This window comes from Buttiauxella gaviniae ATCC 51604, assembly GCF_001654835.1.
In the GTDB taxonomy this organism is placed as follows: Bacteria; Pseudomonadota; Gammaproteobacteria; order Enterobacterales; family Enterobacteriaceae; genus Buttiauxella; species Buttiauxella gaviniae.
In genome coordinates this window covers 1-115,343 of record NZ_LXEP01000026.1, presented here as the reverse complement: position 1 = coordinate 115,343, position 115,343 = coordinate 1, and the positions used below count along the sequence as shown (strand labels likewise).

Below are 115,343 nucleotides of genomic sequence, written 5' to 3'. Positions count from 1 at the left end.
AATTAAACTCAAGTTGCTGGCTGATGATGGCAACCTTAACGCGCAACGCGTACTGAAAATGCAGGAAAGTCCTGGCATGTTCTTTACCGTGGTGCAGATTGGCCTGAACGCGGTGGCGATTCTCGGCGGTATCGTCGGTGATGCGGCGTTTTCCCCAGCCTTTAAAGTACTTCTGGAGCGTTTCTTCTCGCCAGAAATGGCTGACCAACTGAGCTTTATCACCTCCTTTACCCTGGTCACCAGCTTGTTCATTCTGTTTGCAGACCTCACTCCGAAACGCATCGGTATGATTTCGCCTGAATCTGTTGCATTGCGAATCATCAACCCGATGCGCTTCTGTCTGTTTATCTTCCGCCCGCTGGTGTGGTTCTTTAACGGCCTGGCAAACGTCATTTTCCGCATTTTCAAACTGCCGATGGTGCGTAATGACGACATCACCTCTGATGATGTTTACGCCGTGTTCGAAGCCGGAGCGTTGGCTGGCGTGTTGCGCAAGCAAGAACATGAGCTGATTGAGAACGTATTTGAGCTCGAATCGCGCACCGTGCCTTCTTCCATGACGTCGCGTGAAAACGTCATCTGGTTTGATTTGCATGAAGATGAGCAAAGCCTGAAAAACAAAATCGCCGAACACCCACACTCCAAATTCCTGGTGTGTAATGGCGATATCGACCATATCGTCGGCTACGTTGATTCCAAAGAGTTGCTGAACCGTGTGCTGGGCAACCAGAGCATGGCGCTCAACAGCGGTGTGCATCTGCGTAATACGCTGATTGTGCCGGATACGCTGACGCTATCCGAAGCGCTGGAAAGCTTTAAAACTGCCGGAGAAGACTTTGCGGTGATCATGAACGAGTACGCGCTGGTGGTAGGTATCATCACGCTGAACGACGTCATGACCACGCTGATGGGTGACCTGGTCGGCCAGGGTATGGAAGAGCAAATCGTAGCGCGTGACGAGAACTCATGGCTGGTTGAAGGCGGTACGCCGATTGACGATGTCATGCGCGTGCTGGATATCGACGAGTTCCCACAGTCCGGAAACTACGAAACCATCGGTGGCTTTATGATGTTTATGCTGCGAAAAATCCCGAAACGCACCGATTCGGTGAAGTTCTCCGGGTATAAGTTCGAGGTAGTGGATATCGATAACTATCGCATCGACCAGTTGCTGGTGACGCGTATCGACAATAAGCCGACACCGTTGACGCCAAAACTGCCTGATGCAGACGATCAGAACGCAGCATAATTCTCAAAACTCAGAAACACTAACGGCACCCTCGGGTGCCGTTTTTGGTACTTCTATTTAATATCCTAAATAATTCGAGTTGCAGAAAGGTGGCGAAGCCCACGAATATCCAGGAGCATAATCCTTTATGTGACTGGAGTAAGGGGGCAAGCCAACGCATCTGCGGCTTGAAGTATGATGGATATTTATGCCATGTCAGCCTGCATTCGCAGTACCTGGCGGTTTACTTCAGACATAACAGATAGATGCTGCTTATCTTTCACTTTTGGGATAAGAATCTTGCCCTTATCAAATTCAAAAGCGCCAACGTCCTTGATGTACAACCGTCCACGGAACAGGATTTTCACGTACTTCGCCACCTGAAGCGGGTTGTACCGTTGGAAAATTTTCATTCTTTTTTTCTCCTGCAGTGTTAACACCCCTGCGGTTCCACATTTGGTCCGACAAAACGAGGCGAAAAATTTGGTGCCTGGAAACTATAGTCCATATACAAACCGACACCTAGTTTGCACAATCTTATTTACGGTTTGATTACAATTTCTCAGAATATTCTTTGCAAATGTAAACAAAACTTAGTCTAAGCCTTCAAATTCCAGGGATATGTGCGGTCGCCCGCAAACTGGCATCGTTGTTGCGGGACAGATAGCTATTCAGCACATATGATTAAAACGTCATAATAAGTGGTCCGATCACCTGCATATAATAAGGAGTCATCATGTCCCTACGTACTACCCTTGCGCTGACCTTGCTGTTGTTACCCCTTGCGGCATCGGCCCATACTTTTGAGAAAAATCAGCGTGTCTCACCTATCGGTATTACGGATAAAGGTGAGTTGATGCTCGACAATGATAAGTTTAGCTACAAAAACTGGAATAGTGCGCAATTGGTGGGAAAAGTGCGAGTGCTCCAGCATATTGCCGGCCGTACCAGCGCCAAAGAGAAAAATGCCGGGCTGATTGAGGCAATCAAAGCGGCAAAATTCCCACATGACCGCTACCAGACGACCACTATCGTAAATACCGATGACGCGATTGTGGGCACCGGAATGTTTGTGCGCAGCAGCCTTGAGAGCAATAAAACCCAATACCCATGGTCGCAATTTATCGTCGATAGTAATGGCGTGGCGCAGAAATCCTGGCAGCTGGAGACGGGCAGTTCGGCAATTGTGGTGCTGGATAAACAAGGTCGCGTGCAGTTTGCCAAAGATGGGCCGTTGACGCAGGAAGAGGTGCAGCAGGTGATCAGCCTGCTGCGAGAACTGTTGAGTAAATAGTTGCTTAGTAAATAGAAACGCGGAAGCCTGGGTTTAAGAATGACTCGCGCGGGGTGTAGTCGAGAGACTTGCCCTGCCAGTCATGAACGTGTGCTCCTGCCGCGGCCGCCACGGCATGGCCTGCTGCGGTGTCCCAAATGTTAGTTGGTCCAAAACGCGGATAAAGCTGCGCCTGCCCTTCTGCCACCAGGCAAAACTTAAGCGATGAGCCAATGGATGTGGTCTGGTGTTCGCCCAGTTGGTGCAGGTACTCTTTCAGCTCATCATCGCCATGCGAGCGGCTTATTACCACCAGCGGCGGACGGGCATCACGTACGTGGATCTGGTTACGTACGCCATTTTCTTCTTTCCAGGCTTTGCCTTCTGCCGCGCTGTACATCACGTTCAGCACTGGCGCATACACTACGCCCAGCACCGCTTTGCCTTTTTCGATAAGCGCGATGTTGACCGTGAATTCCCCGTTACGTTTGAGGAACTCTTTGGTGCCATCCAGCGGGTCCACCAGCCAGTAACGATCCCAGCTCTGACGGGTTTCCCAGGTCTGCGGATCTTCTTCTGAGAGTACCGGAATTTCCGGCGTCAATGTTTGTAGCCCTTGCAGTATGATGGTGTGAGCCGCGATGTCTGCTGCTGTTACGGGTGAGTCATCGGATTTGTGGGTCGCCTCCAGCGGCTTTTGCCCATCATAAACCTGCATGATGGCAACTCCAGCCTCCCGAGCCAGTTGGCAAATTTTATCTAACATTCTCCACCTCATGTTGTGTCGTGCGATTAACCTGTTGTTTTACTTATATCTCATCACGCCTGGTTGCGCTATCTGTGAACCCATTCCGGTTTACTTCGCCCTTTTTCTGGCACACTTCACACAATTGTAAGCAACAACGTTTATATACATAGCCTTTTGCGGCCTATCTCTAAAAAGGACCTTTAATCATGATCAAGTTTAGCGCAACGATGCTCGCCATGCTGGTTGCTACCAGTGCTCATGCGGCAACCGTTGACCTCCGTATCCTGGAAACCAGCGATCTCCACAGCAATATGATGGATTTCGATTACTACAAAGATACTCCAACGGAAAAATTTGGACTGGTACGTACGGCAAGTTTAATCAACGCCGCACGTGGCGAAACGGTAAACAGCGTGCTGGTCGACAACGGAGACCTGATTCAGGGCAGCCCGCTGGGCGACTACATGGCGGCGAAGGGTCTGAAAAAAGGCGACATCCACCCGGTTTATAAGGCGCTGAATACGCTGGATTATGCGGTGGGTAACCTCGGCAACCACGAATTTAACTATGGCCTTGATTACCTACATATGGCGCTATCGGGGGCGAAATTCCCCTATGTGAATGCCAACATTATTGATGCCAAAACTAATAAGCCGCTGTTCACGCCTTACGTCATCAAAGAAACGGTAGTGAAAGATAAAGACGGTAAAGAGCAGACGTTACGCATCGGCTATATCGGTTTTGTGCCGCCACAAATTATGACGTGGGATAAAACCAATCTGGAAGGCAAAGTAACGGTGAAAGATATCACCGAAACCGCTCGCCAGTACGTGCCTGAGATGCGCAAGCTTGGGGCAGATTTAGTGGTCGTTATCGCCCACTCCGGCCTGTCCAGTGACCCTTATCATGCGATGGCGGAAAACTCGGTTTACTACCTCAGCGAAGTTCCAGGCGTGGATGCCATTTTGTTTGGCCACGCTCACGCGGTCTTCCCGGGCAAAGACTTCGCCAATATCAAAGGTGTCGATCTCGAGAAAGGCACGCTGAACGGGATTCCGGCGGTGATGCCTGGCATGTGGGGCGACCATTTGGGTGTGGTCGATTTAGTGCTCAACAACGATAGCGGCGCATGGAAAGTCACCAGTAGCAAAGCTGAAGCACGTCCGATTTACGACAGCGTAGCGAAGAAAGCGCTGGTGCCTGAAGATGCCAAACTGGTGGAAGTGATGAAGCATGATCACGATGCCACTCGCGAGTTCGTCAGCAAGCCAATCGGTAAATCTTCCGACAATATGTACAGCTACCTGGCGTTGGTTCAGGACGATCCAACCGTGCAGGTGGTGAATAACGCGCAGCTCGCCTATGTTGAAAAATACATTCAGGGCGACCCGGACCTCGCGAATCTGCCGGTACTTTCCGCAGCAGCACCTTTTAAAGTTGGCGGGCGTAAGAATGATCCGGCCAGTTTTGTCGAAGTGGAAAAAGGCCAGCTTACCTTCCGTAATGCCGCAGATTTGTATCTCTACCCGAACACACTGGTGGTGGTGAAAGCTACGGGCAAAGAGGTCAAGGAATGGCTGGAATGTTCCGCCGGGCAGTTTAACCAGATTGATGTGAACAGCACGAAACCCCAGTCGCTGATCAACTGGGACGGTTTCCGCACCTATAACTTTGATGTTATCGACGGCGTGGATTACCAGATTGATGTGTCACAACCGGCACGTTACGACGGCGAATGCCAGATGGTTAACCCGAAAGCCGAGCGTATCAAAGGGCTGACGTTCAAGGGCAAGCCAGTCGACCCGAACGCGACGTTCCTGGTCGCAACCAATAACTACCGTGCCTACGGCGGCAAGTTTGCCGGAACTGGCGACAGCCATATTGCGTTTGCGTCACCAGATGAAAACCGCTCGGTGCTGGCGAACTGGATTACCGCAAGCAAAGAGATCCACCCGGCCGCTGATAACAACTGGCGCCTGGCGCCGATTCACAGCAGTCAGAAATTAGATATTCGCTTTGAAACGTCACCGGGCGACAAAGCGGCGGCCTTTATCAAAGAGAAAGGCCAGTATCCGATGAAGAATGTGGGTAATGACGAGATTGGGTTTGCGATTTATCAGCTGGATTTAAGTAAGTAAACGTAGGGTGGATAAGCGTAAGCGACATCCACCCGCTTAGTGTTAGCGTTCCGAACGGGACGCTAACACTCTTGGCAAATTCCCTTCGATCCAATCGGCAAGTTCAGCCACTTTCACGGCCACTTCACAACCCAGTGGCGTCAGGCTGTATTCCACATGCGGCGGCACAACCGGATACGATTTACGATTTACAAAACCGTCGGCCTCAAGCCATTGCAGCGTTTGCGCGAGCATCTTTTCACTCACACCACTCATCTTGCGGCGCAGGTCGCTGAAACGATGAGTCCCATCCTGCAAGGCCACCAGAATCAACACGCCCCAGCGGCTGGTGACGTGCTTTAACACATCTCGTGACGGGCACTGCTCGGCAAATAAATTGCCATCGCGCATTTGCTCGGTTAATGACTGCGGGCGGGTTTCAATCTCACTCATTTCATACTTACCTTTTTGTGCGTACTTACTTTAAGTTAGTGCTGGTGATAGTGTGGCACAACTTAACCAGAACACCCACAGGAGATTTACCATGATCGCGATTACCGGAGTTTCCGGCCAACTTGGCCAACTCGTTGTTGAAGAATTACTGAATACCGTTGCGGCTGACCAACTGGTTGCCATCGTGCGTAACCCGGCAAAAATTAAATCATTTGCTGACCGTGGCGTTCAGGTTCGTGCTGCCAGCTATGAAGATAAAGCGGCTTTGGTGCAAGCACTGAATGGCGTGGAAAAACTGCTGCTTATCTCTTCAAGCGAAGTGGGCCAGCGCGCGGTTCAGCATCGCAATGTGATTGATGCGGCTAAAGAAGCGGGCGTGAAGCTGATTGCCTACACCAGCCTGTTGCATGCTGATTCCTCGCCACTGGGCCTGGCAGATGAACATATCGCCACCGAAGAAATGCTAAAACAATCCGGCATTCCATTTGTGCTGCTGCGCAACGGCTGGTACACCGAAAACTATCTGGCTAGCGTACCGCCCGCTCTGCAACACGGCGTGTTTATTGGCAGCACCGGCGAAGGAAAAATCGCGGCGGCTGCACGTGCTGATTACGCCGCTGCCGCTGCGAAAGTCATGACACTGGATAACCAGGCGGGCAAAGTTTACGAATTAGCGGGCGACCACGGCTGGACCCTGGCTGAATTGACCGCAGAGCTAACGAAGCAAAGTGGTAAAACCGTGGTGTATCAGAACCTGCCAGAAGCTGATTTTAAAGCAGCGCTGCTGGGAGCTGGCCTGCCAGAAGGGTTAGCTGCAATGCTGGCAAACTCTGACGTTGGCGCATCCAAAGGTGGTTTGTTTGATGACAGCCACCAGCTAAGCGCCCTGATTGGCCGCCCAACCACTCCGCTTGCAGAGAGCATGCGCGCCGCGCTGTAAATGTTAACTTTCCGTTAAAGCTGAAGATCCTATATCCTTAATAATTCGAGTTGCAGGAAGGCGGCAAGAGAGTGAGTCCCGATGAGCTTACTGTAGCGAGCAAACGTAGCCAACGCATCTGCAACTTGAAGTATGAAGGAGATTGACGTGCAAGGCGTACCTGAACAATTCACTGATGAAAAAGACAACGCTCAATTCCGGCATTTACCGCAACTGCCCGGCGTTGAGCTTTATCACGCCCATATTTCGCGTTACGCCTTTGAACCGCACACTCATGAAGCCTTTGGCATCGGCACGGTCACCTGGGGCGCTGAGCGCTTCCGTTATCGTGGTGTTCAGCATGTCGCCGCCACAGATTCGTTAGTGTTGATGAACCCTGATGAACTGCATACTGGCGAAGCAGCAACAGAAGACGGCTGGCAGTACCGCATGATTTACCTCGAACCGGAAATTCTTGAGTCGGTTACAGGCTCGCGCAACTGGTCGTTTAATGATGTGGTCAAACACGACCCGCTGCGTGCAGGGCACATTTCACAACTGATCAATGGGCTATGGCGCGAAGATGACTCACTGGCGCAGCAAGGGCTGTTGCTCAATCTCATCGAAAATTTCCAGCCATACGCTCGTCACTTACCATCCGGGCCGAAAGAATCGGCGCACCGCTTCGAGCAAATTCGCGATTATCTGCACGATAATTATATGCACCCGGTGACGCTCGACGATCTCGCTGCCGTGGTTTCGCTTAGCCCCTATCATTTTCAGCGCATGTTCAAAGCGCACTATCACGTTACACCTCACCAAATGCTGATGGCGATTCGCCTTTGGCACGCCAAACGGCTTCTGACCAGCGGGATGCCTGCCGCTCAGGTTGCCCCAGCCAGCGGGTTAACCGACCAGGCGCACCTGACTCGCGCCTTTTCGCAGCGTTATGGCATCACACCTGTACGCTACCAGAAACAGGTCACCCGTTAGAGATACCGCAAGCTGGTACAATATTTTCGCCAGTCCACCACCTACACTCTACGCAAAGCGTTAAGTGGAAGAAGAAGATGTTAACTGGTGTGTTGTACGCCCTGCTGGCAGGGTTGATGTGGGGGCTGATTTTCGTCGGCCCGTTGATTGTTCCTGATTATCCTGCGGCCATGCAGTCGACCGGGCGCTACCTTGCGCTGGGGCTGATTGCGCTCCCTCTGGCCTGGCTTGGCCGTCAACGGTTGCGCCAATTGTGCCGTGAGGACTGGTTCACCGCGCTAAAACTTTCCACCGTCGGCAATCTCATTTATTACGTTTGCCTCGCCAGTGCGATTCAACGCACCGGTGCGCCGATTTCTACCATGATTATCGGCACGCTTCCCGTTGTGATCCCGGTATTCGCCAATCTGCTTTATAGCAAACGCGACGGCAAACTCCCGTGGCATCGCCTCGCCCCTGCTCTGGTGATTATCGCGGTAGGTCTGGTGATGGTGAATACTGCTGAATTACGCACCGGGCAGCTCGATTTTAGCTGGTGGCGTTACATCAGCGGTATCGGGCTGGCGTTTATTTCGGTTGCCTGCTGGGCGTGGTATGCACTGCGAAATGCCCGCTGGCTACGTGAAAACCCGGACAAAAATCCGCTGATGTGGGCGACAGCGCAAGGGCTCGCGATCCTGCCTTTTTCACTGTTCGGCTATATTGCCGTTTGCCTGTGGATGTCACACACCGAGAGCAACTTTGCCCTGCCCTTTGGGCCTCGCCCGGAAGTATTTTTGACACTGATGCTCGCCATTGCGCTGTTTTGTTCATGGCTCGGCGCGTTGTGCTGGAACATTGCCAGCCAACGTTTACCCACGGTTATCGTCGGCCCGCTGATTGTCTTTGAAACGCTGGCAGGCCTGGCTTACACCTTTATGCTGCGCCACAGTTGGCCACCGCTTCTCACGTTGTTGGGGATAGTTTGCCTGGTCATCGGCGTAGTGATGGCTGTATTGACCAAACCCCAGAAAAACACGCTCGCTGAAGTGGTAGTTACCACTGATAAGTAACGTCTTACCTCGAAATAGTTATAGCGCCAACTTAAAGATGTATTTAATATGCATCTTATATTATCGACAACGAGATATTTGCTCATGACCTTCCGCGACCAACCTTTAGGTGAACTGGCTTTAACCATTCCGCGTGCTTCTGCGCTGTTCCGTAAATTGGATCTCGATTTCTGCTGCGGTGGCAAGCAGACGCTTGAGCGTGCTGCAACGCGTAAAGAGTTGGATCTCGATGCGATTGAATCAGAGCTTGCAACGCTTGCTGAAGAACCCGTTGAGAAAGAGTGGCGCACGGCACCGCTCGCCGAAATCATCGACCATATTCTTGTGCGCTACCATGACCGCCACCGCGAACAGTTGCCTGAGCTGATTCTTCAGGCCACCAAAGTTGAGCGCGTGCATGCCGATAAACCTGATGTGCCGAAGGGGTTGGCGAAATATCTCACCATGCTGCATCAGGAACTGAGCAGCCATATGATGAAAGAAGAACAGATCCTGTTCCCGATGATCAAACAAGGCATGGGCGCACAGGCGAACGGTCCGATTAGCGTGATGGAAAGCGAGCATGATGACGCGGGTGAATTGCTGGAGGTTATCAAGCACACCACCAATAACGTGACGCCGCCGCCGGAAGCCTGCACGACCTGGAAGGCGATGTATAACGGGATTAATGAGTTGATTGACGATTTGATGAATCACATTAGTCTTGAGAATAACGTGCTATTCCCGCGGGCTTTGGCTGGGGAATAAAGGTTAATCCCCCTCACCAGTGGCGAGGGGGATTATGATTACTTACGTATTTCCGCGATGCGTTTCTTGCCGATAAACATCCAGCACACACCCAACAACACAAACCACAATGGCGTCACGATCAGCGCCTGGCGGGTATCGGTTTCCAGCGTCAGCAACACAATCACAAACACGAAGAACGCCATACACATCCAGCACATGAACTTGCCGAGCGGCATTTTGTAGATGGATTTTTCATGCAGATGCGGACGCTGTTTGCGATACACCAGGTACGAACACAGAATAATAGTCCAGACGAACATAAACAGAATCGCCGACACAGTAGTGATCATGGTGAACGCTGCAATCACGTTGGGGTTCACGTAAAGCATCACCACGCCGCCCAGCAGGCAGATACAGGAGAAGGTCAAACCCTTCGCCGGTACAGCGCGCTTAGAGAGTTTGGCGAACGCCTTCGGTGCCATTCCATCTTGTGCCAGGCCAAACAGCATCCGGCTGGTTGAGAACACTCCGCTGTTGGCGGAAGAGGCCGCAGAAGTCAGCACCACAAAGTTGATGATACTCGCAGCCGCAGGCAAGCCCACCAGCACGAACAATTCAACGAACGGGCTTTTATCCGCCACCACAGAGCGCCATGGCGTGACGGACATAATGACGATCAACGCGAACACGTAGAACATAATGATGCGGATCGGAATCGAGTTGATGGCGCGTGGCAGCGATTTTTCCGGGTCTTTGGTTTCAGCAGCCGTCGTTCCCACCAGCTCAATACCCACAAAGGCAAATACCGCTATCTGGAAGCCGGCGAAAAAACCGCTGATGCCTTTCGGGAACCAACCGCCGTCATTCCACAAGTTGTTGATGGAAGCCTCTACACCAGACGGGGAATGGAAGTGGGTCAAAATCATCACCAGGCCGATAACGATCAGCGCAACGATGGCGACAATTTTAATCATCGCAAACCAAAACTCCATTTCGCCGAACATTTTCACCGTGGCGAGGTTCAGGCTCAGCAGCAATACAATCACGGCGAGCGACGCTACCCAGTCCGATAAACCAGGGAACCAGAACTGCGCGTAGGCGGTTATCGCGACGACGTCCGCCATGCCGGTGACCACCCAGCAAAACCAATAAGTCCAGCCGGTAAAATACCCTGCCCACGGGCCAAGTAAGTCCGCTGCGAAATCGCTAAATGACTTGTATTCGAGGTTTGAAAGCAGCAGTTCACCCATCGCTCGCATCACGAAGAACAGCATAAAGCCGATAATCATATATACGAAGATGATGGATGGGCCCGCGAGGCTAATCGTTTTACCGGAGCCCATAAACAGGCCGGTTCCGATAGCGCCACCGATGGCAATAAGCTGAATATGGCGGTTGGTTAAATTACGCCGCAGAGACTGTTCTGACGGCTCTTCAGCAACGTCAGAAACCTTTATCTGATCTACCATGTTGTATTTTTCCTGTACCTGTCTGTTGTGTTCAGGCTCTACCGGCCTTTATAAAAATTAAAATAGTGAGGATGTGATGTTGTTGTTCCGGGGAACTCAAAGATAGTAGGGAAGAATTGGCAGGATGAATACTAAGAAAGAAATTATTTGTTAATTTAATGTTTGTTTTGAGTGCAAAATCACGCCTATAAAGTGAGCGACATCACAAAAACACTCAGGATGGTAGCGTTTACCAGATAAAATCACGCTAATTTTGTTAACCACCAAATAAAAACCCCGCCGAAGCGGGGTCGTTTGAACGCTTACAGAATTTCCAGCAGTTCAACTTCAAAAACCAGAGTGCTGTACGGAGGTATTGACGCACCAGCGCCACGCTCACCGTAAGCCAGGTTATGAGGAATAGTCAGTTCCCACTTTGAGCCAACTGGCATCAGAGTCAGAGCTTCAATCCAGCCTGCGATAACGCCGCTGACTGGGAATTCAGCTGGTTCGCCACGTTGCACGGAGCTGTCGAACACGGTGCCATCAACCAGTTTGCCGGTGTAATGCACGCGAACGTGATCTTTACGCGCTGGGATTGGGCCAGTACCTTGAGTCAGAACGCGGAATTGCAGACCCGTTTCGGTGCTGTTCACGCCGTCTTTCTTAAGGTTTTCTTCGAGGAATTTTACGCCTTCAACAGCCAGTTCTTTCTGGCGTTCCTGGCGAACGGCGTCGGCACGCTCGTGAACTTCACGCAGTGCGCGATGAACTACATCAACCGGAACTGCCGGGGCATTCCCTTCCAGCGCATCACGCAGACCAGCTACCAGTGCTTCTGGCAGCAGGCCTTGCAGACCAGATTCACTCAGTTGTTGACCTACCTGTAAACCAATACCGTAACTTGCTTGCGCTTCGACGCTGTCAAAAGAAGGGGTCGTCATGGGATTTCCTTTAATGGTATTTAAAAGCAAGCCCGCAGCATAGCAGCGTCAACCTGACGGGTAAAATGCAAAAGCGGCAAAGGTGACAAATGCAGACGAAACAGGAACAATGGTTTAAGTGAGCGTGAAATTGCGGTTGAGAATCACGTTACGCGGGATTATTCAGCGCATCAAACAGTTAGCGTTCTATAATGGAGTGGGTAAATGTACAGAGCACGTTGTGTGGAAATGAGGAGTGTTGCCGATGCGATTCGCTGTTAAACCCTGGCTTGCGCGGATTTGGCATGCACCCGATAATTTCCGGTTGATGGATCCTCTGCCGGTGATGCACCGCCGTGGCATTATTATTGCGGCGATCGTGGTTGTACTCGGTTTTCTGTGGCCTACACCTGATTCCCCTACTCAGCCAGTTACGCGCGATGCGCAGCTTTCCATTGAGTCGCAATCCCCAATTCGAGCCCACTTAGTCAACCCGCCCGAGAACTCTGCTCCCGTCGAACCGTCACGTGTTGAAGAACAACCACAGGCAGAAACGCAAGCTCCTGTGCCGCATGAGAATAACGATATTGACCAGCAATGGCGCTCTTACCGCGTTGAGTCCGGGCAAACTATGGCGCAGCTGTTCCGCGATCATAATTTACCGCCCGCTGATGTTTATTCGATGGCGCAGGTAGAAGGCAGCAACAAACCGCTGAGTACTTTGCAAACCGGGCAGATGGTGCAGATTCGCCAGAATGCGAATGGTGTGGTGACGGGGCTGACGATTGATATTGGTAACGATCAGCAGGTGCTATTTACACGCCAGCCGAATGGCAGCTTTGTGCGTGCTCGCTGATTTTTTGCGACTTCAGAAATGCAAAACGCCGGCACGAGGCCGGCGTCTTAACGTATAAACTTCAGCGTAAATTACGCTTCAGCAACAACGTTTACAATCAGTTTAGCGAATACTTCGCTGTGAACCTGGAAGTCCACTTCGTGCTCACCAGCGGTACGCAGAACGCCGTTCGGTAAACGAACTTCACTCTTAGCCACTTCAACGCCAGCTGCAGTTACAGCGTCAGCGATGTCACGGGTACCGATGGAACCGAACAGTTTACCTTCGTCGCCAGCTTTAGACGCGATAGTAACAGTTTCGAGTGCGTTGATCTTCGCAGCGCGAGCTTCAGCAGCAGCCAGAACGTCAGCTAATTTAGCTTCCAGTTCTGCACGGCGTGCTTCGAAGAATTCAACGTTTTTCTTGGTAGCAGGAACAGCTTTGCCCTGTGGTACCAGGAAGTTACGAGCATAACCCGCTTTAACGTTAACCTGATCACCCAGGCTACCCAGGTTTGCTACTTTATCAAGCAGAATAACTTGCATTACCTTATCCTCTCAAAGTCATTAATGGACAGTGGCCGATTACTGATGACGATCAGTATATGGCAACAAAGAAAGGTAACGAGCGCGCTTGATGCAGCGAGCCAACTGACGCTGGTATTTTGCACGAGTACCGGTAATACGGCTCGGGACAATTTTACCACTTTCAGTGATGTAGTTTTTCAGTGTAGCGATATCTTTATAATCAATCTCTACAACGCCTTCCGCGGTGAAACGGCAGAACTTGCGACGACGGAAATAACGTGCCATTAGGCTAGTCTCCAGAATCTATCAAATCAATCTGCTCGGCATGCAATACCACTTTGTTCAGACCATTTTTTGCCTGATGGCAACTAATGAAACCTTGAACTGTGAGTACCGTGCCGACCGTTATACTTTGAGTAATGGCTGAGTGTGCGTGCCCGCTAATAATAACTGGCATACGGCACCACGCCTGCCGATCTAAACCGGCTTCCTTTTGCACAGAACGGTGCTCAAGCACGAACTGGCAATGAGGAATTCCTGACGGGCTGACCTTGCGAAGAGGCGTCTTGCACACTGTGCCAGACAACACCAGGCGGTTGGCCGTCATTGGAAATTACTCTTCAGAATCCCCAGCATCCGCATCATCAGCAGTTTCGCTAGCGAAGTCATCGCGACGATCACGACGTTCGTCTTTAGCTTTAACCATTGGTGAAGCTTCGGTTACAGCGTGCTTAGTACGCATAACCATGCTACGGATAACGGCGTCGTTGAAGCGGAAGTTAGTTTCCAGCTCATCGATCACTTCCTGCGGAGCTTCAACGTTCAGCAGAACGTAGTGTGCTTTGTGCAGTTTGTTGATCGGGTAAGCCAGTTGACGGCGGCCCCAGTCTTCCAGACGGTGGATCGTACCTTCTGCTGCAGTGATTGCAGTAGTGTAACGTTCGATCATACCCGGAACCTGTTCGCTCTGGTCAGGATGGACCATAAAAACGATTTCGTAATGACGCATCGAATTGCTCCTTACGGATTATTCAGCCTCCTGTCAGGGTCAGCCGCGGCCCATGGAAGCAAGGAACGTGGTTATAAAGGCGGCTGAAAAATTGACGCGTAATCATACAAGCGGAGCCCAACAAACTCAAGGTTATATCGAAATTAATTCTTTTGCATGAAGGCTAAATTTCTAATAAGCGCTAACTCCGTGAATTTTATAACTTTGACCTGGATCACTTAAAATTTTTGACCAACACCATCAGAAATGGTCGCTTTTTATCCAACCCTAAGGGTTTACACTTATTGTCATAGGCCGCCACTATTTATTAACAGGAGCGACGACCGCAGCTGACACATTAAGTTGTAGTGGAGCGGATTATGAAAATTACAGTTTTAGCCTTTCTGGCGGCGCTTTTGCTTAGTTCAAATGCAGCTGCCGCGATCAAGATTGATGGTCGCCAGGCACAAAATATGGATGATGTGATGAGCCTTGGGGTTATTTATATCAACCACAACTTCGCGACAGAACAGGAAGCTGAAGTTGCTATCCATGAGGATGCAGATCAGCACAATGCAAAGTACTACCACACTATTTTGATGAGAGAGCCCGGTAGTAACGGCAATATGCGCGTAAGCGCTGACATCTACCGGTAGCAGAATGCAATGAGGTAATGAAGTAAGGCGTTAACACCAGGAATACCACAACGACATAGAAAGCCAACGTTTGACTTGCCCCCGCTTGCGGGGGCTTTTTTATCTATCCAATTACAGATGTTCGCTAAAAAATCGGCTTGTCGCTTCAAGCGCCGTAGGAGTAATACGGTGTTTTACGCCCGCTTCCCGTAAACAGATCATCTGTTTATCCAACCCTTTATCGATGAGGACTTGCTGCAAACGCCATGTCTCAGCCGCCGGGACAACATCATCTTCCTCGCCGTGCCACAGTAAAAGTGGCCGATTACCGATGCTTTCCAGCTGATGGCTGATGTCATATTCGGCGAGTGCGTTGAGTGATTCAGCCTCTTCCGCTCGTGGCGCGAATAGCGTTTGCCCAAGCGACATAAAATATCCCGATCCCATCAGGCATGCCACGCAGCGAACTTGCGGGTTACGCGCCATAATTCCAAGAGCCGTCATGCCTCCCATTGAAGCACCACCCACAGCAACTCGTCGCTCATCTACGGGATAGCGTTCGGATAAAGCCTGATAAAGCGGCGAAAACTCATCAATGTTGTGTTTAAGAATCGACCAGAATTGATACAACCGCGCGCTGTCATCACCATTAAATCGCGCACCGTGTTGATCGGCATCGGGCATAATCACACGCATTCCAGCCTGAGCAAGAGCGACCGCAAAGTAACTGTAAACCAGTTTAGATGAAGTAAACCCATGATAGAAAAATACCACCGGGAGTTTGCACTCTTTTTTCCCAGAGGGCACAGCGTGGAGAACTTCAATACCCGCAAGCTGTTCGGTATATATTTCAATCATGATATTAGCCCTGTATCGGAGTGATATATCCTTTGTATGTCAGCGCCCTGTGCATGGCAAGTCATTGATGGATTGTGATTATTGTTCACTATGAGATCTGCTTAGCGATTTTCATTCGAAAGTGATTAAAAAGCGCGGGGAAGCTAACAAAATGGGAACATTCCCTCTTCTCAGAAAAAAACCGGGGCTACACTATGGCTATTAAGAGACGAGAAACGATCATGCGATTGCTATCAGCTGTGTTACTTGCGACCACGCTCAGTGCTTGTAGCGTGTTACAAGGGACACCACAACCAGCGCCGCCTGCAACCGGAACCCCTCAAGAAATCCAGCGTTACCAAACGCAGGGTTTGACCAAAATAGGGACGGTGACAGCACTTGAGCACGGCTCTCCGATGGACGCAGAACGAGCGCTAGAAGAGAAAGCTGTTGCAGCCAAAGCGGATTATTACGTCATCGTGCTAAACGATGAGACGGTAGTACCTGGCCAGTGGTATGCCCAGGCGATTTTGTACCGTAAGTAATTTAGCGCCGTGTTTAATTTATGCATATTTACATAGCTTTGCGTCAATTGATCGTTTGTTATGCACAATGAACCTCAGCCAACGGACAGGTCTGAAGTTCACCCACGCGAAGGAATGCCCTGCTGATTTAGGGTAAGTATTAAAGGAGTTAATTATGAAACGATCGCTTGCCTTAACCTCATTACTGCTGTCCGTGGGGCTAATCACAACGTCGGCACAGTCGGCAGAAGATGTTGCCGCAGATTGTGTGACGGGTTTGAATGAAATCGGCATGATTTCAGTAAATGGTATTGCCGGTAGCGTGCAAGATGTGGAGAAAGTCATTGCCCTGAAGGCTGACGAACATGGAGCATCATATTATCGAATCGTTAAAATGCAGGAAAACCAGCTTGCTGAAGGTTGGCGTGTACAAGCCATTATTTATGCATAAATAAGCCAGCGGCCATTTATATCCACCCTTATGGCGCTGGCTTTTTTGTTCTATCCTGTGCGACCTGTCGCTCTGAGCAGTACATCAATAAGCACTTGATTCGGTAAAACACTTTCCCCCCGCGAGTCCAGCATCATACGGCACCAAGCTTCACCTAACGGTGGAGAGAGATGCTGTAAAACCTGGGTACCTGTCGCCAGAAGAGCCAGCATTCGAGTAACTTCTCTGCCCCATTCCTCTTGTGGCTTATGAAGTCGCTGTTGCAACTGCCGCCAGCTACGATCGAAATGCCGGTTTTGCCCTTTCACTTCGTCAAACTCAGCATGCAACATCTCCATCGCACCAGGTTGTTTTGCCAGAACTCGTAGTACATCGAGGCTCATAATATTGCCCGCCCCTTCCCAGATACTATTCACCGGCATTTCACGGTAAATACGCGGCAACTCGCTGTCTTCGCAATAACCGATGCCCCCAAGCACTTCCATCGCTTCAGCCACAAACGGTATTCCTGATTTGCAGACACTAAACTTGGCGGCTGGGGTAAACAGGCGACTATAAGCCAGTTCATGCGGATTACCGGGTGATTCCCAGGCGCGCGCCAGACGAAACAGAAACGTCGTTTGCCCTTCAAGTTGCAAAGCCATACGCCCAAGTACCTGGCGCATAATCGGCAGGTCGATAAGGGTTTTGCCGAATGCCTGCCGTTGATGGGCGTGATACAACGCGACGGAAAGCGCACGGCGCATCAAACCATGGCTGCCAAGCACGCAGTCAAAGCGCGTGTAGCCGCCCATTTTAAGAATCGAGCGAATCCCCTCACCTTCTTCACCGATAAGCCAGGCTGTCGCATCACAGAACTCCACTTCACTGCTGGCATTAGAACGGTTGCCGAGTTTCTCTTTAAGGCGCTCAAACCGAACATGATTACGTTGCCCGTCGGGTAAAAATCGCGGCAGGAAGAAACATGAAAGCCCACCTTTCGCTTGCGCCAGTATCAAATGTGCATCGCTTTGTGGCACCGAGAAAAACCACTTGTGACCGACGATACGATACATTTCGCTGGAGCCGCGTTTGTCGATAGGTTCAGCGCGTGTGGTGTTGCTAAGCACATCCGAACCGCCTTGTTTCTCGGTCATCCCCATACCAATCAGCAGGCCACGTTTTTGCGCCCCAGGCGCAAGATGTGCATCGTAGCGATCGCTGAGCATGGGTTTCAGCCATGAATGAAACTCTTTGGGCAGATGTTTTTGCAGTAAAGGAATCGCACCAAACGTCATGGTTATCGGGCAGAGCGTGCCTGCTTCAACTTGTGCATGCTGAACGAAGCGAGCAGCACGGGCGACAAACGAGCCCTGGCGCGCATCTTCCTGCCACGGCAAGTTATGAACCCGATTGGCACACAGCCCTTGCATCAGTAAATGCCAGGCCGGATAAAAGCGCACATCATCGAGCCGCTCACCGCTGGAGTCATAACGCAGTAATTCTGGAGGATTGGCATTCGCCAGGCGGCCGAGTTCGAGTGATTCAGCCGAACCCAGTTGCTGGCCAATACTTGCCAGAAGTTCTGCATCCCAACCCGCACCTTCACGAGCTACAGCCTCGGTTAACGAGATATCAGAAAGAAAAAGGTTACTGTTGTTGAGGGGTATTGGTTGGTTAAAAACGGTATGAGTTTGCCAGCGCATCGTGTTCCCTCCCATTAATGGCAATGCCATTAGTATGGACGGTGACAGCACTTATGCATGGAGAGGGATCACAAAGCGGGGTGCGACTGCACCCCGTTGAAGATTAACTGCGTTGACGAACCGCTTCGAACAGGCAAATACCGGTCGCGACGGAAACGTTCAATGAAGAAACGGTCCCGGCCATTGGGATGCTAATCAGCTCATCGCAATGCTCACGCGTCAGACGACGCATACCTTCACCTTCAGCGCCCATCACCAGCGCCATTGGGCCGGTCATTTTGCTCTGGAACAAGGTGTGGTCTGCTTCACCCGCAGTACCAACAATCCACACGTTCGCTTCCTGCAACACACGCATGGTGCGTGCGAGGTTGGTCACACTGATAAGCGGAACGTGCTCAGCAGCACCACAGGCCACTTTCTTAGCAGTCGCGTTCAGTTGCGCAGAGCGGTCTTTCGGTACGATAACCGCATGCACGCCAGCAGCATCTGCGCTACGCAGGCAGGCACCGAGGTTGTGCGGATCGGTAACGCCATCGAGAATCAGCAAGAACGGCTGGTCGATGCTCGCAAGCAGATCCGGAAGATCATTTTCCTGATACTGACGGCCTGGCTTCACACGAGCAATAATGCCCTGGTGCACAGCGCCTTCAGATTTTTCATCCAGCCATTGGCGGTTTGCCATTTGAACCGGCACCCCCTGGGCTTCCAGCGCATGAATTAAAGGCATCAGACGTTTGTCTTCACGGCCTTTAAGAATAAAGACTTCCCGAAAACGCTGGGGGGCGTTATCAAGTAGCGCCTGGACGGCGTGAATGCCGTAAATCATTTCACTCATTACTGTTACTCATTTCAGGTGCTGATGCACCAGTGTTAATTTGCTCGTAGATGTCGGATGTCGCTTACGCTAATCCGACCTACGAAAAGCAGTGTCAGGGTGGATAAACGAAGAACCATCCACCCTTTCAAGGCTAGCTCGGCTGCTTTTTCGCTGCCCGCTTAGCTTTCGTGGCTGCCGCTATCTTACGAGTTTTATCCGATGGCGTTTTTGGTTTCTTCACCTTCGGTTCGGCGGTTTTCTCGATTTTTTTGTCAGCTTTCGCTTTCTTCGGCTTCGCAGGACCTTTCTCTTTACGGAAAGCACTGTCTGACTCGAAGTTTACGCGTTTGCCAGCTTGACGACGTTTCGGTCCGTTGCCGTTAGCGCCTCTTTTCGCTTTGTCTTTCTCAGTTTTACCCGCACCGCGAGGTACGCGAGTACTAGAGAGCAAAGCAAAATCAATCTTGCGCTCATCCATGTGGACGGCTTCAACACGCACTTCTACACGGTCACCCAGGCGATAAGTCTGACCACCGGATTCACCAATCAGGCGTTGCCCAACCTGGTCAAAGCGATAGTAGTCGTTATCAAGAGTAGAAACGTGCACCAGGCCGTCGATAAACAGATCGGTCAGGCGTACAAAGAAGCCAAAACCGGTGACGCTTGCGATGATGCCAGTAAAGGTATTACCGACCTGATCCTGCATAAAGTCGCATTTCAGCCAGTCGGCAACGTCACGTGTAGCTTCATCGGCACGGCGTTCAGCCATAGAACAATGCTGGCCAAGTTGCAGCATCTCTTCCATGTCATAGTGCCAGCCGCCAGACTCGGTGCTGTTGCCCTTATGGCCCTGCTCTTTCGCCAGCAGATACTTGATTGCACGGTGTAACAACAAGTCCGGATAGCGTCGAATCGGCGAAGTAAAGTGCGCATAAGATTGCAGCGCAAGGCCAAAGTGACCACGGTTTTCTGGATCGTAAACCGCCTGTTTCATCGAACGCAGCAGCATAGTTTGCAGCATTTCATGATCCGGACGATCGGCAATCGAGTTCAGCAATTCTGCGTAATCACGCGGTTCAGGTTTCTGCCCGCCAGGCAATTCCAGGCCCAGTTCAGCCAACACCGAGCGGAATGAAGTGATCGCTTCGTTGGTTGGACGATCGTGATCGCGGAACAGTGACGGTTCGTTATGTTTTTCAACAAAGCGAGCGGCTGCAATGTTCGCGAGGATCATGCACTCTTCGATTAGCTTGTGTGCATCGTTACGCACAGTTTGCTCAACGCGCTCGATGCGGCGTTCAGCGTTGAAGATAAACTTCGCTTCTTCACTTTCGAACGAGATGCCACCACGCTCAGCGCGGGAAACATCCAGCACTTTATACAGGTTGTGCAGCTCTTCGATGTGCTTAACCAGCGGCGCATACTGCTCACGCAGTTCCTGATCGCCCTGCAACATGTGCCACACCTTGGTGTAGGTCAGACGCGCATGGGAGCTCATTACCGCTTCGTAGAATTTAGAACCTGTCAGACGACCCGTTGCAGAGATAGTCATTTCGCAGACCATACACAGACGGTCAACCTGTGGATTGAGCGAGCACAGGCCGTTAGACAGCACTTCCGGCAGCATCGGGATAACCTGCGACGGGAAGTAAACTGAGGTACCACGGTTACGCGCTTCTTTATCCAGCGCGGTTGGCGGGCGAACGTAATAACTTACGTCAGCAATCGCAACCCACAAACGCCAGCCGCCGCCACGTTTTTTCTCACAGAATACGGCGTCGTCGAAGTCACGCGCATCCTCACCATCAATGGTCATGAGTGGCAGGTCACGCAAATCTACGCGGCCCACTTTGGCCTCTTCTGGCACTTGCTCCTTCAGGGAAGCAACCTGGGCTTCAACTTCTGGTGGCCAGATATAAGGGATTTCATGGGTGCGCAGCGCCATATCAACGGCCATGCCGGTGCCCATGTTGTCACCAAGAAGCTCAACAATTTTACCTACCGCTTTGGTGCGGCGAGTTGGACGCTGGGTGAGTTCAACCACCACCACAAAACCCATACGCGCGCCCATCACGCCTTCTGGCGGGATAAGGATATCGAAGCTCAGACGGCTGTCGTCTGGCACCACGAAACTGATACCTGCATCGGTAAAGTAGCGGCCAACAATTTGCCCGGTTCTTGGCTCCAGCACACGCACAATACGCGCTTCGCGACGGCCTTTACGGTCTGCACCCAGCGGCTGTGCCAACACGATGTCGCCATGCATACACATTTTCATCTGTTCAGATGAAAGGTAGAGATCGTCTTTACGGCCTTCTACACGTAGGAAACCGAAGCCATCGCGGTGACCAATGACTTTGCCTTTTAGCAAATCAAGACGTTCTGGAAGGGCATAGCACTGGCGACGGGTAAAGACCAACTGTCCATCGCGTTCCATGGCTCGCAGACGGCGACGCAGCGCTTCAAGTTGTTCTTCACCGTTAATATTCAGTTCTTCAGCCAGTTCGTCACGATTGGCTGGTTTTTCACGTTTGGACAGATGAGCGAGAATAAACTCCCGGCTTGGGATCGGGTTTTCGTATTTTTCGGCTTCTCGTTCCTGAAAAGGATCTTTTGACATTGCGGTTCCTCCGTTGTCATTTGCTGAGGAAATCGTGATTTATTCCACCAGCAATAATTTGTAGAGCGGTTGGTTTTGGTCCACCAAATCGGCCAGCGTGTGCTTATCCAGCTCTGTTAGAAAGCTTTGCACCGCCTGAGCCAGTGCCTGCTTGAGGCGACATGCGGGGGTAATATGACAAAACTCACTGCTACAGTTCACCAAAGATAGCGGTTCCAGCTCGCGCACCACATCACCCACACGAATTGTTTGCGCAGGTTTGCCGAGGCGAATACCACCGTTTTTGCCGCGCACTGCCGTCACATAGCCCGCGCGACTGAGTTGATTGATGATTTTCACCATGTGGTTACGTGATACTCCGTACACTTCTGTTACCTCAGAAATGCTCGTCATTTTGCCTTCCGGCAAAGACGCCATATAAATCAAAGCACGTAAACCGTAATCAGTAAAACTCGTTAACTGCACATCAACCTCTAGGGTGGGAGGGGAAACGCTTAATAGCTGTAAATACTATACCCTAAATAATTCGGGTTGCAGCCAGGCGGCCAGCTCAAGAATCCCCGGGAGCTTACTTAAGTAAGTGGCTGGGGTGAGTGAGTGCAGCCAACGCCGCTGCAACGTGAAGTATGACGGGTATAGATTGATGATAAACCAGCCATAAGGTTGCCAGCTAATTTATTTAATAGGGGAAGGTAGATAAAACGGCAGGATAAAACAGTTGGGGTGCGCTAAGCACACCCCATCACATCATTATGCGTCGAACGGATCGCGCAGAATCATGGTTTCAGAACGGTCTGGACCGGTAGAAATAATGTCTACTGGTACTTCAGTCAGTTCTTCAATGCGCTTGATGTAGTCCAGCGCTGCTTGCGGCAAACCACTACGCTCTTTCACACCGAAGGTCGTTTCGGACCAGCCTGGCATGGTTTCGTAGATTGGCTCGATACCTTCCCAATCGTCAGCAGCCATTGGAGTGGTAGTCACTTCACGGCCATCTGGCAGACGGTAGCCTACGCACAGTTTAACTTCTTTCAAGCCGTCCAGAACGTCCAGCTTGGTCAGGCAGAAACCTGACAGGGAGTTAATCTGCACTGCACGACGCACAGCAACGATATCCAACCAACCTGTACGACGACGACGACCAGTGGTCGCACCGAACTCGTTACCTTGTTTGCACAGGAACTCGCCGATATCATCAAACAGTTCAGTTGGGAACGGACCTGCGCCAACGCGAGTAGAGTACGCTTTGATAATACCCAGAACGTAATCAACATAACGTGGACCAATACCGGAACCTGTTGCCACGCCACCCGCGGTGGTGTTGGAAGAGGTCACGTACGGATAGGTACCGTGATCGATGTCCAGCAGTGTGCCTTGAGCACCTTCGAACATGATGAAGTCGCCGCGCTTACGTGCCTGATCCAGCAGATCGGACACGTCAACTACCATGCTGGTCAGAATGTCAGCAACTGCCATGACATCATCCAGAACTTTCTGGTAATCAACCGCTTCAACTTTATAGAAGTTAACCAGCTGGAAGTTATGGTATTCCAGAACTTCTTTCAGTTTGTCTGCAAAGGTGGCTTTGTCGAACAAGTCGCCAACGCGCAGGCCACGACGGGCCACTTTGTCTTCATATGCAGGACCGATACCACGACCGGTAGTACCGATAGCTTTCGCACCACGAGCTTTCTCACGAGCCACATCCAGCGCAACGTGATAATCAAGGATCAGTGGACATGCTTCAGATAACAGCAGGCGCTCACGTACCGGAATCCCACGGTCTTCCAGTTCTTTCATCTCTTTCATCAGTGCAGCAGGAGACAGCACAACGCCATTACCGATGATGCTGGTAACGTTATCACGCAGAATACCTGATGGAATAAGATGAAGAACGGTTTTTTCACCGTTGATTACGAGAGTATGGCCTGCGTTGTGACCGCCCTGGTAGCGCACAACATATTTAGCCCGTTCAGTCAGAAGATCTACGATCTTTCCTTTACCTTCGTCACCCCATTGGGTGCCCAGTACGACGACGTTGTTACCCATTTTTCAAAATCACCGTTTGCTTAAAAAAGGATTCTACCATCGGTTTCCCCGATGATCAGCCCTTTTAGTATACAAAATGGTAATCAGCCACCTCAACGTGACTTAACCGCCGCTTCGACTCAACATGTAGTAGACAACGACACCTGCAACCACTAGTCCGCCGCCAAAACGACGCAGCGTGTTATCGGGTAATTGGATTAAAGCGGCTATCATACGACGCCACATACGCGGATAAAGCATCGGTCCGAGTCCTTCGAGCACTAAAACCAGTGCTAATGCCATCCAGATTGTCGAATTCATAATTTCCTCTAGCACCCATAAAAAAAGAGCCGGTCAGACCGGCTCTTGATAAAACGCTTGCGAATATTAACGTGAACTGTTCGCTGGTGTTTTCATATAGCGGAAGAAATCGCTATCTGGGCTTAACACCATAACGTCCTGACCAGAATTGAAGCTCGCCTCGTAAGCACGCAGGCTACGAATGAAGGCATAGAAATCTGGATCCTGGCTGAATGCGTCAGCAAACAGTTTGGCAGCTTCTGCATCACCTTCACCACGGCTGATTCGGCCCATACGCTCGGCTTCGGCCAGAGTACGAGTCACTTCGTAGTCGGCGGTAGCACGCAGCTTCTCAGCTTCTTCCTGACCTTGTGAACGGTGGCGACGAGCAACCGCTTCACGCTCTGCGCGCATACGGTTGTAGATAGCCTCAGACACTTCAGCTGGCAGGTTGATCTGCTTGATACGCACATCGACCACTTCAATACCCAGCGCTGCCATACTGTTCGGGTTAACCACTGGCACTTTACCTTTGGTTTCCGCCGTTACACGCGCCGCTGCTGATGCAATCGCATCATCCGCAGCAGGTGTTGACACTTCATCGTCAGTACCTGCAGAACCTGAGTTCAGCGCATCACGAACGTCCAGAGTCAGACGACCGCGAGAATCGGTCACGATGTCTTTCACATCAAGACGACCAATTTCAGAACGCAGACGGTCACTGAACTTACGTTTTAACAGCACTTCAGCTTGAGAAACGTCACCACCACCGGTTGCCAGGTAGTAGCGGCTGAAATCACTGATACGCCATTTGATATAGGAATCAACGATCAGGTCTTTCTTCTCTTTGGTTACAAAGCGGTCGGCTTGGTTATCCATAGTCTGAATACGTGCATCAAGGGTTTTAACCGACTCGATAAACGGTACTTTGAAATGCAGACCTGGCTCGTAGACCACCGGCTTGTTTTCGTCATCACGCAACACTTTACCGAAGCGTAACGTAATTCCGCGCTCACCTTCCTGTACCACGAAGACCGAGGTAAATAGCACTACCAGCACGATGATAATTAAAGCAATGACTGACTTACGCATCGTTATTCACTCCCTACGCGCTGGTTATCAGTGCGCTGTGCGTCGGCACGGCGCTGATCCATGATATCGCCCCGGCTTGACGAGGACGGTGTGCTGGCGCTGCCGCTGCTTGAGCTGGATGCAGGTGGCAGACGCAACAAGCTGTTCGCACCACTAGTATCGCTCTTCGCCGCAGGCTGTGAACCACCTTTAAGCATCTGATCCAGTGGAAGAACCATCAGGTTGCCGCCTTTGTCGTTAACCAGAACTTTACGGGTATGGCTAAGCACTTTTTCCATGGTTTCGATATACAGACGCTCACGGGTAATTTCCGGTGCAGCTTTGTATTCCGGCAGCATCTTCGCAAAGCGAGCCACTTCACCCTGCGCTTCTAACACAGTCTGTGTTTTATAAGCGCGAGCTTCTTCAAGAATACGCTGCGCCTGACCGTTAGCACGCGGCTGAACTTCGTTGGTATACGCTTCTGCTTCACGGATGTATTGCTGTTCGTTTTCACGCGCAGAAATCGCATCATCAAATGCAGCCTTCACCTCTTCCGGCGGACGAGCAGCCTGGAAGTTGACGTCCAGCAGGGTAATACCCATGTTGTACGGGCGAATGGTTTCTTCCAGCTCGCGCTGAGTATCGTTACGAATAATGGTACGACCCTCGGTGAGGATCTTATCCATGGTGTATTTACCAATAACACCACGCAATGCGCTGTCGGTTGCCTGACGCAGGCTATCGTCGGCGCTGGTTACGCTAAACAGATAACGACGCGGATCGGTAACACGGTACTGGACGTTCATTTCGACGCGAACGACGTTCTCATCGGAAGTCAGCATCACACCGGAAGCCGCCAATTCGCGAACCGCTTCAACGTTTACCGCTCTGACACTATCAATGAATGTCGGTTTCCAGTTCAAACCCGGCTCAACCAAATGGCTGAATTGACCAAAACGAGTCACAACACCACGTTCAGCTTCTTTAATGGTATAGAACCCAGTCGCTGCCCAAATAACAACAGCCACGGCAGCAACGATGCCAACCATGCGGCCACCAATATGAGGACGTGGAAGCTGCGAAGAACCACCACCAGAACCGGAGCCGCCGCCTTTACCGCCGCCCAGACCACCAAGTTTCTTACTTAATTTTCGGAAGATATCATCCAGATCAGGTGGCCCCTGATCCCGCCCTCCTTTGTTACCCCCAGAGTCGCCGCCAGGTTTGCTGCTTCCCCACGGGTCGCGGTCCTGTCCGTTATTACCGGGCTGATTCCACGCCATGTTTATGCTCCATATTTGTTGTGCGGTGATATCCCCCGAAGGGGAAAAAGTCTTCAGGACATTCCCTTGACTTGCTAGACGATGTAGTCAGCGAGTGCCGGTTCTTGTTTACAGAGGCGACGCCAGTCAACAATAGGCATACGAATTTGTAAGCCAACACTGCCGTCTTCCTCCATCCACTCTTTTTCTATTGCCTGAAGCTGATAAAACCGGCTCCGCAGTCGGCCTGCCTGGGGGGGTAAGCACAACGTATGCTGTGCAATTTCACCAGATAAACGCTCTGTCAAAGCCTGGAAAAGCAGTGGAACACCGTCTCCGGTCTGGGCAGAAAGCCAGACCCGAATCGGCATATTTTCCTCATCTCTGTCGATACGTGGAACGAAATCATCCAACATATCTATTTTATTCATCACCAGGAGCGTTGGAATTTCATCAGCCTCAATCTCTTCGAGAACGGTATCTACCGCGGCAATGTTTTCCTCAATCCTGAGGTCGCTTGCATCAATGACATGTAATAACAGTGTCGCCTGGCGAGTTTCCTGCAAGGTTGCCTTAAACGCCGCCACTAAATCGTGTGGCAGGTGACGAATAAAACCTACTGTATCTGCCAGTATGGTTTCACCAACATCCGTAACGTTAATGCGACGTAATGTTGGATCAAGTGTGGCAAACAACTTATCTGCAGCATAAACGCCAGCTGCAGTTATCTGATTAAACAGGGTAGATTTGCCGGCGTTGGTATAGCCCACCAAAGAAACAGTTGGGATATCAGCCTTGGCACGCGATCTTCGACCTTGTTCACGCTGTTTTTCGACTCGTTCTAAGCGACCAAGAATCTGCATAATCCGGTTGCGCAGTAAACGGCGGTCGGTTTCGAGCTGAGTTTCCCCAGGGCCTCTTGAACCAATCCCCCCTCCCTGACGCTCAAGGTGGGTCCAGCCGCGCACAAGACGAGTTGCCATGTGACGTAACTGAGCCAGTTCAACCTGCAACTTACCTTCATGGGTACGTGCACGTTGAGCAAAAATATCTAAAATCAGGCCGGTTCTGTCGACGACGCGACATTCACACAGCGCTTCGAGGTTACGCTCCTGAGCAGGAGACAACGCATGATCAAATAAAATGACCGATGCCCCAGTGGCTTTCACTGCATCGGCAATCTCAATTGCCTTACCTTCACCAACAAAATACTTCGGGTGAGGAGCTTTGCGGCTACCAGTAACCACCTGTAACGCTTCGACACCAGCTGAAGAGACCAGAGATTCAAACTCCTCCAGATCTTCTTTGTTTTTGTCTTGCGTAAAATAGATGTGTACTAGTACCGCATGCTCACCGGCATCATAACGGTCAAACAAGCGTATAACCTCTCAAAAAGACCAGCGGGGAACCCATCATCCCTGGTTCCCCGGCTTGGAAAAACAACGTTATGCCTTATTCAGCGTCTTCGTTGTCTTGTTGTGGCGCAGAACCTTGCGCGCTGCCGCCATGGTGATAGCTGCCAGAACCGCTAGTACCGGTGTTATTACTGTGATGAGATACCGGACGTGACGGAACAACAGTTGAAATCGCGTGCTTATAGACCATCTGGCTGACCGTGTTTTTCAACAGGATCACAAACTGATCAAAAGACTCAATCTGCCCTTGCAGCTTAATACCATTCACCAAATAAATAGAAACTGGAACACGTTCGCGACGCAGTGCGTTCAAGAACGGATCTTGTAATGATTGCCCCTTAGCCATTCTATCTTTTCCTTATATGCTTGTTGTTTGTAACTCAAGAACCCTGAGGCTCTGAAAAACTGCGTAAGATACTGCGCACCATAACGATTCAATTGTACACATTCATTGGTGCTTCGCACTAACAACCTGTACTACATCGTTATAAGATTGAGACGGATTCTCACTGTCTAACCAGTGAACACCTTCCCAACCTCTTAACCAGGTCATCTGGCGCTTAGCCAATTGTCTCGTCGCGCAAATACCACGATAAACCATTTCATCATGTGGAATTTCACCGGCCAGATAAGACCACATCTGCCGGTAACCCACACAACGAATGGAAGGCATATCCGTATGCAAATCACCACGGGCAAAAAGAGCCCGTACTTCAGCTTCAAATCCAGAAGCTAACATCTGATGAAAACGCTGCTCAATTCGTTGATGGAGCAGTTCACGGCTCGCCGGGGCGATGGCGAACTGATGCACCTGGTAAGGCAGAGCTTCTCCTGACGTTTTCGTCAGTTCCGTTAAAGTTTTACCCGAAATGAAAAAAACTTCCAGTGCGCGGGAAAGCCTTTGTGGATCATTTGGATGAATACGTGCAGCGGCGACAGGATCAACCTGTGCTAACTCACGATGCAACGCCTCCCATCCTTGCTCTGCAGCCTGTTTTTCTATCCTATCCCGAACTTCTGGATCGGCAGATGGCAACGGTGACAAACCTTCTAACAATGCCTTGAAGTAGAGCATCGTTCCCCCAACTAACAAGGGGATACGCCCGGCTGCGGTAATATCTGCCATTTCAGCTAACGCATCGCGCCGGAAATCTGCGGCGGAATAAGCCTGTGCAGGGTCGAGAATATCAAGTAACCGGTGCGGGGCTTGGGCAAGTTCTTCCACCGTGGGCTTTGCTGTACCGATGTCCATCCCTTGATAGATAAGGGCCGAATCGACGCTTATCAACTCTACCGGCAACGTTTTACGCAAATTAATCGCGAGCGCCGTCTTACCAGAGGCCGTTGGCCCCATTAAAAAAATTGCCTGTGGCAGGTTTTGCTTAACTTCAGTCATGTTTCAGGGCGTTCATCGCCAATTGTAAATCAACAGGTTGTAACAAACCGCCAGGTGGTGATTTCACCAGCTGCGGACAAAGGCGCTCTACATCAGCCAGCAAGGCAATTGCCTGTGCCAGATTCCATTGTTCATGAAAGCCGTCCATTTGACGAGCAAACCATTGAGCAATCTGTGGTGCGTTAACCTCTGTCTGTTGCGCCAGGTATCCTGGCAGTTCGTGAATCAAGATTTGTAAATTTTGTTTACGTAAAGGTAAAGGTACGGTGCGAATTGTTATCTGACGCGACTCTGCGACAAATTCGATACCCATTTCCAATAAAAGCGACTGATATTTAACCAGAACGTCCTGTTCTTCTTTCGTCACTTTCAGGCGTACAGGGATCAGCAATGGTTGCGCCCGCGCACCTTCACTACCTGGTACTAACTGCGCCATTTTCAACCAGCGTTCAGCCACGGTTAATGAAAGCAGCATAATTTTGCCGTCGCGTTCCAGCAATGCCATGTCTGGTGCAAGCACCGTCAGTACACGGCCAAAACTTTGTGCATGGGCGTCTAATACTTCGTTGGTTTCAGGTTCAGCTGCACGATTTTTTGGCGTTGGGGAAGCTTGCGTATTCAGAAGCTCGCGATACAGCGCCCCTTCTTTCTTCTGGAAACCTGGTGCTGCATGAGGCCATAAAGGTATGTTTTTGCTGGCACCTCCGCCGCTATATTCACCGCCATTTGGCGAAGAACTGCGAGGCGGTGATTCACGAACAACAGAAGAAGTGGGGGCAGGTGTTGAAAACTGGTTACGTCCAGATGCAACGCGATTTTCCGGCTGCCAACTCTGTTGCGGTTCTTCGGTTGTTTCTTCCAGTGGCAAACGGTTTTCTGTCTGCTGTTGCAGCACGCTCAACACGCCCTGATAGATAAAGTCATGCACCAGACGCGATTGATGGAACCGCACTTCATGTTTGGCCGGATGTACATTCACATCCACCTGATGCGGATCGATTTCAAGATAGAGCACAAATGCCGGTTGCTGATCGGCTCCGAGTTTATCTTCACAGGCCTGGCGAATGGCGTGATTTATCAAGCGGTCACGCATCATGCGGCCATTGACGTAACAATATTGAATCTCTGCCAGTGCAGAAGTCGTCGCACTTGGTTCAGCCACCCACCCACGTAAAGCAAGATCGCCGTGCTGCCATTCAATGGACAGAGCTTGTTCGAGGAACTGCGTGCCACAAATCGCACCCAGACGACGTTCACGAGGCGCGCCTTCTGCGACCGCACGATATTGACGAATGACTTTGCCGTTATGCGTCAAATTAATCGATACATCAAAGCGTGCCAGCGCAATACGCCTGACAATCTCATCAATATGGTTGAATTCGGTTTTTTCAGTGCGCATGAATTTGCGCCGGGCAGGTGTGTTGTAAAACAGATCCAACACTTCAAGCGTGGTTCCGACTGGATGCGCTGCGGGCTTCACCGTCACATCTTGTTCACGGCCTTCGGCATAGGCCTGCCACGCCTCGCTTTGATCGACGGTACGTGACGTTAACGTCAAACGGGCAACCGAGCTAATACTGGCTAGCGCTTCGCCACGAAAACCAAGGCTGATAATCGCCTCAAGGTCATCAAGTGAAGCAATTTTACTGGTGGCATGGCGAGCCAACGCAAGCGCCAGCTCGTCTTTTTTGATACCACAACCGTTGTCGCGGATACGAATGAGCTTGGCACCACCGCGTTCGATATCAATATCAATACGAGTAGCGCCAGCATCCAGACTGTTCTCAACCAGCTCCTTCACCACCGATGCGGGGCGCTCTACCACTTCGCCAGCAGCAATCTGGTTGGCAAGTTGCGGCGGCAGAACCTGAATCGGCATGAAATTTCCTTATTGAGTAATCGCGACCTGATCGAGACCCGCACCTTGCGAACGTGCGGTTTGCCCCGGGGCAGGTGCTGATTGTAACGGATGCGTCTGGAAATAGTCCCTCAAACCTTGATAAATGGCTTGGGCAATTTTTTGCTGATAATCATCGCTATCAAGCAGGCGCTCTTCCGAGTTGTTACTGATAAACCCGGTTTCCACTAGCACTGAAGGGATATCTGGTGAGCGTAATACTCCAAGGCTTGCATGCTCAGGGCGACGCTTGTGTAACGCGCCGACACGTTGCATTTGAGCCAGCACTTTTGTCGCCACATCATACCCGACACGCTGGGAATGGCCGAATTGCAAATCCAGTACTGCCTGGCTCAGATACGGGTCAGCCTGGCTATTGGCCAGTACATCACCTGCACCACCCAGCAACTCGGATTGTTTCTCGTGCTGTTCGAGCCAGCCCGCCATTTCGCTATTTGCACGGCGGTTTGACAGCACCCAGACAGATGCTCCCGTCGCGTCGCGGTTTGGTGCAGCATCGGCATGAATAGAAACCAGAATATTGGCGTTCTGTTTACGCGCCACATCCGAGCGCCCCATCACCGAAATGAAATAGTCGCCATCACGGGTCAGCACGCCTTTAAACATCGGGTCGTCATTGAGCAAGGAACGTAGTTTACGGGCAATAGAAATAGTGACGTTTTTCTCTTTCGTCCCACCCGGACCAATCGCACCCGGGTCTTGTCCACCATGTCCAGCATCAATCGCCACAACCACGGTATCAGACTGAGTAGTGGTGCGTTGAGTTCGCGCAGGATGCATCACCGTATTCGAACTGACTGCGCCAGTAACGGTTTGCGGGTTAAACGGATTTTTTGCCGGTTCTGTCGGGCGGGTAACTGGCGGGGCTTCCACGTGTTTGGCAACAACCGGTGGAGGTGGAGGCGGCGGTGGCATATCGGCGTTAATGGTAAACACGACCGTGTAATTAGAACCATTTTGCTGTTTCACCGCGCGAGTTTTGCCAGGCTCAGTGAGATCAACCACCAGGCGTAAGGAATCGCTATCTTTCGGTTGCCCTGAACGAATGCTTTTCACCAGGTTATTTCCACTGAACAAAAGAGGTAAACCTCGAATCACACCCGTTTGTTTAATATCCAGGGCTACGCTTTTTTTATCATCCTGAGAGAATGCATATTCAGGGTCACCAATAAAACTAAAGGTGATTCGCGCCTGAGAATCACCATTTGATACCTGAATATCCGCTAAACTCGCGGCACCCGACTGTGCCGTAAGCAACAGTAAGCACGCCGCCATCAACCAACTTTTCACGCGAAAGATCATCCCGTCGTCCTTGTTATTTGGCAAACCGCGCCAGTAACGACTCACCAGATGAGGAAACTGCTTTCAGGCACGCCTCGCGCCCTTCGGCCTGGTAACTTAGGTGTATTTCGACATCCGGTTCCGGCAGCACACCCTGGCCTTTTTGCGGCCATTCCACCAGACTAATTGCGTCATTGGTAAAATAGTCACGAATTCCCATAAATTCGAGTTCTTCTGGATCAGCAAGGCGATAGAGATCAAAGTGATACACCATCAAATTGCCAAGTTCATACGGTTCAACCAACGTGTAAGTTGGGCTCTTAACATTGCCTTTGTGGCCCAACGCTTGCACAAAACCACGGCTGAATGTCGTCTTGCCCGCACCCAGGTCACCATACAGATGAATCACGGTGGCACCGATACAGGCTTTTGCCAGACGCGCACCCAATTCTAAGGTCGCAGTTTCATCAGGTAATGCGATAACTCGATTAATCATTTTCTTTGCTATTCAAATCCGGGTTAACAAAAGGGTACATCGTCGAGAATAAGTCGCTTGCTAACATACCGCGTGTACCGAAGCGCTGAGCCAAGACATCAGCAGCAGCGCCATGTACAACACATCCAGCACATGCCGCATCATACGGGGTTAACTTCTGTGCCAGCAATGCTCCGATGATCCCGGATAGCACATCCCCCATACCGCCACTTCCCATCCCGGCATTTCCCACATCAATGAGTGAGCATTCGCCGTTTTGACTGGCAACAACCGTACCGGCACCTTTTAAGACCACAATTCCGCCATAACGTTTTACAAGACGGTCTGCGGAAAGTAAGCGGTCACTCTCAATTTGTGATACTGCGCAATTTAACAGCCGGGCGGCTTCGCCAGGATGCGGCGTAATGACGCGATTCTGACGTTTATCGGGATTGATTGCCAGAAGGTTCAACGCATCTGCATCCCACAGCATCGGTTTACGGCAGTTCTCTACTTTTTCCAGGGCTTTTTTGCCCCATTCATGCATCCCAAGCCCAGGACCAATAACCACCACATCTGCCCATTCGAGACATTCATCAAGTGAATTTGATGTGAGTTCCTGAACCATCAGTTCCGGTCGGGCGGTAATAAGCGGGGCAATGTTTTCTGAACGAGTTAAAACCTTGATCAACCCCGCTCCAGCGCGTAGCGCAGCCTCGCCGGTCATGCGAATCGCTCCGGCAGTACCGTGGTCGCCACCAATGATCACCAGCCGCCCATTAGTCCCTTTATGCGACGTAGGTTTACGCGGAGGCAACCATCCCGCTAGTTGCGCGCTATCTACGCGAGATATCGGTGCAACTTGCCCCTTTAACCAGTCTTCAAGACCCAACGCATTGAAATGCAATTCGCCCACGACATCGCGAGCTTTTCCGGTCAGAAGCCCGGGCTTAAGGGCAATAAAAGTGATGGTGTGAGAAGCGTTGATCACCGCTCCAGGCGTTGCACCGGTTTCTGCAAGCAAGCCGGAAGGGATATCCAGCGCGACGACAGGTGCCGCATGCTGATTGCACTTTTCTATCAGCTGCGCTGCAACATCTCGGGGAGCACTGTTAAGTCCGGTGCCAAGTACGCCGTCAATCACAAGATCGATATCGTCTGCCCAGACATGTTCCGGGGCATGAATCACACCTGCTGCATCCAGCCACGCATCACGCGCGCTGGCCGCTTCTTCAGGCAAAGGCTTGTCACTTTCGAGTGCCAATAACGTGACACGAATACCCGCCGCTTGGGCAAGGCGCGCCACCACATAGCCGTCACCGCCGTTATTGCCATGGCCGCACGCAACCAGCCAGTGTTGGGTTTGCGGATAGAGTTCGCGGGCAAGATTAAATGCCGCAGCCCCTGCCCGCTGCATCAATTCGTATAGCGTTAACCCTAGGTAATCTGCCGCGTGTTTCTCAGCGGTGCGCAGCCAGTCTGCGGACCAGACTGAATGTGGTATACTTTTGGCGGTTATTTTTAGGCTCAGGTCCGTCATGTCACAGCCCCTCGATCTCAATCAATTAGCGCAAAATATCAAGCAGTGGGGTATCGAACTCGGCTTCCAGCAAGTGGGAATTACCGATACCGATCTCACCGCCAGTGAACCTGCGCTCCAGATATGGCTGGATAAACAATACCACGGCGAGATGGACTGGATGGCTCGTCATGGCATGATGCGTGCCCGACCACACGAATTGCTCCCCGGCACCTTGCGCGTGATTAGCGTGCGGATGAACTATCTCCCCGCTAACGCAGCCTTTGCTTCAACGCTTAAAAATCCCAAAATTGGTTATATCAGCCGTTACGCCCTTGGGCGCGACTACCACAAACTGCTGCGTAATCGACTCAAGAAACTGGGCGAAATGATCCAGTCTCATTGTTCCACGCTGAATTTTAGACCTTTTGTGGATTCAGCGCCGATTCTTGAGCGTCCACTTGCTGATAAAGCCGGGCTCGGCTGGACAGGTAAGCACTCACTAATCCTCAACCAGGAAGCAGGATCGTTCTTTTTCCTCGGCGAACTGTTGGTCGATATTCCGCTGCCAATTGATAAACCTGTCGAGGAAAAGTGTGGGCGCTGCGTGGCCTGTATGACTATCTGCCCGACAGGCGCGATTGTTGAGCCCTACACAGTTGACGCACGCCGCTGCATTTCTTATCTCACTATCGAGCTTGAAGGTGCAATACCGGAAGAGTTCAGGCCGCTTATTGGCAACCGTATTTACGGCTGCGATGACTGCCAGCTGATTTGCCCGTGGAACCGTTTCTCCCAGTTGACCACCGAAGAAGACTTTAGCCCGCGCAGCAAATTGCATGCACCGGAACTGGCTGAGTTGTTCACCTGGGGTGAAGACTATTTCCTGCGCGTGACAGAAGGTTCGGCTATTCGTCGAATTGGCCATTTACGTTGGCTGCGAAATATTGCAGTGGCATTGGGAAATGCACCGTGGGATGAGGCGATTCTGGAAACGTTGCAACAACGAAAAGGTGAGCACCCACTTCTTGATGAGCACATTGATTGGGCGATTGCGCAACAATTAATCAAGCGAAGCGAGGGCGCTACAGAAGTCCAACGCCCACAGAAACAGCGTCTGGTTCGTGTGATTGAAAAGGGGTTAAAACGTGATGCATGACATGTCCACAGGATGTGAATAAAAATTTGAACACCTTGTCCTGCAAACGAAAAAAAAACTGCAAGCGATCCGCTCAACATTCTCAAATATTAAAAAAATGATATTAATCAAATGATTAAAATATTCTTATAAAATTTAAGAAATAATTAGCGATCTAAGTGAATAGACGAAGGCTGTGGATAAGTCTGTTTACAAGATTTTATCGCGAACGTAAAAACCACCACCGACGCTGGTTAGCGTTGTGGATAATTTGTACTGGATATTAGAATTTGGAGCGGGAAACGAGACTCGAACTCGCGACCCCGACCTTGGCAAGGTCGTGCTCTACCAACTGAGCTATTCCCGCTTGGGTGGTGCGTGGCTTATAAAAGCCAATCAAATTTTGGAGCGGGAAACGAGACTCGAACTCGCGACCCCGACCTTGGCAAGGTCGTGCTCTACCAACTGAGCTATTCCCGCATATTCTTCGTCTTTCAAGCTGATGCTTAAAAGCCATCGAATTTGGTGGTACTGCTGTAATCAAATTTGGAGCGGGAAACGAGACTCGAACTCGCGACCCCGACCTTGGCAAGGTCGTGCTCTACCAACTGAGCTATTCCCGCTCTGTGTAACGCTGCAAATTCTGCATCGGTACGGGAGGCGCATTATACGAGAAATCGTTTTAGTCGCAAGCCCTCAAACGATTTTTTTCGCTATTTTTGTTTGAATGCTGATTAATTCGACAAAATGATTATTTTCCCAGCGAATATCAGGAAAATCTCTCGATCCTGCCTTTTTTCGGGTTAGTGAAAAAAACAGGACCGAGGCTAACAACTTCTTATAGCTTGATAAAGTTCTCGCGGTAGAACGCAAGTTCCGCCACTGACTCACGGATATCATCCATCGCCTGATGGGTACCCTGCTTTTTGAAATCAGCCAAAATTTCAGGTTTCCAACGGCGCGCCAGCTCTTTCAGAGTGCTGACATCCAGATAACGATAGTGGAAGTACTCTTCAAGTTCTGGCATGTACTTAAACAGGAAACGACGATCCTGGCCTATGCTGTTACCACAGATTGGAGAACTATTAGCGGGAACCCACTCTTTCAGGAACTCAAGTGTTGCCAGTTCAGCCGCACGGTCGTCCATGGTGCTTGCTTTCACGCGTTCTACCAGCCCGCTGCCAGTATGGGTACGCACATTCCAGTCATCCATCAACGCCAGCTGTTCGTCAGACTGATGAACCGCAATCGTTGGCCCTTCGGCAAGGATATTCAAATTGGCATCGGTAACCAGAGTGGCAATTTCAATTATGCGATCCCGCTCGGGGTCCAGGCCGGTCATTTCTAAATCAATCCAAATCAGATTGTTTTCATTTCCACTCATGCTATTTTCCACCCTTCTTGTGCGTAGCCCACCGTTGTCGATGGGTTAATTCGTATAAAATAGTGTGTATCATAGAGGTTTTGCCCACCACGGGCGACCAGGAGCCAGTAAGATTGAGCAAAAATAAACTCTCCAAAGGACAGCAGCGCCGGGTTTCAGCAAACCACCAGCGTCGGCTTAAACAGACTGTGGAGAAAGCCGATCCTGACGACTCTCAGTTTGGCGAACCGCGCGATGGTCGCGTCATTAGCCGTTTCGGCCAACATGCCGATGTTGAATCACCAGGTGGTGACATTCACCGCTGCAATATTCGCCGCACCATCCGTTCGCTGGTAACCGGCGACAATGTGGTCTGGCGCCCAGCCAAAGAAGCTGCGGCTGGCGTAACCATAAAAGGCATTGTTGATGCGGTGCACGAGCGCACAACCGTCCTGACACGCCCTGATTTCTACGACGGCGTGAAGCCCATTGCCGCCAACATCGACCAAATTATTGTGGTTTCCGCCATTCTGCCCGAGCTGTCATTAAACATTATTGACCGTTATCTGGTGGCGTGCGAAACCCTGGACGTTGAACCACTGTTGGTACTGAATAAAACCGATCTGCTCGACGAAGAAGGCCTGAAATTCGTCAATGAACAGATGGATATCTACCGTAAGATTGGTTACCGCGTGTTGATGGTTTCCAGCCATAAAGTAGAAGGCCTGAAAGAGCTTGAAGAAGCCCTGATCGGCCGCGTCAGTATTTTTGCCGGGCAATCAGGTGTGGGTAAATCGAGCCTGCTCAATAACCTGCTCGGGTTCAAAGAAGTCCAGATTCTGGTGAATGACGTTTCTGACAACTCAGGTTTAGGCCAGCACACCACCACTGCATCTCGTCTGTACCACTTCCCGGGCGGCGGTGATGTTATCGACTCCCCTGGTGTGCGTGAGTTTGGTTTGTGGCACTTAGAGCCGGATCAAGTCACTCATGGGTTTACTGAATTCCACGAATATTTAGGTCGTTGCAAATACCGTGACTGCAGCCACACCAACGATCCAGGCTGCGCGCTGCGTGAAGCCGTTGAGCGTGGGGAAATCGCCGAGACGCGTTTCGAAAATTACCATCGCATACTGGAAAGTATGTCCGAGGTAAAATCGCGTAAAACCTTTTCCGATACTGACCGCTGACAATTAAGCTGGGCATCGCTAAAATCGCGCTCCTTTTTGTGTATGCCCGCTAATATGGGTACTTAGCCAGGAGGCTATCTTGTTAGACAACTTTAAACTTTCGCTCCAGTACATTCTGCCTAAACTATGGCTGACTCGCCTGGCAGGTTGGGGTGCAAGCAAACGAGCTGGCTGGTTGACCAAACTGGTTATCGACCTGTTCGTTAAATACTACAAAGTCGACATGAAGGAAGCTCAGAAGCCGGATACCGCCAGCTATCGCACCTTCAATGAATTCTTCGTGCGCCCACTGCGTGACGATGTCCGTCCAATCAATACCGACCCAAATGTGTTGGTAATGCCAGCAGACGGCGTAGTTAGCCAGTTGGGCCCGATTGAAGAAGACAAAATCTTGCAGGCAAAAGGCCATAACTACAGCCTCGAAGCCTTGCTCGCCGGTAACTACTTAATGGCCGATTTGTTCCGTAACGGCAGTTTCGTTACCACTTATCTGTCACCACGTGATTACCACCGTGTACACATGCCGTGTAACGGTATCTTGCGTGAAATGATTTACGTGCCGGGCGACCTGTTCTCCGTAAACCATTTAACCGCGCAAAACGTGCCGAACCTGTTTGCCCGTAACGAACGTGTTATCTGTCTGTTCGATACTGAGTTTGGCCCGATGGCACAAATCCTGGTGGGTGCCACCATTGTTGGCAGCATCGAAACCGTCTGGGCTGGCACTATCACGCCACCGCGTGAAGGCGTAATTAAACGCTGGACGTGGCCTGCGGGTGAAAGCGAAGGCTCCGTTGCGCTGCTGAAAGGCCAGGAGATGGGCCGCTTCAAACTTGGCTCTACGGTCATCAACTTGTTCGCGCAAGGTAAAGTGAACCTTGCTGAACAACTGCAAAGCTTGTCTGTCACCAAAATTGGTGAACCGCTGGCGGTTTCTACCGAGCCTGTGATTGAGCCAGAAATCCCGGTAAGTGAGATTCTGGAAGTCGAAGTTGCGGCTGAACAACAAACCAGCCCGTCTGTGGAAAACAAAACCGAAAGTTAACCTGCTCTCCCCAGCCCTCGTGACACCGCTACGAGGGCTGGTTCACTTAAAGGTACTGACGTGCGCCTGATAATCACACTTCTGATGGCCTGGTGCCTAAGTCTTCCGGCGTATGCCGCCACCGCCCCCGACGCCAAACAAATCTCCCAGGAACTCGAACAAGCTAAGTCTGCAAAAGACAAACCTGGCAGCCCTGAAACCGTGGAAGCACTTCAGACCGCGCTCAACGCGCTTGATGAGCGCAAAGTCTCGCTGGAACGAGCCACGCAATACCAACAAGTTATCGATAACTTCCCCAAACTCTCTGACACCTTGCGTCGGCAGATAAATAACCTGCGCGATGAACCGCCAAAAGTGCCAGAGACCATGAGCACTGATGCGTTAAATCAGGAAATCCTGCAAGTTAGCAGCCAGTTGCTCGATAAGAGCCGCCTTGCGCAGCAAGAGCAGGAACGCACCAGAGAAATCACCGATTCGCTCAGCCAACTGCCTCAACAGCAAACCGATGCGCGCCGCCAGTTAAACGAGGTGGAACGTCGGATGGGTACCCCGCCTGCTAGCAGCACACCGCTAGCGCAGGCACAAAATCTCTCTTTACAGGCTGAATCATCACGTCTGAAAGCCCTGGTCGATGAACTGGAACTGGCACAGTTGTCAGCCAGTAACCGCCAGGAACTCGCGCGTCTACGGGCAGAACTGGCACAAAAGCAGAGCACGCAGCTGGATGCTTATCTCCAGGCATTACGTAATCAGTTGAATAATCAGCGCCAGCGCGAAGCTGAAAAGGCCCTGGAAAGCACAGAGTTGCTAGCTGAAAGCAGCGCCAACCTGCCATCAGGTATCGTTGACCAGTTTAAAAATAACCGTGAATTATCCCAGGCGTTGAATCAACAGGCTCAGCGTATGGATTTAGTGGCCTCTCAGCAACGCCAGGCCTCAAGCCAGACATTGCAAGTGCGTCAGGCACTCAACACGCTGCGCGAACAGTCACAATGGCTTGGCGTGTCGAATGTGTTGGGTGAAGCCTTACGCGCTCAGGTGGCTCGTTTACCTGAAATGCCAAAGCCACAGCAACTGGATACCGAACTTGGCCAGTTGCGTGTACAGCGTCTGCATTATGAAGACCTGATGAACAAGCAGCAGCAATTACGCCAGATTCGTCAGAACGATGGTCAGGAGCTTACCAGTGAGCAAAATCGTATTCTGGAAGCGCAATTGCGCACCCAGCGCGAACTGCTCAATTCCTTGCTGCAAGGTGGCGATAACCTGATTCTCGAGCTAACCAAACTGAAAGTGGCGAATAGCCAACTGGAAGATGCGTTAAAAGAGGTCAACGAAGCAACACACCGCTACCTGTTCTGGACCTCAGATGTCAGCCCGATGGGCATCACCTGGCCGGTGGAGATTGTGCAGGATTTGCGTCGTCTGGTATCGATGGACACGTTCAGCCAGCTTGGCAGTGCCACCATCATGATGCTCACCAGCAAGGAAACACTGCTGCCGCTGTTCGGCGCATTGATACTAGTGGGCTTTAGTGTCAGCTCCCGCCGCCATTTTTCTGCCTTCCTTGAACGATCGAGCGCCAGGGTCGGTAAGGTCACGCAGGATCATTTCAGCTTAACCTTGCGCACCGTGTTCTGGTCGATTCTGGTGGCGTTGCCTCTACCGGTATTATGGGCAACGCTCGGCTACGGGCTACAAGCTGCCTGGCCGTACCCGCTCGCAGTCGCTATCGGTGATGGCGTGACCGCCACGGTGCCATTGCTGTGGGCCGTGATGATTTGCGCCACGTTTGCTCGCCCGAATGGTTTGTTCATCGTGCATTTTGGCTGGCCGCAGCCACGCGTCGCCCGTGCCATGCGCTATTACCTGATGAGCATCGGCATGATTGTGCCGCTGATTATGGCATTGATTATTTTCGATAATCTTAATGACCGTGAGTTCTCAGGCTCACTCGGCAGACTGTGTTTCATGTTGATTTGTGGCGCGATGGCCCTGGTGACCTTGAGTCTGAAACGTGCAGGCATTCCGCTGTATCTGGATAAACAAGGTAATAGCGAAAACATCGCTAACACCATTTTGTGGAACCTGCTGCTCGCGGCTCCGTTGCTCGCTATTCTGGCAGCGGCAGTGGGTTACCTGGCAACAGCACAGGCCTTGCTGGCGAGGCTTGAAACGTCGGTGGCTATCTGGTTCTTGTTACTGGTGGTTTACCATATCTTCCGTCGCTGGATGCTGATTCAGCGCCGCCGCCTGGCCTTTGACCGCGCCAAACATCGCCGTGCTGAAATCCTGGCCCAGCGGGCACGTGGTGAAGAAGAAGCCGCTCACAGCCACAGCAACGAAGGCTCGTCGGAAACCATCGAAGAACCTGAAATCGATCTGGATACCATTAGCGTGCAATCACTGCGCCTGGTGCGTTCGATTCTGATGCTGATTGCGCTGTTGTCGGTCATTGTGTTGTGGTCAGAAATCCATTCTGCATTTGGTTTCCTTGAGAACATCACCCTGTGGGATGTGACCTCAACGGTACAAGGCGTGGAAAGCATTGAGCCGATAACCCTGGGTTCAGTGTTAATTGCCATATTGGTGCTAATTATCACCATGCAACTGGTACGTAACCTCCCTGCACTACTCGAACTTGCGCTCTTACAGCATCTGGATTTGGCACCAGGCACCGGTTACGCCATTACCACCGTCACCAAATATCTGCTGTTACTGGTCGGCACGTTAGTTGGCTTCTCGATGATTGGCATTGAGTGGTCGAAATTGCAGTGGCTGGTTGCAGCCCTCGGTGTTGGTCTGGGTTTTGGTTTGCAGGAGATCTTCGCCAACTTTATTTCCGGCCTGATTATTCTGTTCGAAAAACCGATTCGTATTGGCGACACGGTGACAATTCGCGATCTCACTGGCAGTGTCACCAAGATCAACACCCGTGCTACCACTATCAGCGACTGGGACCGCAAAGAGATAATCGTGCCAAATAAAGCGTTTATCACCGAGCAGTTCATCAACTGGTCGTTGTCGGATTCAGTAACGCGTGTGGTGCTAACTGTTCCAGCCCCGTCTGATGCAAACAGCGAGGAAGTCACGAAGGTGTTGTTGCAGGCAGCCGAGCGCTGTTCGTTGGTCATTGATAACCCACCGCCAGAAGCGTTCCTTGTGGACCTGCAGGCGGGCATTCAAATATTTGAGCTGCGTATCTACGCCGCAGAGATGAACCACCGTATGCCGCTGCGCCACGAAATTCATCAGCTCATTTTGCAAGGTTTCCGTGAACACGGTATCGAGCTGCCATTCCCACCGTTCCAGATGCGTCTGGATAGTCTGGGTGGGCAACGGAGTAGTAAGACGCTGACATCGTCGGGGAAAGCGGGAAGAACGCCGGGGAGTTTGTAATAAAAAGCGGGTGAAGCTAAACGCTTACCCGCTCTATTTTTACATCGCGTAGGGTGGATAAGCGCAAGCGTCATCCACCGTTTTTTTAAGCCCGGTCTACCGGGAACGCCAGCACGTCGGCCAGGCTTTCAGCCTTCAGCGCCAACATAATCAAACGATCCACACCTAGCGCAACACCTGAACAATCAGGCAATCCCGCCTTCAGCGCTTCCAGCAAATTCACATCAATTGGCTGCTGTGGCAAACCGCGAGCGGCACGTTTGCGATTATCCTGCTCGAAACGCTGCTGCTGCTCACGCGCATCGGTTAATTCGTGGAAACCATTCGCCAGCTCAATACCTCGGAAGTAAACCTCGAAACGCTCCGCGACGCGGTGATCCTCGGTGCTGATTTGCGCAAGGGCGGCCTGGCTTGCCGGGAAGTGATAAACAAACGTCGGTTTGTCTTTACCAATATGTGGCTCAACACCCATGCTGAACAGCAATTGCAGCAAGGTATCGCGGTCTTCTTCCTGATCGGCAATGTTGCTTAGATCGAGTTTTTTCGCCACTTCGCGCAACTGCGTTTTGTCCGCAGAAAGTGGGTCAATCTCCAGGTGGCGCTGGAAAGCCTGCTGATATGAGAGAGACTCTGCCGCATCTGTTTCCAGAACCTGTTGCAGTAAATCATCAACTTCATTCATCAGACGATACATATCGTAGCAAGGACGGTACCACTCCAGCATAGTGAACTCTGGATTATGGTGGCGGCCCATCTCTTCATTACGGAAGCTACGGCACAGCTGAAATACCGGGCCGATGCCTGCCGCCAGCAGGCGTTTCATGTGGTATTCCGGGCTGGTCATCAGGTACAAATTCACGCCCTGAGCGTGGCCTGGGCCAACAAAACGGGTTTCAAACGGGAACAGATTAATGTCCGTTACCGTAGCCTGACTCATGCACGGTGTTTCCACCTCCAGTACACCGCGGTCGGCAAAAAAACGCCGAATGACTGCCATGATCGCAGCGCGTTTTAACAGGTTGGGGATGGATGCGCTCGGCTGCCAGGTGGCCGTTTCGCTCATGGTGGAGTCTCCGTATTCAAACAAGGCCGAGAAGTCTACCCGCATCGCATATTGGAGACAAATTTTGCGCAGTAAATTTTCACCACCATTTATACCCGAGAAACTTCGAGATGCAGGTAGGCGGCAAACGAGCAAATCCCGATGAGCTTACTGAAGTAAGTGATTCGGGTGAGTGATTGTAGCCAACACCCCTGCATTTTGAAGGGCGACGGGTATACGCGGCAAGGGTGCTGATAATGTGAATTTCGTGACGTAACTCATCACTACTACTAATTAATTGCTGAACTGAACAGCAAAAAAATCGAACACGTCAAATTTCCTTAAAAAGCCTGCGGCTATAATCCGCTACCTACAAAGGAGCAGGGATAACCCTTTCGCTATAGCTGGCGCCGTATTGGTGAACTACCTTTGGTTAAATTAGCTATGCGAAATAACTAAAATCTGGAGGAATGTCGTGCAAACCTTTCAAGCCGATCTTGCCATAATAGGCGCTGGCGGAGCGGGCTTACGAGCAGCCATCGCGGCGGCACAAGCCAATCCACAAGCCAAAATCGCTCTGATTTCCAAAGTCTACCCAATGCGTAGTCACACCGTGGCCGCCGAAGGGGGTTCTGCAGCCGTTACGCAGGATCACGACAGTTACGAATACCATTTCAACGACACTGTTTCCGGTGGCGACTGGTTGTGTGAGCAGGATGTAGTCGACTACTTCGTGCATAACTGCCCAACCGAAATGACACAGCTTGAGCAATGGGGTTGCCCATGGAGCCGCCGCCCGGACGGTTCAGTGAACGTTCGCCGTTTTGGTGGCATGAAGATTGAGCGCACCTGGTTTGCCGCAGATAAAACCGGCTTCCATATGCTCCACACCCTATTCCAGACCTCATTACAGTTCCCGCAAATCCAGCGTTTTGACGAGCACTTCGTGCTCGACATTCTGGTTGATGACGGCGCTGCCCGTGGCCTGGTCGCCATGAATATGATGGAAGGCACGCTGGTACAAATCCGCGCCAATGCCGTTGTTATGGCAACCGGCGGTGCGGGTCGTGTTTATCGCTATAACACTAACGGCGGCATCGTGACCGGCGATGGTATGGGCATGGCGTTGAGCCACGGCGTACCGTTGCGTGATATGGAATTTGTGCAATATCACCCAACCGGCCTTCCGGGTTCCGGCATTCTGATGACGGAAGGCTGCCGTGGTGAAGGCGGTATTCTGGTCAACAAAGATGGCTATCGTTATCTGCAAGATTACGGAATGGGCCCTGAAACTCCGCTGGGCGAGCCGCGTAACAAGTACATGGAACTTGGCCCGCGTGACAAAGTTTCTCAAGCCTTCTGGCACGAATGGCGCGCTGGCCGCACCGTTCCGACGCCACGTGGCGATGTGGTTTATCTCGACCTGCGCCATCTGGGCGAGAAAAAACTTCTCGAACGTCTGCCGTTTATCTGCGAACTGGCAAAAGCGTATGTTGGCGTTGACCCGGTTAAAGAGCCTATTCCAGTTCGTCCTACCGCGCACTACACCATGGGTGGTATCGAAACGGACAGCCAGTGCGAATCACGCATTAAAGGCCTGTTTGCCGTCGGCGAATGTTCGTCCGTTGGCCTGCATGGTGCAAACCGTTTAGGTTCGAACTCTCTGGCAGAGCTGGTGGTGTTTGGTCGCCTGGCGGGTGAAAACGCGATGCGCCGTGCGAACGAAGCACAGCCTGCCAATGATGCTGCACTGAACGCGCAAGCGGCAGATGTTGAAACCCGTCTCAAGAAATTGGTGAATCAGGAAGGCAGTGAAAACTGGTCGAAGATCCGCGATGAAATGGGTCTGTCGATGGAAGAAGGTTGCGGTATTTATCGCACCCCTGAACTGATGCAGAAAACGAAAGACAAGCTGGCTGAGCTGCAGGAGCGCTTCAAACGCGTTCGTATTACTGACACATCCAGCGTGTTCAATACTGATTTGCTATACACCATAGAGTTGGGCCACGGCCTGAACGTTGCGGAATGTATGGCGCACTCAGCAATGGCGCGTAAAGAGTCTCGTGGTGCGCACCAGCGTCTGGACGAAGGTTGCACCGAACGTGATGACGTGAACTTCCTGAAACACACTCTCGCCTTCCGTGACGCCAATGGAACTACGCGTCTGGAATACAGTGATGTGAAAATCACCACCCTGCCACCGGCAAAACGCGTCTATGGTGCGGAATCAGAAGCGGCCGACAAGAAGAAGGAGGCGTCTAATGGCTGATGCGATGAAGACCCTGAAGATTGAAGTGGTGCGCTACAACCCGGAAACGGATAACGAGCCGCACAGTGCAATCTATGAAGTGCCTTATGATGAGCAAACCTCGCTGCTGGATGCGCTGGGTTATATCAAAGACAACCTGGCACCAGACCTGAGCTATCGCTGGTCATGCCGTATGGCTATCTGCGGCTCTTGCGGCATGATGGTCAACCGCGTGCCTAAACTGGCTTGTAAAACCTTCCTGCGTGAATACACCAAGGGTATGAAGGTTGAGGCGCTGGCAAACTTCCCAATTGAGCGCGATTTAGTAGTCGATATGACCCACTTTATCGAAAGCCTGGAAGCGATTAAGCCGTACATCATCGGCAATACGCGTACACCAGACCAGGGGCCAAACACCCAAACTCCAGCCCAGATGGCGAAATACCATCAGTTTTCCGGCTGCATCAACTGTGGCCTGTGTTATTCCGCATGCCCGCAGTTTGGTTTAAACCCTGAGTTTATTGGCCCGGCTGCAATCACACTTGCTCACCGTTACAACCTGGATAACCGCGACCATGGCAAGAAAGAGCGTATGGCGCAGTTAAACGGCCAGAACGGCGTCTGGAGCTGTACTTTCGTGGGCTACTGCTCCGAAGTGTGCCCGAAACACGTCGATCCCGCCGCTGCCATCCAGCAGGGTAAAGTCGAAAGTTCGAAAGACTTTTTGATTGCCACCCTGAAACCACGCTAAGGAGTGCAAAATGACTACGAAACGTAAGCCATATGTGCGGACGATGACCCCAACCTGGTGGAAAAAACTGGGTTTCTATCGTTTTTATATGATTCGTGAAGGAACCGCTGTGCCTACCGTTTGGTTCAGCATCTTGTTGCTGTGCGGCCTTTTCTCTTTGAAAAGTGGTCCGGAAAGCTGGGCAGGGTTTGTCAGTTTTCTCCAGAACCCTATCGTGGTTATCCTCAACCTGATCACGTTAGCGGCTGCGTTGTTGCATACGAAAACCTGGTTTGAACTGGCACCAAAGGCCGCCAATATCATCATCAAAGATGACAAAATGGGGCCGGAGCCAGTGATTAAAGGCCTGTGGGCGGTGACGGTTGTCGCCACGGTCGTCATTCTGTTTATTGCACTGTTCTGGTAAGGGGGACGTCATGATTAATCCAAATCCAAAACGCTCCGACGAGCCGGTATTCTGGGGTCTGTTTGGCGCAGGCGGCATGTGGGGCGCTATCATTGCTCCTGTCATCGTGCTGCTGGTGGGCATTATGCTGCCGCTGGGGCTTTTCCCGGGCGATGCTTTAGGCTATGACCGTGTGCTGGCATTCTCACAAAGCCTGATTGGTCGCCTGTTCATCTTCCTGATGATTGTGCTGCCACTGTGGTGTGGTTTGCACCGTATCCACCACGCAATGCACGACCTGAAAATTCATGTGCCATCTGGCAAGTGGGTGTTCTACGGTCTTGCAGCCATTCTGACTGTTGTGACGTTGATTGGCGTTATTACTCTGTAATCGCGCTGATTGCTTGAAAGAGGCCTGCCATTCAATGTGCAGGCCTTTTTATTTCTAGCGCTCACGTCTAAAGTGTCGCTTTCATGGAGGACGACTAATGATAAAAAGAACACTTTGCGCAGCGCTGGTTGTTAGCGCTTCATTCACCGTATTTGCCGCGCCCAAAAACCTCACCGAACAACAAATCGGTAAAGCCGTCGCCGAGACTATCGCCCCGCTGCTGAAGGCGCAGGAGATTCCCGGCATGGCCGTGGCGGTGATTTATCAGGGCAAGCCGTACTATTTCACCTACGGAAAAGCCGATATCGAACAAAATCGGGCGGTCACAAAAGAGACATTATTCGAGCTTGGTTCAGTCAGTAAAACCTTCACCGGCGTACTGGGTGGCGATGCGATTGCTCGCGGCGAAATCAAATTAAGCGATCCGGCAACCAAATACTGGCCGGAACTGACGGGCAGCCAGTGGAAAGAGATAAGCCTGCTGCATCTGGCGACCTACACGGCGGGCGGTTTGCCGCTGCAGGTTCCAGATGATGTGACGAATCAGACTTCACTGCTCAATTTCTACCAGACCTGGCAGCCACAATTCGCGCCAGGGGAAATACGGTTGTACTCCAACGCCAGCATTGGCCTGTTCGGCGCGCTGATGGTTAAGCCTTCGGGAAAGTCGTTTGAAAAGGCGATGACGGAACGTGTATTCCAGCCGCTGAAACTGGCTCATACCTGGATAAAAGTGCCTGCATCCGAAGAAAAACAGTATGCCTACGGTTATCGCAACGGCAAGCCGGTGCGCGTATCGCCAGGCATGCTCGATGCCGAAGCCTACGGTGTAAAATCCAGCATTGAAGATATGGCGAGCTGGGTGCAATTCAACATGGATTCAGAGCGCGTGACCGATAAGACTTTGCGCCACGGCATTGAGCTTGCGCAGTCGCGTTACTGGCGTGCCGGGAGCATGTACCAGGGCTTAGGCTGGGAGATGCTGAACTGGCCGATTGAAGCCAAACCCATTATTGATGGCAGTGACGGTAAAGTTTTTCTCGCCCCGCAAAAAGCCGTCGCCATCGAGCCAGCAGCCCCCGCTGTAAAGGCATCCTGGGTTCACAAAACGGGTTCAACGGGGGGTTTTGGTAGTTACGTGGCATTTATCCCTGAGCAACAGCTCGGAATTGTGATGTTGGCAAATAAAAACTATCCCAACCCTGAACGTGTAAAAGCAGGGTACGCAATCCTGAAAGCGTTGCAGTAATTTATCCCGGCCTGTGCGACAGGCCTCTTTATTTCTCTTCACACCCCACTCTATTTCCTGCCGCCATCTACACTTAGCAAAAAACCGAGAAGGAATTTGCTATGCGCATCTGGCCGATTATCCCCCTGCTTGCTGTTGCGTTTCTCGTCGTCTCTTGCAGTTCCCCAACGCCGCCACCTGGAACAACGGTGGTTAACAATTTTGAGGCTAAACGCTATTTGGGAAGATGGTACGAAATTGCACGCTTCGATCATAAATTTGAAAAAGGTCTGGATCAGGTCACGGCAACGTACAGCTCCATGGATGACGGCGGAATTCAGGTCATCAATAAAGGTTTTAATCCCGACAGGCAGATGTGGCAGCAGAATATCGGCAAGGCGTATTTCACCGGTGACCCGAGCCGAGCAGCTCTGAAAGTGTCATTCTTTGGGCCGTTCTATGGCGGCTATAACGTGATAGCCATTGATAAAGATTACCGGCACGCGCTGGTCTGCGGGCCGGATAAAGATTATCTGTGGATTTTGTCGCGCACGCCGACCATTAGCGATGATGTGAAACAGCAGATGCTCGAGGCTGCCAAACGACAGGGCTTCGTGGTTGAGAAGCTGCTGTGGATTAGGCAGCCCGTCAGTTAGTGGGTGCTGAGCTTCAGGCCAATAATACCGATGACAATCAATGCCAGGCTCGCGATGCGGGCCAGGCTTGCTGATTCACCTAATAGTATGATGCCGGTGGTTGCGGCACCTACGGCACCAATCCCCGTCCAGATGGCATAGGCGGTACCCGTCGGCAGCGTTTTCATTGACCAGGACAGCAGCGCAATGCTGACAACCATAGCAACTACTGTGATAACGCTTGGCCACAGGCGGGTGAAACCATGGGTATATTTCAGGCCGACAGCCCACACAACTTCTAATAAACCGGCGATAACAAGAATAAACCAGGCCATATACAGCTCCATTATTGGGGCCGTCCCCGGAAATCAAGAAGCGCAAACGGGTCGTCCCATAAGGCTGGTGAGGGCGCTATTTTAACAATCAACTGCAGACAAAAAAGTCCAACAGGACTTTCTTATCATAAAAACCAGTAAAGTTTTGTTTCCACATCTGGCGGGAGTTTTGACATTAAGCCGAGAAATGAACGCAATTTAACCCGTAAATCCACAATTCATTTCAGGTGGTTTCTTCATATTATAATGTTTTATTTGGCATTCAGAAAAGGTTGTAATAGTGAGTCACGTGAACGGTAATTATGCATAAGATATTGTTAATTGACCGCTGCCATTATACCCGGCAGGGATTCAAATATTGGCTCAGTCAAAACACTGCTTTTTCTATTTCTGAAACTGACAATTTACTTTTAGCTCGCGAGAAAATAATACAATGGCGGCCTAATCTTGTTATTGCCGATTTCACCAGTTTCGCCAGCACTCTACATAATATCCAACAGCTCTCATCTATTTATTCTGCCTGTGGCGCATCAATTCGATTAATGTTACTTAACAGTATCCGTCACGAAAAGATTGAAGAGTACTGTCTGGCCCAGGGATCACGCTCGCTGTATAGCAAATCTGTCCCACTAGCGGAGCTTTACGACACTATTCAGAAGCAACTTAGTGCCCGCCCACCTTTTCATCCGGTAAGGCAGTACACCTCTCCTCTTCTTACTTTGCGTGAGGAGCGTATATTAAAGTTGTGGACCGATGAGGCCAATAATGATTTTATCGCCACAATAATGGGGATTAGTACCAAGACGGTTTATACCTATAAGCGGAATATCCGTATGAAGTTAGGGATTAATAATCGCTATTCATTGTTTATAGAACAACAGCATTAAAAAAATTAATTACGGTACGGCAATCATACCGTACCGTCAGTGATACTTTAATTCTGTGCTTTTGTTGCCGCACCAGAAATCGCCTGACCACCATCCTGAATATCTTCACCCATACCTTTGGTGGTATTACACGCAGTGAGTAACGATGAAAGCACTATGAGAGAAAAGAACGCTGCAATAGTTTTCTTAATCATGACCGTTTCCTTTTTTGACCATATTGTTTGTGTATAGCAGTTAAAGCATAGACAAAAATTGGCAAACTGAAGGAAAAAGCGGATTTTTAGGAGTGTTGGAAATTACTTGTTTGCTGCACGTTCGATGGAGCCGCCAAGGTGCTTGAGATCTTCACCAAAGCCGCGGGTGGTATTACAACCGGCGAGAAACGAAGTTAACAACGTGATGAAAAGTAAATGCTTAATCAAACGGTTCATCTTCCCTGCCTTTTGTAAGCTGCGGTGAAGCGAAAAACCGCCTCACCGCAAATCTTCACGTATTACTTAACGCGAGAAACGTATTCGCCAGAGCGAGTGTCAACTTTGATCACTTCGCCAGTCTGAACGAACAAAGGTACTTTAACCACAGCACCAGTAGACAGTTTTGCAGGCTTACCGCCAGTACCAGCAGTATCACCTTTCAGACCTGGATCGGTTTCAACGATTTCCAGCTCAACAAAGTTTGGTGGTTGTACGGCGATTGGACGGCCGTTCCACAGGGTTACGATACATTCGGCCTGATCCAGCATCCACTTAGCATTTTCGCCAATGGCTTTTTCATCAGCTGCAAGCTGCTCGAAAGTTTCGTTGTTCATGAAGTGGTAGAACTCACCGTCGTTGTACAGGTAAGTCAGGTTCATATCGATAACGTCTGCGCCTTCAGCGGAGTCGGTAGATTTGAAAGTTTTTTCTACGCGGGTGCCAGTCAACAGGCGGCGCATTTTAACGCGAGCAAAGGCTTGGCCTTTACCTGGTTTAACGAACTCACTGGATTCAACCGCGTAAGGTTCGCCTTCGAACATGATTTTAAGACCGGCACGAAAATCGTTGCTAGAATAAGTCGCCATAAGGCCCTCTGAAATTGTTAATTGGTAGCTTAGCCAAAAAATGGCACACATTGTAACCCTAAATCCCCCCCGCAGAGAAGATTGGTTAACGCAACTTGGCGATGTTATAACCGATCCTGACGAACTGCTGCATATTTTAGAGCTGGACGCTGACAAAGATCTGTTAGCGGGACGTGATGCACGCCGACTTTTTGCCTTGCGCGTGCCGCGAGCTTTTGTCGCTCGCATGGAAAAAGGCAATCCAAACGACCCACTATTACGCCAGGTGTTAACTTCAAAAGAGGAGTTTATTGCCGCTCCCGGCTTTAGCACTGACCCTCTTGAAGAGCAGCACAGCGTTGTGCCGGGGCTGCTGCATAAATACAACAACCGTGCGCTTTTGTTAGTTAAAGGTGGCTGTGCAGTCAACTGCCGCTACTGTTTCCGCCGCCATTTCCCCTACTCCGATAACCAGGGAAACAAGCGTAACTGGCAGGCAGCCATTTCATACATCAGTGCTCACCCTGAACTCGATGAGATCATTTTTTCTGGCGGCGATCCGCTTATGGCAAAAGATCACGAGCTGGACTGGCTGATCGGTGAACTGGAAGCCATCGCGCATATTAAACGGTTACGTATTCACAGCCGTTTGCCGATTGTCATCCCGGCACGTATTACAGATACGCTGGTAGCGCGTCTCGCACGCTCACGGTTGCAGGTGATTCTGGTAAACCATATCAACCATGCCAATGAGATTGATGATGAGTTCAGAGCGGCTATGGTGGGCTTACGCCAGGCCGGCGTCACATTGCTTAACCAAAGTGTCCTGCTGCGCGATGTGAACGATAACGCACAGACTCTCGCAAGCCTGAGTAATGCATTGTTTGATGCGGGCGTGATGCCGTATTACCTGCATGTGCTCGATAAAGTGCAGGGTGCGGCGCATTTCATGGTGAGTGATGATGAAGCCAGAATGATTATGCGTGAGTTACTGACGTTGATTTCCGGCTATATGGTGCCGAAGCTTGCGCGTGAGATTGGCGGTGAGCCGAGTAAAACACCATTGGATTTGCAGTTACGGCAAAGCTGATTTCAGTAGCTTAAAATGGTGGATGACGCGGGGCGCTTATCCACCCTACACAACTGAAGAGTTTGGTTTGTCGGGTAAGCGCAGCGCCACCCGACATCATAAAGCGCCCCCTAAATCAGTTCGGGCACTTATAAACCTGACCAGTCATTTTGCTGGCAGTAGGAGCAAAGCTCGACAACAAGTTTTGAGTTGGGCTGCTCACGCCATACAGCACGTTACCACCCATCGCCGCTGCGTTATTACGCAGAGCATTAGCCGCACCGCGCATAGAACCACCTTCATCACCATGTTGGCCTGACAACCAGTTGCTTTGCTCGCCGGTTGCGGTGCCAATCAGCTGGCATTCAGTGCCTGGCTTCTCTTCAACGAAACGAACGCTCTGGCCATTAGTGCTTAACTCATTGCTGGTGCTACATCCTGCCAGCAGCAGCGCTGCCACAGCTATTCCTGCTGAAACTTTAATGCGCATGTTCTTCCCCGTTATCAATGCCGTCTTGAATAGTAGCGGGCAGTCATCGCCCGGTGAGATCTTATACCAGAGTGCGACCAAAAAGAAAAAACCCTCAGACATTTCTGCCTGAGGGTTTTCTTAACACGGTGTAACTTCACACCAGGTGTTGGGGCAAATTACATCATGCCGCCCATGCCACCCATACCGCCCATACCTGCGCCACCTAAGTCAGGGCCGTCAGATTTTGGCATATCGGTAATCATGCACTCAGTGGTGATCATCAGGCCAGCCACAGAAGCTGCGTACTGCAGAGCAGAACGAGTTACTTTGGTTGGATCCAGGATACCCATGTCGATCATGTTGCCGTATTCTTCAGTTGCTGCGTTGTAACCGTAGTTACCGTCGCCCGCTTTCACGTTGTTAGCAACAACAGATGGCTCTTCGCCGCAGTTCAGAACGATCTGACGCAGTGGAGATTCCATTGCACGCAGTGCAACTTTGATACCCACGTTCTGGTCTTCGTTCTGGCCACGCAGTTCAGACAGTTTAGAAGCTACGCGAATCAGCGCAACACCACCACCAGCAACCACACCTTCTTCAACCGCAGCACGGGTAGCGTGCAGGGCATCTTCAACGCGTGCTTTCTTCTCTTTCATTTCAACTTCGGTAGCAGCACCGACTTTGATTACTGCAACGCCACCAGCCAGTTTAGCTACGCGCTCTTGCAGTTTTTCACGGTCGTAATCAGAAGTTGCTTCTTCAATTTGCTTACGAATCTGAGTTACACGGCCCTGGATCGCATCTTCTTCACCATTACCATCAATGATAGTCGTGGTGTCTTTGTTGATAACGATACGTTTAGCAGTACCCAGGTCTTCCAGAGTCGCTTTTTCCAGCTCCATACCGATCTCTTCAGAGATTACGGTACCGCCAGTCAGAGTTGCGATGTCTTGCAGCATTGCTTTACGACGGTCGCCAAAGCCAGGTGCTTTAACAGCAGCAACTTTCACGATGCCACGCATGGTGTTAACCACCAGGGTCGCCAGCGCTTCACCTTCAACATCTTCAGCAATGATCAGCAGTGGTTTGCCTGCTTTCGCAACGGCTTCCAGAACTGGCAGCATTTCACGGATGTTGGAGATTTTTTTGTCAGCCAGCAGAATGAACGGGCTTTCCAGTTCGATAGAACCAGTTTCAGGCTTGTTGATGAAGTACGGAGACAGGTAGCCACGGTCAAACTGCATACCTTCTACAACGTCCAGCTCGTCTTGCAGGCCAGTGCCTTCTTCAACGGTGATAACGCCTTCTTTGCCTACTTTCTCCATTGCTTCAGCAATCAGAGTACCAACAGTTTCGTCGGAGTTAGCAGAGATAGTACCAACCTGAGCGATTGCTTTAGAGTCAGAGCAAGGAACAGACAGTGCTTTCAGCTCTTCAACAGCGGCGATAACAGCTTTATCGATACCGCGTTTCAGGTCCATTGGGTTCATGCCCGCAGCAACAGCTTTCAGGCCTTCAGTGATGATGGACTGAGCCAGCACGGTTGCAGTGGTAGTACCGTCGCCCGCAGCGTCGTTCGCTTTAGAGGCAACTTCTTTAACCATCTGCGCACCCATGTTTTCGAACTTGTCTTCCAGTTCGATTTCACGCGCTACAGAAACACCATCTTTAGTGATAGTCGGTGCACCGAAAGATTTATCCAGAACAACGTTACGGCCTTTAGGACCGAGGGTAACTTTCACTGCATCTGCCAGTACGTTAACGCCACGCAGCATTTTCACACGAGCGTCATTACCGAATTTTACGTCTTTAGCTGCCATTCTTAACTTTCCTTAAATTCGTTTATGTTCGTTCAGTTTTTGCGCGGATTACGCTTCAACAATTGCCAGAATGTCGCTTTCTGCCATGATCAACACTTCTTCATTGTCGATCTTCTCAGATTTCACGCCGTAGCCATCGTTGAAAATTACGATATCGCCGACTTTAACGTCCAGCGGTTGTACGTTACCGTTTTCCAGGATGCGGCCTTTACCGACAGCGATGATTTCGCCACGAGTTGATTTGCCTGCTGCGCTGCCAGTCAGAACGATGCCGCCCGCAGATTTAGATTCAACTTCTTTACGCTTGACGATAACGCGGTCATGTAATGGACGAATGCTCATGTGATAGCTCTCCTTTGAGAAAGTCATTATCAATTGTTTAGGTAACGCCGGCCCAAAATGGGTTATCGGCTGGTGACCTGAGAGATGGGGATGAGCCTTCCCCCCTTCAAGGGGGAAAACAAAAAAATTTTCGATTTTTAACGATTGTGACGATCATCGTTATCGCGGTCATCTAGCTGTTTGGGAGCATCGTCTTTACGTTGATACTCACCGTCGAACGTTGAACCACCGCCAGTACCCGCGCTAAAACCACCACCTGGAGTACGCGAGAAACGTAGATGTGGCATCAGTTTCAGCGTCAGATGCTTCTGTACTGGTGGCAGTAACAGCAACAAGCCCAGGAAGTCAGTGAAGAAACCTGGCAACAACAACAGCAAGCCTGCGATGATTAACGAAACGCTTTTAATCATCTCAACTGCCGGGCTTTCACCCGCTGCCATTTTCTGCTGCATCAGCATGAAGTTTTTAAAACCTTGGTTGCGAACCAGCGACATACCAATTACTGAAGTGAATATCACCAGCACAAGCGTCAGGAAGACACCCATAACGTGGGCGACCTGAATAAACAATGAAATCTCTATGTATACATAGAGAAAGACGGCAATTAACGGTATCCAGCGCACCGTACACTCCTGTAGTTGGAAAAGCCCGTAGTAAAAACGGAGCAATTGTAGCAAGCGCCATCAAGCACTTGCGAAAAATAGGTTAGCAATTATGCACAGTCAAAGAGATGGCGACTCTATAGTCAAAAATCAATCTAAGCGCCTTATTATTTTTTTGGAAGTTTTCAACAATTGATCAACATCACATATTAATAAATGTTATGTGAGCAGACCTTTTAATAAGTGATCCAGATTACTGCTTTTCGCTATCATCAGCATATCATCACGGCACGCAGACCGAATATGGACATAATCGTCGGTCTATTCATCGCACAACCGTAGATCCTGTGTGTGCAATGATCAATCAATGGCAGCTTTAATTAAGAAGGTTCACATGTTAAATAACATTCGTATCGAAGAAGATTTGTTGGGTACCAGGGAAGTGCCAGCGGATGCCTATTATGGTGTTCATACTCTGAGAGCGATTGAAAACTTCTACATAAGCAACAGTAAAATCAGTGATATACCTGAATTTGTGCGCGGTATGGTCATGGTTAAGAAAGCAGCGGCAATGGCGAACAAGGAGTTGCAAACCATTCCGAAAAGCATCGCAAACACCATTATCCAGGCCTGTGATGAAGTGCTGAATAACGGCAAGTGCATGGACCAATTCCCGGTGGACGTTTACCAGGGCGGTGCCGGTACTTCCGTCAACATGAATACCAACGAAGTGCTCGCCAACATTGGGCTTGAGCTGATGGGCCACCAGAAAGGTGAGTACCAGTTCCTGAACCCGAATGACCACGTAAACAAATGCCAATCCACTAATGATGCCTACCCGACAGGTTTCCGAATCGCGGTGTATGCCTCTATTTTGAAACTGATTGATGCTATCAACCAATTAGGCGATGGCTTCCAACGCAAAGCGGTTGAGTTCGAAAATGTCCTGAAAATGGGCCGTACTCAGCTACAAGACGCCGTACCAATGACGCTGGGCCAGGAATTCCACGCATTCAACGTGCTGTTAAATGAAGAAACGCGCAACTTGCTGCGTACCGCAGAGCTGCTGCTTGAAGTGAACCTGGGCGCTACTGCAATCGGTACACGCCTGAACACCCCAGAAGGTTACCAGCAACTGGCGGTGCAGAAACTGGCTGAAGTCAGTAACTTGCCATGCGTTCCAGCTGAAGACCTGATTGAAGCGACTTCCGACTGCGGCGCATACGTCATGGTTCATAGCTCCCTCAAACGCCTGGCGGTGAAAATGTCGAAGATCTGTAATGACCTTCGCCTGCTCTCTTCCGGTCCACGTTCTGGCCTGAACGAAATCAACCTGCCGGAATTGCAGGCTGGTTCTTCCATCATGCCTGCCAAAGTAAACCCGGTAATTCCAGAAGTCGTGAACCAGGTCTGCTTTAAAGTGATTGGCAACGACATCACCGTAACCATGGCTTCCGAAGCCGGTCAGCTGCAGCTGAACGTAATGGAACCCGTGATTGGCCAGGCGATGTTCGAGTCTATTCACATCCTGACCAACGCTTGCTACAACCTGCTGGAAAAATGCATCAACGGCATCACAGCCAATAAAGAAGTGTGTGAAAGCTACGTCTACAACTCAATTGGTATCGTGACTTATCTGAACCCATTCATTGGCCACCACAATGGCGACATCGTTGGGAAGATTTGTGCCGAAACCGGAAAGAGTGTGCGCGAAGTTGTTCTGGAACGCGGGCTGCTCACCGAAGCCGAGCTGGACGATATCTTCTCCATCAACAACTTGATGCACCCGGTCTATAAAGCAAAGCGTTACACCGATGAAAGCGAACAATAGTCCTTTCTGGTAGTCATTAAAAGGCACGTCCATTGGACGTGCCTTTTTCATTTGCGCTTACAACAAAAACACAACAAACAATTATCAATCATCACACACAAGGAAGGAAATCATGTTTGGAGCTGAACTCGTTATCGTGCTTTTAGCGATATACCTCGGTGCCAGGCTCGGCGGCATAGGCATTGGCTTTGCTGGCGGTTTTGGCGTATTAGTTTTAACCCTGATTTTCCAGGTCAAACCAGGCTCAATCCCATTTGATGTGATTGAAATCATCATGGCAGTTATTGCCGCGATTGCCGCCATGCAGGTAGCAGGCGGAATGGACTATCTGGTCAGCCTTGCAGAAAAACTACTGCGTCGCCATCCGAAATACATCACCTTCCTCGCTCCGCTCGTGACATGGTTTATGACCATTCTTGCGGGAACCGGTCATACTGCATTTTCCACGCTTCCGGTAATTACGGAAGTTGCGAAAGAACAAGGCATTCGCCCATCGCGCCCACTGTCTATTGCTGTTGTCGCCTCGCAAATCGCCATTACTGCTTCACCGATTTCTGCCGCAGTGGTGTTCTTCTCCGGCATTCTTGAGCCAATGGGCATCAGCTATCTGACTCTACTGAGCATCTGTATTCCGGTTACGCTGGTAGCCGTTATGCTGACAGCGATTGTGTGTAACTTCCTGGGCAGTGAACTGAAAGACGACCCGGTTTATCAGGAACGTCTGGCTAAAGGCGAAGTAAAACTGCGTGGGGCCAGCGTGTTTGAGTTAAAGCCTCATGCAAAACGCTCGGTGCTACTGTTCCTTATCGGTATCGTTGCCGTCATGCTGTACGCCACCGCCATCAGCGACACCGTTGGCCTGATTCAAAACCCAATCCTGCCGCGTAACGAAGCGATTGTAGTGTTCATGCTGACCATCGCCACGCTTATCTGCCTCACTTGTAAAATTGATACTGGCGAAATCCTTAATGCCAGCACGTTCAAATCGGGCATGAGTGCCTGTATCTGCGTACTGGGTGTAGCCTGGTTGGGTGATACCTTCGTTAAAAACCACATCCAGGATATTCAGGCCGTTGCGGGTGACTTGCTGCAAAGCTATCCGTGGTTGCTGGCTGTAGTGCTGTTCTTCGCAGCCACTTTGCTTTACTCCCAGGCGGCAACCACTAAAGCACTGATGCCAGCGGCATTAATGCTCGGTGTTAGCCCGCTGACCGCCATCGCATCTTTCGCCGCCGTTTCAGCGCTGTTCGTGCTGCCAACCTACCCAACCTTACTGGCTGCGGTAGAGATGGATGACACGGGCTCTACGCGTATTGGTAAATACGTGTTTAACCACGCGTTCTTAATTCCTGGCGTTATCGCTATTACGCTGTGCGTGATCCTCGGCTTCATTGTCGGCGGCTTGGTTCTGTAAATCTTTTAAAACACGGGTCGCACTGCGGCCCGTTTAACGCCCCCGCTCACTCCCACATGCTATAGTCAACCGCGAATCCACCAGATACGAGGTTAGCTATGCCGACTACCCAGGCTGTTGTCATCCTTTGTACTGCCCCAGATGAAGCCACCGCTCAGGAGCTTGCCGCCCTTGTGCTGGCTGAGAAACTGGCGGCCTGCGTCACCTTATTGCCCGGTGCGACATCGCTCTATTACTGGGAAGGGAAAATGGAACAGGAGTATGAGGTGCAGATGCTGCTCAAAAGCGACATTGAGCATCAGGAAGCGCTGCTCGCTTGCCTGAAATCGCATCACCCATATCAAACCCCTGAATTACTGGTTCTGCCAGTTACCCACGGAGATAGTGAATACCTCTCATGGCTCTACGCATCTTTGCGCTAATTTTTGCGCTATTCAGCTCACATGCTTTTGCAGGTCTTTTCGACAACCAAAGCAAATCTCAGTTTGTGCCGGTCGACCAGGCTTTTGCATTTGATTTTCAGCAGTCTGACCACCAGCTCAACCTTAACTGGCAGATAAAACCCGGCTATTACCTCTATCGCCAGCAAATAAAAGTGAATCCGGCTCAGGCCGAACTCGCCCCGCTAGAGTTGCCAAAAGGCACCTGGCATGAGGACGAATTCTACGGAAAGACTGAGATCTATACCCAGCAGCTTAATCTATCGATAACGATTGAGAAGGCGACCAAAGGGGCAACTGTTAGCGTGACGTATCAGGGCTGCGCCGAAGCGGGCTTCTGTTACCCGCCTGAGACGCGCGTGGTGCCACTTAGTGAAGTACTGCCAGAGGCAAATTCATCAGCGCCCGTAGCTGTTGTGCCAAAAACACCAGCAGACGCTACAGATACTAAAACCACCCAACTGCCGTTCTCTGCACTTTGGGCGTTCTTAATCGGTATCGGTATCGCGTTCACGCCTTGCGTGCTGCCGATGTACCCATTGATTTCCGGCATTGTGCTCGGAGGTAAACAGCGTTTATCGACTGCTCGTGCCCTGCTGCTGACCTTTGTCTATGTGCAAGGAATGGCGTTGACCTATACCGCGCTGGGCCTTGTGGTTGCGGCGGCTGGCCTGCAATTCCAGGCAGCTCTTCAACATCCTTATGTGCTTATCGGCCTGTCAGCACTGTTTGTACTGCTCGCAGCATCCATGTTTGGGTTGTTCACGCTGCAACTGCCGTCATCGCTTCAAACGCGCCTTACGTTGATGAGCAATCGCCAGCAAGGCGGTTCCGCGGGTGGCGTGTTTGCGATGGGCGCATTAGCCGGGCTGATTTGCTCGCCTTGTACTACCGCACCGCTGAGTGCCATTCTGCTGTACATCGCCCAGAGCGGGAACATGTGGCTCGGAGGCGGCACGTTGTATCTCTACGCGCTAGGCATGGGCCTGCCGCTGATGCTCATCACCGTATTCGGTAACCGTCTGCTTCCAAAAAGTGGCCCGTGGATGGAAACCGTCAAAATCGCATTTGGTTTTGTGATCCTTGCACTGCCGGTTTTCCTGCTGGAACGCATACTGGGAGATAATTGGGGTATTAGGTTATGGGGTTTGCTCGGCGTAGCGTTCTTCGGCTGGGCGTTTATCACCAGCCTGCAAGCGACTAAATCGTGGATGCGCGTGGTGCAGATAATCCTGCTCGGTGCGGCACTGGTTTGCGCTCGCCCGCTGCAAGACTGGGCATTCGGGAGCACGGTAACCGCCAGCCAGGCACATCTCAATTTCACCAAAATTGCTAACGTTGAGCAGCTCGATGCCGCACTCGCCAATGCAAAAGGCAAACCCGTAATGCTCGATTTGTACGCCGACTGGTGTGTGGCTTGCAAAGAGTTTGAGAAATACACCTTTAGCGATGCGCAGGTACAGCAACAGCTGGGAAATACCGTTTTACTCCAGGCTGATGTTACCGCCAACAACGCGCAAGATGTGGCGCTGTTAAAGCATCTCCAGGTTTTAGGGCTACCAACGATTTTGTTCTTTGATACACAAGGGCACGAGTTGCCAGAAGCACGTGTGACCGGTTTTATGAATGCTGACACCTTCCGTACGCATTTGCAGAAACTGACGCCGTAAACAACACTCATTGTGGGAAGTACACTAAATAATTCAGCTTGCATCGAGGCAGCTTGAAGTATGACGGGTACAACGGAGGAGATAACCGTGCAACGCGAAACAGTACTAGAGCACGCCTTACACGTACTTGAACGTGAAGGAATTGCCAGCACCACCCTGGATATGGTCGCCGCAGAGGCAGACTATCCGGTTACAGAGATCAGCAATTTCTGGCCAAACAGTGAGGCATTACTCTATGACGCCCTGCGTTATTTGAGTCAGCAAATTGATGTCTGGCGCCGTCAGCTCGCGCTTAATGAAGAGTTGTCGCTCGAGCAGAAACTGTTGAAGCGCTACGAAGCGTTGACCGAATGCGTCAACAACCATCGCTATCCGGGATGCCTGTTTATTGCGGCCTGCACCTTTTACCCGGATGCATCGCACCCGATTCACCAACTGGCCGATCAGCAGAAAAAAGCCGCCTGGGAATTCACTCATGAAATGCTAATGCAGCTGGAAGTGGATGACCCAACGATGGTGGCGCATCAAATGGAACTCGTGCTGGAAGGCTGCCTGAGCCGTTTGTTGGTGAAACGCAGCCAGGCCGATATCGAAACTGCCCGTCGACTGGCCGAAGATATTCTGCGATTCGCCCAGTGCCGACAAGGTGGCGCATTGACCTGATGAATTGTTTTCTCGCCATTTTGCATGAAAAGAAAGCACTTAAACGCATTTAGCCCCTTTTTTATGACAAAGCCGTTGACGCCTAACGGCCTTTACGGTTTAATGCGCCCCGTTGCCCGGATAGCTCAGTCGGTAGAGCAGGGGATTGAAAATCCCCGTGTCCTTGGTTCGATTCCGAGTCCGGGCACCACTATTTAAAGAAACCAGCCTAAGGGCTGGTTTTTTGCTTTCTGAGATTCGGACTCTTCATCGAGCCCTTGTTTAAAACTTAAAGGTTCGATTACTTGTCGCTTCCCTGCGACTCGCCCTGATATAACAATTACCAGAAGTACTTCACACCCGCGCTGGCAGAAAAGGCCTGGTCATTCGCCGTGCTACTCTGCATTCCGGCAAAAAGCTGCACGCTATTCAAAAGAACGTAATCAATATCTAAGCCGTAATCGAAGCTGTTCCGATCAAACTCTGGCGAGTTCAGCGAAATTTCCTGCCCGCTCATATTGGTCGTCAGTCTCATATCGCTGATATCACGCGCCACGATCTTGCTGGCCTGCGCCCAGGCTGACAGATGGAGTTCATTACTCACCATATAATTAAAGCGAGAGCCCAGCGCCACGCTACTCTGGCGCCCTTTCATGCCACTGACACTCACACCCTGTGGGTTTCCTTCATCGATACTATCGGTATTAGAACGATCGTATTCAACGCCGAGATAGGGCGTGATATCGGCTTCATGCGGTAAATGAAATGCGTAGCCTGATTCAAAGTAAAGGCTCGCGCTGCTCATATCCGTATTCGACTTCTGGCTACTTTGCGTGCCATTGCCGATAACCGGACGTTTAATGTCTGCATCACCACGCTGGTAACTTGCCAGACCGTTCAGATAAAACGCGCCATCGTTGAACTGCCCATAAGCGCCAATACCATTCTGGCTCCCATCAAGACTTCCACCGTTTCTGTCCAGTTTGGCAGTGATATTATTTTTATTAACGAAGCCACCCAGCAGCAAGGCATTGCTAACACGACCATCCATCCCCACAGAGGTGTTATTAGTGGTGCTGCTCACCTGGTTCCATCCATCAGGCTGATACTGGTTTTTCATATAATCATAAGAAGTCCACACGCCAGGGGTAACTTTACCCATGCCATACATGGCACTTAAACGATTCACGACAGTTTGCGTAAGGCGATTTTGCTCCGCCAGTAACACGGAAGGCAGTTCGGAATAAATGACGCCAGAATGGCTATCCACAATGCGCTGAACACCATCTCCTGAACGAGTAGATTGTAAGCCCGCGGAATAATCCAATAATTGCTGCTCGTCTACCGTCAGTACTTCACCGTTGTACTGCTTTAATGCAACGTCATTAGCAGCAGCAAAAATGCTGTCTACCGCTTTGGCGCCCGCCATTGACAGAGAATCTCCATTACTGACGGCATTTTGCGCAGAGACTTGTTCCACATCGAGATTGACATGGTCAGGCGTATAATTAGCATGATTAATCTTCAGGAACTTGCTGCCATTGACCTGGCTAAATTGCCCCTGAATATTTTGCGCATGCAGAATGTCGTACGTCCCGTTAACCACGTAATTCTGATTAACCACGTTGACCGTGCCATCCAGCGCCGCGTTACCGCTAATATCAAGCTGATTATCAATGTAGGCATTAAGTATGCCGTTATGGCTCTGTGAATAATCGCCTTTCACTTTCAGTGAGCCGTTAGATAAATCTATCGTCCCATTGTTATAAGTCGAACTCACTGAACCAGAACCCGTTAATAACCCTCCAGGGGAAATGTTCACTGAGCCACGATGAATACCGCCACTAACCCATAGTGTGCCCTGATTTATCGTGGTATCGCCGGTATAGCTGTCATCCCCTGCCAGTTCCAGAGTGCCGTTACCATTTTTAACCAGACCAGCATCACCGGATATATCATTACTGAAGATGTAATGCGAATCGGGTACTTGAGCATTAAAGTCGCCAAAGAGAGAAGAAAAAAGCATTGGGCCATTTTCTGCACGCAGAGCATTTAACTCACCCCAACCATAGCTCGCGTTATAATGTGCCCCTTGTGGGGAACCATCAGGCAGATAGGTTGCGGTCGTTAATATTGTCTGTTTTACCTGCTTTGCGGTCATCCAGGGATATTTTTGCCATACATTTGCTGCCGCTGCCGTAACTTGAGGTGCGGCACCTGAAGTCCCGTAGAAATAAACATGACCGCTGTTATTCTCGCTGAGCAGTGGCCCAACGACATAATCGCCAGCAAGACACCAGGCCGCAGCCCTTCCGCAAGCATTACTGCCTTTAATTACACCGTTTTCGTCATACTCACTATAGAGCTGCTTATTACCATCAAGACCCACTACCGTGATTAATCCATTTTCGATAGAGCGATCAATCAACGGGGTCAGGTTTTCTGCGGAGGGTTCATTAAATAAATCATTCCCGGCAGAAAAAACTATCAAACCATTGTTATTAACCAGATATTTTAATACTGATGTAATCGGTGAATTTGCATCGTAATGATTATAACTCCCCCATGAGGCATTAAATAAATTGACCCCATAATGCTGATGCAGATCCATAATTGCAGCAAGTTGATCATCAATCATTGAATGGCCAAGAGGGTCATCGGTCGTTTTCGCTTCATAAAGCTGAATGTCCTGGCTACCTACATATGTCCCACCACTACCCGTACTGACAAGGATTTGAGAGACATAGCTACCATGTCCAGAAGTATCCATATCAGCCAGTGCCAGCGATGCTGTAATATCCTCGGGAGTAAATGCACCTGAGCCAAGGTTCTTCCCCTGCCCGACATAATGCAAAATAATGGCAACCTTACCGGTTATATTGCTGAGGCTTTTATTAATACCTGAATCCAACACCCCAACTTTGACTTTATTATTGTTTGCCGCAGGAGTTTGTACATCGGGTTTTATCGCTGGAGTATTTATTGCTTGAGGAGAACCTGAGCCACTACCACCACCGCCTCCACCACATGCCGTTAACAAAAGAGGAATAAAGAACGCGATCTTTTTTAACTTTAATATATTCATTGTCTCAGTAATGTCTTTTTTTGGATATTTATTATGTGATTCATGTGGGTAATAAACATTACTTAATCGCTGTGTAAAAATCAAACGCATTATTGAGAGGCAATTCATTCAATTATTAATATAAATAGATAAATTGAACACTCATACTTTCGGGAAAATAGAGCTAAATATTACGATTAAAAACTATGATTACTTAATGAGAAGAAAGATGAAGTAGGGATTAGGCCAATAAATTAAAGGGAACATCGCGAAATTCGATGTTCCCTTTAATTCATAGTTTTAAAATAGTCGCCAGGCCATAAGGCTCAATCCTACTTTTGGGTAGCCTTACGTTAAACCCGCTATAAAACCAACATCATAAAGCGGCTATTGGGGTCGAGTTGATAATCAGCAAACGGCTCACAATCGACAAAGCCATGCTTGAGATAAAGCTGATGGCAAGCAGCAAAGCCCGGCTGAGTCCCGGTTTCTAAACTCAGACGCAGGAAGCCACGCTCACGCGCAACTTGCAAAATGTGCAGCAAAAACTGGTTTGCCACACCACGGCGTAAAAAATCCGCCGCGGTACGCATTGATTTCAACTCACCATGCCCATCATCGAGCATTTTCAGTGCACCAATTCCGGCTAATTGCTCCCCTTCCCACGCAGACCAAAATGTCACAGCCGGGTCACGGAGTTTTTGCACATCCAACGCGTGGCTGCTTTCTGGCGGTGATTGTTCCAGCATGCCGGAAATATGGTAGGCCACTAATGTCTGCACCGCCGGATGCGAAAGATCGTCAATTTTGATTGTGAACATACGAGGTTTCCAAATGTTGGGTAGAGAGCAAGTAACATATTTGCAACATCAAAACGAACAATTACCTGTACGTCCAATAACGATTACTTATAGCCCTCATTTCTTCATTTGCTGTAGCTGAATCTGATCCGCGTATTTGGCCTGTTCTGCCAGCGCTGAAAACTGTGCCGGAAGATAAAAACTCTCCGGTACCTTAAGCCCACGCATGTCGCTGCCAGTGTGGATTTGCAATTCTCCAAGCTGACTTATCGTCACCCCGGCAACGGTTTCAGGCATCACCAAGCGATAGGGCTTCGCCTTTTCAAATGGGACAGGAGTCGGGTAACGGTTCTCGCTGAGATCATAATTACGGTTGAGCACCAAAAATTTATCCGGCACCCGGCGCTTGCTGTTCCACCAGTCGCCGTCCACTTCGCGGAATTTTCTTTCTGATTCTGTTTTGCTGACCGCGCCAAGTTGTACCAATGCCTTGTGTAACGCCTTGTCTATCGCATGATCGTAAGACTCAATTGACCTGGCGTGTCCGTGCAAAATCACGTTTATCGCCAGCCTTGCGCCCAATAAATTGGAATAGAGATCTTCGGGCGAAAAAGCAGATATCTCCTCAGAAAATCCCGGAACCGACTGGAATCCATACCACTGAGCAATCTCATGCCATTGCGCAAGCTGGAAGGCAAGATGCCCCGCAAGCCAGGCCGCAATCGTATAGCGTTCAACCATGGACGCGGGTGGATTAAACGCATGAAGCTGAATGCGTCGGACACCCAATTCTTCGCTATAGAACAGCCGCCAGTCCTGGCCAAGCCGTGAGTAGATCTGCGTGAAAAGGTAGAAGGTATTATCAGCAGTATCACGCACGTGGGCGATATCAATAAAACCCCCACGGCGAGTGTAAATGAGGCCACTTTTCTCCTCACTCAAACCAACAATATTTTTGACTGCTCCCAATGCGCTATCGTTGTAACGATGATGACCAAGGGTGGTAAGCGTCAGAATATTACCAATCTGGTAGACCGGAATGGGTACACCGACGGCTCGTACTTGCAGGTCATATCCAAAGGCACAGCAAGGTCGTAAAGACTCAGGAGCCGTGAGCTCTTGTGTTATTGGCCATACTCGCCTCGCCTTCTCAATGGGCAAGATATCTGCTGATTTCGGTGACGCGCCAAAACTCAGGGATGCCACACCAAGCAGCAGAGAAAAAATCCAGCGCTGCATTAAAATGCCTCCGCAACTTGAAAGTAAAACCCGGCACTCTCTTTGCCAAACCCCAGGTCGAGGCGAATATTCATGTCAGGCTTAACCTCGAAGCGGTAACCCGCGCCGATGGTAGGTAACAGCGGGTTATCTGAAAGATTATGCGGGCTGTCACCCAATGCGCCCGTGCCAACCCACAACACATAACCGTGCCGCCAGTTAAGCTTTTTACGGTATTCCAATTGTGTGCTGACCACGTCTTTATCGCGATAACGCCCCTGGTAATAGCCACGCATTCGATTATCGTCCCCGGCCTGCGACAAGCGATCCCATGGCACATCACCACGCGCAAAACGCCCCCAAAGATCGAACGCCAACACATCCTGATTGTTTAGCGGAAGGTAATAATTATATTGCAGCTGCAAAACGGTGAAGTGGTTATCCGAGCCAAGGGCAGGATCAAAAAGGCTGTATTCGGCACTAAAGAACTGCCCGTGTTGCGGCCGGGTTATCACATCCCGAGAATCATAGTTGATAGCCGCCGTGATACCCGAACTCAGCGAATTTCCTTTCACGTTGTAGCGGGAGAAGTTATCACCGGGATGTTGATCATCAATATTTTCAGCGTCATACGTTGAAAAATCCCAACCCAAACCGGCATACAGATCATCAACCACCTGGCGCATGATCTGCGGTTGAAGGCTAATCGATTGTTGCGTGTATTTCTGCTCATCACCCTGCGCCGCATCGTAGCCAATGCCCCAAAAACCGGTCGGGATCTTCGCAAGCGATCCATCGACAAACAACCGCCATTCATCCCCCGAAAAGAAGGTGTAATTCTTCATGCCAAGCCCTAACGCGCCGCTAGTACTCACAAAACCGGTAAATGACACCGACGAGTTTTGCGTGACATGATCGTTGGGATCAACGCGGTACACTCCTGCGATGGCAGTCCCCAGGCCCAGTTTCAACTCCGGGGTATAAAACGGCCCAGGCAACACGCTCCAGTCAATGCCTTTACTGGGGTCATATTGATTATCAGCCCCCAGCTTTCCCAGAAAACCGTCAATCTCCTCGCGCGTCATGGCAACCGCGTCCGTCGGTGTATTCATCAGGCTTAATAAGCCCAAAAATAGCGCGCCACGTTTCTTCATCAGAATCGATATTCACCTGCGAGGAAGAAGCTATTACGCTCGTTAAAACCAATCTCCGTCAGCACGTTAAAGTTTTGCGTGAGTTCATATTGCGCGCCAATCAACGTGTTCCATGGCGAAGTGAGATGCTGTTTAACATCAAAACGCCCATCGTCATCTTTATTTACCGAATTGATCAGCGGCTGAAGTTCGGCAGGCATATGCAAGTCAGATAGATTGCCTTTGAACTCCTGCTGGACGTCCTGATACATCGCGCCTATCCACACGCTTAAATGTGATGGCCCGGAAATTTGCGGCATATCGAAACGATACCCGACGCGTGGCGATATGGTCAGGGCTGAGATTTTGCCGTCCAGAATATCGAAATTGGTACGCGTGTAGTTGGTGTCCACCAGCGTAAACCAGTTTTTATACCCGCCCGCCAACGTAACGCCGGTGCCATAAGTGACGCCTTCAAAATCGAGCGTGAAATCGATGTTCTGTAAATCACCGCTCTGGTTCAGGCTGTGCACCGACGAGGCAATAATCCGGTCAATGCCGGTATAACGCGACGGGTCAGCATCCACCGATACGTTCGAAATCGACGAGCCTTTTGTGTACCCCATCAGCCCATAAATATTTAAAAACGGGAACACCCACATATCCAGACGCAGGTTTTCAGTCTTACTACGCTCACGCGTATGGCCGACATCAATGGCAAACATATCGCTGGGAATAGGATGCGCGCCAAGCTTCAACCCGGAGAAGGTAATACTATCAACGTCGACATTCTGGCGAATATTCATATAGCTGAGGTTCACACCAAACGGCAGCGGAATAGAATATCCGCGCGCACGCGCTTCATCTCCCCAAATGGGAAACGTGCTGCTGTCTGTCGCAGTGTCCGTTGTCGCACCAAACGCCGCACCGGATAAAAACAGTAGCGGTAGCGCAATCACCCGGCACTGTTGCACACTCCTTTGGATTTTCTTCATGGCGTTCTCTTAGATATTTGCATTGTCAGTCAGGCGGCAAATTCCCTCTATAGCCCCGCCCCCACATTGAAATAAACGGCTTGTTCGCTATCACTAAAGGCGACATCAATCCCGGTATGCAATCCGAACTTGCGCGCAATCAGGTAGCGAAACCCACCGCCATACGCCACTTCGGTTTTATTAAAGAGATCGTCGGCTTCTTTGCTGGCGCTTCCTGCCCCCACAAAACCCTGCAACACCCAGCGCGGCGTCATTTGCCATTCAAGCTGGGTTTGCGTGGTGCTGACATAATCTCCCTGATAGCGATACTGCGAGATGCCTCGCAATTTGATATAGGGCCGTGCCATCGGTGGCAAATGCCGGTCATGGTTTGAAAGTGACTGATAATTCCCGGCCAGCACCAGCGTGAAATCGGTGCCGAGCGGTTGGAAATATTTACCGTCGAGCGTCAACATGTCGTAGCGATAATCACCACCGAGGAAGCTGCTATAAAACTGGTATTCCGCCGTGGCTGACAGCCCGTTGTGCGGGTAGAAAAAGTTATCGGTGGTGTCATATTCCATGACCAACCCAAGCGCTGATGAAGCGCTCTCCTCACCCAAAACACGCTGCAATGCGCGGCTAATAACCGGGTTATCCGCAGAGATTTTGGTATCTGCATAAAACTGTGAAGCGCCGATAAAAAATGGCGTATCAGCTACTCGGAACTGCAATTTTTGCATACCGCCGTAGCCTTTGGTTTGCGTACTGATGCCCTTTCCTCGAGAGAACCCCGCAACGTCACCTGAATAAATATCAAGATTTACATCTGCATAACCGAGTGCGACCAAATAACGGATGCTGTCATTGTTCCAGGTGTGGCGATGTCCACCGCCAACAAACCAGGTGCCATTTTGCGTGGCGCCCCCGCCGAATGCCGTGACTGCAGGCGGGATAGTTTTTGCGCCGGGATGGTTTTTCCCGGCTTCACTGTCCGGCGTATCATGCAAGAAAAGGCCAAACAGTCCGCCGCCGTAACCTACCGCAGGCTCGGTTATCACCACCGGGACCGGCAAAAAGCCGTAACGGTTGTCACTAAGGTATTCACTCATATCCAGCATACCGTCCACCTCATCAATCAGCCCGCTGGCAGTGGCGACCAATGGCTGTGCTAGCCCCACGCTGAACAAAAGAACCAACGGGTAGCCGGGCTTCATCACGACGGTTTCTCAGGCTGCACAGCAGGCGCAGCAAACCAGTTATCACGCGGCACCATCACAGCACCTTCCGGCTGGTTAACAAAATTCGGCGACATAATCTGCACGTTGAATTCGTTAAACACATCCTGAATATGGCTGTGCAATTCACTCTTCACGCCAGCCAACGATTCACCCACGCGTAATTTGACCTGTAATTCGTATGCGATGTACCAGTCCATCAAATTGAGCTGTCGAACCAGCGGTGGCGTGCTGGGATCAATACCTTGTGTGCGTTTAGCGGCCAGCTCCAGCATGGCGTGAACCTGCCGCCAGGGCGTGTCGTAACCGATAGTGACGCTGGTTGTCAGATTAACGCCGGAACCTGGATTCTGAGCGCTGAGGTTGGTGATTTTCCCGCTCACGACCACCGCATTCGGCACCGTGACGATGTAGTTTTCGCGCGTGAGGATTTTGGTTGCCAGCATACCGACTTCATTCACCAGCCCTTCGTTATCGCCGATGCGAATGACATCTCCTTTGCGTAGCGCACGAGAATAGGTCAGCACCAGGCCACTCATGGCGTGGTTCATCACCCCTGCCGAGCCGAGTGTTAGCATCAAACCGAAGAAAACGCTGATCCCCTTAAATGCCACCGAGTTAGCACCGGGCAAGAATGGATAAGCCGCTGAAAGCGCAAATAACCAGACCATCACAGAAATCAGTTTACGTGTGGCTCCCACCGTTTCCGGGTGCAGGCCAGGCACCATCATTCTTCTGCTTTCAACGCGCGTGAGGAGAATTTTGAGCAACTTGAGAATAAATGCGGTGATTAAAAAGATAATCATCACAATCAATAATCCGGGAAGTGCTGAAACGATCGATAACGCAATTTTCTGGACAACGTTAATCGACCAGTCACCCAGCGACTCCCCCCAGACTCGCGTCCACGGGAATAACCTGAAGATCCAACTCAACCAGACATAAAATGCCGCAATGCCTAAGAAAATCATCAACAAACCATAGAGATAGCTTTCCACCGCCCCGAGGAACTCGCGCCACTTAGCCGGTATTAAGCCTTTTTTACGACTGATTCGTGCTTCAAAGTATTGCTTAACTTTTTTCCAGGACTTGAACGCGCCGTAGAACAGCAGCCCTAAAACAACTGTTCCCGCTAAGGTTTTTACAACTGCAGTGGCGAGGTATGCCGAGGAGTACTGATCTTTCAAGGAAGTGCGCTGCTCATCCATACGAGCCAGCACCCGTTGCGCAGCTTGATCGAGCGTCAGATCATCACCTTCGTCTAAATCACTTTCTGCTAATAACATCAGCATCTTACCGTTGATCGTAAATAAGCGGCCTTGCTGGTTGTAGCGTGTGACAGGGGTAATGATTATCGGCTGGCGAATGTCTTCTTCACTCAGAGAGCGTAAGGTTCGGCGAATGCGCAGCACGCGTTCCTCAGGCGTGGTCAGGCCAAATTTTGCCTGCAACATAACAATCGGGTGATGAAAGATAGAGATTGTTCGTGCTTTATCTTGCTCAGAAGGAAGTTGCCTGGGTTCCGCCGCATGCAGCCCACCTGCGGTTATCAGAGGTATCCATGCCAACAGGAATAGCAGCGCCCTAATCATATGTTTCACCCAAAAGGAATGATTTTGTTTTATTTTTCAATGACACGAGTAATGCTCTGCCGAGTCATATCTGATTTGAGCATAGACCAGCATCAAGCATATTCAAGATAACAAGAGTGATATTAAAGGCTTGGTGAACAAGGATATCTAGGGTGGTATAGGTAGGGTGAGCACGGTATCATTTAAAAAATTTATTAAAGGAGTGTTATTTGTGGACATTAATCACAACACTGGCGAAAACGTCATTACCAGTACCAAAGGCTATATGTGGTTTTTGTCTCTGAATATAATATATTGTTTCTGGTTATTATTACGCAGTGCTCATCGCAGTGATATTGATACACTCCCATTGGCATTACAAATATTGTGTGGCTGCATCATTACACTTTCAGTCATCAATCTTATTATCACACTCAAAATAAAGAAGAATATTAATGATGGTTTCTATCACACGGTGCTTCCTTATGTGGTATTAACCTTTGGAGTATTGTGGTCAATACTATTTTTAAATTTCACTCTTTATTACCAAAACCAGCTGATGACGTTGATGTTGACCGTCTCAGTATTATTACCGGCCACGATTACGTTCTACATTTCAGGACGGCTGTTGCTGCTGTTCTCGGCACCGCTGGTTTTGTCATTGATGTATGTCGAATTCTTCTTGCTGGAGAAATTCAGCGTGGTGCAGTTTGGCGGTGTCATCATCATGCTGCTGGTTATCTATTCTGCCCGTTACATTCTGCTTGAGTGGTATCAGCGTGTTCAGCGCAGTGAATATGAAAAAAATATCCTGATCAAAAAGCTGGTACAGCAGGCGCACTACGACGCATTAACCGGACTATTTAACCGCCTGAGCCTGACTCGCTTCTTTGAAGAGTGCGTCACCTCTCTCGCCGGAAACAAAAAAAAGCTGTTTATGATTGTTATGGATATCGATTATTTCAAACAATACAACGATGTGTATGGCCATGTTGCAGGTGATAAATGCCTGATAAAAGTCTCGCAATGTATTGAAAAATCACTAAGAAAAGAGAGCGATAGTGCGTTTCGTTTCGGTGGTGAAGAGTTTGTTGTACTGACGGTGTGTGATGATATCTCCCAGGTCAAAGCGATAAGCCACAGGATTCAGCAAAATATTGCTCATGCCCATATTCTTCATAAGGGTTCAGACGTCTCTTCGGTGCTAACCATCAGCCAGGGTATTGCACAATGGCAAGAAGGAATGGCGCTGGAAGCATTGGTTGAACAAGCAGACCAGCAACTTTATAAAGCTAAGAAAAGTGGTAGAAACCGTGTTTGCTATTAAATGTTAATAGTCAGATGAAAAAACCAGATCCAATTATGTGATATATCTAAGTTTTATTGATTATTCTAAACCGAGCAAAAACAATCTTTGCTCGGTTATTCCTGTTGATTCTCTCATGAGCCCCACATTATTTTTAGCTATAACGTTTAAAAATAAATAAACCCCTACGAATCTATCTAATACAGAATGGTAATGTATATAGCACCATTTATTAAATTTCAATTAGTTAGCCAGTCCCTCTTATTTTTTTCAAATTGATAATATTCTTAACTATCTTAATTAGAAGTTTTCTTGGTAATTCATAATGTAATAGCAAGTTTCTACCCTTGACTATACTCATTCAGTCCCTTCAATGAACGGAGTTACAACGATGCTAAACAAAGTCCCTTACAAAAGGACAATGATAGCCAGCATGCTCGCATTGATGTCTGGTGCCGTGTCCGCTGCTGATGCAGCCCCCGCGACAACCGCTCCTGAAAACGCAGCAACGCAAGACACCTCAAAACCAAATATCGTGGTTATTTTCGGTGATGATATTGGTTACTGGAACCTGAGCACCTATAACCAAGGAATGATGGGCTATAAAACGCCGAACATTGACAGTATTGCCAGTGAGGGTGCCAAGTTTACCTCCTATTATGCAGAGCAGAGCTCCACCGCTGGGCGTTCTTCGTTCATTACCGGACAAATGCCTTTCCGTACCGGGATGAGTAAAGTCGGCATGCCAGGTGCTCCGCAAGGCCTGCAAAAAGAAGACCCAACCATCGCCAATATCCTCAAACAACTTGGCTATGCCACCGGGCAGTTTGGTAAAAACCACCTTGGCGATCGTGACGAATTCCTGCCAACTGCGCATGGCTTCGATGAATTCCTCGGCAACCTTTACCACCTCAATGCCGAAGAAGAACCTGAAAACCCGGACTACCCGAAAGACCCTGAATTCCGTAAACAATTTGGCCCGCGCGGCGTCATCAAAAGCACCGCCGACGGCAAAATTGAGGACACCGGCCCGCTCACCATCAAGCGTATGGGGACGGTTGATGAAGAAACCCTCGCTGCCAACAACGACTTTATGGAACGCCAGAGCAAAGCCGGTAAACCATTCTTCACCTGGTTTAACACCACACGTATGCACAATAAAACTCACCTCAAAGACGCCAGTAAGGGTGTGACGGGGCTTGGGGACTATGCAGACGGCATGGTTGAACACGACAAAATGATTGGCGAGGTGCTGCAAAAGATTAAAGACCTCGGTATCGAAGACAACACCATCGTGCTGTACACCACCGATAACGGCCCGATGACCGCAACCTGGCCTGATGGCGGTATCACGCCGTTCCGTGGTGAGAAAAACACCGGCTGGGAAGGCGGCTTCCGCGTACCGGCGATGATCAAATGGCCGGGCCATATCAAGCCGGGCACGGTGATTAACGACATCTTCGGCAGTAACGATTGGTTCCCGACGCTGGTTGCAGCAGCCGGTATTCCAGATATCAAACAGCAACTACTCACGGGCTACAAAACGCCATCCATCACCTACAAAGTACATCTTGATGGCTATAACCAACTCGACTTCATCCAGGGCAAAGGCGAAGACCCGCGCAAAGAGTTCTTCTACTGGAGTGATGACGGCGACTTGCTGGCGATTCGTTATGGCCGCTGGAAAGCGCACTTCATGATTCAGGAACACACCGGTATCGATTTGTGGCGCTATCCGTTCACTAAACTGCGTGCGCCGATGATCTTCGACCTGGAAGTGGATCCGCTTGAAAAAGGCTCCGACGGCATGGGCTACAACACCTGGTTCTACGACCGTCTGTTCTTGATGGGCGGCGCGCAGAAATACGTCACAGAAATGCTTGATACCTTTAAAGAATTCCCACCACGTCAGAAACCGGGTTCCTTCACCGTTTCCGATGCGGCGGCAATGATTGAACAAGGTGCCAACGCGAATAACTAAACCCGTCTTCCGGGTGGGAAACCGCCCGGTTTTCAGGAACGCTTCAGAGGGTCAGCCATGAAATACAGCACTACATTGCCGGTTAAAGCACTACCGTCAGCAGAAAAATATGATGGCAAAGGCCCTGAATACAAACGCCGTTTCCACGTCATGGCGAAACCGACTGGCTCAACCTGTAATCTCGATTGCTCCTACTGTTTTTACCTGCACAAAGAAGAGTTACTGCATCAAGACCGCCACACCGGCATGAGCGACGAAGTGCTGGAAAACTTCATCCGTCAGTACATTGACGGACAAGATGGTGAGCAGGTGGTCTTCTCCTGGCAAGGTGGCGAACCCACATTGATGGGGCTGGAGTTTTTTGAAAAAGTCGTCAAATTCCAGAAGCAGTACCAAAAGCCCGGCCAGCGCGTCGAAAACGACCTCCAAACCAATGGTGTGCTGATTAATGACAAATGGGCTGAATTCCTCAAAGAACACCGTTTTCTGGTGGGTTTATCGATTGATGGCCCACGAGAATTACACGACCGCTATCGCGTCACCCGCAGCGGCAAACCGACTTTCGATTTAGTGATGAAAGGCGTTGAAGCGCTAAAAAAATACAAAGTCCCGTTTAACGCGCTTGTCACCGTCAACCGCACCAATGCCCGCTTCCCGCTGGAAGTGTACCGCTTTGTCACCCGCGAACTGGGCGCAACCTACGTGCAGTTCAACCCTTGCGTAGAACCTGTAGATTTCAAAGTCACCGCCCCACAATTCTGGCGCGATGACACCATCCCAATTACAGGCACGCGTCGTGCTAGACCAGGCGATCTGGACTCTATCGTCACCGATTGGTCAGTCGACCCGGAAGACTGGGGTACGTTCCTGAAAACGGTATTTGAAGAGTGGGTAAATAACGATTTAGGCCGCGTGCAGGTCAACCTGTTCGAAACCGCCGTCGCCCAAACCATGGGCATGCCCGCGCAAATTTGTACCGCGTCTGAATTCTGCGGCAAAGGGTTGGCCATTGAAAAAAATGGCGATATCTATTCCTGCGACCACTACGTTTACCCCGAATACCAGATTGGCAATATCGAAGACACCAAACTCGCGCACCTGGCCTTTTCTGAGCGCCAGAAAGCATTTGGCATGGGAAAAAAAGATACCCTGCCGGAATACTGCAAGCAGTGCCCATACCTGAAATTGTGCTGGGGAGAGTGCCCGAAAAATCGCCTTGTCCGTACACCAGACGGAGAGCCAGGCCTTAACTATCTCTGCCCCGGCATTAAAACCTTCTTCAATTACGCCGAGCCGATTCTTGTCGGGCTTGCCACTCTTTTGAAACGCGACTTTGCAGGATTACGCAAATGACTAACAGAGAGAAACTGCTTGAACTTGAGCAGCGCATGAACGAACAAGTTATTGGGCAAGAGTCACTGGTACGCATGTTGATTGTTGCCTTGCTGTGTGACGGGCACGTTCTGCTCGAAGGTCTGCCAGGACTTGCCAAAACACGTGCGGTACGGGAACTCGCTCGGCATGTTGAAGGGGATTTACGCCGTATTCAGTTCACTCCTGACCTTCTGCCATCTGACATTACCGGCAGTGAGATTTACCAGCAAAATGCCACGCGTGAAGAAGACCAGTTCCGTTTTCGCCCAGGCCCGGTGTTTGGCAACATCATTCTTGCCGATGAGATAAACCGCGCTTCCGCACGCGTACAGTCAGCATTGCTTGAAGCCATGGAAGAGCGCCACGTCACCGTTGCCGGGAAAACCTGGCCATTGCCGGGTGTTTTCATGGTGCTGGCAACACAAAACCCGGTCGACCAGGAAGGCACATGGCCGTTGCCTGAAGCCCAGCTCGACCGCTTCCTGATGAAAGTCCTGGTGGATTACCCATCCAAAGCGAACGAACAAAAAGTGATGCAACTGGTGCGTGATGAGCAGCAGAAAAAGTACCAGGTAGGCTCGGTTGAGGCTGGGGAAAAACAGCCGGAAACGCTGATGTTATCGCAACAGGATATTGCTACCTGCTGGCAGGAAATCTCTGCGATTTACGTCGCCCCTACTATTGAAAACTACATCGTGAATCTGGTGGATATGACTCGTCATCCACAAGGGGTTAGCGATACCCTCGCCAGTTACATCACCTTTGGCGTCAGCCCGCGCGGCACACTGGCACTCGACCGATGTGGCCGTGCGTTGGCCTGGCTTGAAGGCCGCGATGCAGTATTGCCAGAAGATATCAAGCTCGTCGCCCCGGCAGTGTTACGCCACCGCCTGATGCTAAGCTACCAGGCCAACGCCGATAATTGCTCACCAGATGATGTGATTCGGATGTTGCTTGATGCAGTGGTAGCGTGATGGACAACGCATTGCAGGTGGACAGAAAAACCCTGATGGCCCTGGCAGGCGAAGCGCGACTGCTATCAAACCCGCCGGGGCAAATCCCACCGGGGGCGCTTGCAGGTGAATGCGTATCACGCCAACAGGGGCGTGGGCTCAATTTTGACAGCCTCAGGCGCTATCAACCCGGCGATGATGTGCGGTTGATCGACTGGCAAGCAACAGCGCGCCTGCGATCGCCATGGATCAGGCTCTACAACGAAGAGCGCGAGCGCCCGGTTTTCTTGATAGTCGACCAACGGTTAGATATGTTTTTTGCCACTCGTGGGCAAACCAAATCCGTCGCCGCCGCCAAAATTGCTGCTCTGCTGGCATGGCGCAGTTGGCACGACGGCGATCGTCTGGGTAGCGTGATTTTCAGCGATACCCAATACAGCCTGCAAAAGTGCCGCTCTCCGAAGAGCAATCTCCCTGCCGTGCTTGATGATGTGCTGCAATACAACCAACAGTTACTCGAACGCTATCCTGATGAAACGCCCGCCTCTGTCACGTTGACTCACGTGCTACAACACGCAATTCAGCTGATCCCCAGCGGATCGTGGGTGGCAGTCATCAGCGATTTCCACGATCTGGATGCGCCGAGTGAGGCATTGCTTGCAGCCCTGAGACGACGCTGCGAGATAAGCGCCTTTGTGATCCTCGACGATCTCCATCTTAAACTGCCCGAGCAAGGTGATTTAGCCGCCAGCTATCAGGGGCGTGAGGCGGCATTTTCTCTTTCAGCCAGCTTGAAAGATGAGATTGCGCAAAGCACAACTTCCCGACTTTCTGGCCTGCAAAACCGGCTCACACGACTTGGGATCCGCGTAAATCAGATAGTGGTCGCGCAGGATCTTCTCAAGCAGCTACAAAAGGGAGTCTGAATGCTGGAGAAAGGATTTAGCGTGCCGGAACTAATAAACCCAGCACTTCCGCAAAGTATCTCCTGGCTTCCATTACCCCCAGGTTGGTTTGTGTCTGGCGGTCTGTTGCTGATTGCCCTGCTCATTTTCCTGCTATTTCGCCTGGCACGATGGCGGCGAAACCTGTGGCGGCGTGAAGCACTGGCGGCTTTACAGCAGCCACATAGCGTTGATAGCTGGCTTGAGCTAATAAAGCGTATTCTTCTGATGCACCAGCCACGAACCCTCGTCAGCCACACGCTCTCCCCGGAGCAACTTTTACAACAGGTGGAAATCGACCACGATTTACGCCAGCAACTTAGCGACAAATATTGCAGGCCCGATAACCAACTCGACGCAAGCCAGGTTGCACGCCTGCAATCTCAATTGAAAAACTGGCTGGAGAAACTGCCGTATGTCTGAGTTTCTAAGCCGCATCGATTTCGCCTGGCCGTGGGCCTGGTTATTGATTTTCGTGCCATTGATTGGCCGCTATTTTTTGCCTCAAGACCGCGCAGTGAAAGAGCATGTTCGTGTGCCGTTTCTGCCAGAACTAATTGATGAGCTAAAGCTTAACAGCCAGCCGGTGCGCAGCAGCAAACTCTCAAGCCTGCTTTTCTGGCTGGTATGGATATTATTAGTAGCCGCCCTATCACGTCCGGAATACCTGACGCCACCACAGCATATTCAAAAACCGATGCGTGATGTGGTGCTGATTCTTGATGTCTCGGGTTCGATGGCAAAAAACGACGTTCAGGGTGGCGTAACGCGATTGCAGGCGGTTCAGGATTCAGCACGCAAATTCGTCGCGGCCCGTAAGTCTGACCGTATTGGGCTGGTTATTTTCGCAAGCTCCGCCTGGCCATTCGCACCTGTCAGTGAAGATAAACAGGCGCTACAAACCCGTATCAACCAATTGGTTCCCGGCATGATTGGCCAGCAAACCGCGATTGGTGACGCATTAGGCGTGGGTGTGAAACTGCTCGACAGTACCGCCAATAAAGATGCCAGCAAGCTGGCAATTTTGCTCACCGATGGCAACGACACAGCTTCGCAATTAGCCCCACCGCTTGCCGCGCAACTGGCCGCAACACATCATGTTCAGGTGCATACCATTGCTTTTGGCGACCTCAACAGCACCGGTGATGACAAAGTCGACCTCCCGCTGATACAGGATATTGCGCGCATTACCGGTGGCAAATCCTGGACTGCTGCCAGTTCGGGCGCGTCGCTCGATAGCGTCTGGAAGGAAATCGATGCCATCACGCCTGTTCAGGTCAAATCCATCGGTTGGTCGTGGCATATTCCGCTATTCCAGTGGCCGATAATACTCGCGCTGGTATTGCTGATTTTGCTCGCCATCGGTCGTTTTGTTCGGGGGAAAACAGCATGAGTGATTTCCATTTTGTTTATCCCTGGCGGCTAGTCGGCTTGCTGATTTGCGCTTTGTTGTGGTTTATCAGTACCGGGCAGCGCAGCGCCTGGCACAAGATTATGGACAAGCCTTTCGCTAAGGCGCTTATTATCGGGCGGCAAAAACGAATCACTCAGGTTTTACCATGGCTGTGCGCATTAGGCGTTATCGGGCTGGCAGGCCCAACATGGCAACGCGAACTGCCTGCGGCATTAACGCAGCAAAGCAATATGATGGTGGTTCTGCAACAAGATCCGGCAATGTACGCGCAGGATCTCGCACCCAGCCGCCACCAGCGGATGCAAAGCAAAATCATGGATTTGATGTCGCGCTCAACCGGCACGCATTTTGGCCTGGTGGTCTACAACAGCCATGCATATTTAACGACCCCGCTCACTTCAGACCCATCTTTTTACGCGCTGTTTTTGCATGCCCAAAGCCCAAATCTTTTGCCTGAGGGAGAGGGCTCAGGGCTAAAACAGGCCATCAGCCTTGCACTGAAAAACATGCCGGAAACATCGAATACTCCACGCAATATTTTGCTGGTCGCCGACACCGTTTCAGCGCAGGACGCGGCCTGGCTTGCACAACTTAAAGCGCCGATTCAAATCTGGGTTCCTGGTACCGCACGCGGTGGCGAACTGCCGGAAAGCTACGCCCAGAGCGGCATTGATACCCGACTTAACGTCGAGCGCTTTAGCAAGATTCGCGACGGTGGTATTCCCGTAACGCTTGTGACCAGTGACGACAGCGATTTATCCGTCATCACCAGCCATATCCAGCAATCGGTCAGTGCGCAGAATAATGCACGCGGTGATTTGCACTGGAAAAATAGCGGCTATCTGCTGGTTATCCCGATGCTGATTTTGTTGTTGCTTGGGAGGCGTCAGTTGATTTGCTGGCTCATTGTATTGGTACCGCTGCTCTATCTGCCGCAAAGCCAGGCCGCATGGCAGGATGCGTGGGTTAGCCCGGATATGCAGGGGCAGATCGCTTTCAAAAATGGTGATTACAAAAAAGCGGCTGAACGTTTCCAGGACCCGCTCTGGCAAGGCATTGCTTACTACCGTGCGGAGGATTTTGTCGCTGCCACATCAGCATTTCGCCAGGCACCGCAAACCGCTGAAACCCTGTTATGGACGGGTAATAGCTATGCCCAGCAAAAGCAGTGGCAACAGGCAATCAACAGTTATGACCGCGCATTAAGCCTACGACCAGACTGGAAATCGGCGCAACAAAACCGAGCCGCAATCGCCAAAATCATTATGGAATTGCGGCAAAAAGAGCGCGATCGCCAGGCGGCACAAGGCAAAGAGCAAGACTACAAACCCGATGAGATAAAGCATGATTTGAAGAAAGATCAGGGCGTGAATCAAAAAGATATTCAACCGGTTGAAAGCAGCAGCCCGCAAGTTAACCAATGGTTTGAAAACCTCGAAGTTTCCCCATCCGGCCTGCTGGAAAATCTCTACCGCGCCAATACGGAGGAAACGCCATGAGAGCCATGTTTATTCTGCTTTTGCTGGCGGTACTTCCAGCCCGTGCCGCAATGGACATCACACGTGAACTCGAGGTGCCGGAACATGTGGTGCCGGGCCAGCCAGTACGCATCGCTATTACTTTCTGGACAGATAGCTGGTTTAACCCGCCGCCTGAGTGGCCTGGCTTTAAAATTGAAAACGGCTCGTTAATGAGCACACCTCTGCCAAACCAGCTGTTAAGCCGCCAGAAAAATGGCATTAGTTGGAGCGGAATTCGCCTGGAAAAACAGGTCACGGCATGGGATCAAGGCGTGCTGCTTCTGCCTGCAGTAGAAATTACGCTGACATCACCAAACCAGCCGCCGGTAACGGTGCAGTTGCCAGAGTTGAAAAAAGAGGTGGTCTGGCCGAAAGGCGTTGAGCAGCCAGATCGTTTCTTACCTGCCAGCAACTTAACACTAAGCCAAAAAATCACCCAATATCACGCCAGCAAAGACACTACTCTGCATGCCGGAGATGTTGTGGAACGTATTGTCACAGTGAAAGCTAACGGGATTGTGGCGACACAAATCCCGCAATTGCTGTACGCCATTCCAGGCACAGAAACGCAGCGCCTGACGCCTGTAAACACGATGCTGAAATCTGGGCGCGGCGAAATCGAAGGCGCACAGCGTGAAGAGACATTGCGTTATCTACCCTCGCAGGCAGGAACCATCACGCTACCCCCTATTAAATTGCGTTGGTGGGATACCGCCAATCAGCAATGGCAAGTCGCGCAATTACCCGGTTCAACGATACCAGTCGCACAAGCACCCGCTGCGGGTAGCGAATCGGCACTACGCGGCACGACAGGCCAGGATAAATGGCAAACCGTGCTGGTTATCAGCGCCATTGCCATCCTGTTGCTACTCATCTGGTTTACGCAACGCCTGCTCAAGCGCTGCCTGAAATACCTGCACCATGCCTGGCGACGCTTCTGGAACCCGGTTCAACTACCCGAGCTGACTCCCACCAAAAGGGGTGAACGATGAAAAATAAATTATTACTCAGCGCTCTGATCTTTAGCGCTATTGGCACCGCACAGGCTGCCGACCCGCTCTCTGCCTGGAACGATACCGCCGCGAAACAAGCTATTGAGCAATGGGTGCAAAACGCAACCAACAAAGATCGCTCGACCTTTATTCCACCTGAGAAACGCTATGTTGTGTTTGATAACGACGGCACATTGTGGCCTGAAGCACCCCTGACCTTCCAGCTACAGTTTGCAATTGATGAAGTGAAACGCCTTGCTCCGCAGCATCCTGAATGGAAGAGCGACCCGATTGTTAGTGCTGTGCTGAACAATGATTTGCAAAGCGTCGCCGCCGCAGGTGAAAAAGGGTTGATGCAACTGCTGGAGATAACGCACAGCAATATCACCACGGATGAATTCGACCAACGCGTCAGTAACTGGGTGGCCAGTCATCGTGATAACCGTTTTGGCTGCCATTACGACCAGATGGGCTACCAACCGATGCGTCAGCTGCTCGACTACCTGCGCGACAATGGTTTTAAAACGTGGATTATTTCCGGCGGCGGAATCGATTTTATGCGTGTCGTGGCGCAGAAGATGTACGGCATCCCGCCAGAACAAGTCGTGGGATCATTCTCACTGAGCGAATTTTCACTAACGGATGACGGCACGCAACTGCGTAAAACCATGAAAGGCGCGTTTAATGACGATGCTGCCGCCAAGCCGGTCGCCATTCATCTATTTATGGGCCAACGCCCGGTTGCAGCATTTGGTAACAGTGACGGCGATTTGGCGATGATGCAATACACCGCAGCAAACCCGGACTACAAAACTTTCGGCTTACTGGTTCACCATACGGATGCAAAACGTGAATATGCCTACGACAGTCATCCACCAGCCAGCGGAAAACTGGTTGAAGGGTTAACGGTGGCGAAGGAAAAAGGTTGGACGGTAGTGGATATGAAGCAGGACTGGAGAACTATCTTTGACCCGAAATTATGTATTCCGGAAACATCAAAACCATAAAACGAAAAAACCCGCCGAGGCGGGTTTTTAAATTCTTTAGAGCTTAGTAAACGCTAACCTTACAGGCTAGTTACGTTACCAGCTGCTGGGCCTTTAGCGCCGTTCTCGATGGTGAAGGAAACTTTCTGGCCTTCATCAAGAGATTTGTAACCGTCGTTCTGGATTGCAGAGAAGTGAACGAACAGGTCTTTAGAACCGTCGTCTGGAGTGATGAAGCCGAAACCTTTATCAGCGTTGAACCATTTTACCAGACCAGTCATTTTGTTAGACATGTGTATTACCTTTTGAATTGAGTGTGCCTTACGGCGATTTGGTATGCTTTACAGATTTTATGAAGCGGTAGAGGAGCACACGACAAAGGGTATCCAGGGATGACTCTTGAAGGACTGCTTTACTAGGTTGCTTTAAAGGTCTGTACGTCAAACCGATGGGCGTATTAACTCATGCTTAGGCGATGAATGACAAGGATTATTTTAGCCGTCCACAGCTCTATAGCTAAATTACGTCTCATTTACCGTTTCGTTTAGGGGGTGCGAATGACACCCTTTCGCACCCATCTACCACTACCTTAACCAGTTGTTAGTAATCAATTTTAGCTACGCGACGCAGTGCTTCTGGCGTCACTTCTGGCAGGCCAAAAAATTCCATATATGCAGGAATCATCTCAAACAACATATCTGTTCCAGGTTGTATCTGGCAGTCTCTTTTCATGGCTGCCTGCAAAAATGGCGTGATTTCGCTCTTCATTACCACCTCTCCCACGAAGGTTCCTGGCGTTATCGCGCTAACATCCACCGGTAATTCGTCACCAGCATTCATACCCAGCGGCGTTGCGTTAACGACAATGGAAAACTCTTTCGGGTTGCGCAACCCGGTAAGCACCTTAAGAGACGGATAGTGGCTACGTAGCCGTTTTGCCAGCTCTTCGCAGCTTTCAGCCCGGCTATCAAACAGCGCCAGCGTATCAACGCCAGCAGCCGCCAAAGACGCCGCAATAGCGGAACCCACGCCACCGCTACCCACGACTAACGCACGAGCTCCACCCACCTGAATGCCTTTGCGCAACACACCACGAACAAAACCGTCGCCATCAAACATGTCGCCACGCAATGAGCCGTCTGGCTCAAGGCGAATGGCATTACACGCCCCGGCAATTTGCGCCGTTGGGCTAATAGTGTGAACTAACTCACAAGTCGAAACTTTATGCGGCATCGTCACCAACGCGCCAATAATATTGGTCATGCGAAATAGAAAAGGAATCAACTGCACATAATCTTCTGCTTTCACCCCCATCGGCACCACTTTGATATCGATGCCTTGCTCTTCAAACCAGGGGTTGTAAATCATCGGTGCTTTGAACGTGGTTGTCGGGTAGCCCAGGTGGGCGATTAAACGTGTATTGCCACTTATGTCCATAATTAGTCCGCCAGCTCAATACGTTTGATATCGCCAAGAATGAAGACATACGCGAACACACCCAACAGTGCAGCACCGCCGATATAGACCAGCGCGTAGAAGAAGTTGCCGGTCGCCGCAACAATAAAGCCGACAATCAGTGGCGTAATGATAGAGGCCAGGTTTGAGCAGAAGTTAAATAAACCGCCTGTCAGACCCGCTAAATTTTTCGGGGCCATATCAGATATCAGCGTCCAGCCGAGTCCCACCATGCCTTGCCCGAAGAACGCTACCGACATCACCGTAATCACCAGCGCATCGGTTGGCATCCAGTTAGCCGAAATGATAAGACTGGCCATCAACAGCCCAGAAATGATTGGCAATTTACGGGCGATATTCACCGAACCGGTGCGTTTGAGGATTTGGTCGGAGACCCAGCCACCAAACATCACGCCCACTGCAGCGGCGAGAAACGGCAGAATGGCGAAGAAGCCCACTTTCAGCCATGGCATATGGCGTTCGGTAGCAAGGTAGGTTGGGAACCAGGTCAGGAAGAACACCAGCGTGGTGTTCCCGGCAAACTGGCCAATGCCCGCACCGAGGATTTGGCGGCATTTAATAAGCCTTGCGACGTTCGCCCAGCTAAAGTTCATCTTCGGTTCAGGCTCGGCCTCTTTGAGGTCGTGGCCGATGTACTCAAGCTCAAGACTGTTGGCAGTTTTGGACTCGTGCGGTTCGTGATAAAAACGCCACCACACCAGCACAAACAAAATGCCCACTACGCCGACCGTGATAAACAACGCACGCCAGCCGAAGGTTTCCATAATAAAGAACAGCAGCGGCGCAAACGCAGCAAGGCCAATGTATTCACCAACGGTGTAAACCGCCGTAGCGCGCGCACGTTCATGCTGCGGGAACCATTTCCCCACCACCCTACTGTTCACCGGGAAGCATGGCGCTTCACTAATCCCTAAACCTAAGCGGCATAGCAGCAGCGTTTTAAGGCCAACGGTTAAACCGTGGAACAGGGTAAATGCCGACCAGAAAAACAGTGCCAGCGCATAGGTGACTTTATTACCGAAACGGTCAAGGAAGATGCCGCCAGGGATTTGCATTACCGCGTAAGTCCAGGCAAACGCCGAGAACACAATCCCCATCGTTGCCGCACCGATGCCAAGATCGGCACTCAGTTGCGGTGCAGCGATACCAAGCACAGTGCGGTCGAGATAGTTAATCATGGTTCCGATAGCCAGAAGGGTCAGGATAACCATTCGGGTACGGGTTCTTTTTACAACACCAGTTTTCTGGGCAGCGATGTCGCCCTGGCCATAACTCGCCATGGTTTATACCTCGGTTATTTGTAGGTTACAGGTGTCTTATTGAACCTTAAGGTTCATTTATTGTTGTAAATCGCATTAACGCATTTGCATTGCGGCCAACCGCACAGCGGCGTTTGTTGCACCGTATTGTTGATAATCCCCTCGCCGCTCAACTAATTCAAAGAAGAAACGGTCCGGGCGGAAAGGTGGCGTATAGGCATGCAAAAAATCATGCTGGCGCGCATCACGTTCATAAAGAATATCCAGGCGCTCAAGCCCTTGTAGCAATGGGTTATTTGCCCCGTAACGCGCCAGCAAATCGTCATAATAGTTTGCCGGAATCGGCAACAATTTCAGCCCTTGTGATTGCAGGCCTTCTACCGTCGCGAGTAAATCATCACAAGCAAACGCCGCATGTTGCAGGCCCGTTCCCTGATAGCTGGCAACCGATCTGGCAATTTGCGTATCAAGGCTGTGCGACATATTCAGCGGCAAGCGTATCGAGTGACAAGGGCTGTGCATCACCTGGCTTCTGACCAGGCCATACGGGTCCGGCACGCTCAGTTCGTTATCCAGTTCAAAGCCGAACACCGCGCGGAAAAACATAATCCAATTATCACGGCTGCCTTCTACCAGCCCTAACGCCAGATGATCTATCCCAAGTAAGGTGCCCTGGCTGGCGGTTTCTGAAAGGTTAAAATCGGTTTGATAAATATCGTTTTCACCCAGCTCTGGTGCCTCTATCAGATAAATCAGGCTGCCGTCAGGCGCACACACGGCTGCCAGCGCACGCTCATCTGGCCCATGCTTTTCATGCCAGATTGGGTAACCGTAATCCTGCGCCCGTTGCAGCACGTTTGCCGCCCCTTTCACGCGCCACGCCATCGCGCACAGCGAAACACCGTGACGACGATGAAACTCATCGGCCCAGCTATGCGACTCATGGTTAAGAATCACATTCACTCCACCGTTGCGCCACAGTGAAACATCCTTAGAACGGTGCTCACCGGCTTGTGCAAAACCCAGTGGTTGCAGTGCTTCGCCCAATGCCTGTGCATCTTTTGCATCGGTGGCAAATTCTAAAAACTCGATACCCTGATAACTGGCTTGCGGCGCACTATGGAACAGTTGTGCATCAATATGTGGATTAGCTTTCCAGGTCTGCTCTTCCAGCCAAAGCAGCGAGCGATAACCATCTTTGGCGGTTGGTGCATTTGGCGTGGCACGGAAACTGTCGTTGAAAATCTCCAGCGACCATGGGCCACGGTAGCCTTTTTCCGTCAGCAAGCGGGTAAATTCGACCACTGGCAATTCACCCTGCCCAGGGAAGCAACGGAAATGGCGACTCCACTCAAGCACATCCATTTTCATCAACGGTGCATCAGCCAGTTGCAGGAAGGTAATTTTATCGACCGGAATATCGTCGAGATTAATCAGTTGGTCACCCAACGAAAGCACATGGAAGCTGTCGAGAACCAGCCCCAACGCCGGGCTGTTTACCTGTTTTACACGCTCCCATGCCTGGCGATAACGGTTCACATGGGTGCCCCACGCCAGCGCTTCATAGCCAACGGTTATTTCATTACGTTGTGCTAACTCAGCCAAATGCGCCAGGTCACTGACCTGCAAATCAAGATTCGACGAACAATCAGGTGCCACGTTGCTACACAGCAGCATGGTGTTGCACCCCAGCTCGTGCATCAAAGCAAACTTGCGCCGTGCGCGTTCCAGATTGCTGGCAAACTGCGGGCGCGACGCGCCTTCGAAATCGCGGAACGGCTGAAACAATGTAATAGTAAGCCCGAGATCGGCCGCCATTTTTCGCACATCGGCAGGCGTGCCTAGGTAATAAAGAAGATCATTTTCAAAGATTTCTACACCGTCAAAACCAGCAGCCGAAATTGCGGCCAGTTTTTCAGGCAACGTGCCAGAGATAGATACGGTTGCAATTGAACGCTGCATTATGGCTCCTGGTCTGTCGGGATAAGTCGGTTAATGTTGTATCATTTGGTTCATATTGCAAATTTATAGTTAATTTATTGTTACCACAGATCACACCTCAGAAAGTTAAAAAAAATAGCGGGCGATTACCGAACAAAACAAAGTGGGGTTACACTTTTCAATCTCTCACTGGCAATTAAAAGGCAGACACAACATGTCAGATAATAACTATCAGCCGCCAAAAGTTTGGACTTGGCAAAAAGGCGAAGGCGGCACCTTTGCTAACATCAACCGTCCGATAGCGGGCCCAACTCACGAACGCACGCTGCCAATTGGCAAGCATCCCTTGCAGCTTTATTCACTTGGCACACCGAACGGGCAGAAGGTGACTATCCTGCTTGAGGAGTTGCTGGCTCTGGGTGTAAGCGAAGCTGAATACGACGCGCATCTGATTCGTATCGGTGAAGGAGATCAGTTTTCAAGCGGCTTTGTAGACGTGAACCCGAATTCAAAAATCCCGGCACTCATGGACCATTCGGTAACACCACCGATTCGCGTGTTTGAATCCGGCGCAATCTTGCTGTATCTGGCGGAGAAATTCGGCCATTTCCTGCCTAAAGATCTTGCCGCACGCACTGAAACCTTGAACTGGCTGTTCTGGTTGCAGGGCTCAGCACCATATCTCGGTGGTGGCTTTGGTCATTTCTATAATTACGCACCAATGAAAATTGAGTACGCAATTAACCGCTTTGCCATGGAAACCAAGCGCCAGTTAGACGTGCTCGACAGACAACTGGCGACACATCGTTTTATTTCAGGTGATGAATATACGATTGCAGATATCGCCATTTGGCCGTGGTACGGCAGCCTGGCAAAAGGTGGGCTGTACAGCGCGGCTGAATTCCTCGACCTCGCTTCGTACAAAAACTTCATACGCTGGGCCGATGAAGTAGCAAGCCGCCCGGCGGTTAAACGTGGGCGCATCGTAAACCGCACCTTCGGTGAGCCGTCTGAGCAGTTGCACGAACGCCACGATGCGTCGGACTTTGATTTACGTACCGAAGATAAGCTGGCGAAGTAGACACAGTTGTACTCAACTACGCCCTGCAAGTTGCAGTATGCAGGGCGTAAAAATTTAAAATTAAACAAACTATGGGTGGTTTAAGCCTAACCGTTGCAGGTAAGTTGCCGTCTGAATTATTCAGTGAGCAAACTGCAAGGAAATATCGTGTTAAAAAAATTCGTACTCGTATTCACTTTCGTTATTGCCGGGTGTGCCAATCCAGGTGATGAGGCGGTCGAAGCCCTAAATACCCTCGAATTCCATCCCGGCACGATGTCTCCAGCGATTAATAGCACCCCGGAAGAATTGCAAACATTGCATACTTCTAATAAGGAGGTGATTACCCGTCTCACTACAGAAATAAAAGCGGCACGGGTCGATAACCTAAGAAGTGTAGATGTTTTTGATAATCGCTATGGTATTGATAATGTTTTCCAGGCGCTGACTCGGCTCGAACAATTCGATGAGCTGAATAACACTTATCTAAAAGATCAAAACAAAGATGGATTAGTACAGATTGGCAAAGCCTTAAAGCCAATAAAAGAGAAAACATCCTGAGCCAACTAAAATTGGTGGATGTCGCTTACGCTAGTCCACCAACCAACGACTTACCGCAGCTCGGATAAGCGATGCTCCATCCGACTCTCTTTCACTCAATAATCAGTAAAGCTGCTTCTCAATCAGCATTTGCTGTAACTGCTTTTTTTGTTCCGTGGTTAACACCTGGCTGACATTAAACAGGTACTTTGCTCGCTGGTAGCGCACCTTACTCTGAATATCACCGATGGCATTAAGTTGTTTCTTCGCTGCGCTATCATCCCAGACGCCAGAATGGAACATATCAACAATCGCATCTTGTGTTAAAGCATCGGTATTAATTTTGGCGATCTCTTTTTGCGAATCTTCACGCAGGGCTTTTACCTTCTGCGTTTGCTCTGGTGAGAAATTTAATTGCTTCGCCAATGAATCCTGCGGCAGCGTTTCTGTAGCAGAAGATGCAACAGCCATTCCTGAAAAAGCCAGTACCGTAATCAATGTGGCAATTTTAAATACTTTTTTCATTCTATACCCTTAGACATAGTGTGTATTAATAGCATCTGAACGCCCACATTATTAACGCACTAACAACGTCATTAGAAATCATTAGTTATTTATTTTTAAACAAACCAATTAATTGTATTCAAAAGTTTATTATTATAATAAAGGTTATATGTCACATGGAGTATCCAATGCTTATCACACAGGTTATAACTTTGTTCTTATTCATATTTTTGCAATGGATTATTGTCAAACGTACCGGACTGAAACCCTGGGTTTCAATTTTATTATTGCTTCCATTAGTCAATTTGTTCGTATACTTTTATATCGCAACTGCACGCTGGCCAAATGAAAAAAACCAAAAATGTCCAGATTGAATCAAGTGAAGAACCACATCGCAAAGATAAACAGAACCGTCAAGGTTGGCTGGCAGGGTTATTTTCATTGCTGTACACTATATTCACGGTAATATTTAATGAATACAGTAATTATTTTGAATTGAAATACCTACAAACTCCTGTTGAGTTTTTAGTTATTGCACTACTCACCTATCTTATTTTTATCAAGAGCAAGATTGGCGCAGTGCTTATGGTTATTTATTTCGCCGCACACAAGCTAATATTATTACTTTCTGGGTTTTATTTCTCAGTAAGTAACATCATTATCGATGCTGTTTTGTTTTACTGCTATGTTACTGCGGCTCGCCAAATTAATTTTATATACAAAACATAGGATAAAGCCACACTATGTTGCCATAGTGTGGCTGCTGAGCACTAACTATTTGATTATTACTTACATAGCCTACATCCTTATTGGCTATAAACAGCATAGAACCATTTTCCTCAGTTCTCAATTATCTTTTTATTTAAAAATAAATGCTGCCTTATAGGTAAAAAAAATACCCGCCGGACAGGCGGGCACATTGTATTGTGCGCAATAAAACGCACAAACAACATTAAAAATATCTAATCACTCGGGATTGATAATATCAATGAGACTTGATGCATCAACAAAATAATTTTAATGCGCAATTTGTAATCGGGCAATTGTCTTCGCATATAAAAATAAATTGATCAGAAGTTGAAATTAACCGCAGCATAGCCCCCATCGGCTAAGATGTTATCGCTATGACCATCTTTTCCCTGCATACCCACATAGCGATACCCACCTTCAACTGACAGCGTTGGGTTAACTTTCCAGCGAATGCCTGCATTAGCTTCCCCATACTGCTCAACACCACTGGAGAGCGAATCAGGCGAATAATATGCGTCACCAAACAGACTAAAATGATCACCAAGTGGAAGTTGCGCGCCACCGCCAACGGCTACGGCATAACCTTCATCACCATCACTCGGATTGAGGTACAGTGTTTTCCCACCCAATGTCACCAAAACAGATCCAAGCGGTATATTCCAGCCCATTCCCAGACTGGCAATATCACCATCATTATCGTTGTGCGCCCAGTTACCATTGAAGGTAAAACCCGGTTCGTTTGCACCAAAACTCATTCCAAGATTAGTCCAATCGGCACCAGCCTCACCGTGAAATGCCACCGCATTAGCATTCGTTACTGCAAAGGTGTTGAATACGATTAACGCAATAAGAGTCTTTTTCATCATAATCCTTGAAATCGCTACAGAGAGATAACTCTATGGTTTTGATATTTCAGGGATGGATGGTATTCAGACTCCCGGGGAGAGGGAATTTGATTTTTGTTTAATTTTAAATAAAAGAAGATTGGGCGAAAATTATTTCGCCAGTGCTTTTATTAATTAAGCAGAATGTAAACCTGCCTCAGAATTTCTCCGGTAAGTTGATCACTTCCAGTAAATACCCACCTCGTTTAATATCGATGTATCCACCATTTTTTAGTGCAAACATCACATTCAAAATACTGCTGCGCGATAAGTGAGTTCTTTCCTGAATGTAATCAAGAATGGATGTTCTCAACCGCGAATCTTCCGGCAGACGGTTCATTTCAATAAGATGGCCTCGAATGATGGAATAGGTACGTTGCTGCACCACCACAGAATCGCGATAGAAAAGATGGGTGGTATAATAAGCAAGTATCACCGCAATATCTTTCCACATCCCTTCCTGAGTAATGATTTCATGAGCAAGGCTGGCATCAAGACGCAGCATGGTGCATTCAGTTTCTACTCGCAAAATATGGCTACGTAATGGCTGGATGCTTTCTGCAATACCAAACAGATTCTGGCCAGAAACCGTGGCGATAACCAGGCCATCAGTGGCCCGCAAGACAGAGATCTCGCCTTGCTTGAAGATATAAAATTGCGGGATCTCTTTATATTCCCAGTTTATCCGTTTACGGGGAATCACCTCCATCGGTGTTCCGTGGGGTTCGAGGATGGCAATCAGACGCTGGATAGCTGATTCCGGGCGGGTTGGAGGAGAGATAGTCATTATTTTTCCTGAAATTACTCACGGTATGCACAGGTTCCTTGAAGTATATACCACGCCAAAGATCTCGCTGGGTGCGCTACAGTGCGATGTTTGGCTTATAGATACAACCGTGTTTATTAAAACTAAAACAATATTCAGCAACATTCTTACAACTATTTCCAGGATGCAAAGAATTGTAATTTTCAAGCTTTCCTCTTGCACACTATTATGGCTTTGTGCAATTGAATATTTATCCTCCATTTATTTTTAAACAAAATAAAAGTGGAGCCATACACGCCTTATCTTTAGTGTCTCCAGACATTTTCTCACGGGGGCACCCATCTATGTTTCTCGATTACTTTGCCTTAGGCGCACTTATTTTCGTGGCACTGACGCTCTTTTATGGCGTTATTGTTGTCCACGACATCCCCTATGAAATAGCAGTGCATCGTAACCATCCGCATCAAGATGCTATTCATGCTGCAGGATGGGTAAGTCTATTTACTTTGCATGTTTTATGGCCGTTCCTGTGGATCTGGGCGATGTTATATCGTGAAGACAGAGGCTGGGGGTTTGCCGTCAAAAATAATGAAATGGAAATGCTACGTGAAAGGTTACTCCGGCTGGAATCCCAGCATGAGAAAAACCAAAGCAAGTCATCAGTAACCGACTAATTGAGCAGGATTCATTGTGGATTTATTACTTATTCTTACTTATACCGCCATTTGCTTCGGTATATTTAAATTCTTTAAAATTCCGTTAAATAAATGGAGTGTGCCTACTGCTGTATTGGGTGGCATTATTCTTATTGGCTCGTTGTTATTATTAATGAATTATAACCATCCATATACCGAACGAGCCCAGATGGTTACCGTTACGTTACCCATCATCCCAGAAGTGCAAGGCGTCGTGGTAGAAGTGACCGCCAAAGCCAATAAGAAACTGAAAAAAGGGGATTTCCTATTTCGAGTTGACCCCACTGCCTATGAAGCCAAAGTCGAAGCAATAAAAGGTGAGATAGAAAGCGCCCAGCAAAACGTAGAGATGCTCAAAGCACGCCTTGCTTCCGAAAACGCAGATATTGCGCAGGCGAAAGCTGAGCGTGATTTAGCCTTGAAAGATGCAGACCGTTACCGCAACGGCAGCCGGGACAAACTGAAAAGCCCGTTTACAGATCAAGAAGTGGTTCGCGCACAGCAGACGTATCTGGCCGCGCAGGCACAGTGGCGATCTTCCCTCTCAAAGAGAGATCAAACAGCGGCACAGCTTGATGCCATGATAAACGGTGAAAACGCCACGGTTTACCGGCTGAAAGCAAACCTCAAAGAAGCAGAGTACTTCCTTGCAAAAACCGTGGTTCGCGCGCCGAGCGATGGCTACGCGACACAGCTTTTCCTGAAACCCGGTATGTTCGTGCGCCCGTTGCCGCTGCGCCCAGTGATGGTGTTCGTTCCGGATCAAAAAACCAGTGTTTATGCCGTATTCCGCCAAAACTCCGCCCTACGCTTAGTCGCAGGTGACCAGGCCGAAGTGGTATTTAATGGCCTGCCCGGCAGTGTCGTGCAAGGGACTGTGAAGCAAATCCTCCCCGCGATCGCTAACAGCAGCTATCAGGCGCAAGGCCATCTACAAGGCTTGAGCCTTGACCCGAAACTCGACGGTATCTATGCAGAAATTGAGCTGAAAAACGTTGCCGATGTTCAAAGGCTACCCGCAGGAACCATGGGCCAGGTCGCAGTGTATTCCGGTTATTTCGAGCACGTTTCCATTATTCGTAAAATCCTGCTGCGTATGACCAGCTGGATGCACTATCTCTATATTGATCATTAATTTAAGGTAAAAAAGGGAGCCGCCCCATGCAGAAAACAAAAATGTTTATTCTTTTCGCCATCGTTATTCTGACGTGGGGAACAACCTGGCTTGCCATGAAGTTTGCGTTGGTCAGCATGCCGCCGATATTTGCCACCGGGCTGCGCTTCTTAAGCGCAGCACCCTTGCTGCTATGGCTGTTGCACGTTACGCGGTCATCATTGTTATTTCCGCCAGGGCACCGGTTCTTCCAGTTCTGCGTGTTCCTATTTTGTTTCTGCCTGCCCTTTACGCTGGTGATTTACGGCGAGCAATACGTTAACGCCAGCACTGCGGCGATAATCTTCGCCGGAATGCCCGTCGCCGTGCTTCTGATTTCTATTGTGGTACTCAATGCCCCCACCAGCCTGTTGCAGCTGATGGGCGCAATGTTGGCAATGCTCTCCCTGTTTTGTCTGTTGCAGGAAGAGTCCAGAAACAGTCTCAGTAATAACTGGAAAGGCGCATTTGCTGTCGTGGCGGCAGTCACCATGCATGCTTATATGTATGTGCAATGCAAAAAGCGCAGTTGCCAGATTTCGCTTTTCACATTTAACGCCTTGCCTTGTCTGGCTGCGGGTTTACTGCTCACATTGACTGGCGCGGTAGTGGAAAGGCCGGAAATTGAAAACATCACCTGGTTGTCTTTTTCTTCGATTATTTACCTCGGCGTCGTGGCTAGCGTGTTCGGGATCTTGTGTTATTTCTCGCTGCAAAAACGCATTTCGACTTTTAACACCTCTTTGGTATTTATCTGCTTTCCGGTTATCGCGGTCATCCTGGAGTGTGTAGTGATGGGCAGCGTGTTTTCTCAAACATCGTGGATTCTGCTCGCGGGAATGTTATGCGGCGTGTTGCTGTCCGTCATTCCTGTAGAGAAAGAAAAAATGGCCACAACGACAAAACGTTTGTGGAATTAGCACGATTTTTTCATTGCCATATTTACAAGTAATTAATAGCTGTTAAGAATGGATATTATTTGCTCATAACTGTGGTCAATGTCAGAAGAGATACTCAGGCAGCAGATTCAGAACCTTAAAAAACACAATGCCCGACTCAAAAGAATTGCACACGACTCTCGCAATAAGCTCAGTGCAGCGCTGGACGGGACAGGCTTATGTTTATGGCAGCTCGATGTGCCAAGCGGCAAGTTGGTTATTTTCAACCGTCGCTGGGGTTCCATGCTGGGCTTTCAGCCCAAAGAACTTAGCGCTCATTTTGATGTGTGGCGTGACCATCTGCATCCTGAAGATAAAGAGATGGTGCTGTCCGCGTTTTATAACCACCTTGAAGGTAAAGCGCCATTTTATGAAGCACTGCATCGCATGCAGGCGAAAAATGGCACCATCACATGGGTGCTGGATCGGGGCCGTGTGACCGAATGGAGTGATGACGGGAAACCGCTGAAAGTTACCGGCACCCACATTGATATGACCAAAGAAAAGCAGTACGAGCAGCAACTAGCAAAACTTGCCAATCACGACCCCCTCACAGGCCTTGCCAACCGCCACGCGCTTCAAGCGCAGTTCGATCTGCTAAAAAAATTGGGCCCACTTTCGATAGCGTTTATCGATCTCGATGACTTCAAAAACGTTAACGATACGCTGGGCCATCGCAGCGGTGATGAAGTGCTGTTGCAACTGAGCCAGCGCCTGCACGAATCCTGCCCACCAGAGGTCACCATTGGCCGCATTGGGGGAGATGAATTTATCCTGTTATTGCCCTGGTCGCTGGAACATCCCGAGATAAACCACATCGCCAGATGCTGTCTGGATGCCGCCATCACCCCGTTCGAATTAGGTAATGGCGCCGCCAAAGTAGGAGCTTCTATTGGGGTGAATGAATCCTGGGTGGACGACACTTTTAATAATGCGGTGATTCGAGCCGATGAGTCGATGTACTTGATTAAACGCACCGGCAAAAATGGTATCGCGTTGGGTGCCAGGATTATTATTCAGTCTTAAACCAGGTATTTGTGGAACCAATCAATGGTTCTCGTCCATGCAAGTTCTGCCGCGGCTTTGTCGTAACGCGGAGTCGAATCGTTGTGGAAGCCATGATTCACGCCCGGATAGATATAACCTTCGTAGACTATATTATTGGCTTTCAGAGCCGCTTCATAAGCAGGCCATCCCTCATTAATGCGCGAATCGAGCTCGCCATAATGAAGTAATAAAGGTGCTTTGATACGCGGTACATCTTCAGTTTTTGGCTGGCGACCATAGAACGGTACGGCGGCTGCTAATTCCGGGTAAGCGACCGCAGCGGCATTGGCTACTCCTCCGCCGTAACAAAAACCGGTGATCCCCACTTTTCCCGTGACCGAATCGTGATGCATCAAAAATTCTATCGCGGCAAAGAAATCATTCATCAGTTTGGTCGGATCGACCTGAGATTGTAGCTCGCGGCCTTTTTCATCATTGCCAGGATAGCCGCCAACCGAACTTAATCCATCAGGAGCTAATGCAATAAAACCCGCTTTGGCAACGCGTCGCGCCACATCTTCGATGTAAGGATTAAGCCCACGGTTTTCATGCACCACGACCACGCCCGGTACTTTGCCCACGGCTTTTGCCGGGCGCACCATGTAGCCTCTCACCTGGCCATGCCCTTGTGGACTTGGGTACTCAATGTATTCAGCGACAATATCTGGATCGGTAAACTCCACTTGCGTCGCGAAGGCATAATTTGGGGTCAGCAATGTACCGAGCGCCACGGCCGAAAGGCCACCAACAACAAATTTCCCCGCCAGATCGAGAAACTCGCGTTTGCTGATTTTGCCGTGTACATAAAAATCGAAGTATTCGAGTAATTCAGGAGGGAAATCTTTTGCGGTAAGTCTGGTCATTTGCAGGCCCTTTATCGGTAAAAGATAGATAAATAATGGCCTGCATTTAATGATTTTGCCTGGTTCTAATTCACCCGACTGCCACGTACCACGTTAACCCGCCAAATCCCGAAGCACACCAGCACAAGCGCCAGCGCATAACGCCACTCAAGAATGCTCTCTTGCAGGAAGATTGCCGACAATACCGCACCAGATACCGGGATCAGGAAGTTAAATGGTGCAATCATGCCCACACGGTTGTGTTTGAGCAGCAGGCTCCACAGTGCAAACGCCACGGATGATAACAGCGCCAGGTAACCCAGAATGGCCACCGATTCCCACCCATGAAACGCAAGCGTACCGCCGCAGGCATAGCCGCCAGCCGTCAGCACAAGGCCACCAATAGCCAGTTGCCAGCCGGTCATAATCGTCGCATCCATAGTTTGCGAAATACGCTTACCGTACAACGACGCGGCAGAAAGAATAAACGCCGCCAGCACCACGAAACCGTCGCCCATCAGGCTGAAGCTAAAGTCCATCAACTGGCTGTTGAAGTTGACCACCATCACACCGGCAAAACCGAGCACGCAACCCACCACCTTGTTGATGCTGAGCTTGTCGTTTTGGTAGATAAAATGCGCCAGTAACACGCTAAAGAAAGTACCGGTGGCATTCATAATTGAGCCTTTGACACCGGTGGTGTACGCAAGGCCAATATAGAAGAAAATGTATTGAATTGCGGTTTGTGTGACGCCTAGTGCGGCCAGCTGGGAACACTGCTGGCGCGACAAACGAGCAATCGGCTTACCCTGTAAAAATGCAAATGCCAGCAACAACAAGCCAGCAATCACAAAGCGGTATCCGGCAAAGACAATTTTGCCAGGCAGGTCGTCCGTCGCTATCTGAAATATTTCATAGCCGTTTTTAATTGCCGGGTAAGCACTACCCCATAACAGGCAACAAAAAGCAGCCCCCATCCATGCGATTTTCTTATTAGTAAACCGTGAAACGTTATTACTCACGCCTCTTCCCTTAACCAAAATTAAACTGTCGTTTCAGAATCGACCATTATCCTTCAATAAAGAAAAATAGCGATAGCGCCATCCACACTTTGCGTGGTGGATGGCACGACGTTTAATTTAAGGTTTAGGAAGATGTGAAGGACGCGCTTTCGGATGCACGGCAAAGTGCCCTTCTGGCGCATTATCGACTTTTACATGAACCAGGTCCGGTGCATGACTTTTAATGGTTTTATCGCGGAACAGATAGACGTTAAACGGCAGAATAAACACCAGTACAAAACAGACAATCAGCAGACCGCCATACACATCGTGGGCGTGGGCACCGGGTAGAGAACTTGGCGGAATAAATGACACAATAAACGCCAGCACCGACACCACCAACCCTGAACAGGCGATAGCCAGTTTCACCGGTTTCCCACCTGGAACCTGGAAGGCACGTTTTCTATCACGCTGTTTACGCACCAGTTGGATATACCCGAGGAACAACATCAGATAACTGCATAGATAGATAACTACGGTAAGTGACAGAGCCACGAGGAATGACATATTGCTACCGCCGCCAGTATTGGTAAGGACAATCAGCGCAATGGAAGTGATGATCAACTGAGAGATCACCAGTGCTACAGGTACGCCGTTTTTATTCACTTTGGCAAAACGCGCAGGCAGCAGACCTTGTCGTGCTGTCACTAACATGCCGCGAGAAGGGCCGACAATCCACGAAGCAATTTCGGCTAACACACCCAACATCAGCAATGCCGCAATGACACGCACCGCCCATTCAAAACCTGGGCCGTAATAACCAATCAGAGAACTAAATGCCTGCATCACCCCAGCGGAGAGGTTGATTTCATCATGCGGAATAACCGCCGCGACTGACAGACCGCCAATCGAGCTAAGTACAATGGCGGCAATCACCAACAGAATCATAGCCAGTGGGTAATCACGCGCCGGGTTGGTCATCTCATTGACGTGAGTCGCTGAAGCTTCAACGCCCATATAACTGAGCACAAATGCCACAAACACCACTAATGTGCCAATTTGCGAAAAATCAGGGAAGAAAGTCGCGGCCGACATTTCAATTGCCAGCGGTTGGCCGTTATACAACCAGGCGACTGCCAGCCCCACCAACACGATTGCCGGGAATAAAATCCCAAAGAAGAAACCCGCTTTAGCAATACGCGCGGTGTAGCGTGTACCTTTAAATTGTGTAAGTGCCAGGCCCCATAAAATTATCAGGGCTGCGATGGTTTTCACCAGCGGATCGGTATTTAGCGCAGGCCAGTTAAGGATGTATGAGAGCGCGCCGAGCACAAAATAGAGCATCGGAATAAAACCGATGGCGATTTGCAAATAGCTAAATGAAATCGCCGCAAACCCCCAGCGTTCACCAAGCGTATTGGAAACCCAGGCAAATAAACCGCCCTCTTCCCAGCCTTCAACGGTTGCCATTTCAGCAGCGCACAAACCAACGGGAATAAACCAGAAAACCCCGCCCATCAGCAGGAAGAAAATCAGGCTAAAACCGGAAGTGGCAAACGTAGGATATTCATAAACCGCCATCACCATCGAAGCGGTAATAGCGAAAAAGCCAAGCAAAGTTAGTGACCTTGCAGGGGCATTTGTCGTTGTGGTGGACATAAGTCTCTCCGCATCCGCAAGCAGAAGCCTGCGGATGTTTTTGGTTAATTGATAAGAAAGTGTCTTATGCGTGGTTGAAGCCACCCGCTTCTTCGGCGGTCAGCGAATGCGTAACCGGATTTTTCTCCAACGCCTCAAGAGTGCGTTTCAGATCGGCAATCAGCAATTCAGCCAGGTCGGTACTCATCCCGTGACGGACCAGGATGCGCTGCACCACTAAGTCTTCACGATGAGTTGGCATGGAGTAAGCAGGCACCTGCCAGCCACGGCTACGTAAGCGGTCAGCCAGGTCATACAGAGTGTATCCATCATTCTGATGGTCAGTTTTCAGTGCCCAGGTCAGCGCCGGGATACCGTTCAGGTGGCTGCCATCAAAAATAATCTCGAATGGACCAATCGCGGCAATTTCTCGAGCCAGATACTGCGCAGTCTCGTAACAGGCCATGTGAATTTTGCGATAGCCTTCGCGGCCCAGGCGCAAGAAGTTGTAATACTGCGCGACAATTTGCCCACCAGGACGCGAGAAGTTCAGCGCAAAGGTCGGCATATTGCCGCCGAGGTAGTTAACGTTAAAGATAAGCTCCTCTGGCAGGTCCTGTTTTTCACGCCATACCACCCAACCGGCACCAAGTGGCGCAAGACCAAATTTGTGGCCAGATGCGTTAATGGATTTCACACGCGGTAGACGGAAGTCCCAATCGATTTCCGGCGCGCAGAACGGAGCAAGGAAACCACCGCTTGCGGCATCCACATGCATTGGAATATCAAGCCCGGTTTTCTCGAACAGATCATCGAGCGCATCGTGAATTTCTTTCACTGGCTCGTACTGGCAGGTGAAGGTAATACCCAAAGTCGGCACCACACCGATGGTGTTCTCATCGACATATTTCAGTGCTTCTTCCGCCGTCATCATCAGGCGATTACCTTCCAGTGGCACTTCGCGCAGTTCAACATCAAAGTAGCGGGCGAATTTGTGCCAGCAGATTTGTACCGGGCCACACACCATGTTTGGTTTATCAGTAGATTTTCCGGCCAGTTCACGGCGTTTGCGCCAGCGCCATTTCAGCGCCAGGCCACCAAGCATCGCGGCTTCAGAAGAACCGATGGTTGAGCAACCGAGCGTATCGGTGGCTGCTGGAGAATGCCAAAGGTCAGCGAGCATATTCACGCAGCGCTGTTCCAGTTCAGCTGTTTGCGGGTACTCGTCCTTATCAATCATGTTCTTATCGATGGAGAGATCCATTAACTGGCGAATCTCATCATCCACCCAGGTCTGGCAGAAGGTCGCCAGATTCTGGCGTGAATTGCCATCAAGCATCAGTTCGTCATGAATGGCATGAAAAACATTACGTGGATTGCTTTCTTGAACCGGGAATTGGGTTTTTGGCAGTGAAGTGGATAATTCTACAGATGCATAAACATCGTCATTTTCATTTTCATTTTCAGCGGGTTGAATGAGCATAGTCATAATTAATCCTTTTCGTATCAGATAAATTTATTATTCAGTTACTTTAGGGCTGGAGTTATTTCACCCAGTTTGGCATGTGGTGTCTTTTGACATTGCTTGAATATTTTCGGCACCGCTACGGTTTCGACTTCATGCCAGTGAACATAATCACCACCTTTAAAATCAGTATTTCTATTGACTACCCAAAAGGCGATTGGCGTCATGGATTTCGGATTCATATCCATAAATTCCTGACAAGTCATATTTTGTGGCGTCGTTTCCTGTTCGGCAAAAGCAGAATTAATAGAAGTAGAAAGCGCCGCAGCAGCAATAATTATCGAGATACTTACTTTAATATTCATAAATTATTCCAGTGGTTATTTTGAATCTTTTGACGCCAGTCGTTTAGGTTGTGCCAGCGCCAACTTCTTACGCAAAGAGATAAAACTCCCGGCACTGAAGATCATCTCCAGGCCAATAAAAGCAGTGGTGAATAGATAAGACTGCTCAGGGTTCATGCCAAGCCAGATGGCGGCAATCAGCAGGTCAAAAATACCGATAAAAATGTTCCAGATAGCCCCGGAACGGCCGCGCATAGTGAAGCCAGAAACGATGCGTGAAACGCCACCGATAATGAACAGACAACAAAATACTATCGATAAAGAGTTCATCCCAACCATTGGATTGGCGACGAAGCTGTAACCCAACAACAACCAGGCGAGAGCGAAAATCGCACTGACAAATTTTGATTTCCAGTGCTGTTGGCGAAAGACAACCAGGCAGTAAAGAGTATAAAAGCCGCAAACCATAAACATCATGCCAATGATATAACTGAGATACAGTCCGGACATAAATGGATAGATAAGACAGCAAGCACCACATATAAGCAGCAGCACCGCCATGACCAGAGCATGTTTTTTATAATAAAGACGAGAAGCTTCACTCAGTGCCTTCATTCTATATTGGTTAAAGATGAACATATTATCTCCGCCGTAATTTCAATGGCTGAAATAGTAGTACCCACCTGGCTGCGGAGTAAATAAGAGTGAAGAGTCATTGTTATACGCTGAGTCTGACATCTGTCTGCGTCTTCTGACATATGTAAGACTCAGCTTGCATTATTCATTCGGCGCTCTGATTTTCATTGTGATACTTATTTTTTATTCTGGTGGCGTTTGGTGATTAACACCTATTTTATTAAGGAGAAGATAATGAAAAAATTAATTCTGGCAGGCCTGTTGGCAACTATGATGAGTTCTGCACCTGTATTAGCTGCAGCGACTGCAACCTCAGCACAGACCGCTGCGGCAACCGCACAAATCCAAAAAGAAGCGGCTGATGTGATGCAAGTTGCGGTTCAGGGTGCCAATGCAATGCGTGATATTCAGTTTGCACGCCTGGCGCTATTCCACGGTGAACCAGCCAGCGCGAAGAAATTGACCGACGACGCAGCAACTTTGCTTAAAGATGACAGCGCTGACTGGAAGAAATTTGTTAAAACCGACGCCAAAGCGAAAATGATCGACGATCAATACGTGATCATTAACGCAACCGTAGCGCTGTCTGAAGACTATATTGCAACCCCAGCAAAAGAGACCGCCATCAAATCTGCTAATGAAAAACTGGCAAAAGGTGACCAGAAAGGTGCGATGGATACCTTACGTCTGGCTGGTATTGGCGTGATGGAAAATCAGTATCTGATGCCACTTAACCAGACCCGTAAAGCGGTTGCTCAGGCCAAAAAACTGCTGGCAGACGGTAAATACTACGAAGCGAATTTGGTACTGAAAGGTGCTGAAGACGGTATCGTAGTTGATAGCGAAATGTTTGCTGCCAGCAACTAATCTGCGTTTGTATTGAGAGTGCACGCGGGGAATGGTCGGGCGATAACTGCCCGACCATTCAATCTCAGTGGCTCATCAAGCTCTCTATCTCCACCTCGATTTCCCGCATAATTGTCGCAATTTCTTCTAACGCCTCCCGTCGCTCCTCAAGCGGTAGCGAATCATGGCGGCGTGACTCAAACGGCTCACAAAGTTTTTGCAAAGCAGTGATTTCCAGTATTTGAGCCGAGCCATGCAGACGATGTAGCGCATGCAAAAACATCTGCGGCTCATCTTCTTCTATTGAACGCACAGCAGCCTGCAAATCATTTGCCGAAGCTTCGCGGAAGGTTTCCAGAATTTCATTCATCAACTTCCGATCCCCCCCAGTATTCTCGGTCAAAATGCTGAGTTTCAAATGCCGGGTAACACACGGCATTGAACGGCCAACATCGAGTTTGCTAAGCTCATGGGTCAGCGTTTGAATCGATACAGGCTTAAACAGACACTGATTCATCCCACTTTCCAGACACTGTTCGCGTGACTGAGGCAAGGCACTCGCAGTAAGCCCCCAGATTTGCAGCCGCTGATTTTGACGACGTAACGACGCCGCCAGTTCGAGGCCATCTTTTTTCGGCATATTCACGTCAGTTATCAACAAGTCGTACTGCTTGCTGAGAATTTTGGCTTCTGCTTCTTCGCCATCACAAGCCTCATCAACATTGAAACCAATAGTATTTAACTGCCGTTTGAGTAGCAGGCGATTAGTTGGGTTATCGTCCGCAATCAGAATCGATAAGCGCGGCAATGGCGACAGTGCAGCAGGCGTATCGCGCGTTGGTGTTAGCGATTGTTGAGCAGTTTCAACCGCAAGCGTTATCGTAAAAGTGGTACCCAGCGACTGGCGGCTGTTCATCTCAAGCGTACCTCCCATCAGCGTGACCAATTCTTTACAGATAACCAATCCCAGACCAGAACCCGTCTGTTCACGTCCCTGGCGTGCCTGAACGTAGCGGTGGAATAACGTTTCCTGCTCTTCCGGGCTAATCCCGCAACCGGTATCACTTACCGTAATCACTAACGTGCCGTGTTTATCCATTTCGGGGATCAGGCGAGCAGACACCTGAATATGCCCTTGTTCAGTAAATTTCAGCGCATTACCGACCAAATTGGTGAGGATTTGTCGCAAAGCCTGCGGATCGACCAGCACCCGATCATTAGCAGCCAAATGGCTAACGCAGCGCAACGTAATACCTTTTTGCCTTGCCAGCGCATCAAACGAGTGGCATTGCAGGTCAATAAGCTGAGTTAAATCAGTCCACTGTGGGGCAATTTGATATTTACCTGACTCAATTTTATCGACATCAAGGATCTTACCAATCAACCCCAGCAGCGATTGCGCCGTCGCCCCGGCAAGCGCTATCGCCTCTTTGCGTTGGCTGGAGCTGAGATCCGAACTCGACAGCAATTCTAAGAAACCCACAATAGAGCTGACGGGCGTGCGTAACTCATGGCTCATACTCGCAAGGAAACGACTTTTCGCTTTAGTCGCCTGAATCGCTTTATCTTTTTCAGCCTCCAGTTCGTGAGAAAGCGCCTCTTTGAGATGCAGCTGTTCTTCAAGTTGCCGCTGTGATTGTTTTCTTTTACGCACTTCACGCGAAAGAGATAGTCCCCATCCCAGGCTGATGGCGATAAGCATCAGCGCGAAGAGAACCAACTGATAAAACTGTTTGCTGTAAAGGCTCCAGGTATCAATCTGCACGCTGGAAATCTTCGACCACTTCTCCGTCATTTGCAGAATTTCACGCGGAGGAATGGCTTGCAGCGCTTTACCTAAAATAGACTTCAGTTCTGGCTCATCGCGCGCCATCGCAAAACTAAGAGCCGCGCTGGGCATACCTGGCAGCCGGGTATAGTGCATATTTTGCGGATAATAATGGTCAATCATGTAACGAGCGGAAAGCTCGGTGGTTATCGCCGCATCAACCTCCCCCTCCTCGACCATTTTCATCGCCACTTTGACATTATCCGTTTCAACCCAGGTCGCCTGCGGGAAACGAAGCTTGAGGTCGTGCGTCAAAATATGCCCCGCTGCCACGGCGATACGCCGAGGTTTTGCCAGCATTACGTTGGCATTTTCTCGGTGTGCGGTAACCAGTACGAAAGAGACATTCATCAACGGATCGCTAAACGAGATAAATTTCTGTGGCTGGTTACTGAGGGTAGCGGCTGGGATCATATCCCACTGACCCGGCATCATTTTTTCAGCCATTTCTTTATTGGAATTAACAATAACTGGCTGAAACTCAAGACCGGTTTGCAGTTGGACGATATTGAGCAAATCCGCCATGATGCCGCGCAGTTCGCCATCGTGATCGATAAGCGTAAACGGTGGGTAGTTTGGATTCACCAGCACGCGGATTTTAGGGTGCTTTTTAAGCCAACTCTTTTCCTCGCTGCTGAATGGTATCGGGGTATTCAGGTAAGAAAGGTTGCCGCGATTTAGCCAGTTCTGCATGACTCGCATATGGGTTTCATTACTAATTGCGCTAATAAAACTTTCAAGGATGTTTCGCAACAGCGGCTGATTCTGGCTGGTGACAAAATAGTTATATTGTTCCTGCTTGTTAAAGTAGTGCGTGATGACCAGCGATTGTGAGAAATATTTCGAGATGCAATTACCGGTGGTCACATTATTACCAATGAAATATTGGTTAAGACCTGACATAACAGACGACAGCGCCTGATAGTCGCTATCATAAAAGGTGATTTTTGCGTTAGGAAAGGCCACCTTAATCACATCGAGAAATGAACAATCACGAACACAAGCAAGGGTGACTTTTTTATTTGTTGCCAGCGGCAGTAAGGTGTTTTTGAGGGATGTGACCAGTGTTGGCCAAGTCTTGATCAATGCTGAGGTTCGCAGCAAGTCGCTCCCTACTTCTTCGCGCTGAGATAACTGCGTGAGCAGAGTATCCACTTCATTTCGGGAGAGCGCTGCCAGGGCTTCTTTTTCGCTATCATACTGTTTGATAGCGACTTTAATTTTCAGGTTTTTTTGTAATAGCGCGAGATAATCAGCATTAACACCCTGATAATGTTCTCCACCACTTTCATAATCTATCGGAGAAACTTCCGGCAGCCAGGTGCCGACTGTCAGAGTATTATTCCGTGCCAGCCAGCGCGATTCATCGGCAGTTAAACGAATATCCAGTGCCGATGGTTGATAATTACTTTTCAGCTCAATTAACTGAGAAGCACCGTAGGCTGAAAAAATGTTCAAGAAAAACATTGCTGCCAGATAAACATATAATAGAAACCGCATCTTATTACCCTATTTTATTTCTTTGCGCATAATCATAAAGTTCCATTAATGAGGAACAATCTAACTTTTCCATTAAGCGACTTTTATAGGTGCTGACGGTTTTATTACTGATATTCATTTTGCTGGCAATGGTCGTGTAATCAATACCATTGAGGATATAGCGTAATACTTTCATTTCCTGGGTAGATAACGTATCCAGCTTGTCCTGTTCCGTCGTCGCAGCACCGCTAAAGCGCTCGAGTGAAAATGGGAAATAGCTGTAGCCATTTTTTGCAGCCTCGATAGCCGCAAGGATGTTATTCATGCCCTCCTTTTTACTAACAAAGCCGTTAGCACCGCATTCAGCACTGCGTTTACCGTAAAACAATTCATTCTTTGCAGAGATGATAATAATGATGCCCAGGTAGTGCCTTTTGCGTAGCTGTTCCAGCACTTCAATACCGCTGATGCAGGGAATATCGACATCGATAATTAACAGTTCAGGCTTGAGTTTCTCGACGGTTTGTACCGCACGCTCACCGCTGTCGAGCTCAGTAGTGACCGTGATACCGTTGGTATCGAGCAAATTTCGAATGGCTATACGCGCCAATGGGTGATCGTCAACGATTATCGCGTTCATTGCGTTAAAACATCCTGGTGTAGAAAAGAATAGCGAGGCCGGTAATATTATTACGTTTAGAGGTAAATCTGAGTTAGATTAAATTATAACTTGTCCGACCAAGTGTTCTAAAATATTTACACCATGAGTAAAAAACCAACAGAAAATCAATTTTATTGATTTAATCTACCTTTTTAATAAATAGGTTAATCCTAATGCATACCCTAAATAACTCGTGTTGCAGGAAGGCGGCAACGCAGTGAATCCTCAGGAACTTACTCAAGTAAGTGACTGGGTTGAGCGAGGAAAGCCAACGCACATGCAATTCGAAGTATTTAGGGTATAGATGATGTCGATCATATTTTTGATTACATGCGTAGGAATAGGATTTCAATTATTCAGGCGGGGTCTTAAATAAAAGTGTTAATTATTTCAATATTATCCCCTCATCCCTTCCCTTAGGGAGAGGATGAGGGCGGTACTTAAAGATTAGTTACGGCTGTCCATTACACCGTGAGCTCTTCAGCCCTCTTTCACAGAAAATGAGCAGGGTGTATTAGGCATTCGCCAGCTGTTTCGCCTTCTCTTCTTCTTCGCGCTGTTGCTGCTCGGTTTCCAGCATCTTCTTCTCGTAAACCTTGAAGAATGGATAGTAGATAGCCAGTGAAATAAAGAAGCAGACGAACACCAGCCCACAGGCGACCAGATTCCAGTTTGAGGTGATCAACGCGCCTAACGGAGCAGGAATTGTGAAAGGCGGTTTCACCATCATGCGTGGAATAATTCCGGTGATGGTAAACAGATACACCACTATGGTGTTTGCCATCGGCGCAAGAATAAAGGGAACAGCCAGAATCGGGTTCATCACTATTGGCGCACCGAAAATCATCGGTTCGTTGATATTAAACAGCCCCGGAATAAAGGAGAGTTTCCCCAACGATTTCAAATAAGCAGCTTTAGAACGGATAAACAACACAACTAGCGCAAGCGTCGAGCCAGTACCGCCCATCTGCGCATACCACTGGAAGAACTGCTCGGTGAAAATATTTGGCAGCTCGTAAGCGCTGGTTCCCGCCTGGAACATCTCCATATTCTGCACAATCGCCTGGTCCCAAAGCGGGCGAATCAGTGGCCCCATTACCGCATGGCCATGAATACCGAATACCCAGAACAGATCGATAAAGAACTGTGTAACAATGCCGCCAAACAGGTTCGTACCGGTCATAAACCCTTTGAGCGGCATGATGATGTAACTGATGATGGCGTTAATATCGATATTCAAAAAGTGACGCGGGATCCAGAAGATCAACACCACCGCGAGTGTTGGGAATAGCGCTGAAAACGAACTCGCCACCACTGGCGGCACGCCCTCTGGCATTTTGATTTCAATATTTCTGACTTTAATAAAGCGGTAAATCTCGATAGCGATCAGTGAGGAAATAATCGCGCCAAACAGCCCCTGAGAACTTAGCGACGTAATGGGAATATAACGCCCGGAAACCGCGTCTCCGGCAACGGTAATGCCTTCTTTGATATTGACGGGCACAATCATCAGCAGGGTCGCCAGCATCGCCAACAGCCCGCTGGTAATATCGTTGAGCTTGTAACTTTTACCGAGGAACGAACCGATAGTAAAAGCGGCATACAGCGACATTAATCCCACGGTAAAACGGAACGGCACATCCAGCATATCGCGATATGGCGCGATAAAATCCATATAACCTTTAATCGGGATATTGAGCAAAATAACGAAGAATGACCCGACAATAGTCAGCGGTAAAATTGAAATAAGACCATTACGGATTGCCTGCATATGCCGCTGGTTGCCAATAGCATTTGCCACCGGCAGCATTTTTTCAGCCAGTCGTTCAAAGTAAGACATTATTCCGCCCCCTCGAATCCGTTGTTTTCAATCACAGCCTTGAACCACTGGCCCGATTTTTTAAGCGAACGTTGCTGAGTCTCTAAATCCAGACGATAAAAACCGTAGCGATTTTTATAAGCGTTTTGCCATGACCAACAGTCGATAAACGTCCACATGTGATAACCCAGACAATTGCTGCCATCAGCCATAGCCTGATGCAAATAACTCAGATGCTCTTTGAGAAACTCAATCCGGTAATCATCCTGTACCTGACCATTCACCATGAACTGTTCTTCGTCAGAAATACCTATCCCGTTTTCCGAGACAAACCATGGCAAATTGCCGTAACGGTCTTTCACCACCATCGCGATGTCATAAAGTGCCGCAGGATAAATCTCAATACCGCGTGAGGTATTCATCCTGCGTCCCGGCATAATATATTCTTCAAAAAACCGCTCTGGCATAAAACCATGCGGTTCTTCGAGCAAGGTTTCACGCGCTTTAACACGGCGCGGGCGATAATAATTTATCCCCAGTAAATCGATACGTGTGCTGGCAATAAGCTCGCAATCACCAGGCTGAATGACCGGCAGTTGATCGTATTCTTTTAAAATGGCAATCAGTTCATCCGGGTAGCGCCCAAGCAAAATCGGCTCGTTAATACTGCGGGTATAAAACAGATCGGCCATTTCTGCGGCATGTAAGTCCTCCGGCGCATCGCTACGCGGATAAACCGGAATAACATCCATAATGATGCCAATCTGCCCGGAAATATTCAGCTCGCGCCAGGCGGCAACCGCTTTGCAATGCGCCAAAACAATATGATGGAGTACTTGCGCAGCGCGGCGGAAACTGGTCACGTAAGGATAATGGCGAGGATGCAAATAGCCCGCTTCAGCAGGAATTAACGGTTCGTTAAAGGTAAACCAGTAGCGCACTCTGTCGCCAAAAAGCTCGTAACAAATCCGCGCATAGCGGGCAAACGCATCCACAACTTCACGGTTTTCAAAGCCGCCTTTTTCCTGAAGTGCCATTGGCATATCAAAGTGGTAAAGGTTAATAAACGGCTCGATGCCCTGAGCATTGAGCTCATCAATCACTGCGTTATAAAAATCGACTGCCTGAGGATTAATTTCCCCGTCACCATCAGGAATAAGGCGTGACCAGGAAATTGAGGTACGAAAGGAATTCAGACCAATATCTTTGGCGCGTTGAATGTCTTCCCGATAGTTCTGGTAAAACGTTGAGGTATCGTCAGCCGTTACGCCAGCGAAGAAGCGTTCGTTAAAATGATGTGAGGCATAATCCCAAATATTTTCGCCTTTGCCATCTCCGGCCTGATGCCCTTCGGATTGTGTTGCGCTGGTTGCTGTACCCCACCAGAAACTCTCAGGAAAACGATATTTCATGACCCATCCTTATTGTGCATTTTTTAATAAAGACAGGGCCTGATCCAGCACCTTATCGCCCTGCATTGAGCCGTACAGCATCATATCAATCGCCGCCACTGGCACGCCGTGTGGCGCGGCTGCGCTGGATATACTCTGTAGCTGGAACTTCACCTGTGGCCCAAGCAAAATGACATCAGCGTCCGTGATGATTTGGTCAAAATCAGACACCGGCACCGCCGTAATTTCTACTTCAATATTGCGGCTGGTAGCGGACTGTTTCATTCTTTCCACTAACATACTGGTGGACATTCCAGCAGCGCAGCATAAAAAGATCTTTTTCATCACATCTCCCTGGTGTAATAAGCACGATTACCCGCAGCATGCGGCAAAATATATTCTGAGGAGTGTGGGAAAAAGCAGCAAGTGAGACGCAACACAGAATTGGTTTTATTGTCTGGTACTTTTGCAGTGTTTAATGACACAAGGCATAAATTAGTGATTACAAACAGAAGGATAGCACTGTTACTTTTGAGGAAATCATTGAGATTTAATATCTAAATTTGCGACGTAATAAGAAAAAATTCTACGTTTAGATATATTTCAAAACCAGTGTAAACGCTGCTTTTAAAGCATATTGTTTCATCAGCAGCCTCACACCGGAATATTAAGATCTTTATTTGGCAAATCTACCATCAATAAAGACTTCATCGACCATTGCACTTCCCAGCCGCATTGCGGAACAAATACGTGGCATACCAAGTGAAACGCCCTGGTGTGTTTGGGTAGTTGCAAAACTCACGGGCTGATGCTCACTGTCACAATCGTCGCCAAGCCACGCCAGAGCTTCTTTGCTTTCCATCATTCCAGCCGTCGAAGGAAACATAAGCCACTCATAGTAGTAATGGCGCGTGCGAGCTGAAGCATTCACATCACGGGCGAGTTGGCTGATTGCCAGCGCACGAGCTTGCTCAATTAACTCTGTGGCCTGCGATAAACGGCCAAAGCGCAGCGCGTCACCAAACGCGCCCCAGTACAGCTCCTGCAACGCGACATAGCAGCGACCAGCGGGAGAAAAGGTAAAATAATGCCCAGCCTGCCAGCGTGCAAAAACTTGCTCGCAATGTACGAAGCCAAGGTGAGTGAGGTCGGTGCCCTGTAATTGTGTTTCCAGATTACCGACACGCTGCGCCAGTTGCTGCTGAACCTGAACGAGCTGCCTACGGGCTTCTGAAGCGTCATTGGTTACTCTTGCCGAAGCTAACGCCATGGCGGAGATGCTTTCATACACTTTCTCAATTGCGTAGTGCTTCTTCGCCACCCGCTGGCAAAGATGCCCAAGCATCGCCAGCATCACTTCCGGCTTTTCAAGCAGCACCTCATCCACTGCCCATTTTTGCAACTGGCTCTGGCCGATAAACTCCCCGGTCAGCCTCTGGTAATACGCTTTGCTTTGCTGAGTCCGCCACGGTTCACGAGAGATGCCGCTGTTTCTGGCAAAATCGACGACAAACTTCTCTGCAACACACTCCAAAGCGCGAGTTTGAGTTCCTGGTAATACACTGCTCATTGCTGTTCTACCGTAAAAAGCGTCTGAATATCATCCCGCAACAGGCGGGTGTCCTCATGGATGTAACGTGTGATTCTTACGCACTGCTGAAGCTGTTGGCGCAAAGCGGTCACCGCTTCTTCATTTTGCTGGCGCACCACCAGGCTTTGTTGCAGGTTCAGACGTATCGCTTCCAGTGCCTGGGGAAAATCAACAAAGAACGCTGCCATTCCCTCCGTCACAGACATTTCAATTTGCGCGGCCATATTCTGATTAAGCTGCAACAGGAAATCGCTGACGTGCTGACACAGTTTGCGTTGTACGTCAGCTAAAGAAATGACGTAGCGACTTTGCATCACGGTATATCCTTCCCAGCCCCAATCCTCGCTATTAAGCCAGCGCGCAACCGTTCCGCGCATCCCGGCCTGGCGTCGCAGTTGGGAGACAGGAATATCCTGCTCTTCAATGAGTTCATTAAATGCCTGATTAGCATTGAAGTTTAATAAGCCAACATGAAATACCGGCAGACTTATATTGGTTCTAAAACCTGCTTGTGCTAACCCTTGTGCAACACGAGTCTCTATCGGTTTTAGGGTGTTACGCAGCGTATCTGCCAGTTCAACTTCCAGATAACTAAAAAGATGGGTTAACTCTTCAGTCATCTTTTCCTGCGCGGCGGTCAGGATGATTTCGCATGAAGCGCGGATCCTGTGCAGCGCAATTTGTGCCGATTGTTCATCGTCAAAACTGAGCGTTTCATAGCGCGCATCAAAGTCATTACCGCGCTGAGTCCCAAACGACAAAGCCTGGCGCTGGAGCTTTTCAGGCACTTTTCCATGCTGAAAATAGTCCTGAATATTGTCATTAATCTGCTGTTCATAACGGCGAATAAAATCACTCATCGCGTCTACAGCCTGTTTAGTATTGCTCTGCGCAACGACGTTTGCGGCTTTCTGACTGGAAGCGGCAAGACTCATGTCATCTTCAAGGGCTGCGATATTCTGCTGCAGTTGCTGGCTGGCAATATGCAGACCCTGGCAGCGGAAATTCAGGTAATCCTCCGCACCCTGCGTGTAATTCAGTAATTTCTGGCAGGCAGAACGCAGTGCGTACATTGAAGCGTTGGCATGTGCTGCATGAAGCACCGTGTGAATGGGCTCAGCAAACTGCGAGTCCTCCCACAACAGCTCAGCCGCCTGGCGCAAAGCACCCGCATCGGCCAAATCCTCACTTTGCCAGCGGCGGCCCAGTGCAATATCAGCAAAATCCTGCACCCAACGTTGCTCATTCGGGTCCGGTAACTTGCCGTGCAATGCCAATTCATGGCGGGCACGATTAGCCAGATATCCCCACATCGATGACACAGGGAAGACATGGTGAGGCTCAATCGTTCCTTTCATAAGCGTGCCAGAAATTAACGCTTTAACCTGTTCTGCATCGTCACCATTTCTGTCTTTTTGGTCGAATTTATTCACCAGCGCATAGAGCGGGACGGATGACCCGGTGCCCAATATCGCTTTACGTATCTCTTCGTCAGAAACGGATTTTAATTGGGTGTAATCCAATACCGCCAACACAGCAGAAGCCTGCGACAACTGCTCCTGAAGCATTTTTTGTAGATGCGGCTGCCCGGCTTCGTTTGGCCCCGGAGTATCCAGTAATGTCAGTTGCCCATAGGCTTCATCCATTCCTGCTAAATGGACAAACTCCACTTCAATAACAGGAACATGCTCAATGGCGGCATAGGCCTTAAATGGAAAAGCCACATCCAGTGCTTTCGATAAACGCACTAAATCATTAAGGCTTTTCAGGCAATGGAAAATAGGTTGGGCACCAAGATAATGCTTAGAGAAAGATTCCCCTTGGGAAATACGGGTTAATAATCCCGTCATATCCCGATCAATTTCCAGGTGCTTTGACAGCGTTTCGCGATCGGTTTGTTGCAAACGAATTTGCAACGTATTCATAAGCTGTTCGATGGGTTGAACATAGGGAAAATGCAGCACGGGTTCACGCTGGCCCGGGGTATGGCGAATTAGTGTCGGTAATGCTGTCATAGGGCGATTACGGTTAGGTAATACCTCAGTCCCAATAATGGCATTAATGGTGGTTGATTTTCCCGCTTTTACTGTTCCGACAATCGCTAATACCATTTCATGCTGAGTTATTTTGCGTAACTCATTTTGCAGCATCGCCTGCTGCGACTGGATGCTGCGTGGGCTAAACTTTGCAGGGACGGCCCCTCCAGTTTGGGACTGCCCAGAATAATTAACGTCATGCTGTGTAGTAAAAGAAACTGTTTTTAGTGTATTCAGATTTTGTAGGGCGAGTTGTAATAACCGCTCTGCTTCCTGACTTAACTCAAATATTGCTTGTGTGTGCATAAAAAATCCTTACTTAAATCAAATTATCCGGATTTTTAAAAACCTTTATATTTTTTGTGCCTATTCAGTACCGGAAATTATAATTACGCGCGGAAATAATTTATTCGACAATATTATAATCAGGCTTATTTTTTCATAGTGTGAGTTTCTGGCTAAATAACCAGAAAGAAAGACCATAGCGTATTTTTATAAACTTATTCTGTATTTTCGTCGCGAATTTGGCAATTGATTAACGTTTTAAAATAGCATTTTCTTATTACGATATTCTGGCTGGCGCAAGGCATAGCGGCAATCGTCCCCACAAAAGTAGGGTTTTAATGTATAATCACGCCACTTTTGGCGGGAAACCGCAATTTTTAAAGCTTATTTTTGAGGATATGACGATGACACTCCCTCATTGCCCTAAATGCAATTCCGAGTACACCTACGAAGACAACGGTATGTTTATCTGCCCGGAATGCGCACATGAATGGAATGATGCCGAACCTGCAGCAGACAACGATCAACTGGTAGTTAAAGATGCCAACGGCAACCTGTTAGTTGACGGTGATAACGTCACTGTAATTAAAGATCTGAAGGTTAAAGGCAGCTCTTCTATGTTGAAGATTGGTACTAAAGTTAAAGGTATCCGTCTGGTTGAAGGCGACCATAACATCGATTGTAAGATTGATGGTTTTGGCCCGATGAAGTTGAAGTCTGAGTTCGTTAAGAAGAACTAGGTTCGTTCCCCTACCCCTGAGGGGCGGTTCCTGCAAAGCCAGAGAAGGTTCCGTTCACTAAACGTTCAGTGTTCCCTGTACTTACCGAAACGGTGAACGTATCAAGGGTGCTACCGCAGCACCCTTGATAATCCCGGCTCCCGGCGATTAAATCGCTGCTTCGCAGTAAACCTCCGTTTTTCCTTTCAGTCCCAGGGTCGGTTGTGACTCGCTCCCGGCGATCACAACCTCTCGCCGTTCCCGACGGCTCGACCCGGCCTTACAGTCAAAACGAAGGCGATTTATGCCGGACTCAAAGGTCAACGTCAAAAGCTAAGTTCAAAAGCCGAACCGGTTTTGACCTTGAGTCCCGGTATAAATTGCCCCAGTGTTCCCCATAAGTCAGGGTTGAGCTGCCGGGAGCAGCGAAAGA

At 49.7% G+C, this 115,343-nt stretch carries 109 protein-coding genes and 4 tRNA genes (1 of these 113 running past the window's edge); 48 read left to right on the top strand and 65 right to left on the bottom strand.

All coding sequences use genetic code 11. The features are described 5' to 3' along the window. A protein-coding gene (gene paeA / locus M977_RS13210; protein ID WP_064515749.1) for a polyamine export protein PaeA crosses the window boundary here: on the top strand, nt 1-1,249 show its 3' portion. Its footprint begins 89 nt before the window's first position; 1,249 of the gene's 1,338 nt are visible here — the last part of the coding sequence; the start codon falls outside the window, past its left edge; its stop codon occupies nt 1,247-1,249. A 185-nt stretch (nt 1,250-1,434) separates the two neighbouring features. On the opposite strand, the gene M977_RS13205 is transcribed toward paeA, so the two are convergent. After that, the gene (locus tag M977_RS13205; protein WP_064515746.1) at nt 1,435-1,641 is read right to left on the bottom strand and encodes a DUF1107 domain-containing protein; all 207 of its coding nucleotides are present in this window, start codon (nt 1,639-1,641) and stop codon (nt 1,435-1,437) included. A 323-nt stretch (nt 1,642-1,964) separates the two neighbouring features. On the opposite strand from M977_RS13205, the gene M977_RS13200 reads away from it, so the two are divergent. Further along, nucleotides 1,965-2,522 (top strand): YtfJ family protein, encoded by a 558-nt coding sequence (locus M977_RS13200; protein ID WP_064515743.1) that lies wholly within the window; start codon nt 1,965-1,967, stop codon nt 2,520-2,522. A gap of 4 nt (nt 2,523-2,526) precedes the next feature. Here M977_RS13200 and cysQ read toward each other — a convergent pair whose 3' ends face one another. Beyond that, entirely contained in the window at nt 2,527-3,267 is a 741-nt protein-coding gene (gene cysQ / locus M977_RS13195; RefSeq protein ID WP_064515740.1) for a 3'(2'),5'-bisphosphate nucleotidase CysQ, read from the bottom strand. A gap of 188 nt (nt 3,268-3,455) precedes the next feature. On the opposite strand from cysQ, the gene M977_RS13190 reads away from it, so the two are divergent. Beyond that, entirely contained in the window at nt 3,456-5,387 is a 1,932-nt protein-coding gene (locus tag M977_RS13190) for a bifunctional 2',3'-cyclic-nucleotide 2'-phosphodiesterase/3'-nucleotidase (RefSeq protein WP_064515737.1), read from the top strand. A 42-nt stretch (nt 5,388-5,429) separates the two neighbouring features. On the opposite strand, the gene M977_RS13185 is transcribed toward M977_RS13190, so the two are convergent. Further along, complete coding sequence (locus M977_RS13185; RefSeq protein ID WP_064515735.1) at nt 5,430-5,819, bottom strand: winged helix-turn-helix transcriptional regulator; 390 nt, start codon at nt 5,817-5,819, stop codon at nt 5,430-5,432. A gap of 91 nt (nt 5,820-5,910) precedes the next feature. Between M977_RS13185 and M977_RS13180 the strand changes: the two genes are divergently transcribed. From M977_RS13180 to ytfE, 4 genes are all read left to right on the top strand, one after another. After that, entirely contained in the window at nt 5,911-6,759 is an 849-nt protein-coding gene (locus M977_RS13180) for an SDR family oxidoreductase (RefSeq protein ID WP_064515732.1), read from the top strand. Nucleotides 6,760-6,906: 147 nt separating this feature from the next. Then, entirely contained in the window at nt 6,907-7,731 is an 825-nt protein-coding gene (locus M977_RS13175; RefSeq protein WP_064515728.1) for an AraC family transcriptional regulator, read from the top strand. A gap of 77 nt (nt 7,732-7,808) precedes the next feature. Beyond that, nucleotides 7,809-8,783 (top strand): DMT family transporter, encoded by a 975-nt coding sequence (locus M977_RS13170; RefSeq protein WP_064515725.1) that lies wholly within the window; start codon nt 7,809-7,811, stop codon nt 8,781-8,783. Between the two features lie 84 nt (nt 8,784-8,867). Next, nucleotides 8,868-9,530 carry an iron-sulfur cluster repair protein YtfE gene (ytfE, locus tag M977_RS13165; RefSeq protein WP_064515722.1) on the top strand — a complete coding sequence of 221 codons (663 nt, stop codon included), beginning with the start codon at nt 8,868-8,870 and terminating at the stop codon, nt 9,528-9,530. Between the two features lie 38 nt (nt 9,531-9,568). Here the strand turns inward: ytfE and cycA are convergent, their stop codons facing one another. Next, on the bottom strand, nt 9,569-10,981 hold the full coding sequence (gene cycA / locus M977_RS13160; RefSeq protein ID WP_064515719.1) for a D-serine/D-alanine/glycine transporter: 1,413 nt from the start codon (nt 10,979-10,981) through the stop codon (nt 9,569-9,571). Between the two features lie 302 nt (nt 10,982-11,283). Then, on the bottom strand, nt 11,284-11,904 hold the full coding sequence (gene bamJ, locus M977_RS13155; protein ID WP_064515716.1) for a BamJ family beta-barrel-assembly machinery protein: 621 nt from the start codon (nt 11,902-11,904) through the stop codon (nt 11,284-11,286). 238 nt (nt 11,905-12,142) lie between these two features. On the opposite strand from bamJ, the gene M977_RS13150 reads away from it, so the two are divergent. After that, on the top strand, nt 12,143-12,739 hold the full coding sequence (locus tag M977_RS13150; RefSeq protein WP_064516001.1) for an OapA family protein: 597 nt from the start codon (nt 12,143-12,145) through the stop codon (nt 12,737-12,739). Nucleotides 12,740-12,810: 71 nt separating this feature from the next. Here the strand turns inward: M977_RS13150 and rplI are convergent, their stop codons facing one another. From rplI to rpsF, 4 genes are read right to left on the bottom strand one after another with little or no spacing between them, the layout of a single operon-like run. Next, complete coding sequence (rplI, locus tag M977_RS13145; RefSeq protein WP_064515713.1) at nt 12,811-13,263, bottom strand: 50S ribosomal protein L9; 453 nt, start codon at nt 13,261-13,263, stop codon at nt 12,811-12,813. Nucleotides 13,264-13,302: 39 nt separating this feature from the next. After that, on the bottom strand, nt 13,303-13,530 hold the full coding sequence (rpsR, locus tag M977_RS13140) for a 30S ribosomal protein S18 (protein ID WP_002210155.1): 228 nt from the start codon (nt 13,528-13,530) through the stop codon (nt 13,303-13,305). Between the two features lie 4 nt (nt 13,531-13,534). After that, nucleotides 13,535-13,852 (bottom strand): primosomal replication protein N, encoded by a 318-nt coding sequence (priB, locus tag M977_RS13135; RefSeq protein ID WP_034461190.1) that lies wholly within the window; start codon nt 13,850-13,852, stop codon nt 13,535-13,537. Between the two features lie 6 nt (nt 13,853-13,858). After that, nucleotides 13,859-14,254 (bottom strand): 30S ribosomal protein S6, encoded by a 396-nt coding sequence (gene rpsF / locus M977_RS13130; RefSeq protein WP_064515710.1) that lies wholly within the window; start codon nt 14,252-14,254, stop codon nt 13,859-13,861. 359 nt (nt 14,255-14,613) lie between these two features. Between rpsF and yjfY the strand changes: the two genes are divergently transcribed. Next, complete coding sequence (gene yjfY, locus M977_RS13125) at nt 14,614-14,889, top strand: DUF1471 family protein YjfY (RefSeq protein ID WP_064515707.1); 276 nt, start codon at nt 14,614-14,616, stop codon at nt 14,887-14,889. 111 nt (nt 14,890-15,000) lie between these two features. On the opposite strand, the gene yjfP is transcribed toward yjfY, so the two are convergent. Further along, a complete protein-coding gene (yjfP, locus tag M977_RS13120) occupies nt 15,001-15,726 on the bottom strand; it encodes an esterase (RefSeq protein ID WP_064515705.1) in 726 nt (241 codons plus the stop codon). A gap of 194 nt (nt 15,727-15,920) precedes the next feature. Here yjfP and bsmA point away from each other — a divergent pair, with 194 nt between their 5' ends. Then, nucleotides 15,921-16,250, top strand: a complete 330-nt coding sequence (bsmA, locus tag M977_RS13115; RefSeq protein WP_064515702.1) for a biofilm peroxide resistance protein BsmA — start codon at nt 15,921-15,923, stop codon at nt 16,248-16,250. 154 nt (nt 16,251-16,404) lie between these two features. Then, complete coding sequence (locus tag M977_RS13110; protein WP_034461185.1) at nt 16,405-16,680, top strand: YdgH/BhsA/McbA family protein; 276 nt, start codon at nt 16,405-16,407, stop codon at nt 16,678-16,680. 50 nt (nt 16,681-16,730) lie between these two features. Here the strand turns inward: M977_RS13110 and M977_RS13105 are convergent, their stop codons facing one another. From M977_RS13105 to nnr, 15 genes are all read right to left on the bottom strand, one after another. Next, nucleotides 16,731-18,365, bottom strand: a complete 1,635-nt coding sequence (locus M977_RS13105) for an isovaleryl-CoA dehydrogenase (protein WP_064515699.1) — start codon at nt 18,363-18,365, stop codon at nt 16,731-16,733. Nucleotides 18,366-18,468: 103 nt separating this feature from the next. Beyond that, the gene (gene rlmB / locus M977_RS13100; RefSeq protein ID WP_064515697.1) at nt 18,469-19,200 is read right to left on the bottom strand and encodes a 23S rRNA (guanosine(2251)-2'-O)-methyltransferase RlmB; all 732 of its coding nucleotides are present in this window, start codon (nt 19,198-19,200) and stop codon (nt 18,469-18,471) included. Nucleotides 19,201-19,333: 133 nt separating this feature from the next. Further along, entirely contained in the window at nt 19,334-21,802 is a 2,469-nt protein-coding gene (gene rnr, locus M977_RS13095; protein WP_064515695.1) for a ribonuclease R, read from the bottom strand. Nucleotides 21,803-21,841: 39 nt separating this feature from the next. Further along, nucleotides 21,842-22,267 carry a nitric oxide-sensing transcriptional repressor NsrR gene (gene nsrR / locus M977_RS13090; protein WP_034461180.1) on the bottom strand — a complete coding sequence of 142 codons (426 nt, stop codon included), beginning with the start codon at nt 22,265-22,267 and terminating at the stop codon, nt 21,842-21,844. A gap of 285 nt (nt 22,268-22,552) precedes the next feature. Then, the gene (locus M977_RS13085; protein WP_034492792.1) at nt 22,553-23,851 is read right to left on the bottom strand and encodes an adenylosuccinate synthase; all 1,299 of its coding nucleotides are present in this window, start codon (nt 23,849-23,851) and stop codon (nt 22,553-22,555) included. 102 nt (nt 23,852-23,953) lie between these two features. Beyond that, a complete protein-coding gene (locus M977_RS13080; protein WP_034461177.1) occupies nt 23,954-24,151 on the bottom strand; it encodes a DUF2065 domain-containing protein in 198 nt (65 codons plus the stop codon). A gap of 66 nt (nt 24,152-24,217) precedes the next feature. Then, on the bottom strand, nt 24,218-25,222 hold the full coding sequence (gene hflC / locus M977_RS13075) for a protease modulator HflC (protein ID WP_034461175.1): 1,005 nt from the start codon (nt 25,220-25,222) through the stop codon (nt 24,218-24,220). Nucleotides 25,223-25,224: 2 nt separating this feature from the next. Further along, on the bottom strand, nt 25,225-26,487 hold the full coding sequence (gene hflK, locus M977_RS13070) for an FtsH protease activity modulator HflK (RefSeq protein WP_064515693.1): 1,263 nt from the start codon (nt 26,485-26,487) through the stop codon (nt 25,225-25,227). Nucleotides 26,488-26,561: 74 nt separating this feature from the next. Beyond that, nucleotides 26,562-27,842 carry a ribosome rescue GTPase HflX gene (hflX, locus tag M977_RS13065; RefSeq protein WP_064515691.1) on the bottom strand — a complete coding sequence of 427 codons (1,281 nt, stop codon included), beginning with the start codon at nt 27,840-27,842 and terminating at the stop codon, nt 26,562-26,564. Between the two features lie 76 nt (nt 27,843-27,918). Next, nucleotides 27,919-28,227 carry an RNA chaperone Hfq gene (hfq, locus tag M977_RS13060; RefSeq protein WP_034461169.1) on the bottom strand — a complete coding sequence of 103 codons (309 nt, stop codon included), beginning with the start codon at nt 28,225-28,227 and terminating at the stop codon, nt 27,919-27,921. Between the two features lie 102 nt (nt 28,228-28,329). Next, entirely contained in the window at nt 28,330-29,277 is a 948-nt protein-coding gene (gene miaA / locus M977_RS13055) for a tRNA (adenosine(37)-N6)-dimethylallyltransferase MiaA (RefSeq protein WP_064515687.1), read from the bottom strand. Further along, nucleotides 29,270-31,156, bottom strand: a complete 1,887-nt coding sequence (mutL, locus tag M977_RS13050; protein WP_064515685.1) for a DNA mismatch repair endonuclease MutL — start codon at nt 31,154-31,156, stop codon at nt 29,270-29,272. The genes miaA and mutL overlap by 8 nt, the downstream gene beginning before the upstream one ends. A gap of 9 nt (nt 31,157-31,165) precedes the next feature. Next, complete coding sequence (gene amiB, locus M977_RS13045) at nt 31,166-32,497, bottom strand: N-acetylmuramoyl-L-alanine amidase AmiB (RefSeq protein ID WP_064515683.1); 1,332 nt, start codon at nt 32,495-32,497, stop codon at nt 31,166-31,168. Nucleotides 32,498-32,510: 13 nt separating this feature from the next. Next, nucleotides 32,511-32,972, bottom strand: a complete 462-nt coding sequence (tsaE, locus tag M977_RS13040) for a tRNA (adenosine(37)-N6)-threonylcarbamoyltransferase complex ATPase subunit type 1 TsaE (RefSeq protein WP_064515680.1) — start codon at nt 32,970-32,972, stop codon at nt 32,511-32,513. Beyond that, nucleotides 32,965-34,491, bottom strand: coding sequence for a bifunctional ADP-dependent NAD(P)H-hydrate dehydratase/NAD(P)H-hydrate epimerase (gene nnr, locus M977_RS13035; protein ID WP_064515677.1), 1,527 nt, complete (start codon nt 34,489-34,491; stop codon nt 32,965-32,967). The genes tsaE and nnr overlap by 8 nt, the downstream gene beginning before the upstream one ends. Between nnr and queG the strand changes: the two genes are divergently transcribed. Continuing rightward, nucleotides 34,490-35,629 carry a tRNA epoxyqueuosine(34) reductase QueG gene (queG, locus tag M977_RS13030; protein ID WP_064515650.1) on the top strand — a complete coding sequence of 380 codons (1,140 nt, stop codon included), beginning with the start codon at nt 34,490-34,492 and terminating at the stop codon, nt 35,627-35,629. The two genes, nnr and queG, sit on opposite strands and share 2 nt — an antisense overlap. 270 nt (nt 35,630-35,899) lie before the next feature. Here the strand turns inward: queG and M977_RS13025 are convergent. The 4 genes from M977_RS13025 to orn all read right to left on the bottom strand — a co-directional run bounded on the left by M977_RS13025 (nt 35,900) and on the right by orn (nt 36,992). Then, nucleotides 35,900-35,975 (bottom strand) — tRNA-Gly (locus M977_RS13025). Between the two features lie 37 nt (nt 35,976-36,012). Further along, nucleotides 36,013-36,088: transfer RNA gene (locus M977_RS13020), tRNA-Gly, on the bottom strand. Nucleotides 36,089-36,155: 67 nt separating this feature from the next. Then, nucleotides 36,156-36,231 (bottom strand) — tRNA-Gly (locus tag M977_RS13015). Between the two features lie 215 nt (nt 36,232-36,446). Next, on the bottom strand, nt 36,447-36,992 hold the full coding sequence (orn, locus tag M977_RS13010) for an oligoribonuclease (RefSeq protein ID WP_034461152.1): 546 nt from the start codon (nt 36,990-36,992) through the stop codon (nt 36,447-36,449). 113 nt (nt 36,993-37,105) lie between these two features. On the opposite strand from orn, the gene rsgA reads away from it, so the two are divergent. From rsgA to mscM, 3 genes are all read left to right on the top strand, one after another. After that, on the top strand, nt 37,106-38,161 hold the full coding sequence (gene rsgA, locus M977_RS13005; RefSeq protein WP_064515645.1) for a small ribosomal subunit biogenesis GTPase RsgA: 1,056 nt from the start codon (nt 37,106-37,108) through the stop codon (nt 38,159-38,161). Between the two features lie 79 nt (nt 38,162-38,240). Further along, nucleotides 38,241-39,206 (top strand): archaetidylserine decarboxylase, encoded by a 966-nt coding sequence (asd, locus tag M977_RS13000; protein WP_064515642.1) that lies wholly within the window; start codon nt 38,241-38,243, stop codon nt 39,204-39,206. Between the two features lie 60 nt (nt 39,207-39,266). Then, the gene (gene mscM / locus M977_RS12995) at nt 39,267-42,605 is read left to right on the top strand and encodes a miniconductance mechanosensitive channel MscM (RefSeq protein ID WP_064515633.1); all 3,339 of its coding nucleotides are present in this window, start codon (nt 39,267-39,269) and stop codon (nt 42,603-42,605) included. 85 nt (nt 42,606-42,690) lie between these two features. Here the strand turns inward: mscM and epmA are convergent, their stop codons facing one another. Then, the gene (gene epmA / locus M977_RS12990; RefSeq protein WP_064515625.1) at nt 42,691-43,668 is read right to left on the bottom strand and encodes an elongation factor P--(R)-beta-lysine ligase; all 978 of its coding nucleotides are present in this window, start codon (nt 43,666-43,668) and stop codon (nt 42,691-42,693) included. A 454-nt stretch (nt 43,669-44,122) separates the two neighbouring features. On the opposite strand from epmA, the gene frdA reads away from it, so the two are divergent. The 6 genes from frdA to M977_RS12960 all read left to right on the top strand — a co-directional run bounded on the left by frdA (nt 44,123) and on the right by M977_RS12960 (nt 49,306). Then, on the top strand, nt 44,123-45,916 hold the full coding sequence (gene frdA / locus M977_RS12985; protein ID WP_064515623.1) for a fumarate reductase (quinol) flavoprotein subunit: 1,794 nt from the start codon (nt 44,123-44,125) through the stop codon (nt 45,914-45,916). Between the two features lie 4 nt (nt 45,917-45,920). Next, the gene (locus M977_RS12980; protein ID WP_390886963.1) at nt 45,921-46,646 is read left to right on the top strand and encodes a succinate dehydrogenase/fumarate reductase iron-sulfur subunit; all 726 of its coding nucleotides are present in this window, start codon (nt 45,921-45,923) and stop codon (nt 46,644-46,646) included. Between the two features lie 10 nt (nt 46,647-46,656). After that, nucleotides 46,657-47,052 carry a fumarate reductase subunit FrdC gene (gene frdC, locus M977_RS12975; RefSeq protein ID WP_034461133.1) on the top strand — a complete coding sequence of 132 codons (396 nt, stop codon included), beginning with the start codon at nt 46,657-46,659 and terminating at the stop codon, nt 47,050-47,052. Nucleotides 47,053-47,062: 10 nt separating this feature from the next. Next, nucleotides 47,063-47,422 (top strand): fumarate reductase subunit FrdD, encoded by a 360-nt coding sequence (gene frdD / locus M977_RS12970; protein ID WP_064515619.1) that lies wholly within the window; start codon nt 47,063-47,065, stop codon nt 47,420-47,422. Nucleotides 47,423-47,519: 97 nt separating this feature from the next. Next, entirely contained in the window at nt 47,520-48,671 is a 1,152-nt protein-coding gene (gene ampC, locus M977_RS12965) for a CMY2/MIR/ACT/EC family class C beta-lactamase (RefSeq protein WP_064515617.1), read from the top strand. Nucleotides 48,672-48,772: 101 nt separating this feature from the next. Continuing rightward, on the top strand, nt 48,773-49,306 hold the full coding sequence (locus tag M977_RS12960) for a lipocalin family protein (protein ID WP_064515615.1): 534 nt from the start codon (nt 48,773-48,775) through the stop codon (nt 49,304-49,306). On the opposite strand, the gene sugE is transcribed toward M977_RS12960, so the two are convergent. Continuing rightward, nucleotides 49,303-49,620, bottom strand: coding sequence for a quaternary ammonium compound efflux SMR transporter SugE (sugE, locus tag M977_RS12955; RefSeq protein ID WP_064515611.1), 318 nt, complete (start codon nt 49,618-49,620; stop codon nt 49,303-49,305). The genes M977_RS12960 and sugE overlap by 4 nt on opposite strands. A 302-nt stretch (nt 49,621-49,922) precedes the next feature. Between sugE and M977_RS12950 the strand changes: the two genes are divergently transcribed. Continuing rightward, complete coding sequence (locus tag M977_RS12950; RefSeq protein ID WP_064515609.1) at nt 49,923-50,507, top strand: response regulator transcription factor; 585 nt, start codon at nt 49,923-49,925, stop codon at nt 50,505-50,507. Between the two features lie 47 nt (nt 50,508-50,554). On the opposite strand, the gene ecnB is transcribed toward M977_RS12950, so the two are convergent. The 3 genes from ecnB to efp form a co-directional block, all read right to left on the bottom strand. Beyond that, nucleotides 50,555-50,701, bottom strand: a complete 147-nt coding sequence (gene ecnB / locus M977_RS12945; protein ID WP_034492730.1) for a lipoprotein toxin entericidin B — start codon at nt 50,699-50,701, stop codon at nt 50,555-50,557. A 102-nt stretch (nt 50,702-50,803) separates the two neighbouring features. Then, nucleotides 50,804-50,938 (bottom strand): entericidin A/B family lipoprotein, encoded by a 135-nt coding sequence (locus M977_RS12940; protein ID WP_064515608.1) that lies wholly within the window; start codon nt 50,936-50,938, stop codon nt 50,804-50,806. Between the two features lie 62 nt (nt 50,939-51,000). After that, a complete protein-coding gene (gene efp / locus M977_RS12935; protein WP_064515606.1) occupies nt 51,001-51,567 on the bottom strand; it encodes an elongation factor P in 567 nt (188 codons plus the stop codon). A gap of 40 nt (nt 51,568-51,607) precedes the next feature. Here efp and epmB point away from each other — a divergent pair, with 40 nt between their 5' ends. Next, nucleotides 51,608-52,636 carry an EF-P beta-lysylation protein EpmB gene (epmB, locus tag M977_RS12930; RefSeq protein WP_064515604.1) on the top strand — a complete coding sequence of 343 codons (1,029 nt, stop codon included), beginning with the start codon at nt 51,608-51,610 and terminating at the stop codon, nt 52,634-52,636. Nucleotides 52,637-52,751: 115 nt separating this feature from the next. On the opposite strand, the gene M977_RS12925 is transcribed toward epmB, so the two are convergent. From M977_RS12925 to M977_RS12910, 4 genes are all read right to left on the bottom strand, one after another. Beyond that, nucleotides 52,752-53,105 carry a DUF4156 domain-containing protein gene (locus M977_RS12925; RefSeq protein WP_034461360.1) on the bottom strand — a complete coding sequence of 118 codons (354 nt, stop codon included), beginning with the start codon at nt 53,103-53,105 and terminating at the stop codon, nt 52,752-52,754. A 158-nt stretch (nt 53,106-53,263) separates the two neighbouring features. Next, nucleotides 53,264-54,907: a chaperonin GroEL gene (groL, locus tag M977_RS12920; protein ID WP_064515601.1), complete on the bottom strand. Its 1,644-nt coding sequence runs from the start codon at nt 54,905-54,907 to the stop codon at nt 53,264-53,266. 48 nt (nt 54,908-54,955) lie between these two features. Beyond that, nucleotides 54,956-55,249, bottom strand: coding sequence for a co-chaperone GroES (locus M977_RS12915; RefSeq protein WP_034461121.1), 294 nt, complete (start codon nt 55,247-55,249; stop codon nt 54,956-54,958). Nucleotides 55,250-55,386: 137 nt separating this feature from the next. Next, complete coding sequence (locus M977_RS12910) at nt 55,387-55,872, bottom strand: FxsA family protein (RefSeq protein ID WP_064515596.1); 486 nt, start codon at nt 55,870-55,872, stop codon at nt 55,387-55,389. Nucleotides 55,873-56,245: 373 nt separating this feature from the next. On the opposite strand from M977_RS12910, the gene aspA reads away from it, so the two are divergent. The 6 genes from aspA to M977_RS12880 all read left to right on the top strand — a co-directional run bounded on the left by aspA (nt 56,246) and on the right by M977_RS12880 (nt 62,059). Continuing rightward, the gene (gene aspA, locus M977_RS12905; protein WP_064515594.1) at nt 56,246-57,682 is read left to right on the top strand and encodes an aspartate ammonia-lyase; all 1,437 of its coding nucleotides are present in this window, start codon (nt 56,246-56,248) and stop codon (nt 57,680-57,682) included. Nucleotides 57,683-57,794: 112 nt separating this feature from the next. After that, the gene (locus tag M977_RS12900) at nt 57,795-59,096 is read left to right on the top strand and encodes an anaerobic C4-dicarboxylate transporter (RefSeq protein WP_064515589.1); all 1,302 of its coding nucleotides are present in this window, start codon (nt 57,795-57,797) and stop codon (nt 59,094-59,096) included. A 98-nt stretch (nt 59,097-59,194) separates the two neighbouring features. After that, nucleotides 59,195-59,518: a divalent cation tolerance protein CutA gene (gene cutA, locus M977_RS12895; protein WP_034461116.1), complete on the top strand. Its 324-nt coding sequence runs from the start codon at nt 59,195-59,197 to the stop codon at nt 59,516-59,518. Next, on the top strand, nt 59,494-61,206 hold the full coding sequence (locus tag M977_RS12890; protein WP_064515588.1) for a protein-disulfide reductase DsbD: 1,713 nt from the start codon (nt 59,494-59,496) through the stop codon (nt 61,204-61,206). The genes cutA and M977_RS12890 overlap by 25 nt, the downstream gene beginning before the upstream one ends. Before the next feature lie 87 nt (nt 61,207-61,293). Then, nucleotides 61,294-61,869 (top strand): transcriptional regulator, encoded by a 576-nt coding sequence (locus tag M977_RS12885; RefSeq protein WP_064515586.1) that lies wholly within the window; start codon nt 61,294-61,296, stop codon nt 61,867-61,869. 114 nt (nt 61,870-61,983) lie between these two features. Next, nucleotides 61,984-62,059: transfer RNA gene (locus M977_RS12880), tRNA-Phe, on the top strand. 129 nt (nt 62,060-62,188) lie between these two features. Here the strand turns inward: M977_RS12880 and M977_RS12875 are convergent. The 7 genes from M977_RS12875 to M977_RS12845 form a co-directional block, all read right to left on the bottom strand. Further along, complete coding sequence (locus M977_RS12875; RefSeq protein ID WP_167351091.1) at nt 62,189-64,933, bottom strand: autotransporter domain-containing protein; 2,745 nt, start codon at nt 64,931-64,933, stop codon at nt 62,189-62,191. Between the two features lie 341 nt (nt 64,934-65,274). Continuing rightward, entirely contained in the window at nt 65,275-65,733 is a 459-nt protein-coding gene (locus M977_RS12870) for a GNAT family N-acetyltransferase (protein ID WP_064515582.1), read from the bottom strand. Between the two features lie 96 nt (nt 65,734-65,829). Then, nucleotides 65,830-66,951, bottom strand: coding sequence for a DUF4056 domain-containing protein (locus tag M977_RS12865; protein ID WP_064515580.1), 1,122 nt, complete (start codon nt 66,949-66,951; stop codon nt 65,830-65,832). Next, nucleotides 66,951-68,084 (bottom strand): BamA/TamA family outer membrane protein, encoded by a 1,134-nt coding sequence (locus M977_RS12860; RefSeq protein ID WP_064515577.1) that lies wholly within the window; start codon nt 68,082-68,084, stop codon nt 66,951-66,953. Before M977_RS12860 ends, M977_RS12865 begins: the two co-directional genes overlap by 1 nt. Continuing rightward, nucleotides 68,084-69,058, bottom strand: coding sequence for a porin family protein (locus M977_RS12855; RefSeq protein WP_064515575.1), 975 nt, complete (start codon nt 69,056-69,058; stop codon nt 68,084-68,086). Before M977_RS12855 ends, M977_RS12860 begins: the two co-directional genes overlap by 1 nt. A gap of 47 nt (nt 69,059-69,105) precedes the next feature. After that, entirely contained in the window at nt 69,106-70,254 is a 1,149-nt protein-coding gene (locus M977_RS12850) for a BamA/TamA family outer membrane protein (protein WP_064515573.1), read from the bottom strand. Next, nucleotides 70,254-71,867 carry a mechanosensitive ion channel family protein gene (locus M977_RS12845; protein WP_157092073.1) on the bottom strand — a complete coding sequence of 538 codons (1,614 nt, stop codon included), beginning with the start codon at nt 71,865-71,867 and terminating at the stop codon, nt 70,254-70,256. Before M977_RS12845 ends, M977_RS12850 begins: the two co-directional genes overlap by 1 nt. 265 nt (nt 71,868-72,132) lie before the next feature. On the opposite strand from M977_RS12845, the gene M977_RS12840 reads away from it, so the two are divergent. The 10 genes from M977_RS12840 (at nt 72,133) to M977_RS12795 (ending at nt 83,337) form a co-directional block, all read left to right on the top strand. Further along, nucleotides 72,133-73,173 (top strand): GGDEF domain-containing protein, encoded by a 1,041-nt coding sequence (locus tag M977_RS12840; protein WP_064515999.1) that lies wholly within the window; start codon nt 72,133-72,135, stop codon nt 73,171-73,173. A 370-nt stretch (nt 73,174-73,543) separates the two neighbouring features. Then, a complete protein-coding gene (locus M977_RS12835) occupies nt 73,544-75,133 on the top strand; it encodes an arylsulfatase (RefSeq protein WP_064515569.1) in 1,590 nt (529 codons plus the stop codon). A 57-nt stretch (nt 75,134-75,190) separates the two neighbouring features. Further along, entirely contained in the window at nt 75,191-76,486 is a 1,296-nt protein-coding gene (locus M977_RS12830; protein ID WP_064515567.1) for an anaerobic sulfatase maturase, read from the top strand. Continuing rightward, on the top strand, nt 76,483-77,481 hold the full coding sequence (locus tag M977_RS12825) for an AAA family ATPase (RefSeq protein WP_064515565.1): 999 nt from the start codon (nt 76,483-76,485) through the stop codon (nt 77,479-77,481). The genes M977_RS12830 and M977_RS12825 overlap by 4 nt, the downstream gene beginning before the upstream one ends. Beyond that, nucleotides 77,481-78,386, top strand: coding sequence for a DUF58 domain-containing protein (locus tag M977_RS12820; protein WP_064515563.1), 906 nt, complete (start codon nt 77,481-77,483; stop codon nt 78,384-78,386). The genes M977_RS12825 and M977_RS12820 overlap by 1 nt, the downstream gene beginning before the upstream one ends. Then, nucleotides 78,387-78,827 (top strand): DUF4381 family protein, encoded by a 441-nt coding sequence (locus M977_RS12815; protein ID WP_064515561.1) that lies wholly within the window; start codon nt 78,387-78,389, stop codon nt 78,825-78,827. Next, nucleotides 78,820-79,797 carry a vWA domain-containing protein gene (locus M977_RS12810; protein ID WP_064515559.1) on the top strand — a complete coding sequence of 326 codons (978 nt, stop codon included), beginning with the start codon at nt 78,820-78,822 and terminating at the stop codon, nt 79,795-79,797. Before M977_RS12815 ends, M977_RS12810 begins: the two co-directional genes overlap by 8 nt. Continuing rightward, nucleotides 79,794-81,317, top strand: coding sequence for a vWA domain-containing protein (locus M977_RS12805; protein WP_064515556.1), 1,524 nt, complete (start codon nt 79,794-79,796; stop codon nt 81,315-81,317). Before M977_RS12810 ends, M977_RS12805 begins: the two co-directional genes overlap by 4 nt. Next, the gene (locus tag M977_RS12800; protein WP_064515554.1) at nt 81,314-82,330 is read left to right on the top strand and encodes a BatD family protein; all 1,017 of its coding nucleotides are present in this window, start codon (nt 81,314-81,316) and stop codon (nt 82,328-82,330) included. The genes M977_RS12805 and M977_RS12800 overlap by 4 nt, the downstream gene beginning before the upstream one ends. After that, nucleotides 82,327-83,337: an HAD family hydrolase gene (locus tag M977_RS12795; RefSeq protein ID WP_064515552.1), complete on the top strand. Its 1,011-nt coding sequence runs from the start codon at nt 82,327-82,329 to the stop codon at nt 83,335-83,337. Before M977_RS12800 ends, M977_RS12795 begins: the two co-directional genes overlap by 4 nt. Before the next feature lie 59 nt (nt 83,338-83,396). Here M977_RS12795 and cspE read toward each other — a convergent pair whose 3' ends face one another. The 4 genes from cspE to M977_RS12775 form a co-directional block, all read right to left on the bottom strand. Continuing rightward, nucleotides 83,397-83,609 (bottom strand): transcription antiterminator/RNA stability regulator CspE, encoded by a 213-nt coding sequence (gene cspE, locus M977_RS12790; protein WP_034461105.1) that lies wholly within the window; start codon nt 83,607-83,609, stop codon nt 83,397-83,399. A gap of 307 nt (nt 83,610-83,916) precedes the next feature. Then, a complete protein-coding gene (locus M977_RS12785) occupies nt 83,917-84,753 on the bottom strand; it encodes a shikimate dehydrogenase family protein (protein ID WP_064515550.1) in 837 nt (278 codons plus the stop codon). Between the two features lie 2 nt (nt 84,754-84,755). Next, nucleotides 84,756-86,072 carry an MFS transporter gene (locus M977_RS12780; RefSeq protein ID WP_064515548.1) on the bottom strand — a complete coding sequence of 439 codons (1,317 nt, stop codon included), beginning with the start codon at nt 86,070-86,072 and terminating at the stop codon, nt 84,756-84,758. A gap of 75 nt (nt 86,073-86,147) precedes the next feature. Beyond that, nucleotides 86,148-88,013, bottom strand: a complete 1,866-nt coding sequence (locus M977_RS12775; protein ID WP_064515546.1) for a bifunctional sugar phosphate isomerase/epimerase/4-hydroxyphenylpyruvate dioxygenase family protein — start codon at nt 88,011-88,013, stop codon at nt 86,148-86,150. A 193-nt stretch (nt 88,014-88,206) separates the two neighbouring features. Here M977_RS12775 and yghU point away from each other — a divergent pair, with 193 nt between their 5' ends. Next, entirely contained in the window at nt 88,207-89,073 is an 867-nt protein-coding gene (yghU, locus tag M977_RS12770) for a glutathione-dependent disulfide-bond oxidoreductase (protein WP_064515545.1), read from the top strand. Between the two features lie 147 nt (nt 89,074-89,220). After that, nucleotides 89,221-89,613 carry a hypothetical protein gene (locus M977_RS12765; protein WP_064515543.1) on the top strand — a complete coding sequence of 131 codons (393 nt, stop codon included), beginning with the start codon at nt 89,221-89,223 and terminating at the stop codon, nt 89,611-89,613. A 102-nt stretch (nt 89,614-89,715) separates the two neighbouring features. Here M977_RS12765 and M977_RS12760 read toward each other — a convergent pair whose 3' ends face one another. Further along, complete coding sequence (locus M977_RS12760; RefSeq protein ID WP_064515541.1) at nt 89,716-90,117, bottom strand: Spy/CpxP family protein refolding chaperone; 402 nt, start codon at nt 90,115-90,117, stop codon at nt 89,716-89,718. A 324-nt stretch (nt 90,118-90,441) separates the two neighbouring features. On the opposite strand from M977_RS12760, the gene M977_RS12750 reads away from it, so the two are divergent. Continuing rightward, nucleotides 90,442-90,825 (top strand): hypothetical protein, encoded by a 384-nt coding sequence (locus M977_RS12750; RefSeq protein WP_064515537.1) that lies wholly within the window; start codon nt 90,442-90,444, stop codon nt 90,823-90,825. 341 nt (nt 90,826-91,166) lie between these two features. On the opposite strand, the gene M977_RS12745 is transcribed toward M977_RS12750, so the two are convergent. Both M977_RS12745 and M977_RS12740 read right to left on the bottom strand, forming a co-directional pair. Next, entirely contained in the window at nt 91,167-91,709 is a 543-nt protein-coding gene (locus tag M977_RS12745) for a YfaZ family outer membrane protein (protein WP_064515535.1), read from the bottom strand. Nucleotides 91,710-91,887: 178 nt separating this feature from the next. Continuing rightward, the gene (locus M977_RS12740) at nt 91,888-92,517 is read right to left on the bottom strand and encodes a helix-turn-helix domain-containing protein (RefSeq protein WP_064515532.1); all 630 of its coding nucleotides are present in this window, start codon (nt 92,515-92,517) and stop codon (nt 91,888-91,890) included. A gap of 323 nt (nt 92,518-92,840) precedes the next feature. Here M977_RS12740 and M977_RS12735 point away from each other — a divergent pair, with 323 nt between their 5' ends. From M977_RS12735 to M977_RS12720, 4 genes are all read left to right on the top strand, one after another. Then, nucleotides 92,841-93,170, top strand: coding sequence for a DUF3302 domain-containing protein (locus M977_RS12735; protein ID WP_064515530.1), 330 nt, complete (start codon nt 92,841-92,843; stop codon nt 93,168-93,170). A 16-nt stretch (nt 93,171-93,186) separates the two neighbouring features. Next, entirely contained in the window at nt 93,187-94,326 is a 1,140-nt protein-coding gene (locus M977_RS12730) for an HlyD family secretion protein (RefSeq protein ID WP_064515528.1), read from the top strand. A gap of 26 nt (nt 94,327-94,352) precedes the next feature. Continuing rightward, nucleotides 94,353-95,264 carry a DMT family transporter gene (locus M977_RS12725; protein WP_064515526.1) on the top strand — a complete coding sequence of 304 codons (912 nt, stop codon included), beginning with the start codon at nt 94,353-94,355 and terminating at the stop codon, nt 95,262-95,264. 78 nt (nt 95,265-95,342) lie between these two features. Beyond that, nucleotides 95,343-96,308, top strand: coding sequence for a GGDEF domain-containing protein (locus M977_RS12720; protein ID WP_064515524.1), 966 nt, complete (start codon nt 95,343-95,345; stop codon nt 96,306-96,308). Here M977_RS12720 and yghX read toward each other — a convergent pair. From yghX to M977_RS12690, 6 genes are all read right to left on the bottom strand, one after another. Continuing rightward, nucleotides 96,305-97,192: a YghX family hydrolase gene (yghX, locus tag M977_RS12715; RefSeq protein WP_064515522.1), complete on the bottom strand. Its 888-nt coding sequence runs from the start codon at nt 97,190-97,192 to the stop codon at nt 96,305-96,307. The two genes, M977_RS12720 and yghX, sit on opposite strands and share 4 nt — an antisense overlap. A 65-nt stretch (nt 97,193-97,257) precedes the next feature. After that, nucleotides 97,258-98,148 carry a DMT family transporter gene (locus M977_RS12710; RefSeq protein ID WP_064515520.1) on the bottom strand — a complete coding sequence of 297 codons (891 nt, stop codon included), beginning with the start codon at nt 98,146-98,148 and terminating at the stop codon, nt 97,258-97,260. 162 nt (nt 98,149-98,310) lie between these two features. Then, nucleotides 98,311-99,831: a glutamate/gamma-aminobutyrate antiporter gene (gene gadC / locus M977_RS12705; protein ID WP_064515518.1), complete on the bottom strand. Its 1,521-nt coding sequence runs from the start codon at nt 99,829-99,831 to the stop codon at nt 98,311-98,313. Between the two features lie 64 nt (nt 99,832-99,895). Then, on the bottom strand, nt 99,896-101,299 hold the full coding sequence (gene gad, locus M977_RS12700) for a glutamate decarboxylase (protein ID WP_209438604.1): 1,404 nt from the start codon (nt 101,297-101,299) through the stop codon (nt 99,896-99,898). Between the two features lie 38 nt (nt 101,300-101,337). Then, complete coding sequence (gene hdeB, locus M977_RS12695) at nt 101,338-101,640, bottom strand: acid-activated periplasmic chaperone HdeB (protein WP_064515517.1); 303 nt, start codon at nt 101,638-101,640, stop codon at nt 101,338-101,340. A gap of 15 nt (nt 101,641-101,655) precedes the next feature. Further along, nucleotides 101,656-102,258: an HdeD family acid-resistance protein gene (locus M977_RS12690; RefSeq protein WP_064515515.1), complete on the bottom strand. Its 603-nt coding sequence runs from the start codon at nt 102,256-102,258 to the stop codon at nt 101,656-101,658. Nucleotides 102,259-102,489: 231 nt separating this feature from the next. Between M977_RS12690 and M977_RS12685 the strand changes: the two genes are divergently transcribed. Continuing rightward, nucleotides 102,490-103,122: a YfdX family protein gene (locus M977_RS12685; protein WP_064515514.1), complete on the top strand. Its 633-nt coding sequence runs from the start codon at nt 102,490-102,492 to the stop codon at nt 103,120-103,122. Nucleotides 103,123-103,186: 64 nt separating this feature from the next. Here M977_RS12685 and M977_RS12680 read toward each other — a convergent pair whose 3' ends face one another. From M977_RS12680 to M977_RS12650, 7 genes are all read right to left on the bottom strand, one after another. Further along, nucleotides 103,187-106,396 carry an ATP-binding protein gene (locus M977_RS12680; protein WP_425339047.1) on the bottom strand — a complete coding sequence of 1,070 codons (3,210 nt, stop codon included), beginning with the start codon at nt 106,394-106,396 and terminating at the stop codon, nt 103,187-103,189. Nucleotides 106,397-106,433: 37 nt separating this feature from the next. After that, nucleotides 106,434-107,048 carry an acid-sensing system DNA-binding response regulator EvgA gene (gene evgA / locus M977_RS12675; RefSeq protein ID WP_064515509.1) on the bottom strand — a complete coding sequence of 205 codons (615 nt, stop codon included), beginning with the start codon at nt 107,046-107,048 and terminating at the stop codon, nt 106,434-106,436. Nucleotides 107,049-107,583: 535 nt separating this feature from the next. Beyond that, complete coding sequence (locus tag M977_RS12670) at nt 107,584-108,909, bottom strand: PTS sugar transporter subunit IIC (protein ID WP_064515507.1); 1,326 nt, start codon at nt 108,907-108,909, stop codon at nt 107,584-107,586. Then, nucleotides 108,909-110,300: a glycoside hydrolase family 1 protein gene (locus M977_RS12665; protein ID WP_064515505.1), complete on the bottom strand. Its 1,392-nt coding sequence runs from the start codon at nt 110,298-110,300 to the stop codon at nt 108,909-108,911. The genes M977_RS12670 and M977_RS12665 overlap by 1 nt, the downstream gene beginning before the upstream one ends. Nucleotides 110,301-110,309: 9 nt before the next feature. Beyond that, a complete protein-coding gene (locus tag M977_RS12660; protein WP_064515503.1) occupies nt 110,310-110,624 on the bottom strand; it encodes a PTS sugar transporter subunit IIB in 315 nt (104 codons plus the stop codon). A 331-nt stretch (nt 110,625-110,955) separates the two neighbouring features. Next, nucleotides 110,956-111,849, bottom strand: a complete 894-nt coding sequence (locus M977_RS12655) for a diguanylate cyclase regulator RdcB family protein (protein ID WP_064515501.1) — start codon at nt 111,847-111,849, stop codon at nt 110,956-110,958. Then, nucleotides 111,846-114,212, bottom strand: a complete 2,367-nt coding sequence (locus M977_RS12650) for a dynamin family protein (RefSeq protein WP_064515498.1) — start codon at nt 114,210-114,212, stop codon at nt 111,846-111,848. The genes M977_RS12655 and M977_RS12650 overlap by 4 nt, the downstream gene beginning before the upstream one ends. A gap of 383 nt (nt 114,213-114,595) precedes the next feature. Between M977_RS12650 and M977_RS12645 the strand changes: the two genes are divergently transcribed. Continuing rightward, nucleotides 114,596-114,931 carry a zinc ribbon domain-containing protein YjdM gene (locus M977_RS12645; RefSeq protein ID WP_064515995.1) on the top strand — a complete coding sequence of 112 codons (336 nt, stop codon included), beginning with the start codon at nt 114,596-114,598 and terminating at the stop codon, nt 114,929-114,931. Nucleotides 114,932-115,343: the final 412 nt, after the last annotated feature.

Bases quoted from the DNA above. Each gene is read 5' to 3' on its own strand.
- yghU (WP_064515545.1), top strand. From the start codon at position 88,207: ATGTCAGATAATAACTATCAGCCGCCAAAAGTTTGGACTTGGCAAAAA.
- M977_RS12915 (WP_034461121.1), bottom strand. From the start codon at position 55,249: ATGAGCATTCGTCCATTACATGACCGCGTTATCGTCAAGCGTAAAGAA.
- aspA (WP_064515594.1), top strand. From the start codon at position 56,246: ATGTTAAATAACATTCGTATCGAAGAAGATTTGTTGGGTACCAGGGAA.
- M977_RS12825 (WP_064515565.1), top strand. From the start codon at position 76,483: ATGACTAACAGAGAGAAACTGCTTGAACTTGAGCAGCGCATGAACGAA.
- M977_RS12805 (WP_064515556.1), top strand. From the start codon at position 79,794: ATGAGTGATTTCCATTTTGTTTATCCCTGGCGGCTAGTCGGCTTGCTG.
- yjfP (WP_064515705.1), bottom strand. From the start codon at position 15,726: ATGATTGAAATATATACCGAACAGCTTGCGGGTATTGAAGTTCTCCAC.
- orn (WP_034461152.1), bottom strand. From the start codon at position 36,992: ATGAGTGGAAATGAAAACAATCTGATTTGGATTGATTTAGAAATGACC.
- M977_RS12865 (WP_064515580.1), bottom strand. From the start codon at position 66,951: ATGCAGCGCTGGATTTTTTCTCTGCTGCTTGGTGTGGCATCCCTGAGT.
- M977_RS12980 (WP_390886963.1), top strand. From the start codon at position 45,921: ATGAAGACCCTGAAGATTGAAGTGGTGCGCTACAACCCGGAAACGGAT.
- M977_RS13110 (WP_034461185.1), top strand. From the start codon at position 16,405: ATGAAACGATCGCTTGCCTTAACCTCATTACTGCTGTCCGTGGGGCTA.
- M977_RS12725 (WP_064515526.1), top strand. From the start codon at position 94,353: ATGCAGAAAACAAAAATGTTTATTCTTTTCGCCATCGTTATTCTGACG.
- M977_RS13080 (WP_034461177.1), bottom strand. From the start codon at position 24,151: ATGAATTCGACAATCTGGATGGCATTAGCACTGGTTTTAGTGCTCGAA.
- M977_RS12870 (WP_064515582.1), bottom strand. From the start codon at position 65,733: ATGTTCACAATCAAAATTGACGATCTTTCGCATCCGGCGGTGCAGACA.
- M977_RS13105 (WP_064515699.1), bottom strand. From the start codon at position 18,365: ATGCGCTGGCAAACTCATACCGTTTTTAACCAACCAATACCCCTCAAC.
- amiB (WP_064515683.1), bottom strand. From the start codon at position 32,497: ATGATCTTTCGCGTGAAAAGTTGGTTGATGGCGGCGTGCTTACTGTTG.
- sugE (WP_064515611.1), bottom strand. From the start codon at position 49,620: ATGGCCTGGTTTATTCTTGTTATCGCCGGTTTATTAGAAGTTGTGTGG.
- M977_RS12900 (WP_064515589.1), top strand. From the start codon at position 57,795: ATGTTTGGAGCTGAACTCGTTATCGTGCTTTTAGCGATATACCTCGGT.
- hflK (WP_064515693.1), bottom strand. From the start codon at position 26,487: ATGGCGTGGAATCAGCCCGGTAATAACGGACAGGACCGCGACCCGTGG.
- frdC (WP_034461133.1), top strand. From the start codon at position 46,657: ATGACTACGAAACGTAAGCCATATGTGCGGACGATGACCCCAACCTGG.
- M977_RS12810 (WP_064515559.1), top strand. From the start codon at position 78,820: ATGTCTGAGTTTCTAAGCCGCATCGATTTCGCCTGGCCGTGGGCCTGG.
- nnr (WP_064515677.1), bottom strand. From the start codon at position 34,491: ATGACGGACCTGAGCCTAAAAATAACCGCCAAAAGTATACCACATTCA.
- M977_RS12740 (WP_064515532.1), bottom strand. From the start codon at position 92,517: ATGACTATCTCTCCTCCAACCCGCCCGGAATCAGCTATCCAGCGTCTG.
- frdD (WP_064515619.1), top strand. From the start codon at position 47,063: ATGATTAATCCAAATCCAAAACGCTCCGACGAGCCGGTATTCTGGGGT.
- M977_RS12720 (WP_064515524.1), top strand. From the start codon at position 95,343: ATGTCAGAAGAGATACTCAGGCAGCAGATTCAGAACCTTAAAAAACAC.
- M977_RS12745 (WP_064515535.1), bottom strand. From the start codon at position 91,709: ATGAAAAAGACTCTTATTGCGTTAATCGTATTCAACACCTTTGCAGTA.
- M977_RS12860 (WP_064515577.1), bottom strand. From the start codon at position 68,084: ATGAAGAAACGTGGCGCGCTATTTTTGGGCTTATTAAGCCTGATGAAT.
- M977_RS12875 (WP_167351091.1), bottom strand. From the start codon at position 64,933: ATGAATATATTAAAGTTAAAAAAGATCGCGTTCTTTATTCCTCTTTTG.
- M977_RS12665 (WP_064515505.1), bottom strand. From the start codon at position 110,300: ATGAAATATCGTTTTCCTGAGAGTTTCTGGTGGGGTACAGCAACCAGC.
- M977_RS12650 (WP_064515498.1), bottom strand. From the start codon at position 114,212: ATGCACACACAAGCAATATTTGAGTTAAGTCAGGAAGCAGAGCGGTTA.
- bsmA (WP_064515702.1), top strand. From the start codon at position 15,921: ATGGCTATTAAGAGACGAGAAACGATCATGCGATTGCTATCAGCTGTG.
- M977_RS12645 (WP_064515995.1), top strand. From the start codon at position 114,596: ATGACACTCCCTCATTGCCCTAAATGCAATTCCGAGTACACCTACGAA.
- M977_RS13190 (WP_064515737.1), top strand. From the start codon at position 3,456: ATGATCAAGTTTAGCGCAACGATGCTCGCCATGCTGGTTGCTACCAGT.
- M977_RS12710 (WP_064515520.1), bottom strand. From the start codon at position 98,148: ATGGGGGCTGCTTTTTGTTGCCTGTTATGGGGTAGTGCTTACCCGGCA.
- M977_RS12655 (WP_064515501.1), bottom strand. From the start codon at position 111,849: ATGAGCAGTGTATTACCAGGAACTCAAACTCGCGCTTTGGAGTGTGTT.
- hdeB (WP_064515517.1), bottom strand. From the start codon at position 101,640: ATGAATATTAAAGTAAGTATCTCGATAATTATTGCTGCTGCGGCGCTT.
- M977_RS13185 (WP_064515735.1), bottom strand. From the start codon at position 5,819: ATGAGTGAGATTGAAACCCGCCCGCAGTCATTAACCGAGCAAATGCGC.
- yghX (WP_064515522.1), bottom strand. From the start codon at position 97,192: ATGACCAGACTTACCGCAAAAGATTTCCCTCCTGAATTACTCGAATAC.
- hfq (WP_034461169.1), bottom strand. From the start codon at position 28,227: ATGGCTAAGGGGCAATCATTACAAGATCCGTTCTTGAACGCACTGCGT.
- ampC (WP_064515617.1), top strand. From the start codon at position 47,520: ATGATAAAAAGAACACTTTGCGCAGCGCTGGTTGTTAGCGCTTCATTC.
- rnr (WP_064515695.1), bottom strand. From the start codon at position 21,802: ATGTCAAAAGATCCTTTTCAGGAACGAGAAGCCGAAAAATACGAAAAC.
- ytfE (WP_064515722.1), top strand. From the start codon at position 8,868: ATGACCTTCCGCGACCAACCTTTAGGTGAACTGGCTTTAACCATTCCG.
- M977_RS12800 (WP_064515554.1), top strand. From the start codon at position 81,314: ATGAGAGCCATGTTTATTCTGCTTTTGCTGGCGGTACTTCCAGCCCGT.
- M977_RS12660 (WP_064515503.1), bottom strand. From the start codon at position 110,624: ATGAAAAAGATCTTTTTATGCTGCGCTGCTGGAATGTCCACCAGTATG.
- M977_RS12840 (WP_064515999.1), top strand. From the start codon at position 72,133: ATGTGGTTTTTGTCTCTGAATATAATATATTGTTTCTGGTTATTATTA.
- M977_RS12925 (WP_034461360.1), bottom strand. From the start codon at position 53,105: ATGCGCATTAAAGTTTCAGCAGGAATAGCTGTGGCAGCGCTGCTGCTG.
- M977_RS12670 (WP_064515507.1), bottom strand. From the start codon at position 108,909: ATGTCTTACTTTGAACGACTGGCTGAAAAAATGCTGCCGGTGGCAAAT.
- bamJ (WP_064515716.1), bottom strand. From the start codon at position 11,904: ATGACGACCCCTTCTTTTGACAGCGTCGAAGCGCAAGCAAGTTACGGT.
- gadC (WP_064515518.1), bottom strand. From the start codon at position 99,831: ATGTCCACCACAACGACAAATGCCCCTGCAAGGTCACTAACTTTGCTT.
- tsaE (WP_064515680.1), bottom strand. From the start codon at position 32,972: ATGATTAATCGAGTTATCGCATTACCTGATGAAACTGCGACCTTAGAA.
- M977_RS12735 (WP_064515530.1), top strand. From the start codon at position 92,841: ATGTTTCTCGATTACTTTGCCTTAGGCGCACTTATTTTCGTGGCACTG.
- M977_RS12950 (WP_064515609.1), top strand. From the start codon at position 49,923: ATGCATAAGATATTGTTAATTGACCGCTGCCATTATACCCGGCAGGGA.
- rplI (WP_064515713.1), bottom strand. From the start codon at position 13,263: ATGCAAGTTATTCTGCTTGATAAAGTAGCAAACCTGGGTAGCCTGGGT.
- M977_RS12750 (WP_064515537.1), top strand. From the start codon at position 90,442: ATGAAAAAAACCAAAAATGTCCAGATTGAATCAAGTGAAGAACCACAT.
- cspE (WP_034461105.1), bottom strand. From the start codon at position 83,609: ATGTCTAACAAAATGACTGGTCTGGTAAAATGGTTCAACGCTGATAAA.
- cysQ (WP_064515740.1), bottom strand. From the start codon at position 3,267: ATGTTAGATAAAATTTGCCAACTGGCTCGGGAGGCTGGAGTTGCCATC.
- M977_RS12890 (WP_064515588.1), top strand. From the start codon at position 59,494: ATGGCTCTACGCATCTTTGCGCTAATTTTTGCGCTATTCAGCTCACAT.
- M977_RS12960 (WP_064515615.1), top strand. From the start codon at position 48,773: ATGCGCATCTGGCCGATTATCCCCCTGCTTGCTGTTGCGTTTCTCGTC.
- gad (WP_209438604.1), bottom strand. From the start codon at position 101,299: ATGACTATGCTCATTCAACCCGCTGAAAATGAAAATGAAAATGACGAT.
- M977_RS12855 (WP_064515575.1), bottom strand. From the start codon at position 69,058: ATGAAGAAAATCCAAAGGAGTGTGCAACAGTGCCGGGTGATTGCGCTA.
- miaA (WP_064515687.1), bottom strand. From the start codon at position 29,277: ATGACTGAAGTTAAGCAAAACCTGCCACAGGCAATTTTTTTAATGGGG.
- M977_RS12690 (WP_064515515.1), bottom strand. From the start codon at position 102,258: ATGTTCATCTTTAACCAATATAGAATGAAGGCACTGAGTGAAGCTTCT.
- hflC (WP_034461175.1), bottom strand. From the start codon at position 25,222: ATGCGTAAGTCAGTCATTGCTTTAATTATCATCGTGCTGGTAGTGCTA.
- epmB (WP_064515604.1), top strand. From the start codon at position 51,608: ATGGCACACATTGTAACCCTAAATCCCCCCCGCAGAGAAGATTGGTTA.
- M977_RS12820 (WP_064515563.1), top strand. From the start codon at position 77,481: ATGGACAACGCATTGCAGGTGGACAGAAAAACCCTGATGGCCCTGGCA.
- M977_RS12685 (WP_064515514.1), top strand. From the start codon at position 102,490: ATGAAAAAATTAATTCTGGCAGGCCTGTTGGCAACTATGATGAGTTCT.
- M977_RS12940 (WP_064515608.1), bottom strand. From the start codon at position 50,938: ATGAACCGTTTGATTAAGCATTTACTTTTCATCACGTTGTTAACTTCG.
- mutL (WP_064515685.1), bottom strand. From the start codon at position 31,156: ATGCCGATTCAGGTTCTGCCGCCGCAACTTGCCAACCAGATTGCTGCT.
- efp (WP_064515606.1), bottom strand. From the start codon at position 51,567: ATGGCGACTTATTCTAGCAACGATTTTCGTGCCGGTCTTAAAATCATG.
- yjfY (WP_064515707.1), top strand. From the start codon at position 14,614: ATGAAAATTACAGTTTTAGCCTTTCTGGCGGCGCTTTTGCTTAGTTCA.
- M977_RS12780 (WP_064515548.1), bottom strand. From the start codon at position 86,072: ATGGCGAGTTATGGCCAGGGCGACATCGCTGCCCAGAAAACTGGTGTT.
- M977_RS13200 (WP_064515743.1), top strand. From the start codon at position 1,965: ATGTCCCTACGTACTACCCTTGCGCTGACCTTGCTGTTGTTACCCCTT.
- rpsF (WP_064515710.1), bottom strand. From the start codon at position 14,254: ATGCGTCATTACGAAATCGTTTTTATGGTCCATCCTGACCAGAGCGAA.
- M977_RS12845 (WP_157092073.1), bottom strand. From the start codon at position 71,867: ATGATTAGGGCGCTGCTATTCCTGTTGGCATGGATACCTCTGATAACC.
- cutA (WP_034461116.1), top strand. From the start codon at position 59,195: ATGCCGACTACCCAGGCTGTTGTCATCCTTTGTACTGCCCCAGATGAA.
- M977_RS12680 (WP_425339047.1), bottom strand. From the start codon at position 106,396: ATGTTTTTCTTGAACATTTTTTCAGCCTACGGTGCTTCTCAGTTAATT.
- groL (WP_064515601.1), bottom strand. From the start codon at position 54,907: ATGGCAGCTAAAGACGTAAAATTCGGTAATGACGCTCGTGTGAAAATG.
- cycA (WP_064515719.1), bottom strand. From the start codon at position 10,981: ATGGTAGATCAGATAAAGGTTTCTGACGTTGCTGAAGAGCCGTCAGAA.
- epmA (WP_064515625.1), bottom strand. From the start codon at position 43,668: ATGAGCGAAACGGCCACCTGGCAGCCGAGCGCATCCATCCCCAACCTG.
- M977_RS13170 (WP_064515725.1), top strand. From the start codon at position 7,809: ATGTTAACTGGTGTGTTGTACGCCCTGCTGGCAGGGTTGATGTGGGGG.
- M977_RS12760 (WP_064515541.1), bottom strand. From the start codon at position 90,117: ATGAAAAAAGTATTTAAAATTGCCACATTGATTACGGTACTGGCTTTT.
- M977_RS12815 (WP_064515561.1), top strand. From the start codon at position 78,387: ATGCTGGAGAAAGGATTTAGCGTGCCGGAACTAATAAACCCAGCACTT.
- ecnB (WP_034492730.1), bottom strand. From the start codon at position 50,701: ATGATTAAGAAAACTATTGCAGCGTTCTTTTCTCTCATAGTGCTTTCA.
- M977_RS12795 (WP_064515552.1), top strand. From the start codon at position 82,327: ATGAAAAATAAATTATTACTCAGCGCTCTGATCTTTAGCGCTATTGGC.
- evgA (WP_064515509.1), bottom strand. From the start codon at position 107,048: ATGAACGCGATAATCGTTGACGATCACCCATTGGCGCGTATAGCCATT.
- M977_RS13085 (WP_034492792.1), bottom strand. From the start codon at position 23,851: ATGGGTAACAACGTCGTCGTACTGGGCACCCAATGGGGTGACGAAGGT.
- M977_RS12835 (WP_064515569.1), top strand. From the start codon at position 73,544: ATGCTAAACAAAGTCCCTTACAAAAGGACAATGATAGCCAGCATGCTC.
- M977_RS13205 (WP_064515746.1), bottom strand. From the start codon at position 1,641: ATGAAAATTTTCCAACGGTACAACCCGCTTCAGGTGGCGAAGTACGTG.
- M977_RS12850 (WP_064515573.1), bottom strand. From the start codon at position 70,254: ATGAAGCCCGGCTACCCGTTGGTTCTTTTGTTCAGCGTGGGGCTAGCA.
- priB (WP_034461190.1), bottom strand. From the start codon at position 13,852: ATGACGGCCAACCGCCTGGTGTTGTCTGGCACAGTGTGCAAGACGCCT.
- rlmB (WP_064515697.1), bottom strand. From the start codon at position 19,200: ATGAGTGAAATGATTTACGGCATTCACGCCGTCCAGGCGCTACTTGAT.
- M977_RS12830 (WP_064515567.1), top strand. From the start codon at position 75,191: ATGAAATACAGCACTACATTGCCGGTTAAAGCACTACCGTCAGCAGAA.
- rpsR (WP_002210155.1), bottom strand. From the start codon at position 13,530: ATGGCACGTTATTTCCGTCGTCGCAAGTTCTGCCGTTTCACCGCGGAA.
- queG (WP_064515650.1), top strand. From the start codon at position 34,490: ATGTCACAGCCCCTCGATCTCAATCAATTAGCGCAAAATATCAAGCAG.
- M977_RS13180 (WP_064515732.1), top strand. From the start codon at position 5,911: ATGATCGCGATTACCGGAGTTTCCGGCCAACTTGGCCAACTCGTTGTT.
- M977_RS12775 (WP_064515546.1), bottom strand. From the start codon at position 88,013: ATGCAGCGTTCAATTGCAACCGTATCTATCTCTGGCACGTTGCCTGAA.
- M977_RS12785 (WP_064515550.1), bottom strand. From the start codon at position 84,753: ATGGACATAAGTGGCAATACACGTTTAATCGCCCACCTGGGCTACCCG.